The organism is Pseudoalteromonas luteoviolacea S2607 (genome assembly GCF_001625575.1).
Taxonomy (GTDB): domain Bacteria; phylum Pseudomonadota; class Gammaproteobacteria; order Enterobacterales; family Alteromonadaceae; genus Pseudoalteromonas; species Pseudoalteromonas luteoviolacea_E.
Genome location: NZ_AUXV01000067.1, coordinates 173015 through 288357 on the forward strand (window position 1 = coordinate 173015; position 115343 = coordinate 288357).

Consider the following 115343-nt stretch of genomic DNA (forward strand, 5'->3'; position numbering starts at 1 on the left):
TTGGCAAGCAGGATACAAATTAGATGTCTTTTACGCGTGTTTTAGCAATAATTTTATTTGGGTTTAGTGCCTTTGTTAGTGCATTCTCACCGACACCAGAGCAAATAGAACAGTTCAAAAAATTGCCTAAGTCACAGCAAGAGGCATTAGCGAAACAATATGGTATTGACCTGTCAGTATTGGGAGCCGGTACTAAAACCAATGCTGCAAGTAATATGGAGCTCTCTCCGTTAAGTATCGAGCCAAGAAACCCTGCTGAAATAGAAATAGAAGAACCTTTAAAGCCAGTCCAAAAAAAGTTGAAGCCATTTGGCTATGAGTTGTTTGCTGGCACGCCAACAAGCTTTGTGCCAACTGAGCAAATTGCCGTTCCAAATGATTATGTTTTAGCAAGTGGCGATGTGGTTTCCATTAGTTTATACGGCAAAGAAACAGCTATTCACGAATTAAAAATTGATCGTGAAGGCCGTTTAAGCATTCCAAATTTCTCACCCGCTTATGTTGCAGGATTAACTTATAAAGAATTAAAACAGCTTATTGACAATAAAGTAGCTACCGAAGCAATTGGCCTAAAGGCCTTTGTCTCTATCGCTGAGTTGAGAAGCTTACGTGTATTAGTAGTCGGTGAAGCATATAAGCCCGGCAGCTACATACTTTCTCCGCTATCTAATGTCACACATGCGCTTTTTGCAAGTGGTGGCTTAACAGATATCGCTTCATTGAGAAATGTTGAAGTAAAAAGAAAAGGAAAAAGCGTCGCCAAACTTGATCTTTATGATCTATTACTTAGAGGTGATAGCAGTGGAGATATTACATTACAGTCTGGTGACGTTGTATTTATACCGTCCGTTGGCCCTCAAGTAAGCGTTGAAGGGCTTATTAAACGACCTGCAATTTTTGAATTAAAGCATGGAGAAACTGCTGAATCGCTGATAACTATGTTTGGTGGGTTTCAGGAAGATGCATTTTTAGAACAAGTTGAAATAAAGCGTGTAGTGGATAACGCAAAAAAATCAGTAATCTCTGTCGATTTTAGCAAAAAACAAATTGATTATCTCCCACAGGGTGGTGATGTCATAAAAGTACAAAGTGTCAATAATGACATAATTGACTCAGTTACTCTAATCGGTGCGGTTTCTAGACCTGGTTACTATCAATGGAACGAAGATTTGAGCTTTGATCAGTTGGTTAAAAGTAGCAAAGCTGATTTACTCCCTCAAGCTGACTTAAACTATGCAATTATAGTTCGAGAAGGGAGAGCACTTGGTCAAATTGACATTATTCAGTTCTCTATTCTAGACGCCCTAAATGGGGAAAAAATTAGTCTTCAGAAAAATGATGAGGTTTATGTATTTAGTCGTTTTAACTATTTGCATAAAGAAGAGAATGCGCTTCGCAATTTGGCTCTGACAGCTGCTGAACAAGAGCTTCAGGAACAGGTGAAGTTATGGCATTTGTATGAGCGCGAGCAATTTAATAAGAAAATTATTTCTGCAGGAGTGAAGGTCAATACTGCAGAGATTAATGGTGATATCAAAAAAGCGACACCGACATTATTTGGTCGAGCTAAATTGCTTGCCCCAATTATTGCTAAATTAGAGCACCAGTCTACTGCGGGACAACCTGTCGCAATATTCGAGATTGACGGGCAAGTGAGGTTCCCAGGGGTTTACCCATTGTCGCAAAATAAAACGGCAAGAGACGCACTGGCTGCTGCAGGGGGGCTATTGGAGTCTGCATTTACAGAGTATGCCGAAGTAACACGTGGGCTGACAAATGGTGAAGTGCTTCATTTCCAAATTAACGACATTGATAGTAGAGCTAAAAATGAAGGTAAGCTTTTAGCAAGCCGCGATATATTAAATATTCTAAGGCAACCTAATTGGCAAGAAAGTTATAAAGTTCAATTAAAAGGCGAAGTTAAATTTCCAGGGATTTACACCATAAAACGTGGTGATAGCCTAGAGCAAGTTTTAACTAGGGCTGGCGGAATTACAAAATTTGCTGAGCCAAGAGCTGCCATTTTTACACGTGAAGCAATTAAAAGCCAAGAAGAAAAGCAGCTTCAAAAGTTGTCGGAAGATTTAAGAAAAGATATCGCATCAAAGAGTTTTCAAAAATCGATTGGCTCAAATACTTCACTATCATATGACGAGACAGATAAATTGCTGAAAGACTTAGCTAGCGTTAAAGCTCTTGGCCGTTTAGTTATTGACTTACCAGATATTATAAGTGGTAGAGAAGTTTTGAGACTTCAGGATGGTGATACTTTGTATATCCCTGGTAAACAAGACTCTATATCAATTATTGGTGAAGTAAATTATAGCTCATCTCATTTGTTTAAACAGGGCGTATCTATTGAGGAATATATCGCTTTGAGTGGTGGCATGAAAGATCGTGCTGATGAGAAAAAGGTATATGTAATTAAAGCAAATGGTGCTGTATTCATACCTAATTACACTAATTGGTTTGCGGTTAATAATCACCTTGAACTTGAAGCTGGAGACACAATAGTTGTGCCAATGGACTCGTCACACATGGATAATCTGACTCTTTGGAGCACCGCTACTCAGATATTTTATCAATTGGGTGTTGGTGTCGCGGCGATTGCAAGGATCTAGGTTGAGTCGATTATGAATAAAGAGAATAACGAAGTGGACTTTCAAGCCTTAGTCAAGTTAATTTGGAATAAAAAGTTCTACATCATTAGCATTGCGTTTCCAATAATTTTGCTAATTAATTTAGCCGTTTATTTTGGTGTTGAAAAAGAGTATTCAGCCCAAGTTTTATTGTCGGAAAGAAGCAGTAATAATCCGTTAGAGCTTCCTAGTGAGATGGGGGCTTTGGGGGCATTGGTTGGCTTCGGGGCAGAATCCACTAATGAAGCTGATAAATCTTTAGAAATAATGAAAACTCGAAAGTTTATTGGTCAGTTTGTGAACATGTATGGTTATGCACCTTATTTACTAGCGGTCAAAAAGTGGGATAAGGAAAGTAATGAAATCTCGTTTACCGAGGCGTATTCAGCTACTGATGGGTGGGCTGAGGGTGAACCGAATATCTTTCAAATTAAGAAGGCCTTTTTGGACTCGGTAAAAGTCGCTCAGGATAACGTAAGTAATTTTTACTCGATCGCAATTACACATAAGTCTCCTTATGTTGCAAAAGAAATCTTAGAAAACCTTGTTTCTGACTTAAATGAGTTGATGCAACAAAAAGCTATTCTTAGTGCCGACTCTAGCATTGAGTATCTTGAGAGAGAATTGGTAAATACGAAAAACGTTGAGCTGAGGCAGACGTTATTAAAGCTTGTCGAGGCTGAGTTGCAGAAAAAAATGATGGCTAGAGTCCACAGTGACTATATTTTTACAATTGAGGACCCAGCTGTATTGAAGTTAAAACACATTTTTCCGAACTACATGTTATTGGCAATACTATCGGTTTTTGCTGGGCTAGGTTTTGGTGTTTTTATTGTGTTATTGAGAGCAAAGTTTAAAGGGGTGAATCAATAATGCACAGAACGAATTCAGAAATGCACCTAGATGAAGTAAAAATGGATAATCAAGATATCAAGTACTACTTGAACAAATCCTTTCGCTCAAGAAGGCAGGCTTTGAAGCCTGATATTATATACTTATATTGCCCAGAATCAGCGGTAGAAGAAGTACTAAATTGTACTAAAGATTATGATTTTGATGTAGCAATCAATGACTATGACGTTAAAGCAATAGGCCGAAAGGTCATTTGTCACTATCACAGTGCCGCGCTTTCAAGTGAGCAAAAACAGTTCTTAATTCGTGCTATGGAGTACGGCGCATGGGTAGAGCCTTTGGTAAGCTACTTAGATGCTCGAAACAAGTACACTGAAGTTAAGCTTCTGAACAGTGGTTACTTTTTGCATCAAAAGGCGTTTTCGATTCTCTCTACTCAGAGAAACCAGAAAATTAAGCGTGTATTGGATATCGTAGTCTCTTTAACTGCTCTTATCTTCTTACTCCCTATTATGTTACTTGTTGCCATTGCTATTAGGCTTGAAAGCCCTGGACGTGTTATATATAAGCAACTAAGGGTTGGGCAGTTTAACCAAGAGTTCGAGGTTCTTAAGTTTCGTTCAATGGTTAACAATGCAGAGAATGGGAAGGCTCAATGGGCTCAGAAGAATGATCCTCGCGTAACTAAGGTTGGAAAATTTATACGCAAAACACGTATAGACGAACTCCCTCAGTTTGTGAACGTTTTGAGAGGAGAAATGTCACTTGTTGGCCCTAGACCAGAACGTGAAGTGTTTATATGTGACCTTGAAAAGGAAATCTCCTACTACAGATTCAGACATTCAGTCAAACCTGGTATTACAGGGTTAGCTCAGGTTTCGTATCCTTATGGTGACTCTATAGAGGATGCCGTTTGGAAGCATAAATACGATATTTATTATATTAAACACCATTCTTTAAGAAGTGATTTCAAGATATTGTTAAAAACAGTCAAAGTCGTACTTTTTGGTATGGGTAGATGATTGATGTTTTGAAGGGGAAAGGACGAAAAGTCCTTTTCTCAACAATTGCTGATCTTATTCCACGGGTTATTCCTCTATTAACAACTATCTTTATAGTTAGTTTAGATACTGAATCTCGAGTTGTTGATTACTTATTTACTCTAGCAATTTTTAATATTGCAGCTGTTATTTTAAACTTTGGTGCTCAATATCAAGAGAGTACATCACATGAATTATTAAAGCAGAAGCTGATAATTCAGTTTTCGTTTGTTCTTCTTGTATATTTGTCTCAGTTTCTAATTGAAGTTAAACAATTTGAAGAGATATTTTACGCTTTGATTCTTGGTTGTGTTTATGCTCATGTTAATGAGTTTAGGCTGCGTAGAGAAGGTAAAGTATATAAATATTTCTTGGCGGCTCTGTTACTTGTGGTACCTAGAGCTGTATGCATGTTTTTTAGTGTTGACTATTATATATCTTCAATAGTTTCAGCAGTTTTGTTAGCTTTATTTATACTGGTAGGGCTAGATAAAGTTGGGAATAAAGCTGAGAGTCAAAGTGTTTTTAACTTTGCATTTTTAACAAGCGTAATCATAATTATATATCAGCAAATACCGAGCTTGTTTTCAATAACACAAGGGGTTGATGAGAATGAACGTATAGAACAGATAGTTGTAAGAATACTGTTTGGCCTTATGTTCCTTAAAACTACACTGGTAGTTATGATTATCAGATATAATTTTAAAATTTATTTTAATCGTTTGGTTTTCTCATGCTTTTTATTGTCTTTTATCTTGGTGACAGAGTTTTTTGTTAGTTATACATATTTAAAATACTTTTTATATATAATTATATTTTTTAGCTCAGAATTAATTTACGCGTACTTCTCTGCAGAAATGCATAAGAATTATAATTATAAGAGTATGTCTGTTGATGCATTTTGCCTCATGTCTTTAGCGTTTTTGTTTTCGTATTTTGAGTTTAATTTAATTCAGATTTATACCTTTAGCTCAGTAGGGCTTGTTATTTTTAGGTTAAGGAGAGGGCATGTTTAAGCACTTAACAAGGCTTATTTCTTATGCTTTAAAATTTAGGAGAATAGATAAATCCTATTTTACTATTAATATAGGTAAAAATATTCGCCTTTATTATCCAGGAAAAGTCCAGCACGAAGGGTATTTGCACCTCAACGATGATAACTTCATAGATGCACGTGGTGGTGTTGATTTTGGAAAGAACGTTATATTGGCTCCTAAAGTTTGTATTCTTACATATAATCATGATTATGATAATGTGGATTGGGTTCCTTATTCTCCAAAAATAATCATGAAAGGTGTAGAAATAGGGCAAGATTGTTGGATTGGTTACGATTCGTTGTTATTACCTGGTACAAAGCTCGGTAATAATACTGTTGTTGCAGCAAAGTCCGTTCTCAAAGGAAGTTACCCCGACAATGTGTTAATTGCCGGTAACCCTGCAAAAGTAATAAAAGCATTAGAGAAGTCAGATGATGCAAAACAGTATTTAATTCAAAAGTTTGGTGGTATATCTTGAGAGATGTCAATATTGTAAATGGCTTTTTCCCTAATAAAAATTTTGGAGATGATATGTTTCTAGCTTGTGCTGGAGAATATGTCGAAGGGGATTATGAAGTACGTAATCTAGCAAAAGAAAATAAAGGCTACCTAACTTGGCTTGCGTATTTATTTAAAAGAGCAAAATCTTATACTTGGCTAGGCGGTACATTTATTGATAAAGATACAACTTTTCCAATGTTGATTTCTATGCTGATTGAATTCACCTTGGTGAAGCTCGCTGGCGCGAAATTGACCTTTGTTTCCGTTGGTTTATCGAGGGATGTTAATTTAATTAAAAAGCTATCACTAAAGTATATTTGCTGGCTGGCTAATGATGTATCAGCGAGAGATAAAGATAGCTTTGAGGCATATAAGCGTCATAACAAAGACATGACTCTGACCGGTGACATTGTAGTCCTGAACGAGGGGTTGTTTCATAAGGGAGCTAAGCAATCAAATCGTCAACTTCTTTTTGTGAGTGTTGATAAAAATAAGTCGTTACAAATTTTCAATGATAAGCAAAGTGTATTCAAACACTTATCTAGTACTCCAGCTGTAGTACAAGTAACTAGTCCATATCAGGCTGAGTCTCAAAAGAGGCTGTCAGAAGAGATATGTAGCTCTTTGGGGTGTAGTTATGACTGCATTGATTATAGCTCTTTTAAAGAAGTGCTAGAGCTTATTGCAGAGTCAGAATGTGTAATCACTGATAGGCTGCATGTTGCGATTGCTGGAGTAATTAATAACAAACCAGTTTATTTATTTGGTGTTAGTGAAAAGTTGAAAGGTATCAATGATCTGTTGGACACACGTGGCCTTCTTACATTGGTTTCGTAACAACTTATTTGAAAGAGTGAAGAATGAAAACTAATGCCGAAGTAATTAAAGTTGATGTAAGTCTAATAATTTCAGGCTTTTTTGCATTTTTGACTTTTGGTAACTTAGTGGTTGCTCTTACTGTCGTCCCTTATTTTAAAGAGCCATTGTTTTATTCAGTTTATATACTAAATTCTATGATATTGCTCTTTGCATACTCTAGGCTAAAACCGACTTACTGGAGTTTTCAACACGATAAAAGTGCTAGTCTTTACATTAAGTTTATAGGCATCTTATCTTCACTGCTAATTCTTAGTATTTACGTCGCGCAAGGAATGCCTAGTTTAATCGATTTTAGAACGAGTAATCATCATTCTCTAGGTATCATTTGGCTGCTTTTGAACGTGTGTTTATTAATATCGCCGCTTGGTAACGTTAAAAAGAGCTATTTCTATATAGCTGTTACCTTGGTTGGTGTGTTGCTCACGGGGTCAAGACTTTACCTGCTTATCTATATGGTACTTACCATGTTAGTTTTTGGTGTTAAACTTAAAAGTATAAAGACTGTTATAGTTCTTTCCATGACTATCTTGTTATCGACTATTTTAGCCGTATTAAGAGAGTCAGGCGGAGGTGTCAACCGAGATGCTATTATATTCTTTCTATTTGAACTAATTGAACGGAATGTATCATTACTTAATGGGATAATGCTCAACTATAAGCATTGTGCAAACTCGCTGGAGTATAGTAACCCTATAGGTTTGTTAATACCGAGAGTTTTGTACTCTGATAAAGAGCTCGTTTTTAATATAAGAGCGTTTATGTGTTTTTATGATAAGAAATTTGTGCCTTCTAAAAGCTCAGGCTTTTTTATGAGTGAATATTTCCTATATTTTGGAACCTGGGGAGGTGCAATACTTTCATGTGTCATCGCACTAATTTACTCATATTTACTGGTTAAGTTTTTTAATAGGCTTTCTTATAAGTTTAAGTTGATATGTTTCCCATTATTGTTCTTGGGTATTTTTGGGCCAATTGAAGGGTTGTATACTGCTTCATTTCAGATTGGTCTGATGTTATTTGTGATATTTGTTATATATGAGTTAATGCCGAAAAATGAAGGTTATTCTGTCTCCTCATCCTGAAAAAACTGCTGGCTATAAATTTGATGAAAATTATGCAGAAAAAAACGATTTTCAAATTATTAGTTTAAAGTCACCTAGCAAGTTAATTAATCTAGTTCAGTTATTTATCTCACTCCCTTTTGTACCTTTTATGGGTGTTTATGGTGCGATAACGTTTATTCGTGTTCTAAGTAAGCTGAACGTTGTAAAACAAAGTTCAGAAGTTTGCATCTCTAGGTCATTGTTTCCATCGGTTTTATTGCCTGGTAAGACCTCTGTTTTATATCACAATATTGAGCTTTTATATTATTTTGAAGAAGCTAAAGCTTCAAAAAGCTTTTTAAAAAAAGCTATTTTTTACCATCAATTCCTCGTATTGAAACTCTTTGAGTTTAAGGGATTAGGAAATAACTTAGTTATTTGTCTTTCAATGACTGAGAGCAGGTTATTAAATCGTAAAAAGCGCAATGCGATTTTCAGTAAAAGTACATTGTTTACACATACGGTGAAAAATGAGCAGTTTTTAAGTGAATTTGATGGGATGGATATTTGCTTTTTCGGAGCCTTCAACAATGTGAGAAATATTGAAATGGCAGAAAACCTTCAAGAGGTATATCCAAATATTCGCTTTTTTGGACGTCATGGTGAGTTATTGCCCAGTCATCTAAAAGTGAACTATAAAGGGGAAATAGACGACTTTTCAAAGTTTGTTAACTCTAATGTACTTGTGATGATTGAAGCTCCAAAAGCTGGTGTTCAGACTAAAGTTGTTGACTGGCTTGAGAATGGGGGAAAAGTTTTTATCCCGAATAATTTGAGACGTAAGATGTGGGGTAAATTAAATGAACGCTAGAACAGCTATTATATGCAATTCAAATAACCCAGACCTAGCAATGTACTTTAGCAAAAAGGTTAAATATTTCAGAGACGAAGCCTATTTCCTTGCAAATAAAGAAATTGCAAACAACCTGAATATCGGCTGCTCTTCAGTGTCAAAAGTTTCAGGTCTGAGTTTTGGCCTTATTATCGACTCGTTTTTAGCCTTTATTGTAGTCTTTAAGTTGCTTTTTAATAGAGTCAATACAGTAGTTTTTGATACTGCACACATCTCAAATCTGCCATTAGCAGTATTGTGTAAAATATGTGGAATTAAGCTGGTTTTTACTATACATGATTGGAACCCTCATGAAGGCAAGCAGCAAAAAAATGTACTCCTCTACAATAAATTCGTCGATAAAGTGTTAGCGAGTGCTTACATTACCTTTTCAAAAGTGAATACTGACACTAAAGTTTACCAGCTGAGGTTGTCAGGCTTTGAAAAGCAATCTCCAGCACAGCCTGATGGATACTATTTATTTTTTGGCAGAATTGAGCCTTATAAAGGTCTCAGGCATTTGGTTAGTATTGCAAAAGCTATGTATGAAAAAGGTTTACCTGAGAAGATCATCGTTGCTGGACGAGGCGAAGACAATTCTATAGATGAGTTGAAGGCATTACCTAATGTAGAAGTTATAAATAGGTTTATTTCTGACCAAGAACTTGACGGTCTACTGAAGGGGGCTATAGCTACATTATTACCATATGACTCTGCTACTCAAAGCGGCGTGATTTTACACTCTTATTCATATTCTAAGCCAGTCGTCGCTTTTGATGTTGGTGCACTTCACGAATATATCAATGATGGAGTAAGTGGTATTTTAGTTGAACATGGAAATACGTCTCTCTTTACAGAGAAAATGCATTATGTAAATGAAAATTATGACTTTTTTATGAGCGGTGTAGAATCCGAGTTTAAGGAATTTGATGATAATGCGCTTGAAAGACAATACAAAGCGCTATTAGAAAGTTTAAAAGATAATTATTAGGTGATTTATGATTTTACCAGTGATCATGGCTGGAGGCTCTGGCACAAGATTGTGGCCACTGTCAAGGGGCAATTATCCAAAGCAGTTCTTGAAGCTGTGCGGTGAGCACACAATGTTACAGCAAACCGTTCTTCGTTTAAGTGGCATCAACCACTCTGCGCCTATGCTGATTTGCAACGAAGAACATCGCTTTATCGCAGCTGAGCAACTAAGAGCTATAAGCTCTCAAAATAGTGGTATTTTCCTTGAGCCTGTCGGCCGAAATACTGCTCCTGCAATTGCTCTAGCTGCATTAAAAGCGACGAAAGAAAATGAAGATGCGCTACTTCTTGTACTTGCTGCTGATCATGTTATTGGCAACCAAGAGGCATTTACAAAAAGCGTTGAAGCTGCAAAGCCTCTTGCTGAGTCAGGCAAACTCGTAACATTTGGTATTGTAGGGAATAAACCTGAGACAGGTTACGGGTACATTAAGCGTGGAGAGTCAGTAAATACAGATTCTTTCCACGTTGCAGAGTTTGTCGAAAAGCCAGATCTTGATACAGCTAAAAAATATTTAGAATCGGGTGAATATTACTGGAATAGCGGTATGTTTATGTTTAAGGCATCAGCATATTTAAGTGAGCTACAAGCACACCGCCCAGATATCTATAAAGCTTGTGTAGCTGCTTCTGAAAATAGCAGTACTGATCTTGACTTTATTAGAATTGATAAAGAAGCCTTTGAGTCATGCCCAGATGAGTCAGTAGACTATGCTGTAATGGAGCACACTAAACATGCTGTAGTTGTTCCTATGGATGCAGACTGGAATGATGTTGGCGGGTTTTCTGCCCTGTGGGATGTTCAAGAGAAAGATGCTCATGGCAACGTATTTCTTGGGGACGTAAAATCAAAAGAAACCAAGAACACATTGGTTTACGGCGAAGGCAAGTTGGTTGCTACAGTTGGTGTGGAAGACCTTGTTATCATTAATACCAAGGACGCCATATTAGTTGCAGACAAAAATAAAGCGCAAGATGTGAAATTGATAGTTAACGAACTGAAGGCGCAGGAAAGGCAAGAAGTTACATTCCATCGAGAAGTATATCGACCTTGGGGTAAATATGACTCTATTGATAGTGGTGAACGTTTTCAAGTAAAACGCATTACAGTAAAGCCTGGTGCTAAGCTGTCTGTGCAAATGCATCACCACAGAGCTGAGCATTGGATTGTTGTTTCTGGTACGGCTAAAGTACTAATTGGTGACAAAGAACAATTCGTTACTGAGAATGAGTCTGTATATATCCCAATAACTGAAATACATGCTTTGGAAAACCCAGGTAAGGTAGATTTAGAGCTGATCGAGGTTCAATCAGGTACTTACTTAGGTGAAGATGATATTGTTCGTTTCGAAGATAGATACGGAAGAGTTAAATAATGACCAACGCGAGTCAATTAATTAAGCAAAGCGGAATTGAGTTTGGGACAAGTGGTGCGAGAGGTTTAGTTGAGCAATTTACGCCTCAAGCTTGCTATGCGTTTACTGTCGCTTTTATTAAAGCGTTGGAAGGTGAATTCTCGTTTCAGAGAGTTGCGATAGCAATAGACAATCGTCCGAGCAGTTATGCTATGGCTAAATCTATTTCTGCGATGGTAAAACATCTGGGCTTTGAAGCTGAGTTTTTTGGTGTATTACCAACACCTGCACTCGCATTTTACGCGCTTCAAAATCGCATGCCATGCATAATGGTCACGGGTAGTCATATCCCTTTTGACCGTAATGGATTAAAGTTTTATCGTCCTGATGGTGAAATCTCAAAAGCTGATGAAGCTAAGATCATTAGTTGCAACGAGAGTGTTACTGTTCCAAATAGTGAAGATGAACTGGATATATTGCACAGCGCAACTAATTTGTACATAGAGAGATATACACAACACTTCCCAAATAAACCATTTTCTGGAAAAAGGTTGGGTATATATGAGCATTCAAGTGCGGGACGAGATATTTATAAAAAAATATTTGAATCACTTGGTGCAGAAGTGATCTCTTTGGGAAGAAGTGACCAATTTGTGCCGATTGATACTGAAGCAGTCTCTGATGAAGATAAGAGCAAGGCTTTGAATTGGTCTAAAGAGCTAAATCTAGATGCCATTTTTTCGACCGACGGCGATGGGGATAGACCTCTCATTGCTGAAGAGTTTGGTAATTGGCTTAGAGGTGACATTTTAGGCCTAGCTACTGCAAAATATTTGAAAGCAAAGCTGCTGGCAACTCCTGTCAGTTGCAATACTGCCATTGAGTTATCTGATGCTTTTGAAAAAGTAGTGCGAACTAAAATTGGTTCTCCATATGTTATTGAAGCGTTTGGTGAGCAAGATGAAAACTTAAAACCTTATGCTGGCTTTGAAGCCAATGGAGGTTTTTTGTTAGGAACAGATTGTAACTACGGAGGCGGTGTATTCCATGCATTGCCAACGAGAGATGCCGTATTACCGGCTCTCGTGCTTTTCAATGAAGCTTGGTCCAATCAATCGGGAATTAGTGAACTGATTGCAGAACTTCCTCGTCGGTTCACTGCAAGCGACCGAATTAAGGAATTTCCGAGGGAAATTAGCCTTTCTTTGATAGATAAGTTTGCTAATTCAGAAGATATGAGGGGCAAACTTCAAGAAGAGCTGTCTATTGAAGGAACTCTAGAATCATCTAGTGAAATAGATGGATACAGAATGGTCTTCACAAGTAATGAGATAGTTCACTTCAGACCGTCAGGTAATGCACCTGAACTAAGATGTTATGCTGAAGCTGATACGCAAGAACGAGCAGAAAATTTGGTTGAACTTGCGCTTAAAACGCTCAAAGCGCTCTCTATCGCTTAATATTAATTAAATCGAGCGGTTTATGGCTTACTAGGGGTTGATAAAGTATTTTTATCAACCCCTTTAACCTATTCCCTTTAGAGGTAATGTGTAAGTTGACGTACTTTAAATGGATGCATGGAATAGTAAGAAGTCGTAGCTCGATTTGGTTTTCTTGAACTCAGCCTGTTGTTACAAAACATATTCTTATCAACGCTTGGTCGTTGTTGATAGCCGCTTTTGAATAGTCTGCGGGAGTTCAGGCTAGTAACTGTTTAACTCTCAATCGTAATTTCCTCTAACTTTAAAATTTCTGACATTTTTCCCCTTCATTATGTCCTTGTTAGCTTAATTCGAAAATTTAATGTCGCCTCTGATGGGACGTTGAAGCTTAGTCTACTAAATGGCAGGCAGGGAAAAGTAAATGAAAATAGCGGTTGCAGGAATAGGCTATGTAGGGCTTTCCAATGCAGTATTGTTGGCCCAGCACAATGAAGTCATGGCTTTCGATATCGATGAAAGTAAAGTCAGTGCGATAAATAATGGCATATCGCCAATTCTAGACGAAGATATTAGTGAGTACCTGAAAAGTTCGAAATTACGGCTCGCTGCAACCTCTGATAAAGTTGAAGCATTTTCACATGCAGAGTTCGTGATAGTCGCTACCCCGACCAATTACGATCCAATAACAAATTGCTTTAACACAACTTCAGTTGAGGCGGTTATTGAAGATATTATCTCGATTAATCCTGCTGCACACATAATAATAAAGTCTACAGTGCCTGTCGGCTATACGCTTGGGCTACAACATAAATACCAATCTGAACAGATAATCTTTTCGCCTGAATTTCTAAGAGAGGGTAAAGCTCTTCATGACAACCTATATCCCTCGAGAATTATTGTAGGCAGCAAAAGTCAGAAGGCTCATCATTTTGCTGAGCTGATGTCACATGGTGCAAAGAAAAAGGATGTGGAAACTTTGTTTACCGGCTCTACAGAAGCTGAGGCAGTGAAACTGTTTTCAAATACTTATTTGGCAATGCGGATCGCTTATTTTAACGAGTTAGATAGTTACTCAGAAGCACATCAGCTAAATACACGCGAAATTATCAAGGGAGTAGGGCTAGACCCAAGAATAGGCGATCATTATAACAACCCTTCATTTGGTTATGGTGGATATTGCCTACCTAAAGATACTAAACAGCTGGTGGCAAACTACCAAGATGTGCCAAGCAATATCATCGGTGCTATTGTTGATGCAAATAGAACCAGAAAAGACTTTGTGGCCGAGTCGATATTAAAGAGGCAACCAAAGGTTGTTGGAATACATCGATTAGTCATGAAATCTGGTTCAGATAATTTCAGAGCTTCTGCCATTCAAGGTGTTATGAAGCGAATTAAAGCAAAAGGAATTGAAGTGATCATCTATGAACCAACGTATCGCGAAGAGAGGTTTTTTAATTCAAGGGTCATTACTAACTTAGCGCAGTTGAAGCAGGAGGCAGATATTATAGTGACGAACAGAATGTCTCAGGATTTAGAGGATGTTGAGTATAAAGTCTATACACGAGACTTATTTGGTAAGGACTGATAAGTATTTTGGGGTGTCATAAGCATCCATGCATACCTGCCAGTCTATATACTGTTTCTTTTATGGAAACTTGTTCTCCGACCTCTGCTGGTCATGTTTTTAGTTATATTAATAGGGTCAGTATTAATTCTGATGTTTTGTATCTCGCAACAGCTGTTTATGATTGGCGATGGAAAAATTATTCTGTATAATATTTGAGGTTAGGGAGATTTCTAAATAAAGATACAAGGAACAGTATGAAAACAATTCAAAATACCTCTACTTTTGCTGCTGCTACTGTAGAGAATTCATCAAATTTTTCTCGAAATCAATGAGCTATTCATCAGTTGGCTATTTGGTTTGTGGTGCAATAAATTACAATTCACGGTTAGTTTGAATTTTGCAATTATCTTTTCAGATGTTGAGATCAGAAAACCAGCAGTATGTGATAAATAACCCCCCTAAAAGGTGTATAAAAATTGGTACTAATCGAGATTTTTTCATGTAAATCAAGCGTATTTTAGTTAGGATTTATTTGCATGGCTATTGCAACAAATCTTTAGTAAAACTCATGTAACATTAACGCAATGTAAACTTGCGATTGATTTCATCGCATGCTTTAATTAGCCATCGCATAAGTAGGACTTATGTTTCTTAGTTGAAAACAACTCAGATAGTAAGAATAAGTATTAAAATATTTAGGAATAACAAATGGCCCAACGCTGTAAAAATTTCATTGCCACTTCTGCTGCTGCATGTATTTTGGTAATGAGTGGCTGCACCTTAATCCCAGGTGGGCATTACGAAGGAATTACGTCAGGTGATAAAACAACAAGCTTGGAGCAAGATCTTTCAAAAGTTAATATCCAGCTTATAGATTCTACATTAATTAAACAGCACAAAAACCAAAACCACCAAGTTAAACAGCACCAGTCTAAAGGCTTAGAACTGTCAGATTATGAATATAAGCTGGGAGTGGGTGATGTAATCACTGTTGGTGTTTGGGATCACCCTGAGTTAACTATACCTGCGGCCGTGCAAAGAACTGCGGAATTTGATGGCTTCCGTGTTCAAGCCGATGGCACCATAACATATGCATATGCACCAAAAGTACCAGCTGCTGGAAAGACAGTTGCTGAACTGAGAGAAGAATTAGTAAAACGCTTGAGCCGAGTGATTGAAGATCCGCAAATTGATGTCAAAGTTGTTGGATTTAGAAGTCAAAAAGCTTACGTGACTGGTGAAGTAACCAAACCGGGTGTCTACCCTATTCGTGAAACACCTCTTACCCTTATTGACGCTATCAATTTAGCTGGTGGTTTAACAGAGCGAGCTGATTGGCAGGTAGTGACTTTTACACGTGGCGATAAGGTAGAGCATATTGAGCTCGATAGCTTTTACGCAAAAGGGGATATCTCCCAAAACCGATTATTAAAGCATGGTGATGTGATCCATGTATCCCGCAATGATAAGCGTAATGTATACGTAATGGGAGAAGTCAACAAAGTTGGCACTGTTGAGGTAAACCGTTATGGCTTAAACCTAGCTGAAGCTTTATCTGAAGCTGGAGGCATTAACGAGCGTATTGCGGATGCTAACGGTATTTTTGTATTGAGAAAAAGAGATCTTGAACAAGATGGTGTCATCGCAGATGTATATCAGTTAAGAGCTAATAATATAGCTGCGCTTGTGTTCGCTGAACAATTTGAGTTAGAGCCGCAAGACATTGTCTATGTGACCAGTGCACCAATTGCTCGCTGGAACAAAGTTATTAGCCTGTTACTTCCGTCGCTTTCAACGGTAGATGCAATCCAAGACATTGATAATCAATAAATAGGTATCCGTATAATGTTTGATAGTATATTGGTTGTCTGCGCTGGGAATATTTGCAGAAGTCCAACGGCTGAGTACGTGTTGAAACATAAATTGAAAGAAACCAAAATTAATGTTTCATCCGCAGGTTTAACTGCGTTAGAAGGTAAACCAGCTGACCCAATGGCGCGCGAAATTGCGAGCAGCCATGGTATTGAAATGAATGAACACCAAGGGCGTCAACTTACCTCTCAGCTTATTGCCAGTAATTCAGTCATCCTTGTAATGGAAGAGCGACACTTAACTGATTTGTGTAATCGGTATCCGCAAGCGCGCGGAAAAACATTCTTATTGGGTAAGTGGCTTGGTGATAAAGAAATTCCAGATCCCTACCGCCAAAGTAAAGAAGCCTTTGAGCATGTATACGAATTAATCGATAGCGCTTGTGGCGCTTGGCAGAAGTATTTATAAGGATGAAAGAGTCAATGAATGCTCAATCAAACCTAGCAAATGGTGTGCAACAGAAGCAAACCTCACAACAAGCGCAAGAAATCGATTTAATGGCATTGTTTGGCGCTTTGCTTGACCGAAAACTGTTTATTGTCGGCTTCACTGCGCTGTTTATGATAATTGGTGTAGCGGTAATGATATTTAGCACGCCAGTTTATCAAGCTACCGCAATGATCCAAGTTGAAGAAAAAGGTGGTTCGGTTCCTGGTTTTGACGAATTAGGCGGCATATTTGAGACGACATCAGCTGCTGTGACCGAAATTGAACTACTTAAATCTCGTAGCATTATCGGTGAGGCTGTAGATAGTCTAAAGCTTGATATTGTGGTTGAGCCCAAGCTATTTCCTATTATTGGGGGTCGTTCTTTCCGTAAGTTTACCCCGATGCAAGAGGGTGAATTGGCGGAGCCTAGTTTTGGTGCTAGCAGTTATGCGTGGGGTGGTGAAAAGGTTGAAGTATTCAAGTTTGAAGTACCGAAAAGTGCAATTGAAACTGAGTTTGTACTAGTTGCTCTAGGTAACGAACGATTTGAGCTATTCAACGGAAACGGCGATAGCGTTTTAAAAGGCAAGGTTGGCGACGAAGTTTCAAATGGTTCATTTACTCTGACGATCAAAACCTTGCATGCACGACCAGAGACGGAGTTTGTTTTAGTTAAGCATGATCGTTTAAATACTATTTTGGATTTGCAAACGACCATCGCAGCGGGTGAGAAAGGCAAAGATTCCGGTATTATCAATTTGAGCCTACAAAATGAGAATGCAGATTACGCGCAAATCGTGTTAAACAAAGTAGCAAGTATTTATGTACGTCACAACGTAGAGCGAAACAGTGCAGAAGCACAAAAATCATTGGAATTTTTGGAGTATCAACTCCCTCAGGTCAAAAAACAACTAGAAGCTGCTGAACAGCGTTTTAACGACTATCAAGTAAAACAACAATCAGTTGATATCACCCTCGAAACTGAAGGTGTACTTAAGCAGTTAGTGAAGTTAGAAACTCAATTACAAGAGTTAGAGCTTAAGAAGCTAGAGCTTGGCCGTAAATTCAAGCAGAGTCACCCAAGCTATCAGGCTGCGGTTGAGCAAATAGAAGCCGTTGAAAACCAAAAGCGCCGATTGGCAGCTGAGGTTCAAGTGCTTCCTGAAACACAACAAGAATTGTTGAGACTTACCAGAGATGTAGAAGTAAACAATGAAATCTATACATTGCTACTCGCAAAAACCCAAGAATTAGACATTGTTCGTGCGGGCACAGTGGGCAATGTGCGCGTTATTGATTTTGCTGAAGTCAATATCTCGAAACCTGTAAAACCACAAAAAGCGTTGATTGTTATTATGGCGACAATGCTAGGTGGCATGTTGGCCGTAGCTATTGTATTGATTCAAAAGGCTATGCATAAGGGGATTGAGGATCCAAGTGAGATTGAAGCGCTCGGATTACCTGTTTATGCAAGCGTACCGTATTCAGAGTATCAAGTTAAATTGACTGGCTTTGCAAAAGCGCGCAAAGGCAAAACGGCAAAAGCAAAATCTATATTAGCTGTAGATAACCCTGCAGACCTTTCTATTGAAGCGCTGAGAAGTCTTCGCACAAGCTTGCACTTTGCAATGATGGAAGCAAAAAATAATGTAATTGCGATATCAGGCCCAAGCCCTGGTGTTGGTAAATCGTTTATTTCCGTAAACCTAGCGACAGTACTTGCCCAAAGTGAAAAGAAAGTGCTCATTATCGACGCGGATATGCGTAAGGGTTACTTGCAGACTCAATTTGGTATGAATTGGGACGATGGTCTAAGCGATTACCTTTCTGGCCGAATTACACTTGAGCAAGCTACAAAACAGAGTCAGGTAGCAGGGTTAGATGTAATGACGCGTGGGCAAATCCCACCGAATCCATCTGAGCTGTTAATGCATGAAAACTTCTCTAAGTTAGTTGCAGAAGTGAGTGCAAAGTATGACTTGGTGATTATCGATACACCACCAATCCTTGCTGTTACCGATCCTGCGATTGTGAGTGCTCATGCAGGGAGTACCCTATTGGTTACACGCTTTGGACAAAACCATGCCAAAGAGTTGGAAGTAACACGTAACCGCTTTGAGCAAAACGGTATTGATGTAAAAGGTGTTGTATTTAATGGCGTTGTGAAAAAAGCGAGTAATGCCTATGGATACTATGGCTATTACAATTACGAATATAAATCTGATAAATAAGAAAGCGTTACAAGCTAATCGTTTATGAGTATGGGCTACTCTGAACACCTTCAGAGGCCCATCTCTTGAGAAAAGCCGCAATAGGCTTATGTAACTGCGATTTGACATCGCGTAGTAGTAAACATTAGGTAAAAGGGAAAAACGGTGAAAGTTCTTACAGTTTTTGGAACACGACCAGAGGCCATTAAAATGGCCCCGCTAGTACATGCTTTAGCTGCTGATGCGCGTTTTGAACAAAAAGTATGTGTGACTGCACAGCACCGTGAAATGCTTGATCAGGTGTTAGAGCTATTTAAGATCGCTCCCGATTACGATTTAAATATCATGAAAGCTGGGCAAACACTGCCTGAAGTTACTAGCCGTATTATTTTAGAGCTCACACCTGTATTAAAAGAGTTTAAACCCGATGTTGTATTGGTACACGGTGATACTGCGACTACTTTTGCTGCTAGTTTGGCTGCTTACTATGAGCAGATTGCTGTTGGGCATGTGGAAGCTGGTCTACGAACTGGTAATATTTACTCCCCATGGCCTGAAGAGGCGAATCGCAAGCTTACAGGTGCATTGACCAAATACCACTTTGCGCCGACAGAAACCTCTAAAAATAACTTGGTATCAGAGAATTATGATAAAGCTGATATCTATGTGACGGGTAATACCGTGATTGATGCTTTATTCATGGTTAAAAAGAAAATTGAACAAGATAGTGACTTATCAGCAACGCTATCTGAGCAATTTCCATTCTTAGACGATACCAAGAAATTAATTCTAGTAACAGGTCACCGAAGAGAAAGCTTTGGTGGCGGGTTTGAAAGGATTTGTGAGGCTCTTGCAAAGACGGCTCAGGCTCACCCTGAAGCACAGATCCTTTATCCTGTTCACCTAAACCCAAATGTTCAAGAGCCAGTAAAACGCATCTTGGGAGGGGTTGATAATGTTCACCTTATTGAACCTAAACAATATTTACCATTTGTCTACTTAATGAACAAGGCGCATATTATATTGACAGACTCGGGCGGTATTCAAGAAGAAGCGCCTAGTTTAGGCAAGCCGGTCTTAGTTATGAGAGACACCACTGAACGCCCTGAAGCTGTTGAAGCTGGAACCGTCAAATTAGTGGGTACGAACGTTGAAGTTATAACCTCAACACTCAATGAATTATTGACCAATGAAGCCAGTTATCAAGCTATGAGCCACGCCCACAACCCTTATGGTGATGGCTCTGCAAGTCAAAGAATATGCGATATATTGGCTGAGTCTAAGCATAGCTAATGTTTGACTATTGATAGCTCTTAAATTTAAAGTTTAAATAACAAAAGGGATTCCATGTCTTTTAATACAATTTCGGTGGTTGGCCTCGGATACATAGGTTTACCAACTGCAGCAATGTTTGCCTCACGTAAAAAAAAGGTGATTGGTGTCGACGTAAATAAGCATGCCGTCGAGACGATTAATCGAGGTGAAATACATATTGTAGAACCTGAACTAGATATGATTGTTCATGCAGCTGTGACTGAAGGGTATTTGAAAGCAACGACATCACCTGAGCCTGCTGATGCATTCTTAATTGCTGTGCCTACCCCATTTAAAAATAATGGTTCAGAAGTCCCAGAGCCGGACCTTGCATACATAGAGGCGGCAAGTAAAGCAATAGCACCGGTACTTAAAAAAGGTGATTTAGTTATTCTTGAGTCGACTTCTCCTGTGGGTGCTACAGAACAAATGGCAGAGTGGTTAGCCGCTGCGCGCTCAGATTTAACCTTCCCACAACAAGAAGGTGAAAACTCAGATATTAGAGTCGCTCATTGCCCAGAACGTGTTTTACCAGGTCATGTGGTCAGAGAACTTGTTGAGAATGACCGCGTCATCGGTGGCATGACTAACAAATGTTCAGAGGCTGCAATTGAGTTGTACAAGATATTTGTCGCTGGTGAGTGCGTTAAGACCAATGCTCGAACAGCCGAAATGGCAAAATTGACTGAAAACTCATGTCGAGATGTGCAGATAGCATTTGCCAACGAATTGTCTGTGATTTGTGACAAGTTAGACATAGATGTCTGGGAGTTGATTTCACTCGCAAATCGTCACCCAAGAATTAATATTTTACAACCAGGTCCTGGTGTCGGTGGGCACTGTATTGCAGTTGACCCATGGTTTATCGTGAGCAAAACACCAGAAGAGGCGAATATTATTCATTGTGCTCGTAAAGTGAATGATAATAAGCCTGAGTGGGTAATAAATAAAGTCAAGCAAGCTATTGCTGACTTTCTCCAGCAAAACCCTTCAAAAACGATTAGTGACGTAAAAATTGCTTGTTATGGTTTAGCATTTAAACCTGATATTGATGACTTAAGAGAAAGTCCTGCATTAAGAATCACGAAATCAATTAGTGAATTTCACGGCGGTCCAGTGTTTGCCGTTGAGCCAAATATTCAATCATTGCCAAATAACTTACAAAATATTGAGTTGTTAAATAAAACAGATGCGCTTGAATTTGCGGATATACATGTATTACTGGTGAGGCATAGCGCGTTTAAAGATGTTGAGTTTGATAAAGATTTCTTAATTGATTCAGCAGGCTTTCAATACCACTTATAGAGGAGATGTTATGAGAAAAGGGGTTATTTTGGCGGGAGGAAGCGGTACACGCTTATACCCGTTAACAACAGTGGTAAGTAAACAATTAATGCCAGTTTATGATAAACCTATGGTTTATTATCCTTTGGCAACGTTGATGCAAGCCGGCATTCAGGAAATTTTAATTATTTCAACACCAGCGGAACTGCCTCGTTTTGAATCTCTTCTTGGTGATGGCAGTAAGTTTGGTGTGTCTATTTCTTATAAAGTTCAACCATCTCCAGACGGTCTGGCACAAGCATTTATTCTAGCGGAAGAGTTTCTAGATGGCAGTGCATGTGCTTTGGTTTTAGGCGACAATTTGTTTTACGGCCATAACTTAACTAAGTCTCTTCAGAGTGCTAATAAACGCACAGATGAAGCGACTATATTTGGTTATCATGTTGCTAATCCGAAAGCATACGGTGTTGTTGAGTTTGATGAAAACAACAGTGTTGTGTCAATTGAAGAAAAACCACAGAATCCAAAGTCAAATTATGCGGTACCTGGTTTGTACTTCTTCGACGCTGACGTCGTTGAAGTGGCAAAACAAGTTAAGCCCTCAGCACGTGGTGAATTAGAGATCACTGATGTCATTCAGCACTATTTAGATGCCGGAAAGTTAAAAGTTGAGATCATGGGTCGTGGTACTGCTTGGCTAGATACAGGTACACATGATGACCTGCTATCAGCTGCGAACTTCATTGCCACTGTTGAAAAGCGCCAAGGTCTTAAAATTAACTGCCCAGAAGAAGTGGCATATCGCAATGGTTGGCTATCTCGAGAGCAGCTATTAGATATTGCTGAACCTCTTCGCAAGAGCGGTTACGGAGAGTACTTGCTTAAGTTATTGCAGGAGTAGCATTTTATATGCAAGTTATATCAACGAGCATCCCTGATGTAAAAATCATAGAGCCTAAAATATTTGGCGATGACAGAGGCTTTTTCTTGGAAACCTTTAGAGATAATTGGTTTCGTGAAGAGTGTGCAGATGTCACATTTGTTCAAGACAATCACTCCAAGTCTTCGCAAGGTATTTTAAGAGGGTTGCATTACCAAACAGAGCAAACTCAAGGTAAATTAGTCAGAGTTACTTCTGGGGAAGTTTACGACGTCGCAGTCGATATGAGACGAGACTCAGAAACTTTCGGTCAATGGGTTGGCGTTAATTTATCCGCTCATAATGCGAGACAGTTGTGGGTTCCTGCTGGCTTTGCCCACGGGTTTTATGTGATGTCTGAAAGTGCTGAATTTGTTTATAAATGCACAGACTACTATCACCCAAATTCTGAAGTATCGCTTAGGTATGATGATCCAACGCTCAATATAGATTGGCCTTTGGTTAACGGTGACAAACCAAACTTGTCCGAAAAAGATTTAAAAGGATTGAGCTTCGAGCTTGCTCCAAAATTTGAGAATATACGATGAAAAAAACAATTTTAGTAACTGGTGGAGCTGGGTTTATTGGCTCAGCCTTAATTCGTTTTTTAATCAATGAAACAGAACATACAGTCATTAACTTCGACAAACTGACGTATGCGGGCAATTTAGAGTCTTTAGATTCTGTTTCTAATAGTGAACGATACCACTTTGTTCAAGCCGATATTTGTGATGCTCTGGCAGTCAAAGAGGCGTTTGATACATTCCAGCCAGACTACGTTATGCACCTTGCAGCAGAAAGTCACGTAGACCGTTCGATTGATGGACCTGGTGAATTTATCAAGACAAATGTGATTGGTACGTACGAGTTATTAGAAGCTGCACGTGCTTATTACCTATCTCTAGATTCTGATAAGCAAGCAACCTTTAAATTCCATCACATCTCAACCGATGAAGTGTACGGTGATTTAGGTGAAACAGGTCTTTTCACTGAAGAAACTGCATATGAGCCGAGTTCACCTTACTCAGCATCTAAGGCGTCTTCAGATCACTTAGTTCGAGCTTGGCATAGAACATATGGATTACCAGTTGTACTTACCAACTGCTCAAATAACTATGGACCTTACCATTTCCCTGAAAAGCTGATCCCTCTGGTGATCTTAAACGCATTGGATGGGAGAGATTTACCAATTTACGGCGATGGTAAACAAGTAAGAGATTGGTTATTTGTTGAAGATCACGCCAGAGCGTTATTTAAGGTTGTCAGTGAAGGCAAAATAGGCGAAACATATAACATTGGTGGTTTCAACGAAAAGCAAAATATTGAAGTTGTAAACACCATTTGCGAACACTTAAATACACTGGTAGCTGAAAAGCCGAATGGTATAAGTGACTTTAAAGAGTTGATTACTTTCGTTAAAGATAGACCCGGTCACGATGTTAGATATGCAATTGATGCATCTAAAATAAATACTGAGCTAGGCTGGCACCCAGAAGAAACTTTCGATTCGGGTATCCTAAAAACTGTTAAGTGGTATTTAGAGAATCTTAACTGGTGTCAACGTGTTCAAGACGGTAGCTATCAAAGAGAAAGATTAGGTCAATAACGTGATGCGCGCGATTATAATCGGTAAAAGTGGACAGTTAGCTCAAGAGCTTGTTGCAACTCTACCTGAGTCTATTGAAGCAATATGCCTAGGTAGTAATGAAATTGATATCACAAAGCTAGCTGATCTAGAAGCAAAATTTAATGATTATCAACCACATGTTGTTATTAATGCGTCTGCTTATACCAATGTCGATAAAGCTGAGAGTGAGAGATCACAAGCCTTCTTATTAAATGAAGAAGGCGTAAGAAATATCGCTATCACGGCCAAAAAACACGCTGCGCGCTTTTTGCATGTCTCAACAGACTTTGTATTTGATGGTTCTCAGAGTCGAGCATATAGCACGACAGATGAAACAAATCCCATTGGGGTTTATGGTGCTTCCAAGTTGGCTGGCGAAAAAGCCATTGAAGGTTGTTATGCCGAAAACTCAGCTGTGGTGAGAACATCATGGTTGTATTCAGAGTTTGGCAATAATTTTGTGAAGACCATGTTGAGGCTGATGAAAGACAAACCAGCATTAAATGTTGTAGCAGATCAAATTGGTTGCCCGACTAATGCGAAAGGGTTAGCTCAATTTTTGTGGTTTTTAGCTCAGAGTGAAAGTGTCGATAGTCGCTATCACTACAGCGATCTAGGTGTAGCTAGTTGGTATGATTTTGCTGTTGCAATACAAAGTATTGCATATGACAAAGGGATTTTAACAGCAAAGATCCCTGTAAACCCAATTCCTAGTGAGGAATATCCTACACCAGCGAAAAGGCCTGCATTTAGCTTAATGAAAACGGTCAGAACGGATTTTAATTATCACTGGCAAGTTCAATTAGAAAAAGTGTTGGATGACCTCAAAGTATCGCTTTAGAAGTTAAGAGTTGGATACAGGTTTACTAACAGCTCTATAAGAAACTCAGTTTATTAGGTGGATACCTTAATACTGGCATTTAAATTTACTTTCTCTTGTATTTAGCAAGCTGATTTAAATACCGTGTAACTGAGCATTTTGATTGATAAAGTTATCTAACATAGGTTCGTGAGGGTAATAGATTATTCTCACTGCCAAGCCCACAGAAGAGGGGAGAAGGGAAAAATGAGTTTGATAAATGAACAGTCTTTAAAAGTAATTGGCGATGACAGAGGTCAGTTGATTGCTTTAGAAGGTAATAAAGATATCCCTTTTGATATTAAGCGCGTTTATTACATTTATGGCACTCAAAGTGGTGTTGCCAGAGGGTTTCACGCTCATCGAAACTTGAAGCAATTACTCATCTGTGTCAGTGGCAATTGTGACATCTTATTGGACGATGGCCATAGCAAAGAAACAGTAAATTTGAAATCTCCAGACCAAGGCTTGTTAATCGAAGGCTTAGTCTGGCGAGAGATGCATAACTTCAGTGAAGATTGTGTATTGTTGGTACTTGCCAGCGAGTATTATGACGAGTCTGACTATATAAGATGTTATGATGATTACCTTAAGCAAACAAGGAAATAACAGATGAAAGATAAAAAACTTGTAATAATTGGTGCTGGCGAATTAGCACATATTGCGTACGAATATTTCACTTATGATTCTGATTATGAGGTTGTTGCATTTTCAGTACATGAAGAGTATTTGAAAGAAAAGGAAATGTGCTCAGTTCCAGTTGTACCATTTGAAACTCTAGAGCAGCAATATCCGCCATCTGAGTACGATGCATTTGTTGCCATTCCTGCTTCTAAACTGAATCAAGTCCGAACTCAATTGTTCCACGAAGCTAAAGATAAAGGTTATAAGCTCGCAACTTACGTTAGTTCGCATGCATTTGTATGGCGCAATGTGAAGCTTGGAGAGAATTGCTTTATTTTTGAAAACAATACAGTTCAGCCGTTTGTTGAAATTGGTGATAACGTTATTTTGTGGAGTGGTAACCACATTGGCCACCAGACAAAAATTCAAAATAATGTATTCGTTTCATCTCACGTTGTAATTTCAGGTTACTGTAACATCGGTGAAAGCTGTTTCTTAGGTGTGAACTCTACGTTTAATGATCACACATCAATCGGAAAAGATTGCATCTTGGCTTCAGGAAGCCTAGTAAACAAAAGTTTAGAGGGTGAAGGAAAGATTTACTTCGGCAGCCCTGCAAAAGAATTAGCGAAAAAGTCAGCTTACTCAGTGGATTTGTAATCACATTATGAAATGGAAAAAACTTGGCCTCATTTTTGACGGCAAAAGCAATGTAGAGTGGCACGCAGATAGTGCCCTTACACCGACACCCTTCAAACTAAATGACGAAGTTATCAGAGTTTACGCGGGTTTTCGCGATGCTCAAGGCGCATCAAGAATTGGCTATGTGGACGTATTAATAAGCGATCCTACAAAAGTAGTTAAAGTTTCAGATAAGCCGTGCTTGGACTTAGGTGAAAATGGCTGTTTTGACGATAATGGTGTGATTTTAGGTGATGTTGTTCGACATGGCTCAGAAATTCGAATGTACTATGTTGGTTTTCAACTCGTTAAAAAAGCCAAGTTTTTAGCTTATTCAGGGTTAGCCGTCAGCCATGATGGTGGGGAAACTTTCGAAAGAGTTAAACAAACCCCAATTCTAGATAGAAGTGACGATGGTTTAACTATCAATGCTATTCATACCGCGCTTTATGAAAATGGAGTATGGAGATTTTGGTATGCAGCTGGTTCAGGTTGGGAAAACATCAATGGTGTTGACTACCCGCAATACCATATTAAATACACTGAATCTCAAGATGGCATCAATTTTTCGCATGATAGACTAAGTGTATTGTGTGTAGATAATGAAGGCACTGAATACCGTATTGGTAGGCCGTCCGTCTACAAACTGGATTCTGGTTATCTGATGTTTTATACCAAAGGTAGCACCAGTGGTGAAGATTATTACCCAGGTGTCGCGTATTCTGACGATGGCATTACTTGGCAGCGAAGAGATCAAGAGTTTGGACTAGAGCTTTCAAGCGATGGTTTTGATTCGAGACACCTTTGTTACCCACGACTAATCAATGTGGGAGATAAAGTCCTTTGTTTCTATAATGGTAACGATATGGGCAAGCATGGATTTGGGTTAGCGGAGTTAGAATCATGGTAAGTTGTAGAAGATATAACCCAGAAGATCTGGCTACTTGGAACAGTTTTATTCAAAACAGTAAAATGAATGCTTTCTTCTTTTTAAGAAGCTTCATGGACTATCATTCGGATAGATTTGATGATCACTCGGTTATGTTTTACGACGAAGGGCAGTTAATTGCTGTTTTACCTGCGAATCAAAACCAAGATCAACTAGTTAGCCATGGCGGTTTAACCTTTGGTGGGCTAGTACTGAGCAGAAAGCTTCGCTCGAATAAAGTTGCAGAGATCCTGACTAGCCTAAAAGAGTATTTATTAGGTTGTAACATTACTAGTGTCATATACAAAGCTTCACCACATTTCATGCATGACTTGCCTTCTGAAGAGGATGTATACTTCCTGTTCAATGATGGCGCTCAGTTAATTCGCAGGGATCTTACGAGTATTATATATAATGGCCGTAAGTTAAAGTTATCAAAAGGGCGCAAAGCTCTGATCAGTAAAGCTCGCGGCAATGGCGTTGTTATTACAGAGTCCGACGACATTACTGGTTTTTATGGATTGTTAAGTGGTGCACTAGAGAAGCACGGTGTGAAACCGGTTCATTCAGTTGAAGAGCTGGAGATGCTGAAAGAAAGGCACCCAAAAAATATAAAGCTATATATTGCTGAAGAAAATGGTAAAGCATTGGCAGGCGCGTTGATGTTTAACTTTGATTCAGTAGAACACACTCAATACCTTGCAACTTCAGATGAAGGCAAGACTGTGGGTGCGCTTGATTTATTGATAGGAACGTTGATTGAGCGTTTCCATGAAGGAGAAAGTCGAGTATTTAGTTTTGGTATTTCTACTGAGAATGCAGGGAAATACTTAAACGAAGGGTTGTTATCCCAAAAGGAAGGGTTCGGTGCTAGAAGCGCTGTAATTGACTTTTATGAGTGGAATTTAAATGGTTAGTTTTTTAGATCTGAAGTCGTTAAACGCACAATATAAAGAAGAGTTAAAAGAAGCTTGTAGTCGTGTTATTGACTCTGGGTGGTATGTTCAAGGCCCAGAATTTAAAGCTTTTGAAAAAGAATTTGCAGAGTATTGCGGTACTCAACAGGCAATTGGTGTTGGTAATGGCCTTGATGCACTTATCTTAACGCTAAGAGCGTGGAAAGAGCTAGGCAAATTGCAAGACGGCGATGAAGTTATTGTTCAGGGCAACACCTATATTGCTTCAGTGTTAGCGATAACGGAGAATAATTTGGTGCCGGTATTTGCTGAGCCAAACCCTGAAAGCTTTAACTTAGATGCACAAGGCATAAAAGCGGTTCTGACAGAAAAAACCAAAGTCATTCTTCCGGTGCACTTGTATGGTGCGCTTAGCCCAATGCAAGAAATCATGGAGGTGGCAAAAGAGCACAACCTACTAGTGCTTGAAGACTGTGCTCAGGCGCATGGCGCTCAAGAAGCTGAGCACAAGGCGGGTGCTTGGGGTGATGCTGGTGCATTTAGTTTTTATCCTGGTAAAAACTTAGGTGCTCTAGGCGACGGCGGTGCTGTGACGACTAACGATCCTGAGCTGGCTGCAATGATCAGAGCGTTATCGAATTACGGCAGTGAAGAGAAGTATGTGCACAGATATCAGGGGGTTAATAGTCGCCTTGATGAAATGCAAGCTGCTATGTTGAGAGTTAAGCTGAGACATTTGGATCGTGAGATTGAAAATAGACGCAATGTCGCTAACAGTTACAAAGCGGGCATTAATAACCCACACATTGAACTGCCTATTTATGAAGAAACTGAGCGTCACGTTTTCCATTTGTTTGTTATCAAAACAGAATTACGTGAGCAGTTACAGCAGCATCTACTTAATTCAGGTATTCAAACGCTTATTCACTACCCTACTGCGCCGCATAAGCAAGGGGCATATAAGCAATATAATGATTTGACGTTACCAATTTCAGAAAAGTTGCACGAGCAAGTTTTAAGCTTACCAGTTAGCTCGGTCATGTCTGAAGAGCAAATTCAGGCTGTGATTCAAAGCTGCAATAATTTCTCTGTAGAGTAAGGTCATGACTCTTTTAAAGACTAGCTTTTTAAATGGTATTGCTGTCGTTGTTAAGATGATCACTTTGCTGATCATCAACAAGGTGCTCGCAACTTTTGTTGGTCCAGCGGGCTACGCAACCATCGGCCAATTTCATAATGCTGTTCAGATGGTAACGGCAATAGCCAGTGGCGCAATACAAAATAGCGTTACAAAGTATACTGCCGAATATGTAGACGACTTTGAAGCTCAGAAGCAGTTGTGGAAAACAGCTGGCATGCTTTCTGTCATATGTGCACTTGTGTGCGCGGTAATTCTCATCTTGTTGAAAGATGTTTTGGCCGTAGCATTACTGAAAGATGAGTCGCTAAGCTCGGTATTTGTATGGTTTGCTATTACGCTAGTCTTTTTCGTATTCAATGCGCTGCTACTGGCAATAATAAACGGTAAGAAAGAAATTCCAAGCTACGTTGCAGCAAATATTTGCGGCAGTATCATATCGCTGGTGATCACCATAGCGTTATCGATGTCTCTTGGCTTATACGGTGCGTTACTGTCTTTAGCGATATATCAGTCAGTGAGCTTTTTTGCCACGCTATTCATTATTTTAAGATTGGATTGGTTTAAGATATCTTTCTTGATTGGTCGTTTAGACCCAAAAATTGCTAAGAATATCTCGATGTTTTCTCTAATGGCAATTACAACTGCTATTTGTTCTCCAATTACACAAATGTTGGTAAGAGAACATATCGGGACGACAATTGGCTGGGTTGAAGCAGGGTATTGGGAAGCTCTAATGCGGCTCAGTGCAGCATACCTCATGTTTGTAACAACTACGCTTGCAGTCTACTTCTTACCTAAGTTTTCTGAACTTGATAACTATGCGGACATCAAAAAAGAGCTGTTCAATGGCTATAAACTGATTTTACCAGCTGTTGCCATTATGGGTGTTGGCATATATCTGTTTAGGGACTTTATCGTACATCTGCTATTTACGGAAGAGTTCTCACCGATCACAGAGCTACTCGCAATTCAATTAATCGGTGATACGTTAAAAATAGGAAGTTGGGTTGTCGCGTACCTAATGATAGGTAAGGCAATGTTCAGGCTTTTCATTGGGACAGAGATGTTTTTCTCAGCATCTTTTTATGGATTTATTGTCTACTTCACAAACCAACTTGGTATAGAAGGTGCGGTGTTAGGGTATACAGTAAATTACTTCTTTTATTGGCTAGTAATTCTTGTACTGGTAATGCTCAATTTAAAGAACAATTTGTTTTTAAGCGCAAAAGCATAAGTACTCTTGAGGTTGTGATGCGACAAAAATTAAAAAAAGTAAGTGTACTTATGCTTGCTTATAACCACGGTAAGTTTATTTTGGACGCCATACAAAGCGTTGAGAAAAACATATCGGATAAGTTTGAGCTAGAAATCATCGTACTTGACGATGGATCTAGTGATAATACAGTGGATGTTGTTAAAACTTATATGGAAGATCCAAAAGTTGAAATAAAACTAATTGAAAATGAACATCAGGGTATACACGCAATTGCAAAAAACCTAAATACGCTGATACGCGCATCTTCTGGTGATTTCATATGCTTCTTGACCTCTGATGATATGTTTACTGAAAACCGTTTTGAGCAGCAATTAGAAATGATGGAGCAGGACCTCGATGTTGTGCTTTGTTATGCAAACGGCTCAAATATCATTAATGGTGTGAACTCCGGCTTAGTTCATAAAAAAGTAGATCTGAAACTGCTTGAGAAAAAATGCACCGACAGCATGTATGAATATGTAACGACCTGCGTGCCAAGCCTATTTGTTCAATCGGCTCTAATTAGAAAGAGCTTTGTATCTGATATGGATGAAGTGTACGACGAATCCTTAATTGCTGATGACTGGGTGCTTAATATTAGGCTGTTCAATAAAATGCAGAAAGAGTCGAAGAAGTTTGACTTTATTGATAAGCCTGTCTTTTTAAGAATTCTTCACGGTGGGAATACGTCTTCGAATCTGCCAGTTCACTTTGAACGAGTCGTACAGGTTATTAATAAGTACTGCCGTTCACCAGAGAAACTATACGCCAAAACTATTTCGGAGTTTTTTATACTCGCGCTATTGCAAGGCAAGGTTGGTCTGGCTTTTAAGTTTGTTTCAAAGCTAGGGTTTAAAATAAATTTATTTGGATACTATGTGTACTATCTATTTAATTTATTTTTCCTCAAGCTGAAAAGGAATTAGACCTGTAATGATTGCGGACAGAAGCCAAAACGAGCAGTTGTTTATTACACTGTTATTTGTATTTTTTAACTACTATAACCCGTTCTCTGTTGTTCTGACATTGGCAGTGAATACTGGGTTACTCGTAATCTTTCTGTTTTTTAACTATAGAAAGCGTGGCATTTCTGTTGGTCAAGAAGGCTTTGTAATTTACATTTCAGCGTTTGTTCTCTTTTGGACATTGGCGATAATGTTTTTGAGAATGGGAACGGATCTGTATGTACTAGGCAAGTACACGCGTGTATTTATAGCGACCCTGTACATATTTATGCTCTGCGCACTTATAAACATTACACCGCATACTTTGAGGAGAGTGCTGAGTGTTATCTTCTTTTTACATTTATTAGCGGTTATAGCTCAGACTGTTTTTCCATCAATCAATATTGCGATGGCAAACGTATTTGGTATGTCCAACTCATCAGAGTTCTTTTTAGAATATAAAAATAGAAAGATGGGGTTGTCGTCAAGTTTTGATACAGCTTCGCTTATTTCAGTTGCAGCAATGGTGTTTTACTTTATAAACTATCAAGTTTTTAGAAATAAGTATTATCTGCTGTTAATTGTTTTGGCGTGTTTTTGCTGGACGATGTCATCTCGTACTGGGATGGTTTTAGGCGCGTTATTCTTTGTGTACTTTGCAGCTTCCACCTTCAATACTTCTAAAGGGTGGGAGAAAATGCTAGCGATTGTTTTGGCTGGTGCCGTTTTATATGCCGGTTATCAGGTACTTTTGCCTATTTTTGCACATACTTTTGAACTAAATATCGCCACTGCAGGTGAATCCCAGGTGACCGTGGAGTACGGGACGAGAGGTACTTTAGATACCTTACTTGGAGATCACTTAGCAGTTTTATTTAATATTAACTTTATCGAAGCCGTATTGGGTTTGGGATTGGACCCGGATGGTACGGATATTGGGTATGTTAAACTTATTTTTCATGTAGGAATAATTGGAACAATTGCCATTTTGCTTCTATATTTCCGTTCATTGATAAATGCATATAACATATCCAAAAGAACTGAAGATACGGACGTTTATATACTTTCTCGCTTCCTTGGAATCTACATACTATTGCTATTCATTATGAATTACAAAAGTCTAGAAATATACAGCCGAGGGGCACACGAAATGCTGTTGATAGTTGCTTTCGCACTGTTTCGGTCTGAACGTATAAGAACAGAAAATAACTAGGTAATTAATAACGGTTTGGCAATGTCGAATATAATTTTTGTTTTTACCAATTTTAACAATAGCGACTTTACGGAAAAGGCTCTTAAGTCTATTCAAAGTTCTGATGCATGTGATGAACCTGTAATCGTTGTTGACAATGGCTCTAAAGAAATAGAAGTCAATAAACTCAAAGAACTCGAAAAGCAGTTCAGCAATTTAACTGTTATATACAACAGAGAGAACCTTGGGTATTTTGCTGGCCTTAATGCAGGCATAAAGGAAGCCCGAGAGTTGCCAAGTTATACCCCAAAAACGGTACTCGTTGTCGGCAACAATGATCTGCTGTTTGACAAAGCTTTTAAACAGCAAATATTCGCTGATGAAACCTTGTTAGAACGCTACCCAGTCATTAGCCCCAACATCAGAATGCTTGATGGTACGCAGCAAAACCCACACGTTATTGAAAAGATTAGTAAGGTGAGGGAGTTCATATACGATATCTATCATACTCACTACTTATTTGCAGGAATGATAGTCAAACTGGCTCAGTTAACGCATTCATTTACTGATCGTAAAGATGAAGAGCAGTTCGATGTTGAACAAGAAATTTATCAAGGGTATGGCGCATGTTACTTGCTAACGGCAAAATACTTTGAATTATTTGATGGGTTGCCTACCGATACATTCCTTATGTATGAAGAGTTTTTCTTAGCTAAACAGCTGAGAAGTAAAGGGTTCCAATTTTACTATCGCCCAACCATCAAAATTCAGCACTATTGCCATGCCTCTACAGGCTTGATACCGGGCAAGTTAAAGTGGCAATATTCGAAAAAAGCACACAAAGAATATAGAAAATACGTCAAGGTATGGAGCAAAGAATACTAATGGCACATCAAGTTTGCACAAATTGTGTCATGGACACAACGGATTCAAAAATCACTTTTGACGAGAATGGAGTTTGTGATCATTGTACAACTTTTTACAATGATATTGAGCCTAATTGGCACACAGATGAAAAGGGATGGGCAGAGATCACGAAGATTGCTGCTGATATTAAAAAAGAAGGCGAAGGCAAAGAGTTCGATTGTATTATTGGCATGAGTGGCGGTATCGACAGCTCATATTTAGTTTACTTAGCAAAAGAAAAACTAGGTCTAAGGCCGCTGGTATTTCACGTTGACGCAGGCTGGAACTCTCAGCAAGCTGTTCATAATATTGAGCAGATAGTAGATCGCCTTGGCTTAGATCTTTATACAGAAGTGATCGATTGGGAAGAAATGAAAGATTTACAGCTTTCTTTCTTCAAAGCGGGTGTTTCTCACACTGATACACCGCAAGATCACGCGTTTTTCGCCACGATGTATAAGTTCGCGTCAAAGCATAAAATCAAGCATATTTTAACTGGTGGTAACTATTCTACAGAGTGTATCCGCAACCCACTAGAGTGGATGTACTTCCAGTCGGACTCTCGTCAAATTAAAGATATTCAGAAAAAGTTTGGCACTAAAAAGCTTAAAAACTTCCCACTGACGAATATTTTATGGCACAAAGTGTACTTGCCGTACATCAAGGGGATTAAGCTTTATAGACCTCTCGACTTTATGCCTTATGACAAAGAAGAAGCAACGCAGTTTTTAGTAGACAACTATGGATACCAGCGTTACGCACAAAAACACTTTGAGTCACGTTTCACTCGCTTTTATGAAGCTTATTGGCTTTATGAAAAATTTGGCTATGACACCCGAAAAGTTCAGTACTCTAGCTTAATCGTGACGGGCCAAATGACAAGGGAAGACGCGCTCGAAAAATTGAAAAAGCCACCATATGATCCTGAAACAATCGATGATGATTTTAGCTATATTGCCAATAAGCTAGGTATCACGACAGATGAACTCAGAGGGTACCTTGAAGCACCAAATAAGACTTACAAAGATTATAAGAATCAACAGTCTATTTATGATTTAGGTGCAAAAGTGATGAGAAGGCTAGGTCTTGAAAAAGGCGGCAAGAGATGATCGCGATAGTAGATTATGGCTCTGGCAATATTCAAGCCATTCAAAATATATTTACTAAGCTAAAAATAGAAACGTTCTTTGCCAGTACTCCTGAAGACTTAGAACGAGCTGACAAGATAATTTTGCCAGGTGTTGGGGCATTTGACGAAGCTATGACACAGCTTGAAAAGTCAGGTATGAGAGCGGCGCTTGACCATTTTGCGATGGTAGAAAAGAAGCCAGTCTTAGGGATTTGTGTTGGCTTGCAAGTTATGGCTAAAAGTAGTGATGAAGGGGAGTTGCCCGGACTTGGTTGGTTTGACGCGTCGGTTAAAAAGTTTGATGAGTCTAAAATTAATTTTAAGCCCAAGCTACCGCACATGGGCTGGAATGAAATTGAGCCAACGGAAGCACATCCTCTACTGAGTAATATTGACTGTGAAAAAGGGTTTTACTTTATTCACTCTTATTACTTTGAAGCGCACGACGAGAAAGATGTACTCATTAAAGCACATTATGGTGATGACTTTTGTTGTGCCGTAAGAAAAGACAATATTTTTGGGTTCCAATTCCATCCAGAAAAAAGCCACTCTAATGGTATTAACTTATTTAAGAATTTTGCTGAGTTTTCATTATGTTGAGATCAAGAGTATCCCCATGTTTGCTCGTCCATAACAAAGGGCTAGTTAAAACTGTAAAGTTTAAAGATTCGAAATATGTTGGGGACCCGATTAACGCCGTCAAAATCTTTAATGAGAAAGAAGTCGATGAACTGATCGTGTTAGACATCGACGCAACGGTTGAAAACAAGTCGCCTGATTACCAAATGATCAAGCACCTTGCTAATGAGAGCAGAATGCCGCTGTGTTATGGCGGGGGTATTAAAACTCCTCAACAAGCGCAAGAAATTATTAAACTGGGTGTTGAAAAAGTAGCGATTTCAAGCGAGGCATTGAGCAATCCTTCTGTGCTTCGAGAAATGGCTGACATTATCGGCAAACAAAGTGTCGTTGTCGTTTTAGATGTCAAAAAGACTTTGTTTGGCAGTTATGAGATTTACACTCATAACGGTAAGAAAAAAGTAAAAAAGAAACTTGAGCAAGTTATATCTGAGTTAGAAGAAATTGGGATTGGTGAGCTCGTCATCAACTCAATAGATCAAGATGGAATGATGAAAGGCTACGATATGAAGTTAGCCGAAAAGGTGCGAGATCTAGCTAGTGTGCCATTGACAATCCTTGGTGGTGCCGGTTCACCGGAAGACATCTTAAAGCTGATTGAAAAGTTTAAAGTCATTGGCGCTTCTGCCGGGAGCCTCTTTGTCTTTAAAGGTGTTTATAAAGCAGTGTTAATCAATTACTTAACGCAAGATGCTCTAGCTAAGATCAGAAAGATCGCACGTTCACAATTAGGAAAGTAACATGAAACAAATTCTTCAGGATATGGCGAAAGGCGGCTCGTCAATTGTTGAGGCGCCTGCTCCAAAAGCAACAAAAAACCATGTAGTTATTAATACGACTACAACGCTAATTTCTGCAGGTACAGAAAGGATGCTGGTGGATTTTGGTAAAGCGAATTTAATCGATAAGGCCCGTTCACAGCCAGATAAAGTAAAAATGGTGCTCGAAAAGGTTCAGACAGATGGTTTGATGACGACTGTTGATGCAGTGAAGTCAAAACTGGCTCAGCCGTTACCATTAGGGTATTGCAATGTCGGTGTTGTTGAGCAAGCAGGAAATGGCGCTGATGCATTTAAGGCGGGTGACCGCGTTGTATCTAATGGTCCTCACGCTGATGTTGTACGAGTTTCTAAAAACCTTGTTGCTAAAATTCCAGAGAATGTTTCAGATGAAGAAGCGGCATTTACTGTCGTGGCAAGTATCGGCCTACAAGGCATTCGTCTTGCAAATCCTACAATGGGTGAGTCATTTGTTGTAACAGGTGTTGGTTTAATAGGCTTGCTGACAGTACAGATGCTTCGTGCACAAGGGTGCAGAGTACTCGCTATCGATTTTGATCAAGCTAAACTGGATATGGCGAAAGAGTTTGGCGCAGAAATTTGCAACCCTGGGTTGGGAGAAGACCCAGTAGCCGCTGGTATGGCATTTAGCCGAGGAAACGGTATTGATGGTGTCATTATTACTGCGTCTACTAAGTCAAATGATCCTGTTACGCAAGCCGCTAGAATGAGCCGTAAGCGAGGCCGAATTATTTTGGTTGGTGTTACGGGGTTGGAGCTTAGTCGAGCAGACTTTTATGAAAAAGAGTTAACTTTCCAGGTATCTTGTTCTTATGGTCCAGGTCGCTATGATCCAAATTATGAAGACAAGGGCAACGACTACCCACTGCCGTTTGTTAGGTGGACTGAGCAGAGAAACTTTGAAGCCATTTTAGATATGATGTCTGGTGGCCAGCTTGACGTAAAATCTCTCATCACACATAGAATTTTATTTGAAAATGCGACTGAGGCCTATGATTTATTGACCAGCGATAAGTCAGCACTGGGTATATTGCTCCAGTATGGTTCAGCTACTGAATCTCGTCATACTTCAAAAGTGGTATTGCACCCTCAGGTTGAATATACAGCTGGAGAGCCGATCATCGGATTTGTAGGTGCTGGCAACTATGCGTCTAGGGTACTGATCCCCGCGTTCAAAAATGCTGGAGCTCAGCTGCATAGCATCTCGACATCAGGTGGAATTAACGGTGTTATTCATGGTAATCAGGCAGGGTTTAAAGAAGCGACAACCGACACTGATGCGTTGATTGAAAGCGATGAGATTAACACAGTGGCGATTGTAACACGCCACAATAGCCATGCTCACTTTGTAAAGCAGTCTCTGCTTGCTGGTAAAAATGTATTTGTAGAAAAGCCTTTGGCAATTACATATGAAGAGCTTAATGGTGTTGAGGCTGCATATGAAGAGGCGTCACAGTCTTCCAACCCTCCGAAATTAATGGTTGGATTTAATCGTCGATTTGCGCCGCAAATTCAAAAAATTAAATCTCTGATTGATCCGATTAAAGGTCCGAAATCTTTCATTATGACAATGAATGCTGGCAGTATCCCAGCAGATCATTGGACTCAAGACATCAATGTCGGTGGTGGCAGAATTATAGGAGAGGCATGCCACTTTGTTGATCTTATGAGATTCCTTGTGGGCAGTGAAATTGTATCTGTTCAAGCTCGTAGAATGGGTGATAGTGACGCTGTTGACATCACAGAAGACAAAGCTGCTATTATTCTCGGTTTTGCAGATGGTTCTTTTGGCACAATCCATTATTACGCAAATGGCGCCGCTAGTTTCCCTAAAGAGCGCATAGAAGTGTTTGCTGATGGCAAAGTACTGCAACTGGATAACTTTGTAAAATTAAAAGGGTTTGGTTTCAAAGGGTTTAAGAAAATGAACCTTTGGAAGCAGGATAAAGGCCAAAACTTATGTTCTCAGTTGTTCTTGGATTCTATTCGCGAAGGCAAAAGCGCACCCATTGATATTAAAGAAATTTTTGAAGTTGCAAAGGTATCAATAGATATAGCAGAGCAACTTAGACAACAATGATTAAGCAAGTAGAAAGGTTTCTTAAGATATTTCACACTGTGAAGTATCTTAAGTTTAAACAAGTATATTACAGAGCTTATTACAAATTTAGAAAACCTAAGCCTGCAGAGTGTGGTCAGCCACATAGTGCGTCATGGCAGTGGTCGGGTCCATTGCTGAACAAGCAAAGCATCTTTAGCGAGACTGAAGTTCTGTTTTTAAATCAAAAGGGTAAGGTTACATGCTCTGATGATTGGAATTGTGACAGTAAACCTAAGCTATGGTTATATAACCTGCACTATTTTGATGACTTGAGTGCTCGCAATGGCTCCGAACGGTGTCAACTGCATCATCAGTTTATTGAGAAATGGATTGAAGACAACCCTCCTTGTCATGGGAATGGGTGGGAGCCATACCCGGTTTCACTGCGATTAGTGAATTGGGTTAAGTGGTGCAGCGTTCAAGCTGAAGTGCCACCAATGTATCTCAAGAGTATGCTCGAGCAAGCAAATGTACTGACTCAGCAATTGGAGTACCATATTCTTGGTAACCACCTGTTTGCGAATGCAAAAGCGTTAACTTTTGTCGGTGCCTATTTGCAAGGAGAAAACTCTGCGCAATTGCTTGCACACGGTATCAAATTACTTAATGAAGAGTTGGCTGAGCAATTCTTGGAAGACGGCGCGCATTTTGAGCTTTCTCCAATGTATCACGAGATCTTATTATGGGATTTACTTGAACTGATTGACTTGGCTAATACGAGCCAGTGCAGTGAGTTAATAGAGTGCCTACCTGAGTGGACCAAAATTGCCGAAAAAGCTTTGTTTTGGCTACGATCTATGGTGCATGATGACGGTGAAGTGAGCTTTTTTAATGATGCTGCGATGGGGATTGCAATGCCTCCACAGCAAATTTTTGCGTATGCACACTCCTTAGGACTGAAAAGCACTCAGGCTGAGCAGCAATTGATCACAAACAAAAATAGCGGCTATAGTCGCGCTTCGTTTGCAGACTATACAGTTATATTCGACCACGCAAATGTAGGGCCTGATTATTTGCCCGGTCATGCACATGCTGATACTTTGAGTTTTGAATTATCCATGGGCAAGCAGCGGGTTTTCGTCAACTCTGGCACTTCCTTATATGGTACCAGCGTGGAGCGCGTCAGGCAGCGACAAACAGCGGCTCACAATACGGTTTCGGTCGCCGGTATGGATTCATCACAGGTTTGGTCTGGGTTCAGAGTGGCAAAGCGTGCTTATGCACAACTAGATAAAGTCAACAATTCGGGGCAGCAAGTGCAGCTTGTAGCCAGTCATAATGGTTACATGCAGCAAAGCCCAAAAGTTACACATACTAGAGCTTTAGATTGTGCACCTGATAGTTTGGTTATCAATGATACGTTGTCAAAAGAGGTTCCTGCTTGTTTTCATCTGCATCTCCATCCTGAGGTGGATGTCATAAAACTTTCAGAGAGTGAACTTAAAATAATGCATGGTAACGAATTACTCTGTGTATTTATTAGCACTGAGCCCTTAGTGATTAAAGACAGCTCTTGGCACCCTGAATTTGGCAAAACAATCGCAAATAAGAAAATTGAAATAGCGTTTGCTAGTGGTCACTTAAGAACAGAAATTAAACAGATTAAGAGGGACTCGTGAGAATACTGGTTTTATCATTTTACTTTAAACCAGACCTGTGTGCTGGATCATTTAGGACGACTGCTTTAGTGGAGCAATTAAAGCAGCAAGCAGGCGTTGAGGTTGATGTTGTCACAACAATGCCTAACCGGTATGCCAGTTTTAATGAAGGTGCAAAAACGGAAGAAGTTGAAGGCAACGTAAGAATACGACGTATAAGCCTGCCTTCACATGAAAGCGGCATGTTAGACCAGATTAAGTCTTTCAAAACTTTTTATCAGCAGGCAAAAAAGTTGGTAAAAAATGAAGATTATGATGTGGTTTTTGCAACGAGTTCAAGATTGTTTACAGCGTTTTTAGGTGCACGAGTGGCGAAGAGCAAGAAGGCTCCATTGTATCTAGATATACGCGATATATTTGTTGATACGATTAAAGATGTGTTGTCCCCCAAGGTTGTTTTGGTTCTAAAACCAATACTCTCTGCGATTGAAAAATACACTTTTTCTTCGGCAAAACATATTAATCTGGTATCAAAAGGGTTTGCCGGGTATTTTAATGCGCGCTACTCAAAGGTTAACTATTCTTGGTTTACAAATGGAATAGATGGTGAGTTTTTGGACTTGCCGACGGCCAGTAATGAGGCTGCATCTAATGAGAGTTCCAAACGCCTTGTTTACGCAGGTAATATTGGTGAGGGGCAAGGATTACATACGATCCTTCCAGAGTTTGCCAGCTCAGTAAATAAAGATATTCAGATTAGTGTAATTGGAGATGGTGGCCGAAAGCAGCAATTGGTTGACAGTATCTCTGATTTAACAAACTTAGAATTGTTACCCCCGGTAAACAGGCAAGAATTAATCGAAGAGTACTTAAGCGCAGATATTCTCTTTTTACACTTAAATGATTACCCAGCTTTTGAGAAAGTGCTTCCTTCCAAGATATTTGAGTATGCCGCAACGGGGAAGCCAATTTTAGCCGGTGTTTCCGGGTACGCTGCTGAATTTATAAAATCAGAAGTTTCTAATGCTGAAGTTTTTTACCCTGGTGATCATAAAGGTGCAGTAGAAGCATTGAATAAGTTAGAGTTGGCGCACACTGATAGAAGTGCTTTCATTGGAAAATATACCAGAGCAAACATAATGAAGGACATGAGTAACTCTATCGTGGAGTTAGGGTAGTTATCATGAGTAAGATTTTAATTACTGGCTATTCAGGATTTGTGGGTGGTCACTTATTAAATGCACTAGGCACTTTAGAAAATGTTAATTTACTTGGACGCTCCACACCTCCAAAATGTCATCGACATTTAAAAGCAAGTATCGACCCTCATTCCGATTATTCGTCGGTGTTACAGAGCGTTGATGCTGTTGTACACATCGCGGCTCGTGTACATGTGATGAGTGATACCGCGCAGAACCCGCTGGAAGAATTTAGACTAGTTAACACTGCAGGGACTCTTAATCTCGCGAGACAAGCTGCGAAGGCTGGTGTGAAACGCTTTGTATTTGTGAGCTCAATTAAAGTAAATGGCGAAAGCACGACTGAAAAACAAGCTTATAGTGCTATGGATAAACCAAGTCCAGAAGACCCATATGGTGTATCCAAGGCTGAAGCCGAAGAACAGTTGCTAGCCTTGAGTAAAGAAGTTGGTATAGAAGTCGTCATCATTCGCCCACCGCTGGTTTATGGCGAAGGTGTTAAAGCTAACTTTGCATCTTTGATGAAACTCGTTGGCAAAGGCCTCCCTTTGCCATTTAGAGCGATCAACAAGAATAAACGGAGCTTAGTGTCCGTATATAATTTAGTCGACCTGATTAAAGTATGTATTGATCATCCTAATGCGGCTGGACAAATTTTCTTGGTAAGTGATGGCGAGGATGTGTCGACAGCTGAGATGGTTGCAATGATGGCTAAAGTACAAGAAAAACCGAATTTATCTATCCCAATACCTAATTGGTGTTTTAAAATGGCAGGTAAATTTTTCTCAAAAGAAGACATTGTCGATAGATTGACTGGGTCTTTGCAAGTAGATATAACACATACAAAAAATACGCTTAGCTGGTGCCCACCATATTCGATGGAACATGGGTTTCGATTGGCATGTAAGCAGAAAAACTAGGAAATCAACATGATTCGCATACTCGATTTTTTCTTCGCACTGTTCGGCTTGCTATTTGCCTTGCCGTTTTTGGTTATTTTATATGTAATTGGCCTGTTTGACACGGGCTCACCTATCTTCACTCAAGAAAGAGTGGGTCGTAATAAAAAGCCATTTACGCTGGTGAAGTTTAGAACCATGAAGGTAGATACTGCGTCTGTTGCTAGCCATTTAGCGAGTACCTCTTCAATTACGCCATTTGGTGGGTTTCTTCGTAAAACCAAACTAGATGAATTACCGCAACTTTGGAATGTATTAAAAGGTGAAATGAGTCTGGTAGGCCCGCGTCCGGGGCTCTTCAATCAAGAAGAATTAACTAAGGCAAGAGATGCTAAACGAGTGTTTGATGTAAGACCTGGCATTACTGGCTTGTCTCAGGTGAATGAAATAGATATGTCTACACCCGAGCTACTAGCAAAAACAGATAGACAAATGTTAGACACATTAAACCTTGCTAATTACTTTAAGTACATTTTAATGACTGTAAGCGGAAAAGGTAGCGGAGACCGCGTTAAGTAATACAATAAGTGGTCATAATATTGACAGCTTGTTAAGCACTGCTAAATGACAGTTGGCAGTTTATTGTGTATCATTTTAAAAGTAACTCATCGATAATAAGATGTATATTAGTTCAAGGATTTACAATGGATAGTTGGTTCAATTCTATTTTAAGGGCCTCTCGCTCAAAAAAGCGTCTTATTACTTTGGTCATTGACACCGTTTTTATTGTAAGTGCGTTTTGGTTGGCACTGATTGTACGCCTTGATAGTTTGCAGCCACTGTTTGAAGTTGGAAACTGGTTGTTATTATCCGTTGTACTGCCATGTAGTTTATTCGCTTTTGTGAACTTAGGTTTGTATCGGGCTGTACTGCGTTATGTTGGTGCACATGCTGTTGGTGCGATAGTCATAGGTACTATGATTAGCACAATCGTACTAGTCCTTGCCTCGTTTTTCACTCATGTCGGCATTCCGCGTACTATGCCCATCATATATGCATGGTTACTTATTCTAGCCGTTGGTGGCTCTCGCATTGTGGTGCGTGCGTTAGTAGGACGTATGGCCACGGTAAATAAAACCCCTGTTGTTATCTATGGAGCAGGTTCTGCGGGCAGGCAGCTTTCACCGGCAATTGGTGCGGGTGACGAATATTATGTTAGTGCATTTATTGACGATGATAAGTCTAAACAAGGCGCTATCTTACAGGGTATTCCGGTTATTGCCTTTGATGGTATCTTTAGTCTTATTGAAAGAAATAAGGCCAAGAAGGTTCTATTAGCTATGCCAAGTGAGAGTCGAGCCCGACGCAGAGAGATACTTGCTCAATTGGAAAACTTACCTGTTGAGGTATTAACAATTCCAGGTATGGTTGACGTGGTAGAAGGGCGAGCGAAGCTTGACGAAATCAAAGATGTCGAAATCGAAGACCTTCTAGGTCGAGATCCCGTGTCACCAAAAGGCGATTTGTTAAATGCCAACGTGAAAGGCAAATCTGTAATGGTCACGGGAGCTGGTGGTTCAATTGGTTCCGAGCTATGTCGCCAAATAATCAAACAGTCACCAAAAAAACTCGTGCTATTTGAACTCACCGAGTTTGCTTTGTACTCAATAGAGAAAGAGCTAAGCGAGCTGATCCGCAGTCAAGAACTCGATATTGAACTAATTCCTATCATGGGCTCTGTGCAACATATCAACCGCTTAGAAAATTGTATGCTCGCATTTGGCGTTCAAACTGTCTACCATGCCGCGGCTTACAAACATGTTCCTTTGGTTGAGCACAATGTTGTTGAAGGTGTCAGAAACAACGTTTTTGGTACTTACTACTCAGCAAAAGCAGCGATTAATGCAAAAGTTGAAACCTTTGTTTTAGTGAGTACAGACAAAGCTGTACGCCCCACCAATGTCATGGGTACTACAAAACGTATGGCTGAACTTTGTTTACAGGGTCTTGCGCAAGGTAAAGAAAGTGGCAAGCACAGCACGCGCTTTTGCATGGTTAGATTCGGTAATGTGCTTGGTTCTTCAGGCTCGGTTGTGCCGCTGTTTCGCAGACAAATTAAGGAAGGGGGTCCGATCACCCTTACACACCCTGATATCACAAGGTTTTTCATGACTATACCTGAAGCCGCTCAACTGGTTATTCAAGCTGGTGCAATGGGTAAAGGGGGAGATGTGTTTGTTCTGGATATGGGCGAGTCTGTAAAAATAAAAGATTTAGCTACCAAAATGGTGCATTTATCAGGTCTTGAGGTTAAAAGTGAAGCGAACCCTCATGGAGATATTGAAATACAATGTACGGGATTACGCCCAGGTGAAAAGCTCTATGAAGAGCTTTTAATTGGGGACAATGTAGAGCGGACAAGCCACCAGAGAATTATGACTGCAAAAGAGGTAATGCTGCCACTACCAGAGTTAAATGTCTTTTTAGATGCAATGGACAAAGCCTGTCATAACTTTGAGCATGAGAAAATCCGTCAGCTACTTCTGGATGCCCCTACAGGGTTCAATCCGACAGATGGCATATGCGACCTAGTATGGAATGCTAGAAAAGAGCATCTAGGCTTTGAAGATGCGAACGTTGTTAGCTTTAAGTAGTTTATAATTATAGTGTGCGCAGCGTTAATAGAGATAGCTATATCGGTGCGCTTACTAACAGGTACATCTAGAAAAAGGCTTATTGGAATTTCAGAATAAGCCTTTAGTTTTTTGAGTGGCTTTAGGACTGTGGTTAGGTATTTTGTATTTCGGCCTTTTATACAAGCTCTAACATGCAGTTAGGTTTACTTAAAGCCTTCTATTAATAATAATTAATTACCTTTTGGACCTTGGAACATGTCTAAATTTTTCCCCTTGTTTTTATCAAGTTTAACGATTGTCTCGGCCCCAAGCTTTTCTGAAGAAAACCTCAATAAATATCAGACCTTTACGGGATTCTCTGGATTGATAAATACGCCAAATTCTGAGGTCTTAAAGCATGGCTTTTGGGACATTGGCTACAATAATATGCTGGATTACAGAGGCATAAACTTTGTTGACGGGCACAATATCGTCTTTTCTACAGGTTTGTTTGATGGTCTAGAAGTCAGTGGCTTAATTGCCAGTAATAGCATGAACGACAGTCTGTTCGATCCCTCTGTACACTCTGAAGAGGGGAATCAAATGCGGGACCTATCGTTCAATGTAAAGTACCAAATTCCGCTCATACCAAAAGAATGGTTTAGCCTGAGCCTAGGCAGTAAAGATATTGGTGGTGCTGAAAACAAGTACAAAACTCATTTTGTTGTCGCATCAAAAGAATGGCGTGATTTTCGATTTTCATTGGGAGCAGGAGCCAGTGACCATGAAACTGGGATGATGAATGGTGCCTTTGGTGGTGTTGAGTGGGCACCATTAGATTGGTTTGCATTGCAAGTAGAGCATGATGCGGCTGCTGTAAACGCCGCTGCACGTGTTACGGTGCCAAAAGAGTGGTTATTCGACCTTGGCCAATTGACATTAACAAGCCGCTTTTACAGTAGTTCAGATGACTCCGCAGAAGATGTTTATTGGGGAGTTAACTTTACAGCACCATTCTCTGATGAATACCACCCCGCGCGTAAAAAGGTGTTAGCTGCACCAGCGCCGATTGTAGATAATCGTACGGTGTCGCGTGTGACTCCGCCTGCATCGACCTCGAGTGATGTTCAAAAAGACCAGCAAAAAAGTAAGTTAGAGCGCAGTCAAAGTACGCTTAAATCAGATATGAATAAACTTGCACGCAAGCTGAGAAATGTGCTTATTGCAGATGGCTTTGAATCAGTTCGCGTTGGTTTTAATCAGCGGCCGACAGTTGTTGTGTCTTTTGAAAATTCGGTTTTCAATCGAAATGAAGTTGACGCACTAGGCTTAGTTGCTGGGCGAATTACTGAAGTATTCGCGCAAACCAATGCTCAGTTTGTATTGCAGCTTAAAAACCATGGTCTGCCTATGTTGGCGCTGTCGGGTGATGTAGCAAGTTATGACCGCTTCATTAAGCACAATGAAAATCCAGTTGTAAAAGCGAAGTTAGGCGCTATGCGCAGTATTGGTGGTATTTCTTGGGTTGGTCTAGAAAGTGCGAATAGCCCTTACTTTAAACCTAGAGTTACTATCAGCCCAGAAGTGAACTCGACTCATGCAACAGAGTTAGGTGTATTGGATTACTCACTAGCAATACGTGCGGATGTAACAGTACCAGTTTGGAAAGGGGCAGGCTTTAACTTGTCAGCTCAAACGGTGGTGGCAGAAAGTGACGATTATGAAAATAGTGGTGCCTTTAATGACCGCTCTGTAGACAACGGTGTAAGCAATGCCTTTTTCTATCAGACCTATCAGTTGCCATGGGGGATATACAACCAAACCAAAATTGGCTACTTTAAAGAGTTTCATAAGTATACTGGTATTATTAATGAAACAGCTTGGGTTAGTCCACAAGGAAACCACAAAGTAACAAACACTTACGGTTTTTTTGATTACAAAGATTATGACTCAGATAGAGACTACCATACAGTTGAATACCAGTATAACTGGGTTGAAAAAGACATTAGCTTCCATGTTACCGGTGGTAAGTTTTGGCGTAAAGATAGTGGCTTCAAGGTCGAGACGCGATTCTGGTTTGGTGACAGCTATGTAGCTTTGTATGGGGAGGACACCAATGCACAAGTGGCAGGCGTTGCATTGAGTATTCCACTATCAAAACGTAAGAGTATGAATGTGACTAGGTTTGGTCAGGTGAAAGGGAATCATGCTTGGCGACATCAAGTTGGTTCACGTGTAGGCAGTGATAGTAATTACTTGGTCTATCAACAGGCTTATACACCAAAGACTGATATAAGCCTCAATAGAAGCTTCTTTAATCAAGGTCGTAGTTCTGTCGATTATATCTACACAAACTTACCTAGACTCAGAGAAGCCTACCTAACACACAGGTAACAGCCTTTCTTTGATCTTCAGCTGACACAGGTCCCACACAGATTTGTGTCAGTTGATACACAGGCTCTAAATTCATCTATTAGCCATCCAATGATAAAATAGTCTTGGTTCATAGCTCTCTTCTTAGCATCGCCAATTTTATTTTCGCTTATCAACTCAATAAACTTAGCTACGTCCCTATAAGTATTGATATAACAAACCTAGTACACGGTGCGCGTATTTTATATTAGTGCAAGGTTCAAAGGGTATAAAAATCGAAGCAGTGCTGATAGAGCCACACAGGAGATATTTAAAGAGGTATAGACTATCCTGATTTCAAACGCTCGTGTTTGAGCTGCCACGTAAGCTATATACGTCAGCCATTTGTGCAGATACAGTTATTGAAATAACAAAGTGTGGGGTCTTTCAGTTATTCTTGATTTTATAAGGAAGCTAAAGAATGGTTGTTTAAATGCAGGAACAGAAAGAAAAAAGCTGCGATTATGATCGCAGCTTTATGTTCAGTTTACTTAAATTCTTAGCTACCAGAACCAGAAACTTCTTCGAACTGACAGTTGCTACGTCCAACATTGAACGATACTGCTTCACCGTCAGCAGCTACGAATGTAGGTACTGTTAGAGATGCGTCGCCTACATCAACACCTACTGGAATTACTGATACTTCATATGTTGCACCAGAAACAAGACCAGTTAGAGCGTATGTACCGTTTGAGGTTTCAGCAGCAATTAGAGGTGCTTTACCTGCTTGGTTGTAACGTACAAGTGCACCAGTGAAGTCAAGCTGAGTGTCTGCTTGGTCAGTGTTGCTACATGTATACGTTAGGCTGAAATCTTGGTTCACGTAAGTAACAGGAGATGTAACTGGTATAGTTACGTTACCACAAAGGTTTGCGTTAGTTTCGCTACCCCAAACGTTACCATTAGCATCCACAACACTAACATTTGCAGATGAGTTCACTGTGATGCCATTTTTAGCAGCTTGGTCTGCCGCGTAAAGCGTACCAGAAGCAGAAGTAATAACTTCATTTAGCGCTAAACGGTTTGAGCGGACTTGTAAGAATAAGCCAGCTGCAGGAACGCTCACATTCGTACCAGAAAGCGTGAATGTAACAGCTTCAGTACAAGCAGCTACTCTTTCTACAGGTACGAAGCTTGAGAAGTGGTTAGTTTGGAAGCTAGTTGGGAAGTTAGTACCAACTTTTTCACCTACAGTTGCTACAGTGTCATTGTTTGCGCTGTCTTGTAGTTTAGTCCACTGTGCTTTCGTTTCATCGTATGTATATACGTCGAACGTGTTGCCTTGTGCTAATTCATTGTCTTCAGCTGTTCTGTAAGTATCAGGAATGTCAGTCGTTACAGTAATTGCTTCAGATAGTTGCTTAACAGCTGTTGTTGTATCACCCTGCGTAGCTGTGATGTTTACAGTTACAACTGCAGCTGGTAATAAAACTTCATCAGCACTTGCACTGTTCAAACCACCAGGGATGATGCTAGCCGCGCTAGCAGCTGTGTCAGCAGCGTCTAACTCAGCTGTAACAACTTCAACGTTTACGGAACCTGCGATTGCTTCACCAGCTGCATCTTGTAATTCAACCGTTGCAGGAATTACTAGTGATGCACCAGCGCCATCAGCGTTAGTGTCAACTGTAAGATCAGTTGTCAGCTTACCTTCTGCTGTTTCTAGGTTTGTTTCAGTTTTAACAGAAGCTTGCGCTGCGCTAACTAGGTTAACAGCAACGTTTACTGTACCGTCACCAGCTAGGCTAACTACACTTGCATTTGCTAGATAGTTTTCAGCCGTGATAGCCAGCGTGATAGTCTCTAGGTTCGCATCGTCTTTGATTTTGAAAGCAAAGCTACCATCAGCAGAAGTTTGCGACGTGATATCTGCACCAGCAAGGTCAGTTACATTCGTAGAAGCTACACCAGCTTCAAAGAATGAAATCGTAGCATTATCTACCGAATCACCAGATGCGCTGTCAGTAACTGTTACTGAAACGTATGAAGATAGTGCTGCAGGTGTGTCAGGAGTTGGAACTTTTACTGTACCCGGATCTGGATCTGGCGGAGTTACAGTAACATCGTTGTCATTATCGCTGAAACAGCCAGCTAAACTTACTGTTAAACCCAATGCTAGGGCAAGTTTAGTTAGCTTGAAATTTTTATTTCCCATGATTTTTACCTTTTCCTTTAAATACAAGTAAACTGAGAGTTTTAAACTAATCAATTGCAGATGTAAGACAGCCTTGCCCTGCACGCAAATTAGTGATTAGAGGATAAGCGTACATTAAATGTTCGTCAAGTGAACTGTTCTAACTTTATCCAAAAATTCACTTTTAATAATAACACATTGATCTCAAATTGGGATCTGAACTTCAAAATGTTAAAAAAACAATAATATTGCTGTCATTAAATTTGTGAAAAGCTCTCTACAAATTCGTTTAAAAGTGCCAAATTTATTGGCTTTAAGCCTGAACTGGTCCTTTCAATTAATCCCTTTTCAACGAGCTCACTAACCACTCTTCTATATGCCCTTTCAGTGGTTGCAAATCTCTCGGCTTCGGCACTGACTGTTGAATACGCACGAAGCAAGGTCGGGTGGCTATTTTCAGCTCTCAATAGGCAATCTTTTGCGATGTTATAACTCAGTGGGAGGAGGAGTTTATCTAGGTTGATTTTTTGGTTCTCAGTAAACTTGGCTGCGATAGTTTGGGCTGTGTATAAACTCAACTCAGGTTGCTCAAGCAACAATTGTCTCCAGTGTTTTAATTCTATCAAGTTGTATTGCACATCGCTGAGGCAGCTTACCGTGTAAATGCACGGCTGATTGTTAAGTGCTTCTATTTCACCTATTAGAGTATTGTTGCAATCTAACTGCCCAAGTAGCAATCGCCTTCCATTACCAACATCATAACTGAATGAGACCGTTCCGCTTCTGACCAAAATGAGTTTACTTAACGGCTCATCTTGGTGGATCAAAATTTCTTTTTTGCGGTGTTGAAAGCTGTTGCCAGCAAAACTTAATAGTTGCTCTACCAAAGTGGTTGAAAAGTGATATTGGAACATCTGGTTGGCTCTCGGACAATTGTCCTATTTATTAAATTATTATAAAGATAGCATGAACAACGTTATTCAAGTGCTATGCGCGTTACTTCTTTGTGAGTTTATGTCGCATTGGTTCCTTAACGCGATAAGTACCTTATCAATTACAACTCTGTGAACTAAAATTTTACGCAATCAATAGGTCGACTGCAGTATTGATCCCATTCACAGCAGTGTGAAAAAATTTGATTGTCACCTTTATAGAGGTTTCAATTTTTAGGCTCAGTGTAGTCGCTTTTTTAATGCTAACCCAACTAAGAGGAGAGAACAAATGACTTGGGAGTATTTAGGTTATCTGGCATCTGTATTCTTAGTGGTTTCACTCATGATGACCAATGTAACAAAGTTACGTTGGTTCAATTTGGCCGGATGTATTTGTTTTACCATTTATGGTGCAATGATCAGTGCTTGGCCAGTTGTATTGACCAATGGGCTACTCGCATTGGTCAATATATATCACTTGATCAAACTACTTAAATCAAAAGATTAATGGCGCAGATATCTGCGCTCTCCAGCTATCCATGTTTGCTGCACCTGTGTTGTTAACAGTGAGTTTAAATCGGAGTTGAAGTAGTCGTTGTCTATTAAGATAAAATCAGCCCATTTACCGTGCTCTAGGCTACCCAATTTAAACTCTTGGAATGCAGCGTGTGCAGCGTCAAGCGTAAAAGCTTGCAGTGCTTGTTGTTTTGATAAGCGCTCTGCAGGTCGCCAGCCGCCTTCAGGATGAGCTGTTTTGTCCATTCGCGTAATCGCTGCATAAAGTCCATCGAAGGGATCTGCGAGCTCTACAGGGAAATCTGACCCTGCGGCAACTTTGACCCCCAGCTTCAAAAATGATTGCCAAGCATAAGCCCCCTGAAGCTGAGAATTGTCGAGACGCTTTTCGGCCATATGCATATCTGAAGTCGCGTGGACCGGTTGCATAGAAGGAATAATTTGTAACTGTTTAAACCTTGGTATGTCAGCGAGGTCAACTAGCTGGGCATGCTCAATTCTATTTCTCAGTAACTTCCCACCTGATTGCTTAAATACATTTTGGTAGCTATCTAAAACAATGCGGTTAGCACGATCGCCAATAGCATGCGTGTGCGCACTAAAACCATGCATAACACTCTTAGTGATAAGTGACTCCAGACTGGGTTGGTTTTCCAACATGAGGCCTCGATACCCTGGCCTATCTTTGTATTCAGACAAAAGAGCAGCTCCACGGCTGCCAAGAGCGCCATCGGCATATATTTTGACACTGCGAATGGAAAGGTAGTCAGATTGTTCTTTATAAATGCCAGCTTTTAACATGGTGTCTAACAGGGGGTCTGAGGCGCTAAGCATCGCATAAATACGTAACGGAAGGGTTTGTGCTTTAGCTCTCTGCCGATATAGTTGCCATGTTGCATAATCAATACCCGCATCGTGAACGGATGTTACCCCGAGGCTTAGCAAGTGTTGAGCTGCAGCATCTAACGCATTACTTATTTGTGTGTGCGAAGGACTCGGTATGTGTTTTGTGACCAGTAGTTCCGCTTTATCAATGAAAATTCCGCTGGGCTCACCATTTTTGAGCCTGAGTATTTCTCCGCCTGGCGGTGAGGTTGCTGTACTTTGAATCCCAGTGAGCTCCATAGCCTTTGAGTTTACCCAAATTGCGTGACCATCTACTCGGGTTAACACAACCGGACGGTCTGAGACATATTTGTCTAAATCGGATGCGGCAGGAAAGCGACTGGGTGTCCACTTTGATTGGTCCCACCCTCGACCAAGTATCCAGCCTGTTGGGTTCGCTTTGGCATAATCTGTGAGGCGTTTGCCAACCTGTTCTACGGAAGTGCTGTTTCTCAGGTCTAATTGAGATAAGTTTTTGCCTAAACCAATAATGTGTCCGTGAGCATCAATTAACCCCGGCAGCATAGTTAACCCTTTACCATCAATAGGCTCGGTTTGGGGATATTGTTTTACCGTGCTTTTATCTCCAGTTTTAACAACTTTACCGTCTTTTATGACTATAGTAGTGAAGTGTTTAATCTCACCTACTCGAGTGGGTGTATACCCATTGACATTGTGTATAACCGTAAATTGGGCATAACAAAGCTGGCTGGCTGCTATGATCCATAGGAAGAGTAACTGTTTCACACTGGGCCTTATTTTTAATTGTTATAGAATGACTTATAGATACATTATTTGGTTTTAATAGCAAGTGTTGAATTTGTTATTTGGCAATAAGTCAATATTGATTAGCGCTGTAAATAACGATGAATAATTTGAAAGAACGATAGCCTATTCTTCGTCTTTATCAGCTTTGATAGCTATTTTTATCGCTATAATTACAACCGCAAACATTAAGAATGGTAAGGCCGCTAAGCTGTATTCCGCCCAGTGGTTATCTTGATAGTTTGGTTGCAAAATAAAATGTCCACCAATACACATTGCAATACTGACAAGCAGTAAAGGCAGCATCATTAATTCCTTTTTATAATTTGGCTTTTTCATATACCTACCTCCAAGTTCAAGTATGACATGCAAGATGGATCAGCAGCTTGACATTGATCACGTATATTCAGTGCATAGATTTTAGCATGTTGACAGTGAGAGCCACATGGGTTGGCGAACTTTTCATGAATAAATCTGTATCAGCTTGTTTGGAAAGTATTCAATTGGTACGGGTCGTGATATAAAAATAGTCACGATTTAAATGAAGGTGTTTTTTATGGCTAAACGTAAAGTCATAGTAGTAAAACTGGGCACCAGTGTATTGACGGCGGGTAGCTTATATCTCAACAAACCGCGATTAGTTGATTTAGCGCGTCAATGTGTGGAGCTTAAGAAGGCTGGGTGGCATGTTGTTATTGTTTCCAGTGGTGCAGTTGCCGCGGGGCGCTCTGCGCTTAATAAAGAAATTGGCAACTCGGTTGCAGAAAAGCAAATGTTGGCGGCTATTGGTCAAGGGCAGCTAATTCATCTCTGGCAAAGCCTATTTTCGCTGTTTGATGTTCCTGTCGCACAACTCTTATTAACGCGTGCAGATGTTGAAGATAGAAGTCGATATCTCAATGCGCGAGACACGCTTGATCAGCTCTTGGCCCACGATATTGTTCCGATCGTGAACGAAAATGACGCAGTTGCCACTTCCGAGATCAAAGTGGGTGATAACGACAATCTGTCGGCTTTGGTGGCAATTTTAGCTAACGCAGACCGGCTCTTGCTATTAACAGATCAAGCGGGTCTATTTACCGCAGATCCAAGAAACAACCCCGATGCGCGGCTCATCGAACGGGTTGCGGAAATAGATGAACGGATCATTGCGCTAGCCGGGGGATCCGGTACGTCTTTGGGAACTGGTGGAATGGCGACGAAATTACAGGCTGCACAAATCGCCCAGCGTGCTGGTATTGAAACGATAATTGCAAAAGGTGAAGAGCCAAATGTGATTATTAACATTCAAAATGACCTAACCAAAAGCACTAAAGTGATTCGATTTGATGCGCCTTTGGATGGACGCAAAAAATGGCTTCTATCGGGACCTCGTTGCAGCGGCGCTATCATATGCGATCCGGGAGCGGTAAACGCGGTTGTAAAAAATGGCGCTAGTCTGCTCGCGAAGGGAGTAACCGATGTCTGTGGGCAATTTTGCCGTGGTGACTTAATTGAGCTTAAAGACTTAAATGGTAGGGTCATTGCCAGAGGGTTAATCGCCTTTGATCACAAGGAGATGCAAAACATTAAAGGGTTACATAGCGCCCAAATCAATGATGCATTAGGGTACCAAGGCGCGAATGTTGTTATGCATAGAGATGATTTAGTGTTGCTTGAGTACGTTGCAACCTAGTTGATAGGGGCTAAGCTTTACAGTGTAAGTTTACTGGGAGGCTAAAGTGTGGACATATCGCCATGCGGACATGAGTTCTCAATTAGTTTGCAACAAATGCGCAGTGAAAATGATCTTTATAAACGCATTGCGTACGTACTATGTGAATTGTTGCCAGATATACCGATTGCGATGTATTTGGCACCCAGTTTGTCTGAAAAAGAGACGTTAAAACTACTCACGCTTTCGTCCGTTGCTCAACCGCCCGATTTGCAGTATTTGATAGCGAGGGCAGAGACATTAAAAAACCAGCAGATCCTGCATGGTGACAATCACTATTGTATCGTATTGAGAAAAAATAGATCTATCATGGGGCTGTTGTGGATTGGCGAGAAGATCCCAATGTCTCGTTGTTATTTGGTAGGACATCTAATTAATGTTTTTTACCATCAGCTAAATACACTCGCTTTGAGCCGTATTGATCCACTAACCCAGCTTTTAAATCGGCAAACCTTTGACGACAAAGTGATAGAGATCACAACGGGTGATGGGTTCATTGTTGAGCGTGAGCAACAGGGGATCAGGCATTGGTATTTGGCACTATTTGACATTGATCACTTTAAAGTAGTCAATGATAATTTTGGCCATGTGATCGGGGATGAGGTACTCCTGCTGGTGGCGCAACAGTTAAAAGATAACTTTCGAGCAGAAGACTTTGTATTTCGTTATGGGGGAGAAGAATTTGCGGTTTTGTTTCAAAGCCATGATGGAGATGAAGCGAATCGCCTGCTTAATCGAGTACGCAGCGTAGTGGCTGAGTTTAACTTTCCTCAAGTGAATCACTTGACCATTAGCATTGGATTCACTCTATTGGATGATATTTGCCAAGTGTCTGAGTTAGTGCATGAAGCTGATCTTGCGCTTTATCATGCAAAAAAGCACGGTCGCAACCGTGTCATTGACTTTGAAGAGTTGGGTATCGCTGGGCAAGCCAAAGCGGAGACCGATATCGAATTGTTCTAAGTGCAATACGTCCTGCTCATTCTACGAATAGAAATCAATTTTTAAGCATATCTTTTGTGCGTATGTTACACAGGTTTGTGGTATCCTAGCGCCAATTTTGACTGGGAGAATACTGATGAAATTGATCCGATGGTTGCTTGGTCGACTTATCCTGCTTTTTGATTTTATTTTTGCTCCGCGCAGTAAAAAACGTACAGCTGAAGCTCAACAGCAACTTGATGAATTGACCCAAAACATGAAGCTCTATCAATTTAAAGCTTGCCCGTTTTGTGTCAAAGTTCGACGTGCTGCAAAACGAGAAGGCTTAAAGTTAGAAACGCGCGATGCAAAAGATAACCAAACGCACCGCCAAGAGCTACTTGAGCAGGGTGGCAAAGTAAAAGTGCCGTGTCTGAGAATTGAAGAACAAGGCAATGTAACTTGGTTATATGAGTCAAGTGATATTGTTAATTACCTGCAGCGCTTAGAGCAGTCTGCTTAATGGCGCATGGCATTGCTGGCGGTTTTCCACTGGGTGAGCCTATGCTAGCATTGAAGCTAAAATACTTTAGAAAAATTTAAGAGAAATAACATGACGATCCGTACACGTGTTGCACCGTCACCAACGGGTGATCCGCATTTAGGTACCGCTTATATTGCACTATTTAACTACTGTTTCGCTAAGCAGCAAGGTGGTGAATTTGTATTGCGTATAGAAGACACCGATCAGGTAAGAAGTACGGCTGAATCTGAGCAAGCAATCATGGATAGCTTGCGCTGGTTAGGTCTTAACTGGGATCACGGTCCTGATGTGGGTGGTGAATTTGGTCCTTATCGCCAATCAGAGCGTACAGAGCTATATCAAAAATTTGCGCACCAATTAGTAGAACAGGGTAAAGCTTTTTATTGTTTCGCGACAGCAGAAGAGCTTGATCAAATGCGCGAAGAGCAAATGGCCGAGGGCTTACGCCCGAAGTACGATGGTCGCGGACTACGTTTGACTCCTGAAGAGGTACAGGCAAACCTAGACGCAGGTAAGCCATATGTGATCCGTATGATGATCCCTGAGGAAGGCACGTTCAAATTTAACGACTATTTACGTGGCGAAATTGAAATTCCTTGGGAAAATGTCGACATGCAAGTGCTGTTGAAGGCTGATGGTTACCCAACATACTTTATGGCAAATGTTGTTGATGATCACCACATGCAGATCAGCCATATCTTCCGTGGCGAAGAGTGGATCAACTCAGCACCTAAACTTCTAAAATTGTATGAAGATCTGGGCTGGGAAGCGCCTGTACTGGGTCATTTACCGCTACTGCGTAACCCTGACAAGTCTAAGCTATCAAAGCGTAAAAACCCGACTTCGATCAATTACTACAAAGAAATGGGTTTCTTACCAGAAGCGGTATTGAATTACTTAGGTCGTATGGGCTGGTCAATGCCGGATGAACGTGAAAAGTTCACACTAGCTGAGATGATTGAGCACTTTGATATGAAACGCGTTTCACTTGGCGGTCCAGTATTTGATGTTGATAAGTTAAGTTGGTTAAACGGTCTGTGGATCCGTGAAAACTTAACAGATGAAGAGTTGATCCAACGCTTCGTAGATTGGAAGTTTAATACACAAACGCTTTCGCGTGTGTTACCTGAAGCGAAAACGCGTATTAATACGCTTTCTGACTTAGTTGATCTTGCAGGTCACTTTGTTGGTGGTATTCCAAATTATGATCCAGCTCTGCTAACGGCGGGTAAAGCGGATGATGCGGTTATTACTCAGGCATTACAGTTCTTTATTTGGGAACTAGAAAAGCTACGTAGTTGGAATAAGTCTGAAATTTTTGCCATCGCAAAAAGTGTTGCGACGTTCCACGAGTTAAAGATTAAAGAGTTCTTAGAACCAATTTTTGTTGCGATCACGGGCAAAACCTCTTCAACGTCGGTTGTTGATGCGATGGAAGTACTTGGTTCAGACCTGTCAAGAGCACGCTTAAGAGTAGCTCTAAACCATGTTGGTGTTTCTAAAAAGCAAGCGAAAAAGCTAGAAAAAGCGTATCGCGAATACCCAACGATTGGCTAAGCCAAACGGCTCATTCCATGGCGGGTAATCACCCGCCATGCTTTTCTTGTAGCTGTAAAAACTCATCTAGTAGCGACTTTAGCTGCATCAATTTATCCAATGACATGTCTGTTTGTCCCATCATCTCCATTGGGATACAAGCGCATTCGTTTTCAAGGGCCTTTCCTCTGTCGGTTAGAAATACATAACACTGCCTTTCGTCTTCCTTCGCTCGTTTGCGGCTTACTAACCCGCTTTGTTCTAAGCGTTTTAGAAGTGGCGTGAGTGTATTGCTCTTCAATTGAGACTGGTGGCCGATGTCTTTGACCATGAGCCCGTCAGTTTGCCATAAAATCAATAACACAATGTATTGTGGATAGGTCAAGTCGTGGCGTTTGAGCAGAGGTTGGTACAAACGTGTAACCTGCCTAGAGGCGGCATATAAGCTAAAGCACAATTGCTTATCTAAATTTAGATCGGGGAACTTCGCGCTCATTGTTTATGCCTGCAATGCTTTTAAAATGTCAGCTTTGATCTTTTCTGGCTTTGTCGTGGGTGCGTAGCGGTGCAAGGGTTGACCATCTTTACCGATAAGAAACTTAGTAAAATTCCACTTGATGTTGTTGGTTATTAACCCTGGTAAAGCAGGCTTTAGATATTGATAGATCGGGTGCGCATGTGGGCCATTGACATCAATTTTTTCCATCATAGTAAAATCGACGCCGTAGTTTATCAAACAACCTTGCTGTATATCAGTGGCGCTGCCTGGCTCTTGTTGGCCAAATTGATTACAGGGGAAGCCGATTATTTCAAGGCCTTGCACACTCAATTCATTGTGTAGTTGCTGAAGCCCTTCATATTGGGGGGTTAAACCACACTTGCTCGCGGTATTGACTATCAGCACTACTTTGCCTTTTAAGCTAGCAAAATTATACGGATTACCTTGTAGGGTATTTGCTTTAAATTCGTATATCATTTTTAATCTCTCTAGATTTAATCGTGTGCGATTTAAATGGTATGTGATTTGATTGGCTTGTGCAAGTGAGTTGCTTACTTAAACCAGTCGAGCAGAAAATCAATCAGTAGACGAACTCTTAGTGGAATAAGATCTTTACGTGGGTATATTAGCCAAGAAGCGTTGTCGCTCACCTGATATTTTTCCAGTAGCGGTATTAGCTCTCCGCTGGAAATATGGTCGGCAGCAATATCTTCGGCAAGGTGGGCGATACCTAACCCTGCTTTGCAAGCATGAATGATTGCCTGAGGATTGTTACTGCGCCAACTGCTGTTTACTCTCACTTCTTCTACTCCACTGTCAAGGTGAAAACGCCAGCGGTTTGAGAGGGCAATCAAGCAGTTGTGGTGGTGTAAATCTGACGGGGTATTTAAAGGAGGGGAAGCTTGTAGATATTCAGGGCTGGCAAGTAACATCATATTTCGAGAGCTCAATTTTCTCGCAATTAATCTCGAGTCTTGTAATCTGCCAAAGCGAATCGCGAGATCAAATCCGTCCTCTATTAGATCGACAGTTCTAGCGTTAAAGTCTATATGGATATTGACCTGAGGATAGCGTTTGCCAAACTGTGCAATCGCTGGAGCGACTCGGTTTGCCATGAAGTCTCCTGCACCTGTAATCCTAATCGGCCCTTTAGGCGTGTGCTGTACTCCTTGTAATTCATTGTTCGCATCTACGAGTTCCTGTTGAATCACTTTCAATTTACTTGCGTAGGCAATACCTTCTTCAGTGAGGTTTATACTGCGGGTTGTACGTTGTAAAAGCACGGTACCGAGTCTTTGTTCCAATTGTTGGATTTGCCTACTAACGTGTGATGTTGATACATCAAGTGCTTGTGCTGCTTTACTAAAGCTACCGTGCTCCACAATAGCTAGAAAAATGTCTATGCCTTGCCACATATTCCTTTCTCATATTGCAAATATAATAGTATATTTTAATTGATTGTTGCTTGTGTGCAAAAGAGAATTGCGAACTGAATAATGATCTCGCTGAGGGTTATCATTACACTGTGTGCAATCAAAACTAGTCGTCAGAGCAGGGGCAAGTATGCTGAATTTTAATTTTTATAATCCAACAGAAATATTTTTTGGCGAAAATCAAATAGCAGAAATCACTAAAACGATACCGCAAGAAGCAAAAGTACTGGTTGTTTATGGTGGTGGAAGTATCAAAAATAACGGTATTTACGAGCAGGTAAGTCAAGCGCTTAGCGAGTTCAGCTGGGGAGAGTTTGCTGGTATTGAGCCTAATCCAACTTATCAAACTTGCATGCAAGCCGTATCGAAAATCAAGGCTGAAGGCTACAACTATATTTTAGCAGTGGGCGGCGGCTCAGTGATTGATGGAAGTAAGTTTATTGCTGCCGCAGCAAACTTTTCAGGTGAGCCATGGGACATTTTGAGTAAAGGTGCAGAGGTCACTTCAGCCTTGCCTATTGGTGTTGTACTGACACTGCCTGCAACAGGCTCAGAGTCAAATAGTTTCAGTGTTGTATCGAACAGTGAAACTCACGACAAATTGCCATTTGCATCTCTTCACATCCAGCCAAAATTTGCAGTGCTAGATCCGCAAGTAATGAAAACCTTGCCACAAAGACAGCTGACTAACGGGGTCGTTGATGCATTTGTCCATACAATGGAGCAGTATCTAACTTATTCTGTTGGTGCCAAAGTGCAAGATCGCTTTGCTGAAGGTTTGCTGATGACCTTAATGGAAGAAGGGCCAAAGCTGGTATCGGAAGATGTAGACTATCAAGTCCGTGCCAATATTATGTGGTCAGCAACAATGGCATTAAATGGGTTAATCGGTGCAGGGGTACCACAAGACTGGGCAACACACATGATTGGCCATGAGATCACCGCAGTGTATGGTCTGGACCATGCACAGACCTTAGCCATTATTCTACCAAGAATGATGGCAGAGCAAAAAGAAGCAAAGCGGAGCAAGTTACTACAATATGCCGAGCGTGTACTGGGTTTAGACATCTCCGATGAAGACAATGCAATAGCATCGGCGATTGAGTTAACAGAGCAGTTTTTCAATAGTGTCAATATGAAAACGCGCCTGAGCGACTATGGCATTGGTGAAGAAGCGGTTAGCAAAATCACCGAACAGCTCGAAAGGCACGGTATGACAGCTTTAGGTGAGCAACAAGCCGTGACGTTAGAAAAAAGCACTAAAATTATTCGTGCAAGTTTATAGTATAATCCGACTCTCTGAGGTGCGGCTTATTTAAACCGCGCCTCAGAGAAACCCATCAGAGCTATTCTTCGGGTTAGATCTCTTTCCTTATTTGGCCTACCTCAATAAAATCGCACCAAATTTGATAAAAGCATCGTCTTTGTGGCGCAGCTCAGGTAACCTTTGAACAGAAGATACGGTCATTTGGGGCAATTATGACAAAAGTTTGGGATGGATTTATTCGTGGTTTTCACTGGTTACTCGTGGTGGGGATTGCTGTTTTATACTTCTCTGGTGAAGAGGGCTGGCTAGACCTACATTTTGTTGTGGGATACCTGTTGTTGGCATTGATGATAACCCGCGTGATTTGGGGCGTTATTGGTAGCGATACGGCTAAACTGAGTAGTTTGTTCCATCATCCTAAACATATCTTTGCAGCGTTAAAGTCTAAATCTTCGCATACAGGACATAATCCAGCTGGTAGCTTGATGGTACTGGCATTCTTTGTATTGGTGTTTGTTCAATTGATTTCAGGCCTAATGACGACCGATGACATTCTTATGGAAGGCCCACTTGTGACCTATATTAGCTATGAGTTAGCTGAAATCGCTGGTGATATCCATCGTCTTAATATTGATATTTTATTAGTTGCAATTGCGATACACATAGTTGCGATTATGATGTATCGGGTCAAAGGGGTTAACTTGGTTAAACCGCTGCTGACAGGTAAAAATGATATCGATACTGCGGCGCCTAGAATGAAAAAAGGATGGATTGCCTATGCCATATTTTTGTTATTGGTTGTGGTTGTCATTTATGCTTGGGGTCAAGAGCCGCTCAATGCACTGATTTAATTTTTCTTGTATGTTTCGTCTATAGATAAGAATACTTTTGTGTCATATTCATCGGAACCAATTTAATCTGGTGCTTAAAAAAGCCTTTTGAAACCAAACGTTACAATACAAAAGCACAGATATGACCTCTCTGTGCTTTATTTCTGCTAATATAGCGCGATTTTCATGCAAGAAAGAAGTTAACTATGCTTACACCTTACTATCAAGAAGAAACCAATAAACTTGTGATTAGCCGTGAACAAGGCAGTCAATTCGCAAAACAAGTTGCGGACGACTTTAACCCTTTACACGACATTGATGCGAAGAAGTTTTGTGTCCCTGGAGATTTACTGTTTTCTTTGGTGCTGGATAAGTACGGTGTTAGTGAAGACATGCATTTTACTTTCTCCGGTATGGTAGATGAGACATCTCAGCTTGAGTTCCCTCAAGCGAGCGCAGCTTTTGATATCGTCTCAAATGAGAAAGTCATGCTTTCAGTGAAACGGTCAGGCGAAAGCAAACAATGTCCTGAATTGGTAGAAAGTCTTATCAAAAATTATGTGGCTTTTTCGGGCAAAGCGTTTCCACACGTGATTATTCCTCTAATGGGCCAGCAGGAAGTCATGATCAATCCTGCTCGACCTATGGTGATCTACGAATCTATGTCAATTCATTTGGATACGCTGGATGTGTCTGAAGTCTCTCTTGAAGCTGCACAGCCAGACTTTAGTTTTGAGGGGAAACGCGGAAAAATAATCTTACGTTTTGAGTTGTTGAGTGAAGGCAAAAAAGTAGGCTTTGGTGAAAAGCACATGCTGGTTTCAGGTATTAAAGAATACTGTCAGCAGGCTATTGATGACTTAATTGACTATTACAATGAGCGTAAAGAAACGCTTAAGTAACCAACGTTTATTACCGCTCTCTCAGTGAACAAAAAGCAAGCTAAGTGCTTGCTTTTTGTTTGTCTTCAAAACAACATGTATAGATCAAGTCGGTAATCATTTTTTGGCTTGGCTTGATTTTTTCCATCTCTAAATGTTCGTCAGGCTGGTGGGCTTGTGTTATAGAACCTGGACCCATAACTAAGGTTTCACATCCGAGCTGTTGTAAGAACGGCGCTTCAGTGCAGTAGTTTACTGCAATTGCCTTTTGACCTGAGAGCTTCTCAGCAAGCTTTACTAGGCCGCTGTCCGGCTTTCCACTAAACGCGGGGATTGGATCATGGAGGTCGATGACATCAACACTTTGTGGGTATTGGTCATTAATCGGTTGCATGGCTGCTAGCAGCATCTGCTCAAGTTCTACAATACTTAAACCTGGCAGTGGACGGATATCGATATGAAGTTCGCAACAGCCACAGATCCTGTTTGCATTGTCCCCACCATGAATATGTCCTAAATTTAGAGTGGGGTAGGGTACAGAAAAATGCTCAATTGAATATTTATTCTTTAATTCTTCTTTTAGTTGCAACAGTCTGGATATGACTTGCTGCATGATCTCAATGGCGTTTAAACCGCGATCAGGATCTGAGCTGTGCCCCGAACGGCCAGTAATGCGAATAGCACTGCTCATGTGCCCTTTATGTGTAAAAACAGGGACCATATCGGTAGGCTCGCCAATTACGCAATAGTCAGGTTTTAGTTGCTGGTGTTTGGCTACCTGTTGAGCACCCGCCATAGTTGTTTCTTCATCTGCAGTTGCTAATATCAAGATAGGTGACTTTTGTTGTGTGTGTTCAAGCTGTGCAACGGCCTCAAGTACAAAAGCGAAAAACCCCTTCATATCAATGGCACCGAGACCATAAAGCTTATTCTCTTTCTGACTTAATTTAAATGGATCTGAATGCCACCTTGTGTCGTCATACGGCACCGTATCGGTATGCCCTGCTAACATAAGGCCACCAGCTGTTGAAGGTTTATTGAGTGGATCGCGTTTCGCAAGCAAGTTAAATTTACCCGGAGCATTTTCAAGTTCCGAGATTTCTACAGTAAACCCAAGTTCGCGACACCAAGTCGCCAAAGTGTCGATAACCGCTTTGTTACTTTGATCTAAGCGTTTATCAATTGCACTAATTGATGGCAGTTCAATGAGGTTTTTGTACATATCAAGAAAGCTGGGAAGAGGCATAATACTCCAAAATATTTATTCAAAGATGTTGCATAAAAATTTATACTTGTTTAGTATGAATATCAATTCATTTTTAAAGAATAATTATTGAGGGTTGGCAAATGCGACGAACATTTCATCTTTAGCAAATTTGACCCCCTACTTAATCAAATAAACGAGTTATCGATGTTGAATGTTTCTATTATAGGCGCCAGTGGATATAGTGGCGCAGAATTAGCCAAATTATTAGCCAACCACCCCCAATTTTGTTTAAAAGGGTGTTTTGTTTCTCAGCAAAGTTTGGATAAAGGTAAGCAGCTCAGCGAGTTATACCCTGAACATGCGGGATTGCTGGACATTACTTTGCAGCCTTTGTATGAAGAGTATTTTGAACAAATTGCTGCTGATTCGGATTACGTCTGCTTGTGTACAGATCATAAAGTTAGCGTGGACTTGGCGCCGAAGTTTCTCGATTTGGGCGTGAAGGTATTCGATTTGTCAGGTGGGTTTCGATTAGCGAACTCATCACTCTACGAGCAGTATTACGGATTTACGCATGCCCACCAAGCGCTGCTCGACCAAGCACAGTATGGACTTGTGGAGTGGAATCAAGCAGGTATTAAACATGCACAGCTGATTGCTGTTGCTGGTTGCTATCCTACGGCTGCACTCAATGCACTTAAGCCTTTAAAAAATGCCGGGCTAATTTCTGATGCACAAATCATTATCAATGCAGTTTCGGGTGTTACTGGCGCGGGAAGAAAAGCCGCACTTAAAACGCAGTTTTGTGAAGTGTCGTTATCACCATATGGATTGTTTAATCATCGCCACGGCCCTGAGATAACGCAGTATTTAGATCACCCTGTTCTGTTTACGCCACATTTAGGTAATTTTTCTCGTGGTATTCTCGAAACTATCTATGTGCAGCTTGCCGACAATGTGACTGAAAGTGACGTGGCTGCTGCGTATCAAAGCCTTGCAGAAGAACCGCTCATTCGATTGAAAGGAAACGTGCTACCTACAATTAAGGGAGTCGCTGGCACACCTTATGTTGACATTGGCTGGCAACAGCAAGGTAAGCAACTCATTGTCATAGCTGCAATTGATAACTTACTTAAAGGTGCAGCTGGCCAGGCTTTGCAATGTATGAATATTGTCAGTGGCTTCGATGCGACTAAAGGGTTAAAGGATTGATCATGAGCGACAAGCAAATATGGGTAGTTAAAGTGGGTGGCGCGGTACTTAATACTGAGCAAGCAGCGCTTGAGCTGTTTAAAGTGCTAGCCCACGTGAGTGAACAAGAAGGCAAACAGTTTGTCATTGTGCATGGTGGGGGGGGGTTGGTTGATAGCTGGTTACAAGATGCTGGTTTTGCAACTGCAAAGCATCAAGGACTTAGAATAAGCCCAAAAGAGCAAATGCCATATATTGTTGGTGCACTGGCTGGATGTGCAAATAAGCAATTAATGGGGCAAGCAATTGTGGCGGGCTTGAAGCCGATTGGCACCTGCCTCTTTGAAGCTGGCTTGATGACTAAACAAAAGCTTAAAGCACTGGGGCAAGTAGGGACTTGTTACGCTGAAGAAAATCTTGGCTTGCTAGAGCAGTTATTGAAGTTGGGTCGGATACCTCTAGTGAGTTCTGTTGGCATTGGCGACAATGGTGCTCTGTACAATGTTAATGCAGATGAAGCCGCTGCAGCCATTGCTCAAACGATTAATGGTGAGCTTATCTTTATGACCGATGTGGAAGCAGTTTTAGATGCGCAAAAGCAGCCATTACACACCTTAGACGCAAGTCAAATTTCTACGCTAATCGATGAGAAGGTTATTGTGGGCGGGATGGAGGTCAAAGTTAAGACCAGTCTTCACGCTGCCCAACATTTACGACGGGGCGTATACATTTCCAGCTGGCAAAAGCCAGAGAATTTAGTCGCTTTGATCAAGGGCGAACATGTCGGAACTCAAATTTTACCTTAGGAAAAATAATGGACAATGTATTTATTAATGGCTTGGAATTTGACCAAGCTGCGCTGCTTAAATTGCTTTCTCTCGCACACCAAATAAAAGCTCAGCCTCAAGATTTTGCGCAAGCTTTAGCGGGAAAATCTGTTGTAACTTTATTCGAGAAGCCCAGTTTGCGAACTCGTTTGTCATTTGATATTGGTATTAATAAATTAGGCGGTCATGCAGTTTACTTGGATCAACAAAATGGGGCCATGGGCAGTAGAGAGTCAGTCAAAGACTTTGCGTTGAATATTTCAACGTGGGCTGACGCAATTGTTGCGCGAGTCAATCACCACAGCACACTGACAACCTTATCTGAGTATTCATCAGTTCCAGTGGTTAATAGCTTATGTGACCTATACCACCCCTGCCAAGCGTTAGCGGATTTTATGACGATACAGGAAGTGTACGGTGATGTGAGCGGCTTGAAACTCGCTTATCTAGGTGAAGGAAATAATGTGACTCACTCGCTTATGCTATTGGCAGCCTGTTTAGGCACAGACTTTGTTGCTGTATGTCCGAAAGGCCACTCGCCAGATGCACAAATAGTGAAGCAAGCAGAGCAAATAGCGGCGGTAAATGGTGCCAGCATCATGGTAAGTGACCGTGTAGAAGCCGCTGCAGGCGCGAATATATTATACACAGATACTTGGGTATCTATGGGCAGTAACGTTACTTTAGAACAAGCTAAAGAGGTGTTTATGCCTTACCAAATAAATCAACAGTTGGTGGAGCAAACAGGCGCTCAAACCATACTGCATTGCCAACCAGCACATCGGGAGTACGAAATAACTTCTACCGTGATGGATGGCGATAAGTCAAAAATTATTCAACAAGCAGAGAACCGGATGCATGCCCAGAATGCGCTACTGGTTACCTTGTTAAACAACCAATTTAAATAAAGGTTTTAAAGTTATGAGCGAAGTAAAAAAGGTAGTACTGGCGTATTCTGGTGGTTTGGATACGTCTGCAATCGTGCCTTGGTTAAAAGAAAATTACGGTTGCGAAGTGGTCGCATTCGTCGCCGACGTCGGTCAAGGTGAAGAGGAGTTGGCTGGGGTTGAAGAAAAAGCGCTCGCTTCAGGTGCGAGTGAATGCCACATCGTAGATTTAAAAGAAGAACTTGTAAGCGATTATATTTACCCTACTTTGCAAACGGGTGCAGTGTATGAAGGCACTTATTTGCTGGGTACTTCTATGGCACGCCCTATCATTGCAAAAGCTCAAGTAGAGGTTGCGCGCAAAGTCGGGGCTGATGCTTTGTCACACGGGTGTACAGGTAAAGGTAATGATCAAGTTCGATTTGAATCTTGCTTTTCCGCACTGGCTCCTGATCTCCAAGTGATCGCACCTTGGCGCGAATGGGAGTTATCCAGTAGAGAATCGCTATTGGGCTATCTGGCTCAGAGACAAATTCCTTGTTCAGCATCAGCAACGAAGATTTACAGCCGAGATGCAAACATTTGGCATATTTCTCATGAAGGTGGCGAACTTGAAGATCCATGGAACCAGCCAAGCGATCAAGTCTGGACTTTGACAGCTTCCCCAGAACAAGCGCCAGATCAAGCAGAATTTGTGTCTTTATCAATTGAACAAGGGCAAGTCGTTGCTGTTAATGGAGAGCGTTATAGTCCATATCAATGCTTGGTAAAACTCAATGATATTGCTGCTGCACATGGTGTTGGACGTGTCGACATTGTTGAAAACCGTTTAGTCGGTATGAAATCTAGAGGCTGTTATGAAACGCCAGGAGGCACCGTGATCATGGCTGCACTTCAAGCAATTGATGAATTAGTGCTAGATAAATCGAGCCGCAAGTGGAAAGAAACGCTCTCTAGCGAGTTTTCCCATTTGGTATATGACGGTCGTTGGTTTACGCCACTGAAAGATTCCATTCTAGCAGCTGCACAAGCGTTGGCGGTACCGGCCTCTGGGGAGGTTGTTTTAAAGCTATACAAAGGCCAAGTAACAGCGGTGCAGAAGCAGTCTACAAATAGTCTTTACAGTGAAGACTTTGCGACATTTGGTGAAGATGATGTTTACGACCAATCCCATGCAGAGGGATTCATTCGTTTGTTCTCATTATCAAGTCGTATTGCCGCGCTGAATAAACAGAAATCGTCGTAGAGGAGTAAGATAATGGCATTATGGGGAGGTCGTTTCTCTACAGGACCGGATGAAGCTTTCAAGCAGTTCAATGACTCTTTACCGTTTGATTATCAGCTTGTTGAGCAAGATATAATTGGCTCAATCGCATGGGCAGGTGCATTGCAGCAAGTTGAAGTGCTCTCACATGATGAGTGTGACACGCTAACAAGCGGTTTAAGTGCGTTACTAGAGGAAGCGAAACAAGCGCCGCAGCAAATTGCTAGCAGCGGCTATGAGGATATTCACTCATATGTTGAGGCAAAATTGATTGAAAAGGTGGGGGATTTAGGGAAAAAACTGCATACTGGACGTAGCCGTAACGATCAAGTCGCCACTGATTTTCGCCTTTGGAGCCGCCAAACTGCACAACAGGTAATACAAGCAATTGAAGATTTAAAATCTGAATTTATTGCGTTAGCTGAGCGTGAGTTAGGTACAATTTTACCAGGTTACACCCATTTGCAACGTGCTCAACCTGTGCTATTCAGCCATTGGTGTCTCGCTTATGTTGAAATGCTTGAGCGTGACAAATCGCGCTTAGCTGACGCAATAGAAAGATTAAATGAGTGTCCGCTAGGGAGTGGAGCTTTAGCGGGTACGGCATACCCAATAGATAGAGAGCAACTTGCTCAAGAGCTTGGCTTTAGAAATGCGACACGCAACAGCTTAGATGCAGTGTCAGATAGAGATTTCGTCGTGGAATTACTTAGTTGCGCGTCTATATCGATGATGCACCTTTCCCGATTATCTGAAGACATGATTTTCTATAACAGTGGTGAATCAGGGTTTATTGAGTTATCGGACAACGTTACTTCTGGCTCTTCACTGATGCCACAAAAGAAAAACCCAGATGCATTGGAGCTGATCCGTGGCAAAACGGGGCGTGTTTTTGGGGCATTTAGTGCCATGATGATGACTTTAAAAGCATTGCCTTTAGCCTATAACAAAGATATGCAGGAAGACAAAGAGGGGTTGTTTGATGCATTACCCACTTGGATTGCATCTCTTCATATGGCACAAGCGTGTATTAAAGGTGTCAAGGTTAATGGTGAAGCCACATTAGCAGCTGCGAAAGGGGGGCATGCAAATGCCACTGAGCTTGCTGATTACCTCGTTGCTAAAAACATTCCCTTTAGAGAAGGGCACCATATTGTCGGTCAACTGGTACAACAGGCTATTGCGCAAGGTAAAAACCTTGAAGAGCTTACGCTTGACGAATTCCAAAGCATTTGTCCACAAATTGAAGAAGATGTTTATCCGCGGTTAGAAATTGCCGCATGTATTTCTGCCCGACAAGCACTGGGCGGCACATCTTTGCCGCAAGTTAAAAAAGCGCTTCAATTGAAAAAATCTTGAGCAACCTCCCTGGCATTGCTCAATACGACAAGGCCCCGCAGATAAGGACTCTTAATTTAGGAAATAACTTATCTGCGGGGCCTTTTACTTTTATGCAGGGCAGTTTTAATGGTGGTTGCGTGAATAGTTATTTTTAGTACGTTTTGTAAACATATTGGCGTTTTCTTTAACTTAGGTGAACTTTTTGTTTTTTTTATATATCATGTGGCCCGGGTATTGCAGTCTATTGCTCATCGATATAGCTATCCATATGAATTATTTCATATGAGAAATAGCCTTAATATTTATAAAGGGAAAACAATGTCTATTTTTAAGCGTAAGCGTACGAATTCATCTAATAGTACTAGCAAAGCTAAGGTGCTTTCTGATAATGTTATTGAAAGTGAAGCAAATTTAAGAGCGGTTACAGGCTCTCGCGGTAGTGGAATTTACCCTAAACCACCGCACGGCGGCTAACTGCAACACAGCGAATGGCATACGATTATTTCGGATTAAGTATCGGAGCCCTTGTTATTTGGGGCTTCGTAATGGCGAGTTTAATGAACATATTTTTTTATGTGCTTGCCATCAATAAAAATTTACAAACCCTGTCTTGCTCCCTTATATTGGCGACATCTTATGGTGTAAGCGACCTGTCTTTATCAACACAATTTCACTCGAGTGATTTTGGTATCCTTCTAGCCTATGACGTAATCACGATTATTTGTTTGTTGATTGCACGGCAAATATTATTTAAGCGCGAAAAAGTTCAACCCGTCATTGTATATTGCTGCCTTGGGTTGATGATCAACTCAGCCCTTTTTCTAGCTATGTTTGTCGACTCCCATCTACTAGGAAATTACCAACCTTGGGGCTTGTGGTATTTTTACTCGACAACGGTTAACGTAATCGATTTAATTATGGTTGGCGTTGTTATCTTAAATCGAGATTTGCTCGGTATTCAACTGATCACGAGGAAGTTAGGTCTAGATAAGGCTGCTGCATAGCTTACTTGCCAGAGTTATGCGTCTTTGCAGCCTTTCAAACGTTAGTATTGATACTCCCAACTAAACGTAAACGCGTGCTCGGTTTCGCTGTGTTGTGGTGTTTTGTCTTGCCAGAAGCTAAAACTGGCTTTCATTAACCCATTAAACACACCTTGTTGATACCCAATCTCTAATAATGTTCGGTCAAGTTGCAAAGCTTCAAATTCCGAGCGTTTAAATTTGGTATAGCCACCCACGCCGTTGGTTTGAAAATAGTCAGCAGCTATAGTTAAGCTTTTAGCTTGTGGGCCAATCGAAGCGCCGAGCCATCGGCCCCGTTCGGTATAATCGGAGCCATTGCCTTGAGTTTGAAAGTTGCACTGAAAACTGCGTGTTTGTGCCTGACAGTCTGTAAGCGTATCGCTGTATTCAATGTAGGCCTTGGTTCTGCTGTCCTCTTGTGACCAAAAACTTTCTAGACCAAAGGTAAACAAAGGTTGGTCAGGCAACGCACCAGATTCGTTATCACCTGTATATTCACCATAAACAGCAATAGGTTGGGCATTTAAAACTGTTGAGTACTTAAAATCTACGCTAGTGAGGCGTTGCTTTTTAATCTTTTCAGCAGTGTCTTGAGTGGAGTAGATAAAATCACTGCCAGTGGTTGCAAAGCCTACTTCTAAGCCTTGCAAAGGTGATGCGGAAAAGCGTGCACCCCAAAAATCACCTTCTTGTTTGGCTGGTTGTTGCTTTGCCGCAATAGCGGTTATTTGCCAAGGACCGATAAAAGATAAGAAACTCGGGCCGCTGTAATTTGTATTTGCTCTGCTTAACCTGACTGCTTTCATTGGCGCTGCATTATTAGAAAGAAGTAAGGCGGTTTCATTACCTGGACCCCACCAATAGTCTAGTCGCTCCGCACTTAAAGCCCAGTCCCCCAGTAGCACCGCGACATGGCTGCCATGATGGTTAACGTGTTTGCCATCTAGTCCGTCATCGGCATAATTAACCTGTACGCGGGCACTGACGTTGCTGCCTGTCAGCTCCCCAAATGATTGAACCCCTGATTTTGCGCGGCTATTTTCTCCCATACCTGTTTTTATACCAGGCTCACCATTATAGTGTGCTTTAATCCCTGAACGCTTGGTCCTTTTGTCGGTATTTAGAGCGTGACGTAAATGGTTGACCGCAAATGCGGTTTGCTCCGTTAACATGTCCGGAGCAATTTTACTCAAGTCATAAGCAATACCTTGCCATAGTAGGGGGTACTGATTGACGGGCCGATTAATGAGCCCATGACTCACAAGGAGATCAATAGAATGCTTGGTTACGCTATCTTGGGCTGAGATCCATGGGCTTGCTTTTGCTTGCAAAGACATTACGCATAGGCAAGCAATCGTTATAGGCCTGAGTTTCATTTATGTAGCTTCTCCACAAGTGCGCTAGCAACAATAGGGTCAACAAACTCGCTAACATCGCCGTGATGAAGCGCCACTTCTTTAACCAGTGTTGATGAAATGAATGAGTTTCTCTCAGAAGGCGTTAAAAATACACTTTCCAATTGAGGGTAAAGTCGACGGTTCATGTTCGCTAATTGGAATTCATAGTCAAAGTCAGAGACTGCACGAATTCCTCTTATAAGAACGTTGGCATTTTGTGCTTTGGCCAAATCAACTAATAAACCTGAAAATCCAATGACTTTAACATTTGGTATATCACCAAGGACCTGCTCAGCCAGCTCAACACGTTCATCTAGTGTAAAACATGGTTTCTTAGATGGGTTGTGGGCAATGGCGAGTAACACAGTATCAAACATTTTTGCAGCGCGTTTGATAAGATCTGAGTGTCCATTGGTCAGAGGGTCGAATGTACCTGGATAGAGAGCTATTACTTTCATAGGATTGTTGCAACGCAAAAAATTTTTGCTATGTTAGCAAGCTTCGCACTCAAATTCACTGGTCTGCTTTCAAATTTGCTCATTTAACCTTGTATATGTTTAGTGCTATTTTCAGATAACCAAGCGGGCAAGTGAACCCACTAATTCAATTAAGCGTGTAAAGAGAGTTGGATATGAATACCAAGGAAAAAATAATTCGTACGAGCATTGCGTTGTTCAATCTGCATGGGGAGCGAGCAATAACAACTAACCATATTGCCTCTAATATGGGAATCAGCCCCGGCAATTTGTATTATCACTTTAAAAATAAAGAAGACATTATTCGGCATATTTTTTCCTTATATAGTGAGCACTTAAGAACCCACTTTAAACCACTTAGTATTGAACATGAGCCGCTAGAGCAGCTTACACAGTATCTAGACTCTTTGTTCGAACTGATGTGGCGCTACCACTTCTTCTACGACAATTTAACGGATATATTGGCGCGTGATAAAGCGCTGAAAAGTGATTATATTGAGTTTCAAGCTCATTTATTTGAGCAAGTAAAAGCCGTTGTTATCGGACTTCGTGATGCTGGCGTTATCGATATTGAAGATGCGGATACGGACGAGTTAGCGCATATGTTGAAAATGGTAGTGAGCTTTTGGACGCCCTATGTCAAAGCGCGCAGAATGACAGGGGTGCTTGAACAAAAAGATATATACAATGGCATCGTCAAGGTTCTTATGTTGTTTAAGCCTTACGCCACTGATCTAAGTCGAGAAAAAATTGCACAATTAAGAGATTATTACCAAGAGCAAGCCGACACGACTTTACCCAGTATCGCGTAACTTATCATTACAGCAACTTAATGGGGGCGTGTTGCGACATTGCCTCCAAGTATGTTTGTCACGTACAAAGTTGCCAATCCGATTGTTTATTTCCTAGTCTTTAATAAGTTTGTTATAATCCCGCGCCTTAAAATGATTGGACGTTTAATACGTTTGTAGTTTCACACCAATGAGTGACTTCTTATGCTTAAATTTATCGTCAAGCTGCACCCTGAAATTGTTATTAAAAGCAAATCGGTGCGAAAGCGTTTTACAAAAATTTTGGAAAAAAACATCAAGTTGCTGCTGGGTCGCATTGACGAAGCTATAACAGTAAAAAACAACTGGGACAACATTACCGTTGTGAGTCAACTCAGTGATGAAGATACGCGCCTAGCTCTGATTGATGGCTTAAAACGCGTGCCGGGTATCGTGCTATTTCTTGAAGTACAAGAAGAGCAATTTGAAACGCTTGACGATATTTACCAGCACACCTTACCGCTGGTAAAAGAACAGATTGAAAATAAAACGTTTTGCGTTAGGGTGAAGCGCCAAGGTAAGCATGATTTTACTTCTAGCGACGTAGAGCGCTACGTGGGTGGCGGCTTAAATCAAAATGTTGAGTCGGCTAGCGTTAAATTAAGTAAGCCACAAGAAACTGTAAAGATAGAAATCAAAGATCAGTTTGCCTATATCGTAAGGAGCCAACACCGTGGTCTAGGTGGATTCCCGCTTCCTACTCAAGAAGATGTTTTATCATTGGTTTCTGGTGGTTTTGATTCAGGTGTTGCCACATATCAAATGATTCGAAAAGGCGCTCGAACGCACTTCTTGTTTTTTAACTTAGGTGGAGCGGCTCATGAGATCGGCGTAAAACAAGTCAGTCATTATTTGTGGAAACAATATAGCTCGACGCACCGTGTTAAGTTCATTACAGTTGATTTTGAGCCGGTTGTGGCGGAAATTCTGGAAAACGTAGAAAATAGCCAGATGGGTGTCGTGCTAAAACGTATGATGATGCGTGCGGGCAGTGCGGTTGCTCAAAAATTAGGTATACAGGCGCTGGTTACTGGCGAAAGCATTGGCCAAGTATCAAGCCAAACATTAGCTAATTTGAGTGTGATTGATAGAGTGACTGAGACCTTGATCTTACGACCACTAATTCAGCATGATAAAGAAGAGATCATTCGAATTGCCAGAGAGATTGGTACCTGCGAAATGGCTGAAGCGATGCCTGAGTATTGCGGTGTTATCTCTAAGAAGCCTACTGTTAAAGCGGTGCTAGAAAAAATCGAAGCAGAAGAAGCCAATTTTGACTTTGACGTTTTAGATACCGTGGTGAATAATGCAACGATAAAAGATATTCGTGAAATAGAAGAAGAAGCCAAAGAGGAAGTTAAAGAAGCTGAAAATGTCTCAGAGCTTCCTGCTAACGCGGTTGTTGTGGATATTCGCTCCCCTGAAGAAGAAGACGCAGATCCATTAGAGCTTGAAGACATTGAGGTGATCCATTTACCGTTCTTCCGTCTTGCGACGAAATTCGGTGATTTACCTCAGGATAAAGACTATTACCTATACTGTAGCAAAGGCGTAATGAGTCAGCTTCAAGCACTGATCCTACACGAAAACGGTTTTACCAAAGTGAAGGTATACAGACCATAGTAAAGAGCGGGTTTATACCCGCTCTTTTTGTTTTATTTGCTGCCACATCCATTCGTTCTCTGGCACGCTGACGCCATGCTTGTTGGCTCTAGAGACAATAAATCCACATATTGCATCTATTTCGGTGCGTCGTCTGAGTTTAATATCCTGTGCCATGGAGGAGTTATTTGCCGCGGTAAGTTTCATGACTTGATATGCACGCATTAACTCTGAAGATAACTTTAACTCAACGCCGTCAAGCTCTGCGACAAAACACGCCTCATTAAGTAGAGACAAAACTTGCCTTGCATATGCAGGTGCACGCAGCTTACCATTTTTGCATTGCAACAGCGCGCTCAGTGGATTGATAGCAATGTTGACACACAGTTTTTGCCAGCGTATTTCGTTGATGTTGTCAACGAGGTGTGCCTGAGACAAACAAGGCTGAATGAGTTCTTGGAATAAGTTTGGCAAGCGAATTTGTGCAACTTTGTTACAGGCTCCTATCTGAGTAAGGCCTGCCCCGGTGTACTTAACGGTATTGGCAAGCGGTTTCATCCCGCCCATTGAAGTAGATAAAAAGTATAGTCCCTGATTAGGTTTGAGTAATTGGTTAACTTCAGATAGGTCACTCATGCCATTGTGGCTCAGTATGATGTTCGCATCATCATGCAAGTGAGGAATGAGTGCGTGTATCGCTTGGGAGAGTTGATAAGCCTTAACGGGTACAATGCAGTGAGTGATTTTTGAGCGTAATGCGTCAAAGGTCGTTTGATTGACTGGTATTTTATGGGACTTTTCATTGTCGATGAGGTGGTAATCATCAATCACTTCATCACGCGTAATGAGAGTCACTTGGGTGTGCTGAGTGAGCTTATTGGCAAGCAGTAATCCAATTGCACCCCTGCCTATAATATGAACTGGTGTCACAGCTCAGCTCTGCGCATTCGATACCTGCGCACCAACCAAAGTAAAATAAAGTAGCTGAGTGCACCGAGTACATCAGCGATAAAGTCCCCAAGTGACGCTTGACGATAAGGTAAGGTAGATTGCATCCATTCAACGCAAGCGCCATAACTGGTCAATAAGACCATGTGGAACCAGGGCCTGAATTTAAATGCATGGCAGGAGAAAAATGCGAGCACGAAAAACACCACAAAGTGCGCAACTTTGTCCAAATGAGGGATTTGAATTCCTTGGACTTGAACCTCTTTCGCAAACAGATAAGTAATCGCTATCAAAAATAATAATAAAAGTGTTTGATATACTCGTCTTGTCACAACCACTCCAACTTCAACTTGATGGAAATCCAGTATAACATCGAAAACTGAAAAATGGATTAACGTTAAGTGGCTTAATTTTAAACCTTAAATGTTACTCGCCGCTTCGGGTGCTTACTAACAAATAAGTTCGTCAATAAAACGGTATCTTATTGCTAAAGAGCATTGTTATAATTCGAAGCAAATTTGATTTGAGGAGAGAGCAATGCCTTCTTTTGATATTGTGTCTGAAATAGAAATGACCGAGGCTAAAAATACAGTCGATAACGCGAACAGAGAATTGGAAACTCGCTATGATTTTCGAGGTGTAGAAGCATCGATTGAACTAAAAGATGAAGTAATTCAATTAAAGTCTGAATCAGAACAGCAAGTTATGCAATTGTTTGACATGGTTGTTGGTAAAGCTGCAAAGCGTGGTTTGGATGTTGGTAGTTTTGAACTAAAAGACGTGGAGCGTAGTGGTAAAACATTTGCTCGTAAAGTCGCGTTGAAGCAAGGTATTGATAAAGATATGGCTAAAAAGGTTGTCAAACTTATCAAGGACTCAAAACTAAAAGTTCAGGCAGCAATACAAGGTGAAGAAGTACGTGTCACTGGTAAAAAGCGAGATGATTTACAAGAAGTTATGCAACTAATTCGCACCGCTGAGTTGGGTCAACCTTTTCAGTTTAAAAACTTCAGAGACTAATCTTTGATCCAGTTAGAGTTCCAAGTATAAATTCCTTGCTGGAACTCTAGACGTCCATTGACATCCCCCTTATAAATCCCGACAATATGCGCTGAATTTCGAGGTGCCAAGCTACAGCTAAACTGTCCGTAGATTGGATAATCGGGAAGTTGGTGCGCACAAGTAGTGTATGTGCAAATCCAACGCTGCCCCCGCAACGGTAGAACTGTGTTCGCGCAGTTGAGCCCGGAGACCGGCCTTGAACCAGACTCATTGATTGAACTTTGTGCGGTGGGCACGAAGTAGGGGAAACCATGTTTAAAAAATCTGCTCTAAGCCTTGCTGTACTAGCTGCGGCTTCTTTTAACGTATCTGCAAATCAAGATATTGAACGCATCACCGTCACTGCGAATAAATTCGAACAACCTATAACAAATACGCTAGCGAGCGTATCAATTATTGACCGTGTTCAAATTGAAAAGCTTAACGTACGAGACATTCCATCGCTCTTAAATACTTTACCCGGTGTTGACGTCGTCAGAAATGGTGGATTTGGTCAAATCGCAAGTGTCTTTGTCCGCGGTGCGTCAATTAAGCGTACTCTTGTGCTTGTAGATGGCGTAAGAGTCAGTGATTCCAACTCAGGCAATGTGTCATTTACTAATATCCCAGTAAACAGTATTGAGCGCATTGAAGTGGTAAAAGGTGCGCGTGCAGCGATATATGGTTCAGATGCGGTATCGGGTGTTATTAACATCATTACGCGTGAGTCTCAAACAAACCAAATTGCACTTACATCTGGTAGCAACAACTATGTTGAAGCGCAAGCAGCTGGTCACTTTAAGTCTGGTAAATTGCGTTTAAGCTACAACCTTGGGTATCAAGAAACCGATGGCTACGATGTGATTGAAAAAGATCCGAGCGCCCCCAGAGGCAAAAACCACGACAGAGACGGGTACGAAAACGAAAACTTTGGCTTCAATTTGGCGTATGACTTTGAAGAGTATGGCGAACTTTCAGCTTTAGGCCAATTTAGTCAAGGTGAAGCGCAATACGATAGCAATTGGGGCAACGATGAGTATGAGTTTGATAACTATACAGCTAAAGTCGCTTGGCAAAAGGGCTCTGAGCGTTTAACCCAAAATGCATCTGTCAGCGTTTCTCAAGAAGAAAATACACAACAGGGAAGCGGTACAGTCAATGTCTACAGCACTGAGCGTGAAGAAATTGAATACCGCGCCCGTTTTGCAGTGATTGACTCCTTACAAGGGACGGCTGGCATCTCGCATTTACGCGAAGACATATCAAAATCTACCGCAAAGTTTGCGCAAACAGAGCGTGATAATACGGCTATTTTTGCTGGTGCTTTTTATGATGACAGCAAGTGGTTAGCTAACATTGCTGTACGTTCAGATGACTATGAATTCCATGGCAGAGCGAATACTTATACGACTAGCTTTGGCGTAAAGCCTCATCAAAATGTCGCGTTCAGATTCAATCATGGCACGGCATTTCGTGCGCCAACTTTAAATGATGCATTCGTTGCTGATAGTCTTTGGTATGCGCCGAATATTGATATTGAGCCGGAGGAAGCGGAAAACAATGAGCTAGGTCTAACTGTGACGTCTTCATGGGGTCGTTATGATGTAGCTATATTTGAAAACCGCATCACTAACTTAATTGCTAATAAGCTAGATGATGAGACTCAAAAGTATGTGGCATACAATGTCGATAAAGCAACAATGAGGGGGATTGAGCTAAGTGCTCAGTTTGATGCGTTTGGTTTGAATCACTCTACAAACTTAACGTTGTTAGACGCTAAAGACAATTCAACTAGCCAACCAAAAGATTTACCTCGTCGCCCTTCAAAGACGTTCAATTACACATTGACCAAGCAATGGGAAAATTTAGATGTAAATCTAACAATGATTTATCGTTCGGATAGGCCATCGATTAGCTTCTATAATACGACGTTAAGTGCGTACACGTTATTTAATTTATCTGCAAATTACCAACTGCTAGATGGCATTGAATTGAATGCGCGTTTAGAAAACTTAACTGATAAAGAATACTTTACAGCTGGCGCTGGGTTTACGGCAGATAATAGCCGTTTGCTTGGCTACAAACCGTTGGGTCGTCAACTTTACGTTGGCGCAAAAGTCGAGTTTTAATTACTGATGGGGGCTAGCCATTGCTAGTCCCCATTGATTACTTGTTATGCTAAGTAATCTGCAAAGTTTTGTTCAAATTTTGCGACCTTTGGCGCAATCATAATACTGCAATAACCTTGGTTCGGGTTTTCATTGAAATAATCTTGGTGGTACTGTTCTGCGTCATAAAATGCTCCTATGGCACTCAATTCTGTGACGACAGGATCTTGAAAGCGTTCTTTAATCTCAGAAATTACCTGCTTTGCCTGCGCCATTTGTTCATCGGAATGATAAAAGATAACACTGCGGTACTGCGTGCCCACATCGTTGCCTTGGCGATTCAATTGCGTTGGATCATGTAATGCAAAAAACATTGCTAAGAGCGTGTTATACGAAACGACGTTAGGGTCAAACTCTAATTGCACGACTTCAGCATGGCCGCTCATACCGGTACAGATCTCTTTATAGGTCGGGTCTAATGTTTCCCCGCCACTGTATCCTGAGACGACTTTGTCGATCCCTTTGACTTTGCGAAAGGCTGCGTCAATACACCAAAAACAACCCCCACCAAAGGTGGCTAACTGCATTTTACTCATTATTTTACTCCCTCATTGTGCTCTTGGACTGGGTAGGCACTATGCTGCGAATCTAGTGCGGCAGCGGTATGCTCTGGTGAGCGAGTGCGCCTAGCCAATATGCTATAAGCAGTTGGGATAACAAACAAGGTTAAGATGGTTGCGATGCTCACACCGGCAAATATGACAATGCCAATAACCATCCTACTCTCTGAGCCTGGGCCACTTGCTAATACAAGCGGAATTGCGCTCATGACCGTTGTCAATGATGTCATGATAATAGGCCTTAAACGCTGAGAGGCCGCTTCAATAATAGCCTCTTCAAACGGAAGTCCTTTATCGCGTAACTGATTAGCAAATTCAACAATTAGGATGCCATTTTTGGCACTTAGACCAATGAGCATCACAATGCCTATTTGGCTGTAGATATTTAACGAGCTATCGCTTAAATACAGCCCAAGCATTGCGCCTATTAACCCAAGTGGCACAGTTAACATAATCACAAAAGGGTGCACAAAGCTTTCGAATTGTGCAGCCAGTACCAAGAAAGTCACAACCAAAGCTAATATAAACACATAAGTCATAGCTGAGGCGCCTTCATAGAACAGTTGAGACTCGCCTTTATAGTCTATTGCCCCTTCATACAGATTTTCTTCGTCAGCAACTTGGTTCAAAAAGTTCAAAGCTTGCTCAAGGGTGTACCCCTCAGCAAGATTGGCTGTGATAGTGATAGAGCGCATACGGTTGTATCGGTTTAGGCGTGCCGAGGTTGCTTCCTCTTTAATGCTAATCAGACTGTCCAGAGGAATTAGTTCCCCTGAGCGAGAAGATACAAACACATCATTAATATCCGTCGGTGCGGTAAAATCGGCTTTGGTACCCTTGAGTATGACATCATATTCTTCCCCTCTGTCAATAAAGGTTGTCACGCGCCTTTGCCCAAGCATGGTTTCTAGCGTGCGGCCTATATCATCAGTAGACACACCCATATCAGCGGCTTTGCGTTTATCGATGCTAATTAAGAACTGGGGGAATGTCTCTTTGAAGTCATGATCTAAGCGCACCAAACCGGGGTTGTTTCTTGCTCTTGCAAATATTTTGTCACGCCACTGTGCCAGTTCTTGGTAGTCATTACCTTGCAGTACAAACTCAACAGGTCGCGAGGAACCGCCACCGCCAATACCGCGACGCATGATAGCAAAAGCTCTCACATCAGTAACTTGTTGCATTTTACCACTTATCTCGGCCATAACCTGCCAAGTTGAACGCTTTCGTTCATCCCAATCAGGCATGCCAACGATAGCAACACCGCCCATACTGCCCCAGCCCGGAACGCGTATTAACACTCTGCTTAGTTCTTTGTTTTCTACGTATGGCATGAGGTGTTGCTCTATTTCTGCCATATTTTGCGCGTTGTTCTCGTAACTTGCGCCTTCAGGGCCACTCATCATAATGAAAAAGGTGCCACGGTCTTCTTTGGGCGTTAATTCCGATGGTATTTTGTTGAATAGCCCATAGCTTGCCAGCGCTGTTAATGACAAAATGAGTAAAAGGGCAATCCGACTTTGAATGTTTTGCATTAAAACTCGTTTGTAAGCTGACTCAAGTTGAGTGAATTGTTTGTTCATCCAACCAGAAAAGCGGCCTTCTTCTTGGTCTTGCTTTAACACTTTTGAGCACAGTGCTGGAGACAAAGTCAGCGCGGTAATACTTGAAAATATCACAGCAGCACTGACCGCAAGCGCAAATTCGGTAAACAACGCACCAATTCGTCCATCCATAAATACCAGAGGAACGAACACAGACACCAGAACTAGGGTGGTTGCAATAATGGCAAAGCCGACTTCTCGGGCACCTCTGAATGCGGCAAGCAGCCTTGGTTCACCTTGCTCAATTCGGCGATGGATATTTTCAAGCATGACGATAGCGTCATCAACGACTAAGCCGATGGCGAGCACTAAGGCAAGTAAGGTCAATAAATTGATGGAATAGTCCATTGCCAACAAAAACATAAATGTCGCGATAAGTGCCACAGGGACAGTCACGGCTGGCACGAGTGTGGCGCGAACATTGCCTAAGAATATGAAAATAATTAATACGACCAGACCCATCGCGATAGCGAGCGTTCGGTATACTTCAGTGATCGACTCACGAATGAAAATCGAAGAGTCATAGCTATCTTGTATTTGTGTGCCTTCAGGTAGATTTCGTTTTATCGTCACAAGCTCTGTTCTGACATTGTCGACAACATCTAAGGTATTGGCTTTGGCTTGCTTTACAATACCCAGGCCAATCATATTAATCCCATTACCTCTAAATGTACTTTCGTCATCTTGCGCTTCCAACGATACTTTGGCGACTTCGCTCAGTTTTATTTGGTAGCCGTTTTCGCCGCGCTTAATAACGAGGTTTTGGAAGTCTCTTTGCGTGGTGTAGCCACGAGCGATGCGAACTGCGAAGTCTCGGTCTTGCGATTCAATTTCGCCAGCGGGCAATTCGACATTTTCGCGTCGTAATACATTTTCAATATCTGAACTAGTCACACCGCGTGCGGCCATAGCTTGTCTGTCTAACCAGATTTTCATGGCATATCTGCGTTCACCACCGATAATGACTCGAGACACGCCGTCTACGACCGCCAAACGGTCTACAATATAACGCTGGGCGTAGTCTGATAATTGTAAAGTGTCCATTGAGGTACTATTGAGCACAAACCAAGCAATGGCATTTTCATCATCACTGGATTTGGATACTTCTGGCGGGCGCACTTGTTCGGGAAGTCGATCTAATGCGCGAGAAACACGTTCGCGCACATCATTGGCCGCAGCATCGATGTCTCTGTCGATGTTAAATTCAATGGTGATATTTGAGCGTCCATTTCGGCTTGAAGAATTTATACTTTTGATCCCTTCTATGCCTGATATGCGGTTTTCTAACACTTGGGTAATTTTGGCTTCGACAACCGCAGCAGACGCTCCGGTGTAATCGGTACTCACATTGACTATTGGGGTTTCTATATCTGGGTACTCACGCAGTGGAAGCATTGTAAACGCAACAATACCAAAGGTAAGTAAAAGTAAGTTTATGACAATGGCAAAAACTGGGCGTTTGACCGCGGTATCTGTTATCTTCACTCATTACCCCTTCACAGTAACTTGGCTACCATTACGTACTTTTGTGGTGCCTTCTGTGACAATCAATTGGCCAGCTTGTATCCCTTCTATTGCAACCCAACCTTTGAAGCGATTAAGTAAGGTCACTTGTTGCTGATGCACTTTGTTATCTTCAACAACATAAACAAAGTGTTTATCTTGTCTTGGGATAATACTTTTTTCTGGTAACATAAGCGCATTGAGTTGTTGCAGTTGAACCGCTACATTGAGCAACATACCAGGACGCAACTGCTGTTCTGAGTTTTCGAAGTCGGCAGTTACCTGTATACTGCGCGTTGTTTCATCAATACGCGGGTCAATGTGTGATATGTGACCGGTAAACTTGATACCTTGATATGCTTCATTGGTTACTGATGTTTGCATGCCAAGATGAAGTTTCGCGAGGTACTTTTCTGGTAATTGAAAGTCGACTTTGATGGTGCTGATATCATCTAAAGTGGTTAATGGTGTATTGTCATCGACATAGCTACCTACTGAAATGAAACGCTTACCAAGCACACCATCAAATGGTGCATAGACTGCCATTTCAGAGAGTTTTAACTTTATGGCTTGTAGTTGTGTAGATAGTGCGTCAACTTTGGAGCGCTGCGCATCAAGTTGAGAGCGAGCCGTTGACTGTGTTTTCGCAAGTTCAGTGAGACGTAGCAATTGTCTTTGTTGTTCTTTGAGGTTTATCGTCAACTCTTTGACAGCCAGTAATTCTTGCTGGTTTTGTAATTGTACGAGCTTTTGACCGCGCGAGACTGATTGGCCATCGATAAAGAAAATCTCACTGATATAGTCACTGTGAGAGCTGGTGATATCAATCGCTTGATTCGCTCTAGCTGAGCCAATCGCATTGGCAGTAATAGAGCGATTCTGTGTGGTGGCTTCATAAACGGCAACTTGAACAGGTCTGGATACATGCTTTGCATCTTCGCCCTGTGAAGCTGGGAAATAGAGATAGCCGCATAATGCGATTAGCATTAAAATGAAAGTAGGAAAGAGGGCTTTGCCCGACTGGTTTGCACGCATAAATTAATCTCACTATTTGTAGATGATTAGTGTACAAAAATTCCTGAATGAGAAAATCGCGGATATCTTGTATATTTGTGTATTAAACGAAAATCTAACAGGGATTTTCACTTTGTACCTAAAAGGTTACTGAAATGAGTAAAGTAAAGCCCTGTAAAAGGTGTATGCAGATACGTAAAATATTAGTTTGGCTGGTGGCCATGCTAATATTTTATTGGTGGTTTTACTATGCATAAAGTGTCTTTACGTGCTCAGGCAAACCGTCACAGCATTGAATTTATGCTCGCAGGCGCAGTGTGTTTGGTCATTATTATGGTGTTTGTCACGCTTAGGGCAACCCCACCGACGGTATTGGAACTTGCATTCTCTGCCGCAGCTATATGCTCTATATTGCTGGGCTTTTTAAAAAGCCAACAACCTTACTATAGCATTGAGCTAAGTATAGAAGCCCTGAATTATGTGCATAAATTTGGCGTTATGCGTGTTTCTCACTCTAACTTTCACTCTAGTGGTGTCCCTTTTGTGACTCAAGGAGTTGAAAACCTTGAGTTAAATGCTGTAGGTATTAAACTAAACAGTATTGATGAGTTTTTGGCAGAGTTAACCCCCCGTTTGGCTGGGAAACTGCTAATAGAACAGCGGCATATTTTTTTACAAGCTGTTAAAATACATTGCGCAAATGGCAATTGTCCATCAGAATGGCTGATTGAAGAAACCAGTTATCTGTCGCCAAAAAGGCGAAATTACACCGGTTTAATGGCTATGTTTGCAAATAGGATGCAAAACTTAAAGACCGTCACTGGCTACGATTTGATTCTACCAGCGAACGTGTTGGACAGGGATATTTGGCAATTTGCTAACATTTTAAACCACTGGAAATCAAATCCAGAAAAGGTGGTAAAAGACTTGCATGAGCAAGTGGCCACCGCTAAGTGAAGTAACAGGATATATACATGAGCTTCGATAGAGCCTTTATTAAAAGTGGTCGTAATACCATTATCCATAAAGATAAAAAGCTCGATTTAGTGATCGTGAACGGGGAAACTCACCCCAAGATTAAGGTAACTGCAACAGGTTTAATCCCGTTTAAAGAAGAGTTACCTAGAAATCGCCGGGAAGCTAAAGAGCGTTATTTAGAGGTGGTGCAAATATCAAGTGCCGATGTGTTCAGCGAAGTTAAAAGGCTGCTATTTATTCAGTCTTTAGACGGGCGCGAATACAAAGTCGATTACAGTAAAGTTGGTACTAAATTATTTGTTCGTATTCACCAAGATAGCTACCTCTAACATGACAACGGGGGTAGTCAGTTAGGAGTTGTAATGCTAAAAAAATCGCTCGTGTTACTTGCCATTAGCAGCGCATTGAGTGGCTGTGGCGGATCTGGCGGATCCGACCAAGAAGTTGTAGGTGCCAGCATCAATGCTGGAAAAGATGTCACCGTTATAGAAAAAAACGAGTTTACAGTCAAAGCGGTAGCTTCACCTGCGGGCGGTACGTTTAATTGGCAGATTGTTTCTGGTCCTTCAATTGCTGGTTTTCCACAAGCTGGTGAAGAGTTAACCGTCGCGGCGCCAGATGTTAAAAGTAACAGTGTCGTGGTGTTGAAAGTCGATTACCTTACAACAGCGGGTGCATTAGTCAGCGATACTTTAAACGTCAATATTACTTCTAATAACCAATTACCCGTTGCTGTTGTAACGCAAACGGCACCGGATCCCTTACCCTCGAAATACTTAGATACCATTACTTTATCTGCTGCTGATTCGACAGATCCTGACTCTAATGGTCAAGTAGTAGGTTATAAGTGGGAGCAAATATCTGGGCCCAGTACAATTAAAGTAGAAGATACAGGCTCTGTGACTTTAAGTTTTGTGCACCCATTACTAGCGGAAACTCAAACTGCGCTTTGGCGTGTTACTATTACCGACGATGAAGGCGGGAGTGCGACAACGGAAACCAGTGTGGTATTGGCCAAAAACTCGCAAGTGGTATTGGCAAAAGCAGGCGCTGACCAACAAGTTTTAGAGTTTGATGAAGTTACCCTAGATGCAACAAGCAGTGTAACCGTAGATGGTCAGTACAACTGTGTTTGGGAACAAACTAGCTCGGGTTCAACCATAGCCTTGACGGATGCATCGGAGTGTAAGACTACATTCAGAGCGCCAAATATTACCGATATTGTATCGGCGACGTTTAAAGTAACCGTTACTGATTCTGCAAATAGAACGGGCGAAGACGAAATCACCGTCACTATTTCGAAAAAGCCACTCAGTAACTTGAATGACTCTGGTGCAGGACTTTGCTTTAATAATACTGAATCAATAACATGCGGCGATGATGACTTTCCTGGTCAGGATGCTGATCTTGGCAGAGACAGTGTCTCGCAATTGATTGCAAAAGAGGGCAAGGGCAACCTCGCTTTTGACTTTACGAAACTTGATGCCGATGGCAAAGAGCTGAATAATGATGCAACTGAGTTCAGCTGTGTAAGAGATAATATAACTGGGCTAGTTTGGGAAGTAAAAGAAGCGAGCGCGGGTACTCTACCTAATACCTCCATCAGAAATGCTCAAAACCACTATACGTGGGCGGTGAGAGATCCTGATGATATGGATGACTTAATTCACAGCAATACTGTGATGCCAAATCCCGTGCCATGTCCACATTCAGATCACTGCGGGATCAAAAATCTAGTCAGTGCTGTTAACGAGCAAGCGGGAGACCCTTATTGTGGTGGTAGAACTTGGCGATTGCCGAGTTATTCAGAGCTAATGAGTATTGTCGATTTTGGTCGACAAGGTGCACATGTCTTGGATCCTGAATTCTTCCCGAATATGCCTGATGTGACTTTATTAAATCACTTACATTATTGGACGATTCAAACCTATGTAGGCGGAACAGAAGGTATTGATGCTAAGCTGACAAGCGCCTACATTGTTGATATGGCAACTGGAAACACAGTACATGAATCGAAAGGCAACACGGCCTATGTGAGACTCGTTCGGGGAGATGAAGATGCGAATTAAACTTATTTTTTCGTGCTTACTGTTTAGTACTTCCGCACTTTCTCAAGAATGTGCTACAGAAACATCTGTACCTTTCACAACGCCTGAATCTCGATTTGTTGTAAACAATGATGGCACGGTTTGCGACAAAAAAACGGAAATTATGTGGCAGCGTTGCACTTTTGGATTTGTATATAACGCAACCAGTGAGACCTGCGACAATGAAGAGCAAAAGTTAAGCTGGCAGGAGGCATTGTCAGCTGCCAAGAGTAGCCGCGTTGCAAACTTTGATGATTGGCAATTACCAAACGTAAAAGAACTATCGTCCATTGTAGAGCGTAGTTGTGAAGATCCTGCCATCAACGCGACCGTGTTTTTAGGTAACCACAGCGGTAATTATTGGAGCAGCACAACCAATATTAATGATCCTAGCAGAGCGTGGACTTATCAATTCCAAGATGGCCTAAATGACAGCTCTAGCAGTAAAACTTCAGACGCGTTTGTGCGTTTAATGCGATATGCTGCGTGCGAGTAAATAAAAAATAGGTTTGGTTAAAATTTAAAATTTGCTACCCTCGTAGTGTCAAAGTTGGGGGTAGTATGAGTTTGTCCATATCTAAATTTAAATCTGGGTTATTCAGTTTGCTCATTGGCATATCGGCGCAGGCTTATGCTGATGAGAAATGTGATGTCGAATTAGGCCACGGTTTAATTATCACCGACTCAGTTATTCGTATCCTCGATAATGGCCAAACTCGGGTACAGATCAACAATGACAATCAACTTTTAGTTCGAGGGCGATGGGTCAAGTTAGACGAACAAGAAACTCAGGTATTGCACGAGTATGCCAAAGGGATCCGCGATACAGTACCGGAGCTGGTCAATCTTGCCACTGATGGTGTCAATCTAGGCCTCAGCGCTATTGAACAAGTCGTTGAAGGAATGTCAGACAATAACCCTGAAGTACTTAAAACACAGCTCCAGTATGTAGAGCGGGCTTTGATGGATAAGTTTAAACGTGGAGAAGACTTTTATTTTATCGCGCCCCAATCACTTTCCAAGATTGATGATTTTTTTACGAAAGAAATTAGCGGTAAAATACATTCGGCCGTTCACGGATCATTGGGGGCAATTTTGGTCTCTGTTGGTGATGCTTTTAAATCTAGAGAAGGGAACATTGAGAGCCGCTTCTCAGATATGGGGCAAAGAATGGAAATCATCTCTAAAGAAATCGACAAATCATTGCAGCAAAAGGCTTATCAGTTAGAAGAAAAAGCCAATGAGTACTGTGAGTGCTTGAATTCATTAGATGAGACTGAGAAAAGGCTCCAAGACATCGTCCCTAGCTTGGCTGCATTCGACTTAGTACAGATCCGCTCTTAGCATGTAAACCGATAAACTCGCTGGGCATTATCAAAGCTCAGTTTCCGCCATACACTTGGTGCAGTTGCGCTAACTACCTCGAAATAGTGTTGCCATTGCTGCTCAAAACTACGCAAAATTAAGCACACAGGGTGATTCGATGCCAACATTATTCGGTCTTCGCCAAATGAGTCGAGCAAAACAGCAAGCTGCTCTTTTGGGCACATTGGCGAATTAAGCATTTCATGACCAGAAAATTTAATCACACAGTTTTTAAGGCTAGCCAATGTATCTAAAGCATTTTGCCATGATTGCGAACGCGCCATAAATCCTGCGTGGTTTATAACTAAGGTTGCATTGGGCAAAGTGCTATATATATCAAACAACCTTTGTACAATAGGCAGGTTAACTAATTCAAACTGTGCCTCAAAGTGACAACCTCGTTGATGAAGCAATGCAATGTTATCAGCCACATTTTTGGACAGTAGACGTGTGGCATCAGAACCTTCTGTGATATCTCTTATTGCGATAAGGCTCGCGTCTGATAAGGCATCTAATTTGTCACAGAACACCGCTTTTTCAGCATCAATAGGCGCATAAGCGACAGCCTTATAAGGTAGCGTTGGCAGGACTTCTGCCAGCCAGTCGAGCTCCCTTCGAGGCTCATGGTTATCGAACCCTGCTTCTACATGGACGCAGGCACTTAATTTAAACTGAGCGCTGCTACACAAGGCATCTGGAAGATGATTTTGGCGAATTTTTTCAATGTTAGGCCAATTAGGCGGGTTGTCTTTCAACCAAGCATAATCACCTTTAACTAAATCGAAAAAATGTAGATGAGGGTCGATAATATTCATTAGCGTGCCGTATAGCCACCGTCAATTGTTTGTAGGCTACCAGTAATAAATGCCGCATCATCACTCAATAAAAATACGACGAGTGCAGCTACTTCATTTGGTTGACCTAACCTTCCTAGAGGCTGCAATGCCCCTTCTTCTGCCACAATAAGTGCTTTGTCTGCACCGCTTTTGGCACAGTACTTATCAATCGCATTATGGAATAAAGGCGTTTCTATGGTGCCAGGGCAAACAGCATTGGCACGAATGTTAAACGGTGCGTAGTCCAACGCGGTGGTTTTTGCCATAGAGGCGAGAGCGTGCTTTGTTAAATTATAAGCAAAAGAGTTCGGCTTCCCTACGTGAGCTTGATCCGATGAAATGAACACAATTTTCCCATCTTGTTGCAGCTTCATCGTCGGTAATACGGTTTGCACTGCGGCGTAGGCGCCTTTTACATTAAGGGCAAATAATGCATCTAATGTTGCTTCATCAGTATCTTCAATTGTCGCACTCAAGTGTTTACCAGCATTGGAAATCAGAGCATCTACGCGGCCTGTTGCCATTATAATCTCTTGGATAACTTTCTGGACTTGTTCAACTTGGCTGACATCACAGTAGCGATGCTCTCCAAGTTCACTGGCTTCTATATCTAAATTGAAAACCTGATAATTTTGACTTAGCAGCTTCTCAACAATGGCTTTACCAATGCCGAAGCTGCCACCGGTGATGATGGCAACTGGTCGCATATTTCTTCCTTAGTGGCTGTGCCCACAACCACCTGCACCATGCACGTGACCATGTGATAATTCTTCAGTTGTAGCTGCTCGTACACTCACTACTTCAACGTCAAAAGTTAAAGTCTTACCTGCAAATGGGTGGTTAAGGTCGCAATCAGCATTAAAACGGCCGACTTTTACAATCGTCACTTGGTGTCTGCCTTGATTTGACTCAACAATGGCACTCATGCCTGGCTTCCATACTTTGTTGTTTCCTAAGCCTTGTAAGTGCTTTATTGGGATTCGTTGCACAAGACCCTCTTGGTATTCGCCGTAACTGTCTTTTGGTTCAAGTGTGACAGTGAACTTATCTCCAGCTGCTTTACCTTCTAAGGCTTGCTCTAAGCCCGGTAACATACCTTCTTGGCCATGTAGGTAACTTAATGGTTCGCCATTTGTGCTCGACTCGATTTGTTCACTGCCTTCACTGAGTGTGTAGTGAAACTCTACCGCTGAATCTTTAGTAATTTGCATATCTGTTCTTATTTAGTCTCTATCATGTGAGCCTATATTCTACGTCACTGCCTGTCATTGGGGCAAGTTAGGTACTGTGGCACTAGGTATTTCGGTGGCGTTTACGGCATTTTCTAATTTATCTAAATAGGTCGGCATATTGGTTGGTGTGACCGGCTCGACTGCTTGTTTCGCAGGCAGGTGTAAAATCAATACATTGCCCGGAGATAAAATACTTGCTGCTTGCAGATTATTCCAATCCAGTAAATCTTTTAAAGGGACTTGGTAGTGCCGACTTAAATCCCACAAAGAGTCACCCGATACGATTGTATGGTGGTGCTCTATTGTTGCTTGTTTAACGGGAGTTTGTTGCTGTAAATAAGGACTTATTTGATAATCAACAGTTAAAGAACGATTGATGTTTGCTTGATTGATAAGTAATCGCTCACCAATGCGGATCAAGTTATTCTGTTTGTCATTCAGCAGTTTTATCTTATTGACCGAGGTGTTAAACCGCCTTGCTATACCATACAGAGTGTCATTTTTTACAACGGTATAACTGTGACTTAATTGCTCACGATAAAATGCGCTTTTCAGCAAAGCTGCCTCACTCAATGGAACCAACACTTTGTGTGGGCCATTGATTGGGCTTTGATGTCTTAAAAATCCAGGGTTCAAGGCGTGTAGTTGTTGTTTATTTACTTCTAGCAAGTTGGCTAAGATGCCAAAGTTAAATTCTTGGCCAACATCCAAGATTGTCGTAGTTGCATGGTTGGCCAGTTTTGGCCTTTTAAACCCTGTTTCTGGGTGTTGTAACAAATAACTTAAGGCCAGCAATTTTGGTACGTATTCAGACGTTTCTTTGGGCAGCGATAAGTGCCAGTAATGCGTGCTTTTGCGTAACTTGCGGTTTTTTTTAATCGCACTTTTGACGCGTCCTTCACCTGAATTGTAGGCCGCTATTGCATGTAGCCAGTTACCTTTGAAGGTTTTATTGAGGTATTTAAGGTACGCGAGCGCAGCATCCGTTGCCGACAATACATCTTTTCTCCCGTCATACCAGTCATTGCTTTCGAGACCAAAATGGTAGGCTGTCGCATCAACTAGCTGCCAGGCACCAACAGCTTGTTGTTTAGATACCGCATGAGGTCGAAAGTCGCTCTCGACGAAAGGGAGTAGAGCCAGCTCCAAAGGGAGCTTTTGCTGCTCAACCTTCTTAACAATATGATAAAGGTAGGGCGCTGCACGCGTATTTACTTTAAGTAAGTAGTCAGGCTGCGAAAGATACCAGTCAATGCGTTTTTTCAGTCGTGGATGAGGAGAGATCTCAAACTTCAGATTAAGTGCGATGTGCCGCCACAAGTCTTTTTCGATATACGGTTTGGGTGTTTCTAGCGCTGCTTTTTCAGGTGTAGGTTGACTGACCTTTTGTTCCGCAGGAGGTATGGCCAAGGTGAGGGCATTCAGTACTTCCTGTTTTGTCGCACTTTGCGGCTGGGTTTGAAGGCACCCAGGTAACAAAACAAGTAATGATAGTATCACAAGCAATGCCAATGTGTGGTTTGTTCTTACTAAACAAACGCACCGCTGAGCATACAATTGCATCATATAAAAGATGGTATAGTTCATGGTGGATACTATACCTTTTGACGGTTATTTGTTCAAAACCTTGTTCGGTTTTTTTTGTTTCAATGCTTGTTGGTAGTAGGCGGAAAACCTTTCTGATGACACTTTATTTAGTTCATAATCTTTTATGAGATCATTCAATATAGCTGGGGAGCTAGGCTGATTTACAAGCGTAAAAAACCTATTCGGTAAACTTAATTGCTCGAACTTGTAGGGTTTTCCGAACCCAGGAAGAATCCAATTGATATTTTTTCGCTGTAAGAGTTGGGCTAAACTTAATTGCCAACTTTCTGTCTCGCGCTGCGCGATATAGGGCAGTAAATCTAAGTTGTGCCCGCCAAAAACAGCTTTATGCTGTGGGTTGTAAACTCGTAAAGCAGCGCCTTTATAGCCATTCATGAGCTCTAAATGAAGTATATGGTCGCCCAAATCTAGTTCGGTGTTTAGAGATAGCGGCTTTACTGCTATTGGAGAAAGTGTCGACCATCGAGACAGGCGTTGCTCAGCTTGTTGTAGCTTTGAATGCCAACCCATTTGTTGCTCTGAGTTCGCTTGTGCAATGCGCTTTTTGCTCAATTCAAGGCTCTGTGTAAACCCTTCTAACTTATATTTAGTTTCATTGTCGATGGCACGTAAAAGCGTCTGGGTACTGAAGATACCGTTACCGGGAATAATGACTTGTGCATCAGGAAACGCGCTTTGTAATAGGCGCATACCAGAAAGTTGCCCAACATCTAAGTTGGTGGCAATCAAATAACACACAGGCACAGGTAGCTTGGTTCGCATTTTTGCGATCAAGAGTTCTAATGCAACAAAGTCTCCATGACTCTCGATTAAGGCTGCGCACTTATTCCCTTGAATGAGCACCTGATTAGGGAGCAAATATTGTGCTTGTTTGTTGGGCTCGAGTAATGTGAGGTGTTTATCTATTGAATGCCATTGGGTGGCATTTACGGTAAAGGAAGTGACAAGCAGTGTAAAAAGTAAGATGCAAACTTTTAGCAAGCGTGCCATCTTACTTTTCCTCAAGATGTTCATTGAGTCGTGCTACCAGCTGCTGCCCGGTTTGCTGTACAGACTGTTGTTCTTTAAGTAGCGCTTGATACTCATGGCACAAATGCAAAGCTGCCATCAGCAAGGCGTTTTGGTCAGTACGAACCGTATCTCTGCGCTTCATTTCGTCTACTCTTTCATTGAGTAAAGTCACGGCGTCAACGAGTGCTTGCTCTTGTCCTTCAGAACATGAAAACTGGTGGCTTTTACCAAGTAAGGTAACAGCCACCTGGCTTACTTTATCTGTCATTAGCTAGCCTGATGGGCACTCTGTAATTTATCTAGTAGACTACTCAGCGTGGTGCTAGTTTCTTTCTGTTTTTCTTCTCGCTCTAGCAGCTCGAGTTGTAATGTTTCATTCTCATCAACTAGCTTGCTATTTTGTTCTTTTAGCGTCGCAATTTGTTGTTCAAGTTGTTCATTTTTACCAATGAGTTGATCGATCAGTTGTTCGAGTTGTGGAAGAATATCGTTCATTTTAAATGCGCTCTTATCACTGTGATTTGTCATGCAAATGTAAAGCAAAGTGGGCCCTATTACCAGTAATTACGTAGCTTAATACTGATTTTTGCGTCGTTTTAAGAGATAATTCCGATAACTCCGTATTTTGTTCATTTGTCATTCACTAAAGCGGCTATATTTCGTACACAGTGAATTGAGACTAATTTTCAAAAAGCAATTATGTTCAGCATATAAGGCTTCCTATGCTCAGTTATAGACATTCTTTCCACGCTGGTAACCCAGCTGACGTTATAAAGCACCTAGTTTTGGCTGAAGTGCTCTCTTACATGTCCCGTAAGGACAAGCCTTTTGACTATATTGATACCCACTCGGGTGCTGGACTATTTGAGCTTGCCTCAAACGATGCTCAAAAAACGCAGGAATTTGCCGATGGGATTGGCAAGTTAATGAATTACAGTGGCGGTAACGAAGCTATTCTGCGTTATGTAGACATGGTACGAGGTTTTAATAAAAACAAACTCGCGTTTTACCCCGGATCGCCTAAAGTGGCTGAACAGTATCTAAGAAAACAAGATAAAGGGTGGTTTTTTGAGCTTCATCCACAAGACTTACCTATGTTGCAAAAGAATACCGAACATAAACGCTCTTTGCGTGTCAAAGGAGAAGATGGCTTTAAAGGTTTAATCGGACTCGTTCCGCCTTTATCAAGGCGTGCTGTGGTATTGATGGATCCCCCTTACGAAATAAAGACAGATTATCAAAAAGCAGTTAACACTATTATAAAGGCACACAAAAGCTTTACGTCAGGCACTTATATGATCTGGTATCCTGTGGTTGACAGAATGCGCATCGACCAAATGGAAGAGGCGCTCAAAGCATCAGGGATCAGAAATATTCAGTTGTTTGAGCTGGCTACGTCAGCAGATACTGAAGAGCGTGGAATGACAGCATCAGGCATGATCGTGATCAACCCTCCGTATGTACTGAAGCAAACAATGGCGGATGTTTTACCTGAATTGGTTAAAGAACTGGCTGAATCAGACGGCTTCTTTCGATGCGAAGAGTTAGTGTCTGAGTAACCTCAGACGCGAATAAGTTAACTTGTAAAACCGCCTGTTTAGGATAAGTGATACAAGTTGTCTTCAGTGCTACAGAATAAACCTAGGCTAAAAACTCAATCTGGTTTATGTTGTCTAGGTATTTTATTTGCTCCACAGAGCAACTTCTCATATGCTGAAGTTATGGAAGCCACTTATGCGTGCACAGAGTGAAGGATGTTAATGAGTAGCGAAACAGCCAAGGTAAAGAACAACGCCGTTCAGTATATTGCCCGTCAAGCGATTTTAAACGGTGAGCAACAAGTGCATGCTTACGAGTTATTGTACCGGGATTCACACAACAATGTCTTTCCAAGTGGTGTGAGCGATGGACTCGCAACGGGGCGACTCTTTTTTAATTCCTTGCTGTTTATTGGCTTAGATAGGCTGGCAGCGGGATCACTTGCCTTTGTTAATTTCTCAGACGAAACTTTAATACAAGAACTCCCTAAATTATTGAGTCCGCAGGGCTTAGTTGTTGAAATAGTCGAACGCTCAAAAGACATTGAGAGCTTGACCAAAACAGTGAGCAAACTCGCTCAAGTCGGGTATCGATTTGCATTAGATGACTATGATGGTGACCCTCGCTGGGAGCCATTACTTGAGGCGGTGGACTTTGTAAAAATTGAAGTTGAATTGCCAATTATTAAAACCACGATGATGGTCAAAAAGTTAAAAAGGCAATATCCCCGTCTCAAAGTGGTGGTTGAACGCATTGAGACACTAGAGCAGTTTAACTTTATCCGCAGTGCGGGCGCTGATTATTTTCAAGGCTTCTTTTTTGCTAAACCAGAAATGCTCAACCATGGCAACGTTGAACCTTCTAAAATGGCGGTGTTTGACCTGTTACGTTGTACGGCAAAAAAATCTTTGTGTTTTAAAGAAGTACAAGCGCGCGTTGCAAAAGATCTAAGCTTAACGGCAAGGGTTCTGAAACTTGCTAACGCCAAAGCCGGTGAAGAGCGCATTGAAATACGCTCAATTTCTCAGGCGGTGATCTATCTTGGTGAAGATGCCATTCGCCAGTTTGTAAAAGTGCTCGCCTTGAGTGAATTGGGCGCAGACAAACCTACTGAGCTGACTAAATTGGGTCTTAATCGGGCCAAGTTCTTAGAATTGTTTTTAGAACCCGGTGGGGAAGAAATGGCCGAACAGGGCTATTTGATTGGTTTGATGTCGGTGCTAGATGCTATCTTAGACGTTGAGTTGTCGGTTATCGTTGATGAGTTTTCACTTGACCCTAATTTAAGTAGTGCGCTATTAAATTATAAAGGCTTAATCGGTGGGGCTCTGCGCCTTGCGATAGAAGTTGAACGTAATAATCTAACTGAGGCTGAATTAATCCTTAATGCGATACGACCAGCAACTGAAGTGCAAGTGTTGTTTGAGTTGATTATTCAAAGTCGTGCGTATGGGGATGAAATGTTCGCAGTCGCCAGAGAAATAGACGAGTAAAACTCGTCTATGTGACCGTGATTATAATTGGCTAAATGAGCGCTTCACTCGCGTGAATAGTTAAATTCACATCCAGTGATTTCCAGTAATGCTGTTCTTGCTCCAAATCAGCTGAAAATAAGGAATGTTCTTCTAGCCACGCTTCTTCAAACTGCAAGATGACTTCGTTGGCTAAAATTCTCATTTCGTGCTTTGGCACTTGTGTCTTTTGTCGTTTTTGATGAAATAAAATGGCCAGCCTTAACAACGCCAGCAAACGTGCAAATCGTGATTGAGAATCCGGCTCTACCAATTCATTGAGATCGTGTGATTTTATCTTTTTACGATGAAAGCGGATCAGCGCACCTAACTGTTGCTGTTGATCTTGTGTAAAGCCGGGAAGTTGGCTATTCATCACTATGTACGCGCTGTGTTTGTGGATCCCCGAAGAGTTAATCGCGATACCGACCTCATGCAGATATACAGCCCATTTTAAAAGTTCTAGATCTCCTTTTTCTAATTGCCATGCTAATTTAGCAACCTTGAAAAAATGTGTCAGCGTTTGACAAATATGTTTGGCATGTTGCGCATCTACAGTGTACTGCTCTGCAAACGAGTCTATGGTACGTGTGCGAATATCAAACTCTTCATTTTGTGCTAACTCGTGGAGCAGACCCTCACGCAGCGAGTAATCGCAGTACTCCAGCTTTTCGATGCCTAGTTGATTGAAAGCGGCGATTAAAATAGCCAGTCCACCAGCAATACTGGATTTACGCTCATCGGGCAGAGCTTTGATGGATATATTGCTCAATTCTCCTGCCGAAATTAGATGACCTTGAATATCTCGTAGCGAGTCAAGGGTAAGGATTTTGGTTTGAAACAGCTCATCGTTAATGGCGCTTAGCGTTTTAATTGTACCCGAAGTTCCTAAGCAGGATTGCCAGCCAGTTTTTTGGTAGATAGACGTAATTGGTTCAATATTTTGTTCGGCGTGAATAATGGCTTTTTTAAACCGTTTTTCGGTGAGCTTAGCATCACAAAAAAACAGTTTACTCATGGTTACACAGCCAATATTCCTGCTAGTGAGCAGTTTGTGTGATTGATGCTTTCCTATGATTACTTCAGTACTGCCACCACCAATATCAACAACTAGGCGGTTGCTGTCGTCATGCACGTAGTTGGCGACTCCCTGATAGATTAATCGCGCCTCTTCTTGCCCAGAAATAACATTTATTTTATAGGGGAATACAGTTTTAGCTTGTTTGATAAAGTGGCGTAAGTTTTTACAACTTCGTAATGTGTAAGTTGCTGCTACTTCGACATTATTTTTATCAAAATCGGCAAGCGTAGCGGCAAATTGTTTAAGCACATGAAGCGCTCTTTCTATCGCCTCATCATCTAACATGTAGTTTTCATCTAACCCTGCTGCGAGATAGACGCGATGCTTTTCTTTGTGCAGCAATTGCAACCTGCCATCGACCTCCCTTGCTACCACTAAATGAAAACTGTTGGAGCCTAAATCTACGGCAGCAAAAGAGGGGTATTTTGTCATATCAAGTCCTACTACTTTCCCATTTCTTTATGTGATCATAAATGGCGATCTGTGAACGGATCTTCTTTTTATTGCCCCGGTTCACATAGTTATTTTTCTGCTCACTATCAATAAGTCGTGCCTTTACACGGTCTCGGAATTGTAGTTCCAATGTGTCAATGATCAACTGTTTTAAGGTATCTTCATAAATTGGGACGCCGACTTCAACGCGGTGATCTAAGTTGCGTGTCATCCAATCAGCTGATGAGATAAACACTTTCGGATCGCCAGCATTTTCAAACACCATGACTCTTGGGTGCTCTAAAAACCTATCTACAATACTAATTACACGTATGTTTTCACTGAAGCGCGGTAAGCCAGGGACTAAAGCGCACATGCCACGAATGATCATGCGAATTTTGACCCCCGCACGTGCAGCTAAGTACAGTTTATCAATTAACTCTTTGTCTACTAGGTTATTGACTTTGACAGTGATCCTAGCAACTTTCCCCGTTGTTGCATTGGTCACCTCTTGATCTATCAAAGCGTAGATTTTCTCACGAGCATTGAGTGGTGAAATCATTAAGTGTTTAAAGTTGAACGGCCTGTAGCTGGTCTCAATAAACTTAAAAACATCATCGCACTCGTTACAAATCTCAGGGTGCTTAGTGAACAAACTAAAGTCGGTATAAATGCGCGCTGTTTTTTCGTGAAAGTTACCCGTTCCCACGTGAGCATACTTGACGATTTTGCCTTTTTCTTTGCGATGAATAACGCATAGTTTGCTGTGTACTTTCAGTGCGGGCAAGCCAACCATGACCTTAATACCATACTCACTGAGCGTTTTCGCCCACTCAATATTGTTTTGCTCATCGAATCGGGCTTTAAGCTCGACCATAACTGTGACCTTTTTGCCATTTTTAGCGGCATTGATCAGTGATGCAATGAGTTGTGAGCGGCTGGCAACGCGGTAAATGTTGATCTTAATTTGCGTAACTTTGGGGTCGAAAGCTGCCTGACGCACATATTCCAACATGTGATTAAACGTATGGTAGGGGTAATAAAGCAGGATGTCTTGCTCTGAAATGGCCTTAAATACGCTGTCGTGCTGGTCGAATGCCGAGCTCTTGAGTGGTGGTAGTGGTTTGTTTTCTAGATAGCCTCTACCAACATTGGGAAAAGCGATGAAATCTCGAAAGTTTCTGTAACTACCGCCTGGGATCAAAGCATCTTGATGAGTCACCCCCAAACGTTTTTTCATCACTTTCATGATGCTTTCTGGCATTGCTTCGTCGTATGTGAGCCTTACGGGCTTTGCATATAAACGTTGCTTAAGGCCCTTTGACATTTTGTCTAATAAACCCTCTTCAAGCTCATCATCTAGGTTGTATTCCGCATCACGAGTGAGCTTTATTTCATAACCTTCGATGTCCTCAAAAGATAAGAAATTACTGAATACGTCACGCAGGTAAAACTTCACCACATCATCTAATAGCATGAGCGTTTTTTGTCGCCGCGTTCTCTCTGGCGGCAAAATAACAAACCGCTCAAGTCTATCGGTTGGCAATTCCAGCAACGCATGATGGTGCTTATCATGTTCACTGCTCATCTCAACAAATAGGTATGTCATGGTGTCGTTGATAAGATCGGAATAATCTTTATTTTCTGTCAGCAGAATGGGTGACAAGTACTGTAAAACTTGATCGTTAAAATAATCTCTAAGCCAGAGTTGATGAAATTCAGATAACTCATCAGGTTGTTTGACATGGATATTATGTGCGTTTAAATCACTAAAAATTTGTTTGTGGATGTGGTTAAACTTTTTACCTAATGACAGTACTTTCTTTTGTATCTGATTAAGGAGTGCTTCATTCTCTTCAAAGTTCGCATCCGGTAAATTGCTCAGTAAGATCCGACGTTTAACGTCTGCGACGCGCACACGGAAAAATTCATCTAGATTATTTGAGAAAATTCCCAAAAATCGAATACGTTCAATTATTGGGTTGTTTTTATCTTTCGCCTCTTGAAGGACGCGTTCATTAAATGAGAGCCAACTCAGTTCTTTAGCAAAAAAGCTGATTGCTTTCGGGTCACTAGATAATGCTTGCATTTTTCATTCCGTCGTAACAGGTGCTTTTTCTAGGGTATGTCTACAATGTGACACTTATATGACATTGGGTACAGCTAATGCGAATGTGCGAAGAGGTAGGATAATATGGCAGTGGTTCCTTACCTCTGCCATATGAGTTTATTGGATATTTGAAAGATTTCGTTGTTTGATATCAAGGTCAGTCTGGTTCGATATCTACAATGAGATCACTGGTAATAGCTTCTAATGCGTCAACAACGTTTTCTTTGTGTGTACCTGGTGCCAAGCTCACTGTTGCAAATGCGCTAAATATCGGAACTCCCCAATTAGGTGCGCTTTGCTGTCTTGAATTTAGGTGCGTAATATTCGCACCTTTGTGGCGAATAACGCTCGATAGTTCTTGAATGATACCGGGGCGATCATTGCCCGTAATAACTAGATTAAGTTTCTCTATCTTAAATTCTTTTTGGTCTTGTTCACCGTGTTCAATTCGGACCTCTAGCTCTGGTATTTCGTGAAGCGCATCTTGCAATGATTGTAAATGCTCTTCAGCAACTTCAACGAGTACAATACCCGCAAACTGACCTGCCAGATGACTTAGGTTACTGGTAGCCCAATTACCATGGTGTTGCAAAATAGTGGCAGAAATTTGCTCTACGAGACCAGGTCGGTCCTTACCTATAAGTGTTAATACTAACTGCTTCATATCACATGTCTCTTATTATTAATAATGCCTTTACGGCGGTGGTGGAAAAGCGAAATATCGCCTGTTAAGCCTAGTAAACATGGGCGAATTGTCCAACAAGATGACAGTTGCTTTGTAAACAAATGCAAATGAAAACTAGCTGCATTCAAAAAACCTTTTGTTGTTAATGATAAAAGTTAAAAAAAGCAACAATTTCATCATGGGTCATGTAACATAACTGTCATCTTGATGAAATATAATGCGCCGCAACTTGATAATAAAAAGGTGTTTTGATGACTTCCAATCCGCAAAAACCGTCCTTTAAAACGGATAGAAGCCGTCTCTTTAAAGACCGCTTTGCCCAATTCGGAATTACCTCGGGAGGGGTAATGGTTTTGGTTGCTTTGCTATTAATCTTCTTTTACTTGCTTTACGTTGTGCAGCCAATCTTCGAATCTGCGAGCGTGACCAAGCGTACTGATATTGCTTTACAAGACGATAAAACTTATTTCGGTATGGGTATGGAAGAACAAACCGAAATTGCATATTTACTAGATAATAAAGGCCTAGTCGATTTTTATCAGATAAAAGGTCAAAACTCGGGTGACAAGCTAAATACACTGGCAGTTGACTTGGACGGTCAGGTGACAAGCTTCTCTCAAAGTGCCCCATTTCTGGGTATCTATGCGTATGGTTTGGACAACGGTCAAATTCAATTAGTAAAGCCAAGTTTTTTGATTTCTTTCCCTGGTAACCAGCGTGTTATGCAGCCGAGATTGAGCTACCCACTTGAAGGTGTTCAGTTGGAGGTGGATGATCAAGGGCAGGCAATTAAGCAGTTTGCATTTAGTCACTACGAAGACAAAACCGCAGTTGTTGCTCAAACCGCAGATAAACGTGTCGTTTTTGCTTCATTCAGTGCTGAAGAAAATATGTTCAGCGGCGAAATTGAATGGACGGTCGAGCGCAGTATCTTACCGATTGAGGGACGTGTTGATGATATGTTGATTTCCCCAGATACAACACGTGTATTCGTTCGTTCTGCAAATCAGATTTATGTGTTTGATACGCGTTTTGCTGATGATGTTAAGCAGTTCCAGTTACTAGCGGCTAACGAAGAGAACGCAAATCTAGTTAACATGAACTTACTGGCAGGTGCAAACTCGCTCATGCTCAGTAATGATAACGGCGAAGTATCTCAGTGGTTTGAAGTCAATACCGATGAGGGCCGTCAGTTTGCCAAAATTCGTTCATTCGAAAGCGTAAAAGGCGCACAAGTTGATATTTTCAGTGAATTCTATCGTCGTACTTTCTTTACCACGACAAATACGGGTGAACTAGGCCTTTACTATACCACCAGCGAAGCACACTTATGGCAAGGTAAAGTAGTCGATGGGGCTATCGAAAAGTTTGCTGTGTCTCCGCGTGCCAATGCGGCATTGCTTCTATCTGATAACACATTGAATGTTGTCGAACTACATAACGAGCACCCTGAAGTGACTTGGTCCGCACTTTGGCAGGAAGTGTGGTACGAAGGCTACCCTGAGCCTGCTTATATTTGGCAGTCAACATCTGCAAGTGATGACTTTGAGTCGAAATTCTCTTTGGTACCTATTTCATTTGGTACGATTAAAGCGGCGATGTATGCAATGCTATTTGCCGTACCAATTGCGCTTTCAGCTGCAATATACACAGCATACTTTATGTCGCCAGAACTACGCCGAGTGGTGAAGCCAACGGTTGAAATCATGGAAGCGCTGCCGACGGTAATACTGGGTTTCTTAGCGGGCCTTTGGCTTGCACCGCTTATCGAAGCGCATTTACCAGCCATTGTTGCGCTGCTGGTACTCTTACCGATAGCTATTATTGGTACCGCTTTTGGTTGGACTAAATTGCCTAAACAAATTCGTCACTTACTGCCGGATGGTTGGCACTCGGTACTACTTATCCCAGTGGTGTTAATCGTTGGTTGGTTGTCATTCGCAATTAGCGACAGTATTGAGGTATGGATGTTTGGTGGCAATGTGCGTCAATACTTGACCAATGAACTTGGCTTAACGTTTGACCAACGTAACTCACTGGTCGTTGGTATTGCGATGGGTTTTGCGGTTATTCCGACTATTTTCTCTATCGCAGAAGATGCGGTATTCAGTGTACCAAAGCATCTATCAAACGGCTCACTGGCACTGGGTGCGACACAGTGGCAAACATTAGTACGAGTCGTATTGTTAACAGCAAGCCCAGGTATCTTCTCTGCCGTTATGATGGGATTGGGGCGTGCAGTGGGTGAAACCATGATTGTATTAATGGCGACAGGTAATACGCCGATTATGGACTGGAGTATTTTCCAAGGTATGCGTACGTTAGCTGCAAACATTGCGGTTGAAATGCCAGAATCAGAAGTAGGTAGCTCACACTACCGGATCCTGTTCCTTGCTGCATTTGTACTGTTTATTTTTACATTTATCTTTAACACCGTCGCTGAGTTCGTTCGTCAGCAGCTGCGTGAAAAGTACAGCTCAATGTAATTGGAGAGAGATGACATGGTAAGACAATGGTTTAAGTCAGGATCTCCTTGGATCTGGATGACAGGTGGTGCAGTAAGCATCAGTTTAATCTCGGTAATTGGTCTGTTAGCAATGATTGCTTGGAAGGGGCTTAGCTTCTTTTGGCCCACCGAAGTTGTGGAGTTCGAGTTAGAAGGCTCCGTCGCTAAACAGACCGTTATTGGTGAAATTTATGACAGAGAATTGGTACCTAAAAAGCGTTTAGAAGCTGCTGGGTATGATTTATCTGATTATCAAGGCGAGTCCGTTGAGCGTCTATTGGTTAAAACAGGTAACCGAGAGTATGTTGAACTAGACTTCCGCTGGATTTTAACGACGGATATTCAAAGTCGTAAAGTGCCAGAAGAGATGGCAGTGTTTGAGCGCAGCAAAAATGGTAACTTTTATGGTTACGTTGTACGTGTGATTGAAGACAGCAAAGTTGTTTCACAGCAACCTGTTGAGCGCCTTGAAGCGCTGGTTGAACGCGCGGTAGAGCTTAACGAAGAAGCCCTTGACCTACAAAACGGTGACATTGGGCACATTAACTATGAACTTGAAAGGCTGCGCCTCAAAGAGCGAGCGTATCAGCTAGATAATGACCTAACTGATGAAGTAAAAGCGGACTTTGAAGCGCAAAGAGCGCAGTTGAGAGAAGAATACAAAGTATTTGAAAAGCGTTTATTTGAACTGCGTGCTGATGCAAAACGTGACTACGTTGTCGTAAGAGATATGCGTGGAGAAGAAGTGACGCTGCCTTTGTATCAAGTACTGGATGTTTGGTTCCCAAACAATATGGGCTTCTTTGCAAAAGTAGGCCATTACTTCTCGCAAACGGGGAAATTCATCAGCGACGATCCTCGAGAAGCAAATACTGAGGGTGGGGTATTCCCAGCAATTTTCGGTACTGTCTTTATGGTTATGCTAATGGCCGTTATTGTTACGCCATTCGGTGTTGTTGCGGCGATTTACTTACATGAGTACGCAGCCAAGAATGCTGTGACTAAAATGATCCGTATCGCGGTAATTAATTTGGCGGGTGTCCCGTCGATTGTTTACGGTGTATTTGGCCTAGGCTTCTTTGTGTATATGCTAGGTGGTTCGATTGACCAACTATTCTACCCTGAAGCGGCACCAAGCCCTGTATTTGGTACTCCGGGTGTTATTTGGTCAGCATTAACACTGGCGATTTTGACTTTGCCAGTAGTTATTGTGTCTACCGAAGAAGGTTTATCACGTATCCCAAGTTCAGTTCGTCACGGCTCTTTAGCTTTAGGGGCTACAAAAGCTGAAACGCTATGGCGCATCATTGTGCCAATGGCGAGCCCGGCGATTATGACTGGATTAATCTTAGCGGTTGCACGTGCTGCCGGTGAAGTTGCACCACTGATGCTGGTGGGCGTTGTGAAGATGGCACCAACACTGCCGTTAGACGGTAACTTCCCATATATTCACCTAGACCGTAAGTTTATGCACTTAGGTTTCCATATCTATGATGTTGGTTTCCAAAGTCCAAATGTAGAAGCCGCACGTCCATTGGTATATGCGACCGCTTTCTTACTTGTTACGGTGATTATTGCGCTTAATATTACAGCAATTGGTATTCGTAACCACTTACGTGAAAAATTCAGAGCTCTAGAGCACTAATAGTACAGATTTTAAATAGGTATCCCTTTATGATTACAGTAGCGCCACAAGTAAATAACGCAGATGCTAATAACAAATTGGATCTTGCAAACTTGAGCCCAGAGCAAACAGCTTTAGAGATCAAAGACCTTGACCTTTACTATGGTGACAAGCAAGCTCTGAGTAAAATCAACATGTTAATTCCAAAAGGCCAAGTGACCGCCTTTATCGGTCCGTCAGGTTGTGGTAAATCAACGCTATTGCGTTGTATCAATCGCATGAATGACTTGGTCGATAGCTGTCGTATTGAAGGTGAAATTAACCTTCAAGGACAAAACATTTACGATAAGAGTGTCGATGTTGCAGCTTTACGCCGCAATGTTGGCATGGTATTCCAAAGACCAAATCCTTTCCCCAAATCTATTTATGAAAACGTGGTGTATGGCCTTCGTCTTCAAGGTATTAAGGACAAGCGTAAGCTAGATGAAGTGGTAGAGCGCTCACTACGTGGTGCTGCACTTTGGGATGAAGTAAAAGATCGCCTACATGACAGCGCATTTGGCTTGTCTGGTGGTCAGCAACAGCGTTTGGTTATCGCACGCTCGATAGCCATTGAACCAGAAGTATTATTACTTGATGAACCAACATCAGCACTTGATCCAATCTCAACATTGGTAATCGAAGAGCTGATCAATGACCTGAAAGACAAGTATACTGTTGTTATTGTTACACATAACATGCAACAGGCTGCGCGTGTATCTGATCAAACTGCGTTCATGTATATGGGTGAACTCATCGAGTATTCAGATACAAATACATTATTCACAACACCAACGAAGAAAAAGACTGAAGACTACATCACAGGTCGTTACGGCTAAGGTCTTACGGTGAAGGCTGTCCGAGCAACGGGCAGCTTCGGTTTGGGTTGGTATAAAAGGTAGGCTTTAGATGGAACACAATATTAATAAGCACATTTCTGGTCGCTTCAATGAAGAGCTAGAAAACGTAAGAAACCATGTATTAAGCATGGGTGGGTTGGTTGAGCAGCAACTAAACCTTGCGCTAGACGCTGTGAGCACGAGTGATGCAGATAAAGCGCGTAAAGTGAGTGAAAATGATTACAAAGTAAATGCAATGGAAGTGAACATTGATGAAGAATGTACACGCATCATTGCTAAAAGACAGCCAGCAGCCAGTGACTTAAGGTTGGTTGTTGCAATTGCTAAAACGATTGCAGATTTAGAGCGTATTGGCGATGAAGCCGAGCGCATTGCCAAAGTGGCGTTGGACTCTTTCACCAAAGATCAGCAGCACCTTCTAGTGAATGTTGAGAACATGGGTAGATTGGTGTCTAAAATGCTACACGACGTATTAGACTCGTTTGCCAGAATGGACGCTCAACGCGCATTCGAAGTCCATAAAGAAGACGCAAAAGTAGATAGAGAATATGAGGCGCTAACACGTCAAATCATGACTTATATGATGGAAGACCCTCGTTCTATTCCAAAAATTATGGACTTGGTTTGGTCTGTACGTTCATTGGAAAGAATTGGTGATCGTTGTCAAAATATTGCGGAATACGTTATTTACTTTGTAAACGGTAAAGATATTCGTCATACCTCTCAAGAAGATATCGAAAAATCGTTATAGTTTTATTGGGGATTAATTGTGTCAATGTGAACGATTAATCCCTAGTTCATGATAAAAATCGTTCACAAATTCGGTTAATGCTGTAAACTTGGCCTCTGCACATGCATATTAATATGATTTAAGGGTCAGTTATGCCTAGTAATGCGTTTTTAGGAGTGTTTGCAAAATCTCCTATAAAGCCGATTGAAGAGCACATTAAGATAGTGCATCAAGCCAGTGAAAGCTTGATCCCGTTCTTTGAACATGTCTTCAAAGGGGAGTGGACTGAAGCGGATGCACTTCGCGTTAATATTCGTAACCTAGAACGCGAAGCGGATGCGTTAAAACGAGAAGTACGTTTACAACTTCCTCGCGGTTTATTCATGCCAGTTGAACGGACTGATTTACTGGAACTTATTACCCATCAAGATAAAATTGCCAATAAAGCCAAAGACATCGCAGGACGAGTTGTTGGTCGTGAAATGGCGATTCCCGAATCTATTCAAAAAGACTTTGTTGCTTATCTATCACGCTGTGTAGATGCAACGAAACAAGCCTCTAAAGCGATTAACGAACTAGATGAGCTACTGGAAACAGGGTTCAGAGGTCGTGAAGTTGCCTTGGTCGAGAAAATGTTAGTTGAGCTTGACGCGATTGAGCAAGATACAGACGACATGCAAATAAAAATTCGCCAAGAACTTCGTCAGGTAGAAGCTGATCTTAACCCGATTGATGTGATGTTCTTATACAAGATCATCGAGTGGGTAGGTGAACTTGCCGATATCGCTGAACGTGTTGGCGCTCGCCTTGAGGTGATGCTAGCACGCTGATTCTTAATCAGCGAAACGAGTTAAATAGTTGTACACTGTGATTACTCTCCAAGCGAGTTAATGCTAGAGAGCACAGTGTTGTGTTTGTTTAATAGTTATTTGTGAGTCGTTAAATCGATAAAAGTAGACAACGAGAACACAAATACAAAACAGTGCTGAAACAGCACTAAAGGTTTTTCAATGGAATTCATTGCTTCCTATGGCTCGATGCTAGTCATCATCGCAGCTGCAGTTGGTTTCTTTATGGCTTATGGTATTGGTGCAAACGATGTAGCTAATGCGATGGGTACGTCAGTAGGCTCTAAAGCACTGACAATTAAGCAAGCGATTATTATCGCGATGATTTTTGAATTCGCTGGTGCATACCTTGCTGGTGGTGAGGTTACATCGACAATTCGTAAAGGGATTATCGATGCGGCGCCATTTGCGGACATCCCTGAACTAATGATACTGGGTATGATCTCAGCATTATTTGCCGCAGGTGCGTGGTTACTGTTAGCTTCAATGCTAGGCTGGCCGGTATCAACAACCCACTCGATTATCGGTGCAATCATTGGTTTTGCGCTTGTAGCAGTGGGTAGTGAAGCGATTCAGTGGGGTAAAGTGGCAGGCATCGTCGGAAGCTGGGTGGTCACACCGGCTATTTCTGGCTTCATTGCTTACTTAATCTTCATGAGTGCGCAGAAGCTAATTTTTGATACTGACAAGCCGCTTAACAACGCAAAGCGCTTTGTACCACTCTATATGGGTCTAGCTGGCTTTGTAATGTCACTAGTCACCATCAAAAAAGGTTTAAAGCATATCGGTATTAACCTTGGCACATTTGAGGGATATGCGCTGGCGATTGGCATCGCAGTACTGATCGGCCTTATCGGTAAAGTGGTTATTTCACGCATGAAGATGGACCCGAATGCTGATAAACAAATGCAGTTCAATAACGTTGAGAAAGTGTTTGCAGTACTAATGGTACTAACTGCATGTTGTATGGCGTTCGCGCACGGTTCAAATGACGTGGCTAATGCAATTGGTCCACTTGCTGCGGTTGTTAATATTGTAGAAAACAATGGTGAGATGGCAAAGAAAGCCGCGCTTGCATGGTGGATCTTACCACTTGGCGGTCTGGGTATTGTTGTAGGTTTAGCGGTACTTGGCAAGAAAGTAATTAAAACAATTGGTGAAGGCATTACGCACTTAACACCAAGTCGTGGCTTTGCAGCTGAACTAGCAGCAGCTTCTACCGTGGTAATTGCCTCTGGTACTGGGTTGCCAATTTCAACGACGCAAACGCTTGTAGGCGCTGTTTTAGGTGTAGGTATGGCACGTGGTATTGCTGCACTTAACATGGGTGTGATAAGAAACATTGTGGTTTCTTGGGTGATCACATTGCCAGTCGGTGCTGCCCTTGCTATTGTTATATTCTATATTCTACGAACCGCTTTCGGCGTTTAATAGAAGACAGACTTTTAGCTTGAAAAGATCTCAGCGCCTTAGGTGCTGGGGTCTTTTTATTTATGGGTACACAAGTGAATAACTTACCAAGTATAAAACAATTACAATATCTCATTGCTGTGCATCAACAACAGCACTTCGGACGTGCAGCAGAGGCCTGCTTCGTCGGCCAGTCTACGCTCAGTAGCGCGATTCAAAATCTAGAAGAAACACTCGGTTGTCAGTTAATCGAACGTGAAAACCGCAGCCTGATGTTTACTGACGTTGGTGAAGAAGTCGTTGAGCGAGCGAAGAAAATTATCGACGATTCAATCAGTGTTGTTGAGCTGACCAAAAGCTATAAAAATCCGCTCTCGGGCAAGTTGGTGTTGGGCATGATCCCGACGATTGCCAGTTTTATTGCCGCGCCTTTATATCAATTTTGCCAAGCAACATTTCCAGATTTAAAGCTGGTCCTTGTTGAAGACACCAGCGATCGATTACTGGAAAAGCTAGAGCAAGGTCATATCGATATGGGTATGCTTGCGCTGCCATATAGAACGGAGAAGTTTCATACTCAGGTATTGGCCAAAGATCACTTTTCACTGGTACGTCACCAGGACTATCACATTCCAGAAATCTTGGAAGATTTCAACTTATTGCCAGAAGATAGTGTCTTTTTACTCGAGAGAGAGCACTGTATGACGGGGCATGCATTGAGTGCATGTCACTTGAACCGCAGTGAGTGTATCAACCCTTTTGAGGCCGCCAACTTACATACTTTATTGAGTATGGTGGAATATCAAAACGGCGTGACTTTTTTACCGCAAATGGCGCTCAATGCCGGTATTTTGGAAGGTAAGCCAATGGTTACGCTATCCCCGCAAGCAGAAGCGTATCGAGAGATAGGGCTATTATGGCGAAAAACCACAGGCCGAATACGAGACTTTAAAATGTTTAGTAATCAGGTGGGTGATTTCATTAAAAAGCAGTGTCAATGACACTGCTTTTAGGTGTTAGTACAATTAGTTTGCAGACTAAGCACTGAATGTTTAAGTAGAGCTGAGCCTACTCTGTGACATAATGTTGGGTAGAAACAACAAATATACCCAAACAACTAAATTAAAATATGGAATAATGCCCAATAAAGTGAATAATTTAGTTGGATACCCTTTTTGTTTAGCGCAGCGGTAGCATTGTAAAGCAATTAAACAATGTACCAGTGATAAAAACAGAATAAACTGAAACATACTTAGCTCCTCGAATTCCATTGCGAGATGTGCTCAAATCCATTAGATGTCGCCTAGTTTTATGTAAGTAACTTAAACTAGGAGACATTTCGTTGCGAGCTTTAATTATAGTTGAGTTTTTATTTTACTGCAGCGACTTTTTTACCCGTTTTGGTTAGCACGCTGTTTTTAGTGATAAAATAGTTTCTAGGGCAAGTTTGAGTTGCTCTATCGGTAATGGACGAGAGATGAAGTAGCCTTGACCATAGTCGACACCAATCTCTTTGAGCGCTTCAAAAATTTCTTTGTTTTCAACATATTCAGCAACAGAACTCTTATCTAAAGAGTGGCTAATATCGTTAACGGCTTTTACCAGCGCGAGGTCAATTGGGTCATTCAGCATATCTCTTACGAAGGAACCGTCGATTTTAACATGCTGTGCAGGCAACTGTTTTAGGTAACTAAATGTACTAAACCCCGTGCCAAAATCATCAATAGAGAAATGACAACCTAATTGGTTAAGCTGTTTTATCATCGCTTGGGTTGCGGTGAGATTATTAATACTGGCAGATTCTGTAATTTCGAAAATAATGCAATGTGCTGGGACTTGAAAGTCTCGTAGACAACTTTGAATGTGCGGCATTAACCGCTCATCCAAAAAGGATTGCGCAGACAGGTTCAATGAAACCTGATGAAGCTCTGGGTGTGTCGCCACCGCTTTGATGCTTTCTCTGATAACCGATTGGTCCATCAAGTAAGTATCATTGAGTAACTCTAAAGCTGGGATAAACTGGTTAGGGTAGATGAGTTTGTCGTCTATAACTAAGCGCAGTAGCGTCTCATAGTAAGCGATGGAGTTATTTTTAAAGTCCCATATAGGCTGATAATGTAGCTCTAATTGATTGTTTTTTAAAGCTTCTCGAACACTATGACCCCATTCCAATCCAGTCTGTAAGGTACTGTTTTTGTCGTCTTCTTTGCTATAGCAATGTACCAAATTACGACCAAGGTTTTTGGCAATATAGAGTGCAATATCTGACTGTTTTAAGCATTCATTCGGATCGCTGTTGGTTTGTGTAATTTGTGTCAGTCCAATAGAACAGCTGATGGTATAACTTGCTTCTTCTGAATGAAATCTATGGTTTTCAATCGCACTACAAATACCTTCAGCCATCATATGTGCTTCAAGTAGCGATTTGTTTTTAAGGAGCACTGCAAATTCATCGCCACCGATCCGAAAGATCAGGTGCTCTTGACTGATATGCTCACCAAATAACTGTGCGACCTCTTGCAATACAATGTCACCTTGTTGGTGGCCTTTACTGTCATTGATAATCTTAAAGTGATCGAGATCGATGTAGATCAGCGCATGCTCTATATCGCCCTGTAACTTGGCCTGTTGGCAAAACAGGTTAAGCTGTTGGTCAAAGTAATACCGGTTGTGTAAACCCGTGAGCGTGTCATGTAGCGCTAAATGTCTCAGCTGCAACTCCGCCTCTTTGCGCTCATGAATATTGTCTATGGTGGCAGTAATTGTCGTTGTACTGGTTTTATTTTTAATTAACTGAAAACGACATTCTACCCAAACAGCACTCCCTGAGTGATGTCTCATTTGAAGCTCAAATGTTGAAGATTGCGCCCCTGCCAATATCTCTTTAACGATGAGGTGTAGTTTAGGTAAATACTCTGGCAGTACATAGTCACACAGCTGGGTTGAAAGTGTTGATTTCAGCTTATGGCCCGTTAGTTGCTCCCATGCCGGGTTAATGAATCTGATAGTGCCATTGGCATCTAATTCGAGCACCACGGTGTTTAAATGAAGCAGGATCCGTTGGTGAGCAGAAAACAGCTCCTTATAGCTTTGTTCGCTGCGACTTAGTTGTTCGACTTTGTTAGCAAACTCGGCATAGCTCACCATAAAATCTTCGCGGCGTGCGGCATGATCACACACCTTACTTAACAGAGATAAGTTATAAGGAGAGCGCACAAAGTCAGTTACACCCAGTAGTAATAACTGCTCTGCATAATCTGCATCTTGATTGTCGATAATTGTTACAATTGCTTGACTAGGCTTGTGTTGTAGTATGTTTGCAACCAGTTCCTTGGTGGTTTCTGCACGGGTAGATGTTGCGTCGAGCAATACAATGGCGTAATCATTCTGTAAAAATTCAGAAAGAGCAGTATTGGCAGAGATCACATGTTTGGTAGTAAAGCTCAATGCTAAATGGTCGACAATGTCAGCTGCTTTTTTCTCGTTGTGCTCTAACAGCAGCAAATTCAGCCGACTACTTTTTTGCAAATGAGTAGACAGTACATTGGCTAAAACTTGCGGTAGTACATCATGGCGCTCTAACGGTAATACGGCGTCAATGCTGTAACTGCGAGCGGTGGTTTCGGCAATGCGTTCGCAGTAAGTCGGAGGTATAAGTACAATAGGGGTATTCTTTGGCGTTTTGAGTAACCCAGAACGGATCATACGAGAAAAGCGCCAGCCATCGATCTTACCCACATTCAAGCCACTGATCACCAGATCAACGGCCTGTTGCTTTAATAATTGCAGTGCCGCTTGAGTATCACTGAGCTCAATAATTTGGAATACATTTAGCTTTTGTAACGTTCTTATTACGGTCTGGCGCTCAATATGATCCGCATTGACGAGTAATAAAGTCAGCTGTTTTGCCATGGCGTTACTACCTCAAACGCATGTTTCTAGTTCGTATTCTACTGCCCATATCAATTTATTAGGTTGTTTTATATTGCCTTTTTCGCAATATCGCACTCAATTTGTTATGGCTGGTTTTTACGCGTATGAGCGCGCAATAGCCAGTAGAGTAAAGCTATTTGACACAGCTGACAAGAGCCTAAAAAGTATGAATAGATATCCTATGTTGCTTGATTTCATTTCCGTGCAGCACTAGACTTGCCGCCAACTTGCACGAATATGAGGTCTACATGCGCGTAGCTGACTTTAGTTTTGAACTTCCCGATGAATTAATTGCTCGTCACCCAAAAGCGGAACGTACGAGTAGCCGCTTACTTACTCTCAATGGTGACAGTGGTAATCTAGAACACAAGATATTCAAGGATATTATTGATCTAATTGAGCCAGAAGATCTGATCATTTTCAATAATACTAAAGTGATCCCAGCTCGCATGTTTGGCCAAAAAGCGACTGGCGGCAAAGTTGAAGTGTTGGTCGAGCGTATTCTAGATGAACATCGAGTACTTGCCCACGTTCGCTCAAGTAAGTCACCTAAACCAGGGGCTGAGTTGATCTTAGAAGGTAAAGCACAGGCGACAATGGTTGCGCGTCATGGTGAATTGTTTGAGCTTGCATTTGAGGGTGAGCACAGTGTGCTGACCATACTCGACGAAATTGGTCATATGCCATTGCCACCTTACATAGATCGTCCCGATGAAGAAGGCGACAAAGAAAGGTATCAAACGGTTTACAGTGAAAAGCCAGGTGCTGTAGCCGCACCTACAGCAGGTTTACACTTCGATGATACCTTAATGGCTCAGCTGAAAGACAAAGGCGTTGATATGGCTTTTGTTACACTACATGTAGGGGCTGGTACATTTCAGCCGGTGCGTGTAGATGACGTTAAAGACCACAATATGCACTCCGAGTACATTGAAGTACCTGAAGATGTCGTTGACGCGGTGACGCGTTGTAAGCAGCGAGGTGGTCGGGTGATTGCTGTAGGTACTACCTCTGTACGCTCGTTAGAGTCTGCGGCAAAAGTACATGGCGGCGAATTGAAGCCATTTTATGGTGATACAGATATCTTCATCTTCCCTGGTTATCAGTTCAATGTCGTTGATGTGATGATCACAAACTTCCATTTACCTGAATCGACATTGATTATGTTGGTCAGCGCCTTTTCCGGACAAGATCACATCATGAATGCCTATGAAACTGCGATAGAAGAACGCTATCGCTTTTTCAGTTATGGTGATGCGATGTTCTTGACCAGACAAAATAAAGCATAAAAATACAGCCCGGCGAAATGCCGGGTTTTTTGTTTTTAATAAGTACCTTTTATAACTGTGACTTTATTTATCGCTTTTTAGCCCCAATATTAGAATTGCTCGGCCTTTATTGGTAGAATCTGACGGTTTATATGACCCCTACATGGGAAAAAGTCATTGGTTAAGAATTGTTGGACTGTTTTTCCGACACGAGGTAGATATGAAATTTGAATTAGATTGTACGCATGGCAAAGCCCGCCGTGGTCGTTTGGTGTTTGATCGTGGTGTTGTAGAAACACCTGCGTTTATGCCAGTAGGTACCTATGGAACAGTAAAAGGCATGACGCCAGACGAGTTGAAAGAAACGGGTGCCCACATCTGTCTTGGAAACACGTTTCACCTAATGTTACGTCCAGGCACTGAAATTATTAAACAGCATGGTGACCTACATGATTTTATGAATTGGGATAAACCAATTCTGACCGATTCAGGTGGCTTCCAGGTATTCAGTCTAGGGGCGATGCGTAAAATTTCTGAAGAGGGCGTGCTATTTAAATCACCTGTAAATGGTGAAAAGATCATGCTTTCTCCAGAAAAAGCAATGGAGGTTCAGCGTGATTTAGGCTCAGATATCGTGATGATATTTGACGAATGTACGCCTTACCCAGCAACAGAAAAAGAAGCAAAAGACTCTATGGAGCTGTCACTACGCTGGGCTAAACGCTCTAAAGAAGCGCATGGTGATAACCCATCTGCGTTATTCGGTATTATCCAAGGCGGTATGTATCCTGAACTGCGTGCAGAGTCACAAAAAGGCCTAGAAGATATAGGTTTTGACGGTTATGCGTTAGGTGGTTTATCTGTTGGTGAGCCAAAAGAAGAAATGGTTAAAATTCTGGACCATTGTGCTTACAAAATGCCAGAGCAAAAGCCTCGTTACTTGATGGGGGTGGGTAAGCCGGAAGATCTAGTTGAAGCCGTACGCCGTGGTATCGATATGTTCGACTGTGTAATGCCTACGCGAAACGCACGAAATGGGCACTTGTTTGTTACCGATGGTGTGATTAAAATCCGTAACGCAGTTCACAAAACAGATACAAGTCCTTTGGACGCAGAGTGTGATTGTCACACGTGTAAGAATTATTCTCGTGCCTACTTGCATCACTTAGACAAGTGTAATGAAATTTTAGGTGCAAGATTGAATACCATCCACAATTTACGTTATTACCAGCGTTTGATGGAAGGTATGAGGAACGCCCTGACTGAAGGGACATTTGAAGAATTTGTAGCTGATTTTTACGAGCGTAGAGGCTTACCTGTACCGCCTCTAGCTGACGTAGAAGCAGAGTAAAAGTTTTATCAAAATTAAATGAGGAAAAGCAATGAGCTTATTTATTTCTAACGCCCACGCAAGCACTGCGGCTGCTGCCCCTGCTGGTGGTGGTATGGAAATGCTTATTATGTTGGCTATTTTTGGTTTGGTATTTTATTTCTTAATTTACCGACCACAAGCTAAGCGCGTAAAAGAGCATAAAGACCTTATGGGTGCTTTGGGCAAAGGTGATGAAGTACTTACTTCAGGTGGCCTTGTCGGTAAAGTTTCGAAAGTTGCAGAAGACAAAGATTTCGTGGTAATTGCCCTGAATGACCAAGTTGAAGTAACAGTTCAAAAATCAGCGGTTGCAGCAGTTTTACCTAAGGGTACAATGAAATCGCTATAACAATAAGAAAGGGATAATCCAGTGCTAAACAAGTATCCAATGTGGAAATATTTACTTGTACTCGCTGTATTGGCCGTTGGCATTCTCTATGCTACCCCTAATATGTATGGTCGTGATCCGGCCATACAAATTTCTGGTACGAAAGGAGCTGACGCTGATTTAAGCGTGCTTGATCAAGCAAATAAAACACTTCAAACAAACAACTTACCAATTAAATCTGCCGTTCTTGAAGAAGGGCAAGTGCTTATTCGCTTTAAAAACGTTGAAGATCAGCTAAAAGCGCAGGATATCCTACGTGATACACTAAGCGAAGATTACATCTCAGCAATTAACATGTCTCCAGCACAGCCTGATTGGCTGAAAAACATTGGCGCGAATCCAATGAAGCTTGGCTTGGACTTAAGCGGTGGTGTCCACTTTACGATGGAAGTGGACATGGCAACGGCGATGGGTAAAGCGCTTGAGCAGATGGAGCAAGACTTTAAGAGTGACCTACGTGAAGAAAAATTACGTTATGGTTCTATTCGTCAAGTTACCAATAGTGAACGTATTCAAGTGGTTATGCGTTCAGAAGAAGACAAAAAGGCCGCTGAGCGTTTCTTGAAAAATCGTTACCCCGGCAATGTATTTGTCAATGATAGTAGCAATGACTTAGCGTTCTTCTCTAGCTTGAGCGATTTGAAAAAGCGCGAGTTACGCGACTATGCAATCAAGCAAAACGAAACCATCATTCGTAACCGTATCAATCAACTCGGTGTTGCAGAGCCAAATGTACAGCGACAGGGTTCCGAACGTATTATCGTTCAACTACCTGGTGTACAAGACACCGCGCGTGCGAAAGAAATTTTAGGTGCCACAGCGACTTTAGAATTCCGTGAAGTGGACGAGCGTGCGGATACACGTACAGCTGCGCAAGGCCGAGTGCCTGGCGGTAGCGAAGTACTGTATCACAAAGATGGCTACCCAGTGGTATTGAAAAAACGCGTGATTTTGGAAGGCTCACACATTACCGGTGCACAATCGGGCATGGATGAGTACCAGCGTCCTCAAGTAAGCATTAACCTTGATAGCAAAGGTGGCGCTAAAATGAGTGCCTTTACCAAACGCGCAGTTGGTAAGAGCATGGCAACGGTATTTATTGAATACAAGCCTTCAGGTAAAGTTGATGCTGAAGGTAAAGCGCTTCCACCAATTAAAGTTGAAGAAGTGATTAACGTCGCGACCATTCAATCACGTTTAAATAACTCATTCCGTATCACCGGTATAGATAACCCAGCAGAAGCACATAATCTGAGCTTACTTTTACGTGCAGGTGCGCTGGTTGCGCCTATTCAGATCGTGGAAGAGCGAACGGTAGGCCCCAGCCTTGGTCAAGAAAACATTGAAGCGGGTATGACCGCCGTTGTGCTTG

Annotated in this window: 103 protein-coding genes, 1 pseudogene and 1 riboswitch (1 of these 105 cut by a window edge); of the genes and pseudogenes, 77 read left to right on the forward strand and 27 right to left on the reverse strand. The window is 41.5% G+C overall.

What is annotated here, in order from left to right; genetic code table 11:
- Nucleotides 1-23: 23 nt before the first annotated feature.
- From N480_RS20980 to N480_RS21175, 40 genes are all read left to right on the forward strand, one after another.
- A complete protein-coding gene (locus N480_RS20980; protein ID WP_063374392.1) occupies nucleotides 24-2621 on the forward strand; it encodes an SLBB domain-containing protein in 2598 nt (865 codons plus the stop codon).
- 12 nt (nucleotides 2622-2633) lie between these two features.
- On the forward strand, nucleotides 2634-3512 hold the full coding sequence (locus N480_RS20985; protein ID WP_063374393.1) for a hypothetical protein: 879 nt from the start codon (nucleotides 2634-2636) through the stop codon (nucleotides 3510-3512).
- 41 nt (nucleotides 3513-3553) lie between these two features.
- On the forward strand, nucleotides 3554-4513 hold the full coding sequence (locus tag N480_RS20990; RefSeq protein ID WP_081228076.1) for a sugar transferase: 960 nt from the start codon (nucleotides 3554-3556) through the stop codon (nucleotides 4511-4513).
- Nucleotides 4510-5547, forward strand: coding sequence for a hypothetical protein (locus tag N480_RS20995; RefSeq protein ID WP_063374394.1), 1038 nt, complete (start codon nucleotides 4510-4512; stop codon nucleotides 5545-5547). Before N480_RS20990 ends, N480_RS20995 begins: the two co-directional genes overlap by 4 nt.
- Nucleotides 5540-6046, forward strand: coding sequence for an acyltransferase (locus N480_RS21000; protein WP_063374395.1), 507 nt, complete (start codon nucleotides 5540-5542; stop codon nucleotides 6044-6046). The genes N480_RS20995 and N480_RS21000 overlap by 8 nt, the downstream gene beginning before the upstream one ends.
- Entirely contained in the window at nucleotides 6043-6906 is an 864-nt protein-coding gene (locus N480_RS21005; RefSeq protein WP_063374396.1) for a polysaccharide pyruvyl transferase family protein, read from the forward strand. The genes N480_RS21000 and N480_RS21005 overlap by 4 nt, the downstream gene beginning before the upstream one ends.
- 23 nt (nucleotides 6907-6929) lie before the next feature.
- On the forward strand, nucleotides 6930-8030 hold the full coding sequence (locus tag N480_RS21010) for a hypothetical protein (RefSeq protein WP_063374397.1): 1101 nt from the start codon (nucleotides 6930-6932) through the stop codon (nucleotides 8028-8030).
- Complete coding sequence (locus tag N480_RS21015; RefSeq protein WP_063374398.1) at nucleotides 8002-8862, forward strand: hypothetical protein; 861 nt, start codon at nucleotides 8002-8004, stop codon at nucleotides 8860-8862. The genes N480_RS21010 and N480_RS21015 overlap by 29 nt, the downstream gene beginning before the upstream one ends.
- Nucleotides 8852-9874 (forward strand): glycosyltransferase, encoded by a 1023-nt coding sequence (locus N480_RS21020; RefSeq protein WP_063374399.1) that lies wholly within the window; start codon nucleotides 8852-8854, stop codon nucleotides 9872-9874. Before N480_RS21015 ends, N480_RS21020 begins: the two co-directional genes overlap by 11 nt.
- 7 nt (nucleotides 9875-9881) lie before the next feature.
- The gene (locus tag N480_RS21025) at nucleotides 9882-11291 is read left to right on the forward strand and encodes a mannose-1-phosphate guanylyltransferase/mannose-6-phosphate isomerase (protein WP_063374400.1); all 1410 of its coding nucleotides are present in this window, start codon (nucleotides 9882-9884) and stop codon (nucleotides 11289-11291) included.
- Nucleotides 11291-12730 (forward strand): phosphomannomutase, encoded by a 1440-nt coding sequence (locus N480_RS21030; protein WP_063374401.1) that lies wholly within the window; start codon nucleotides 11291-11293, stop codon nucleotides 12728-12730. Before N480_RS21025 ends, N480_RS21030 begins: the two co-directional genes overlap by 1 nt.
- A gap of 403 nt (nucleotides 12731-13133) precedes the next feature.
- Complete coding sequence (locus N480_RS21035) at nucleotides 13134-14300, forward strand: nucleotide sugar dehydrogenase (RefSeq protein ID WP_063374402.1); 1167 nt, start codon at nucleotides 13134-13136, stop codon at nucleotides 14298-14300.
- 690 nt (nucleotides 14301-14990) lie between these two features.
- On the forward strand, nucleotides 14991-16112 hold the full coding sequence (locus N480_RS21040) for a polysaccharide export protein (RefSeq protein ID WP_063374403.1): 1122 nt from the start codon (nucleotides 14991-14993) through the stop codon (nucleotides 16110-16112).
- Between the two features lie 15 nt (nucleotides 16113-16127).
- On the forward strand, nucleotides 16128-16562 hold the full coding sequence (locus N480_RS21045; RefSeq protein ID WP_063374404.1) for a low molecular weight protein-tyrosine-phosphatase: 435 nt from the start codon (nucleotides 16128-16130) through the stop codon (nucleotides 16560-16562).
- A 14-nt stretch (nucleotides 16563-16576) separates the two neighbouring features.
- On the forward strand, nucleotides 16577-18814 hold the full coding sequence (locus N480_RS21050) for a polysaccharide biosynthesis tyrosine autokinase (protein ID WP_063374523.1): 2238 nt from the start codon (nucleotides 16577-16579) through the stop codon (nucleotides 18812-18814).
- Nucleotides 18815-18958: 144 nt separating this feature from the next.
- Nucleotides 18959-20086: a non-hydrolyzing UDP-N-acetylglucosamine 2-epimerase gene (wecB, locus tag N480_RS21055; protein ID WP_063374405.1), complete on the forward strand. Its 1128-nt coding sequence runs from the start codon at nucleotides 18959-18961 to the stop codon at nucleotides 20084-20086.
- A 54-nt stretch (nucleotides 20087-20140) separates the two neighbouring features.
- On the forward strand, nucleotides 20141-21412 hold the full coding sequence (gene wecC, locus N480_RS21060) for a UDP-N-acetyl-D-mannosamine dehydrogenase (protein WP_063374406.1): 1272 nt from the start codon (nucleotides 20141-20143) through the stop codon (nucleotides 21410-21412).
- A gap of 10 nt (nucleotides 21413-21422) precedes the next feature.
- Nucleotides 21423-22292, forward strand: coding sequence for a glucose-1-phosphate thymidylyltransferase RfbA (gene rfbA / locus N480_RS21065; protein ID WP_063374407.1), 870 nt, complete (start codon nucleotides 21423-21425; stop codon nucleotides 22290-22292).
- Between the two features lie 8 nt (nucleotides 22293-22300).
- Nucleotides 22301-22858 (forward strand): dTDP-4-dehydrorhamnose 3,5-epimerase, encoded by a 558-nt coding sequence (gene rfbC, locus N480_RS21070; RefSeq protein WP_063374408.1) that lies wholly within the window; start codon nucleotides 22301-22303, stop codon nucleotides 22856-22858.
- The gene (rfbB, locus tag N480_RS21075) at nucleotides 22855-23916 is read left to right on the forward strand and encodes a dTDP-glucose 4,6-dehydratase (protein ID WP_063374409.1); all 1062 of its coding nucleotides are present in this window, start codon (nucleotides 22855-22857) and stop codon (nucleotides 23914-23916) included. Before rfbC ends, rfbB begins: the two co-directional genes overlap by 4 nt.
- Before the next feature lie 4 nt (nucleotides 23917-23920).
- Entirely contained in the window at nucleotides 23921-24778 is an 858-nt protein-coding gene (gene rfbD / locus N480_RS21080; RefSeq protein ID WP_063374410.1) for a dTDP-4-dehydrorhamnose reductase, read from the forward strand.
- Between the two features lie 225 nt (nucleotides 24779-25003).
- Nucleotides 25004-25405, forward strand: a complete 402-nt coding sequence (locus N480_RS21085; protein ID WP_063374411.1) for a sugar 3,4-ketoisomerase — start codon at nucleotides 25004-25006, stop codon at nucleotides 25403-25405.
- Between the two features lie 3 nt (nucleotides 25406-25408).
- On the forward strand, nucleotides 25409-26080 hold the full coding sequence (locus tag N480_RS21090) for an acetyltransferase (protein WP_063374412.1): 672 nt from the start codon (nucleotides 25409-25411) through the stop codon (nucleotides 26078-26080).
- A 7-nt stretch (nucleotides 26081-26087) separates the two neighbouring features.
- Entirely contained in the window at nucleotides 26088-27011 is a 924-nt protein-coding gene (locus N480_RS21095; RefSeq protein WP_063374413.1) for a hypothetical protein, read from the forward strand.
- Nucleotides 27005-27946, forward strand: a complete 942-nt coding sequence (locus N480_RS21100; RefSeq protein ID WP_063374414.1) for a GNAT family N-acetyltransferase — start codon at nucleotides 27005-27007, stop codon at nucleotides 27944-27946. Before N480_RS21095 ends, N480_RS21100 begins: the two co-directional genes overlap by 7 nt.
- The gene (locus N480_RS21105; RefSeq protein ID WP_063374415.1) at nucleotides 27939-29045 is read left to right on the forward strand and encodes a DegT/DnrJ/EryC1/StrS family aminotransferase; all 1107 of its coding nucleotides are present in this window, start codon (nucleotides 27939-27941) and stop codon (nucleotides 29043-29045) included. The genes N480_RS21100 and N480_RS21105 overlap by 8 nt, the downstream gene beginning before the upstream one ends.
- Before the next feature lie 4 nt (nucleotides 29046-29049).
- Nucleotides 29050-30321, forward strand: a complete 1272-nt coding sequence (locus tag N480_RS21110) for an O-antigen translocase (protein ID WP_063374416.1) — start codon at nucleotides 29050-29052, stop codon at nucleotides 30319-30321.
- Between the two features lie 17 nt (nucleotides 30322-30338).
- Entirely contained in the window at nucleotides 30339-31268 is a 930-nt protein-coding gene (locus tag N480_RS21115; protein ID WP_063374417.1) for a glycosyltransferase family A protein, read from the forward strand.
- Between the two features lie 7 nt (nucleotides 31269-31275).
- Nucleotides 31276-32499, forward strand: a complete 1224-nt coding sequence (locus N480_RS21120; protein ID WP_063374418.1) for a hypothetical protein — start codon at nucleotides 31276-31278, stop codon at nucleotides 32497-32499.
- A gap of 21 nt (nucleotides 32500-32520) precedes the next feature.
- Nucleotides 32521-33363, forward strand: a complete 843-nt coding sequence (locus N480_RS21125) for a glycosyltransferase family 2 protein (protein WP_063374419.1) — start codon at nucleotides 32521-32523, stop codon at nucleotides 33361-33363.
- Nucleotides 33363-34493, forward strand: coding sequence for an N-acetyl sugar amidotransferase (locus N480_RS21130; RefSeq protein WP_081225397.1), 1131 nt, complete (start codon nucleotides 33363-33365; stop codon nucleotides 34491-34493). Before N480_RS21125 ends, N480_RS21130 begins: the two co-directional genes overlap by 1 nt.
- Nucleotides 34490-35113 carry an imidazole glycerol phosphate synthase subunit HisH gene (hisH, locus tag N480_RS21135; RefSeq protein WP_063374420.1) on the forward strand — a complete coding sequence of 208 codons (624 nt, stop codon included), beginning with the start codon at nucleotides 34490-34492 and terminating at the stop codon, nucleotides 35111-35113. Before N480_RS21130 ends, hisH begins: the two co-directional genes overlap by 4 nt.
- Nucleotides 35107-35892, forward strand: coding sequence for an AglZ/HisF2 family acetamidino modification protein (locus tag N480_RS21140; protein ID WP_063374421.1), 786 nt, complete (start codon nucleotides 35107-35109; stop codon nucleotides 35890-35892). The genes hisH and N480_RS21140 overlap by 7 nt, the downstream gene beginning before the upstream one ends.
- A 1-nt stretch (nucleotide 35893) precedes the next feature.
- On the forward strand, nucleotides 35894-38032 hold the full coding sequence (locus N480_RS21145) for a bi-domain-containing oxidoreductase (protein WP_063374422.1): 2139 nt from the start codon (nucleotides 35894-35896) through the stop codon (nucleotides 38030-38032).
- 38 nt (nucleotides 38033-38070) lie between these two features.
- Nucleotides 38071-39672 carry a heparinase II/III family protein gene (locus tag N480_RS21150; RefSeq protein WP_231102295.1) on the forward strand — a complete coding sequence of 534 codons (1602 nt, stop codon included), beginning with the start codon at nucleotides 38071-38073 and terminating at the stop codon, nucleotides 39670-39672.
- A complete protein-coding gene (locus N480_RS21155; protein WP_063374424.1) occupies nucleotides 39669-40829 on the forward strand; it encodes a glycosyltransferase family 4 protein in 1161 nt (386 codons plus the stop codon). Before N480_RS21150 ends, N480_RS21155 begins: the two co-directional genes overlap by 4 nt.
- Before the next feature lie 5 nt (nucleotides 40830-40834).
- Nucleotides 40835-41770, forward strand: a complete 936-nt coding sequence (locus N480_RS21160) for a UDP-glucose 4-epimerase family protein (RefSeq protein ID WP_063374425.1) — start codon at nucleotides 40835-40837, stop codon at nucleotides 41768-41770.
- Nucleotides 41771-41779: 9 nt separating this feature from the next.
- Nucleotides 41780-42328 carry a sugar transferase gene (locus N480_RS21165; protein ID WP_063374426.1) on the forward strand — a complete coding sequence of 183 codons (549 nt, stop codon included), beginning with the start codon at nucleotides 41780-41782 and terminating at the stop codon, nucleotides 42326-42328.
- Between the two features lie 125 nt (nucleotides 42329-42453).
- Nucleotides 42454-44403: a polysaccharide biosynthesis protein gene (locus tag N480_RS21170; RefSeq protein ID WP_063374427.1), complete on the forward strand. Its 1950-nt coding sequence runs from the start codon at nucleotides 42454-42456 to the stop codon at nucleotides 44401-44403.
- Between the two features lie 237 nt (nucleotides 44404-44640).
- Nucleotides 44641-46758 (forward strand): YjbH domain-containing protein, encoded by a 2118-nt coding sequence (locus N480_RS21175; protein WP_063374428.1) that lies wholly within the window; start codon nucleotides 44641-44643, stop codon nucleotides 46756-46758.
- A gap of 517 nt (nucleotides 46759-47275) precedes the next feature.
- Here the strand turns inward: N480_RS21175 and N480_RS21180 are convergent.
- Nucleotides 47276-48931 (reverse strand): hypothetical protein, encoded by a 1656-nt coding sequence (locus N480_RS21180; RefSeq protein WP_063374429.1) that lies wholly within the window; start codon nucleotides 48929-48931, stop codon nucleotides 47276-47278.
- Nucleotides 48932-49167: 236 nt separating this feature from the next.
- On the reverse strand, nucleotides 49168-49824 hold the full coding sequence (locus N480_RS21185) for a Crp/Fnr family transcriptional regulator (RefSeq protein ID WP_063374430.1): 657 nt from the start codon (nucleotides 49822-49824) through the stop codon (nucleotides 49168-49170).
- Nucleotides 49825-50131: 307 nt separating this feature from the next.
- On the opposite strand from N480_RS21185, the gene N480_RS21190 reads away from it, so the two are divergent.
- Complete coding sequence (locus N480_RS21190; RefSeq protein WP_063374431.1) at nucleotides 50132-50350, forward strand: YgjV family protein; 219 nt, start codon at nucleotides 50132-50134, stop codon at nucleotides 50348-50350.
- Here the strand turns inward: N480_RS21190 and N480_RS21195 are convergent.
- Nucleotides 50347-51990 (reverse strand): amidohydrolase, encoded by a 1644-nt coding sequence (locus N480_RS21195; protein ID WP_063374432.1) that lies wholly within the window; start codon nucleotides 51988-51990, stop codon nucleotides 50347-50349. The genes N480_RS21190 and N480_RS21195 overlap by 4 nt on opposite strands.
- 144 nt (nucleotides 51991-52134) lie before the next feature.
- Nucleotides 52135-52347 (reverse strand): hypothetical protein, encoded by a 213-nt coding sequence (locus N480_RS21200; protein WP_063374433.1) that lies wholly within the window; start codon nucleotides 52345-52347, stop codon nucleotides 52135-52137.
- A gap of 217 nt (nucleotides 52348-52564) precedes the next feature.
- Between N480_RS21200 and proB the strand changes: the two genes are divergently transcribed.
- The 4 genes from proB to gltX all read left to right on the forward strand — a co-directional run bounded on the left by proB (nucleotide 52565) and on the right by gltX (nucleotide 56744).
- Nucleotides 52565-53683, forward strand: a complete 1119-nt coding sequence (gene proB / locus N480_RS21205) for a glutamate 5-kinase (protein ID WP_063374434.1) — start codon at nucleotides 52565-52567, stop codon at nucleotides 53681-53683.
- 48 nt (nucleotides 53684-53731) lie between these two features.
- Nucleotides 53732-54685: a GGDEF domain-containing protein gene (locus N480_RS21210; protein WP_231102296.1), complete on the forward strand. Its 954-nt coding sequence runs from the start codon at nucleotides 53732-53734 to the stop codon at nucleotides 54683-54685.
- A gap of 115 nt (nucleotides 54686-54800) precedes the next feature.
- A complete protein-coding gene (locus tag N480_RS21215; RefSeq protein WP_063374436.1) occupies nucleotides 54801-55166 on the forward strand; it encodes a glutaredoxin family protein in 366 nt (121 codons plus the stop codon).
- A 90-nt stretch (nucleotides 55167-55256) separates the two neighbouring features.
- On the forward strand, nucleotides 55257-56744 hold the full coding sequence (gltX, locus tag N480_RS21220; RefSeq protein WP_063374437.1) for a glutamate--tRNA ligase: 1488 nt from the start codon (nucleotides 55257-55259) through the stop codon (nucleotides 56742-56744).
- Nucleotides 56745-56772: 28 nt separating this feature from the next.
- Here the strand turns inward: gltX and N480_RS21225 are convergent, their stop codons facing one another.
- From N480_RS21225 to N480_RS21235, 3 genes are all read right to left on the reverse strand, one after another.
- Nucleotides 56773-57219 carry a MarR family winged helix-turn-helix transcriptional regulator gene (locus N480_RS21225; RefSeq protein WP_063374438.1) on the reverse strand — a complete coding sequence of 149 codons (447 nt, stop codon included), beginning with the start codon at nucleotides 57217-57219 and terminating at the stop codon, nucleotides 56773-56775.
- 3 nt (nucleotides 57220-57222) lie between these two features.
- Nucleotides 57223-57699, reverse strand: a complete 477-nt coding sequence (locus N480_RS21230) for a glutathione peroxidase (protein WP_063374439.1) — start codon at nucleotides 57697-57699, stop codon at nucleotides 57223-57225.
- Nucleotides 57700-57773: 74 nt separating this feature from the next.
- The gene (locus N480_RS21235; RefSeq protein ID WP_063374440.1) at nucleotides 57774-58637 is read right to left on the reverse strand and encodes a LysR family transcriptional regulator; all 864 of its coding nucleotides are present in this window, start codon (nucleotides 58635-58637) and stop codon (nucleotides 57774-57776) included.
- 148 nt (nucleotides 58638-58785) lie between these two features.
- Here N480_RS21235 and N480_RS21240 point away from each other — a divergent pair, with 148 nt between their 5' ends.
- The 3 genes from N480_RS21240 to N480_RS21250 all read left to right on the forward strand — a co-directional run bounded on the left by N480_RS21240 (nucleotide 58786) and on the right by N480_RS21250 (nucleotide 61654).
- Nucleotides 58786-59940: an iron-containing alcohol dehydrogenase gene (locus N480_RS21240; RefSeq protein ID WP_063374441.1), complete on the forward strand. Its 1155-nt coding sequence runs from the start codon at nucleotides 58786-58788 to the stop codon at nucleotides 59938-59940.
- 194 nt (nucleotides 59941-60134) lie between these two features.
- On the forward strand, nucleotides 60135-60773 hold the full coding sequence (locus tag N480_RS21245) for a cytochrome b/b6 domain-containing protein (protein WP_063374442.1): 639 nt from the start codon (nucleotides 60135-60137) through the stop codon (nucleotides 60771-60773).
- 185 nt (nucleotides 60774-60958) lie between these two features.
- On the forward strand, nucleotides 60959-61654 hold the full coding sequence (locus N480_RS21250; RefSeq protein WP_063374443.1) for a DUF3581 family protein: 696 nt from the start codon (nucleotides 60959-60961) through the stop codon (nucleotides 61652-61654).
- 40 nt (nucleotides 61655-61694) lie between these two features.
- Here the strand turns inward: N480_RS21250 and argE are convergent, their stop codons facing one another.
- Nucleotides 61695-62879 carry an acetylornithine deacetylase gene (gene argE, locus N480_RS21255; RefSeq protein WP_063374444.1) on the reverse strand — a complete coding sequence of 395 codons (1185 nt, stop codon included), beginning with the start codon at nucleotides 62877-62879 and terminating at the stop codon, nucleotides 61695-61697.
- Nucleotides 62880-63047: 168 nt separating this feature from the next.
- Between argE and argC the strand changes: the two genes are divergently transcribed.
- From argC to N480_RS21285, 7 genes and pseudogenes are all read left to right on the forward strand, one after another.
- Nucleotides 63048-64052 carry an N-acetyl-gamma-glutamyl-phosphate reductase gene (argC, locus tag N480_RS21260; RefSeq protein ID WP_196761536.1) on the forward strand — a complete coding sequence of 335 codons (1005 nt, stop codon included), beginning with the start codon at nucleotides 63048-63050 and terminating at the stop codon, nucleotides 64050-64052.
- A gap of 2 nt (nucleotides 64053-64054) precedes the next feature.
- Nucleotides 64055-64837 carry an acetylglutamate kinase gene (argB, locus tag N480_RS21265; protein WP_063374446.1) on the forward strand — a complete coding sequence of 261 codons (783 nt, stop codon included), beginning with the start codon at nucleotides 64055-64057 and terminating at the stop codon, nucleotides 64835-64837.
- An 8-nt stretch (nucleotides 64838-64845) separates the two neighbouring features.
- Complete coding sequence (locus N480_RS21270) at nucleotides 64846-65766, forward strand: ornithine carbamoyltransferase (RefSeq protein WP_063374447.1); 921 nt, start codon at nucleotides 64846-64848, stop codon at nucleotides 65764-65766.
- A gap of 13 nt (nucleotides 65767-65779) precedes the next feature.
- Complete coding sequence (locus N480_RS21275) at nucleotides 65780-66991, forward strand: argininosuccinate synthase (protein ID WP_063374448.1); 1212 nt, start codon at nucleotides 65780-65782, stop codon at nucleotides 66989-66991.
- Nucleotides 66992-67003: 12 nt separating this feature from the next.
- Nucleotides 67004-68362: pseudogene (argH, locus tag N480_RS21280) on the forward strand (argininosuccinate lyase); the annotation flags it as partial.
- A 306-nt stretch (nucleotides 68363-68668) separates the two neighbouring features.
- Nucleotides 68669-68824, forward strand: coding sequence for a hypothetical protein (locus N480_RS25485; RefSeq protein WP_155730605.1), 156 nt, complete (start codon nucleotides 68669-68671; stop codon nucleotides 68822-68824).
- An 83-nt stretch (nucleotides 68825-68907) separates the two neighbouring features.
- Nucleotides 68908-69354 carry a hypothetical protein gene (locus N480_RS21285; RefSeq protein ID WP_081231952.1) on the forward strand — a complete coding sequence of 149 codons (447 nt, stop codon included), beginning with the start codon at nucleotides 68908-68910 and terminating at the stop codon, nucleotides 69352-69354.
- Nucleotides 69355-69395: 41 nt separating this feature from the next.
- Here N480_RS21285 and N480_RS21290 read toward each other — a convergent pair whose 3' ends face one another.
- A complete protein-coding gene (locus N480_RS21290; RefSeq protein ID WP_063374451.1) occupies nucleotides 69396-70751 on the reverse strand; it encodes a capsule assembly Wzi family protein in 1356 nt (451 codons plus the stop codon).
- Nucleotides 70748-71230 (reverse strand): pantetheine-phosphate adenylyltransferase, encoded by a 483-nt coding sequence (gene coaD, locus N480_RS21295; protein ID WP_063374452.1) that lies wholly within the window; start codon nucleotides 71228-71230, stop codon nucleotides 70748-70750. Before coaD ends, N480_RS21290 begins: the two co-directional genes overlap by 4 nt.
- Before the next feature lie 173 nt (nucleotides 71231-71403).
- On the opposite strand from coaD, the gene N480_RS21300 reads away from it, so the two are divergent.
- Nucleotides 71404-72060, forward strand: coding sequence for a TetR/AcrR family transcriptional regulator (locus N480_RS21300; protein WP_063374453.1), 657 nt, complete (start codon nucleotides 71404-71406; stop codon nucleotides 72058-72060).
- Nucleotides 72061-72243: 183 nt separating this feature from the next.
- A complete protein-coding gene (gene thiI, locus N480_RS21305) occupies nucleotides 72244-73701 on the forward strand; it encodes a tRNA uracil 4-sulfurtransferase ThiI (RefSeq protein WP_063374454.1) in 1458 nt (485 codons plus the stop codon).
- A gap of 12 nt (nucleotides 73702-73713) precedes the next feature.
- Here the strand turns inward: thiI and N480_RS21310 are convergent, their stop codons facing one another.
- A complete protein-coding gene (locus N480_RS21310) occupies nucleotides 73714-74610 on the reverse strand; it encodes a ketopantoate reductase family protein (protein WP_063374455.1) in 897 nt (298 codons plus the stop codon).
- On the reverse strand, nucleotides 74607-74960 hold the full coding sequence (locus tag N480_RS21315; RefSeq protein ID WP_063374456.1) for a VanZ family protein: 354 nt from the start codon (nucleotides 74958-74960) through the stop codon (nucleotides 74607-74609). The genes N480_RS21310 and N480_RS21315 overlap by 4 nt, the downstream gene beginning before the upstream one ends.
- A gap of 205 nt (nucleotides 74961-75165) precedes the next feature.
- On the opposite strand from N480_RS21315, the gene N480_RS21320 reads away from it, so the two are divergent.
- Both N480_RS21320 and N480_RS21325 read left to right on the forward strand, forming a co-directional pair.
- The gene (locus tag N480_RS21320; RefSeq protein ID WP_063358679.1) at nucleotides 75166-75648 is read left to right on the forward strand and encodes a YajQ family cyclic di-GMP-binding protein; all 483 of its coding nucleotides are present in this window, start codon (nucleotides 75166-75168) and stop codon (nucleotides 75646-75648) included.
- A gap of 84 nt (nucleotides 75649-75732) precedes the next feature.
- Nucleotides 75733-75904: riboswitch (cobalamin riboswitch) on the forward strand.
- A gap of 37 nt (nucleotides 75905-75941) precedes the next feature.
- Nucleotides 75942-77798, forward strand: a complete 1857-nt coding sequence (locus N480_RS21325; RefSeq protein WP_063374457.1) for a TonB-dependent receptor domain-containing protein — start codon at nucleotides 75942-75944, stop codon at nucleotides 77796-77798.
- A gap of 44 nt (nucleotides 77799-77842) precedes the next feature.
- Here the strand turns inward: N480_RS21325 and msrA are convergent, their stop codons facing one another.
- From msrA to N480_RS21340, 3 genes are read right to left on the reverse strand one after another with little or no spacing between them, the layout of a single operon-like run.
- On the reverse strand, nucleotides 77843-78376 hold the full coding sequence (gene msrA / locus N480_RS21330) for a peptide-methionine (S)-S-oxide reductase MsrA (RefSeq protein ID WP_063374458.1): 534 nt from the start codon (nucleotides 78374-78376) through the stop codon (nucleotides 77843-77845).
- Nucleotides 78373-81486, reverse strand: a complete 3114-nt coding sequence (locus N480_RS21335) for an efflux RND transporter permease subunit (RefSeq protein WP_063374459.1) — start codon at nucleotides 81484-81486, stop codon at nucleotides 78373-78375. Before N480_RS21335 ends, msrA begins: the two co-directional genes overlap by 4 nt.
- Nucleotides 81487-81489: 3 nt before the next feature.
- On the reverse strand, nucleotides 81490-82539 hold the full coding sequence (locus tag N480_RS21340) for an efflux RND transporter periplasmic adaptor subunit (RefSeq protein WP_063374460.1): 1050 nt from the start codon (nucleotides 82537-82539) through the stop codon (nucleotides 81490-81492).
- A 228-nt stretch (nucleotides 82540-82767) separates the two neighbouring features.
- Here N480_RS21340 and N480_RS21345 point away from each other — a divergent pair, with 228 nt between their 5' ends.
- The 5 genes from N480_RS21345 to N480_RS21365 all read left to right on the forward strand — a co-directional run bounded on the left by N480_RS21345 (nucleotide 82768) and on the right by N480_RS21365 (nucleotide 86927).
- A complete protein-coding gene (locus tag N480_RS21345; RefSeq protein WP_063374461.1) occupies nucleotides 82768-83475 on the forward strand; it encodes a DUF2982 domain-containing protein in 708 nt (235 codons plus the stop codon).
- A 17-nt stretch (nucleotides 83476-83492) separates the two neighbouring features.
- The gene (locus tag N480_RS21350) at nucleotides 83493-83825 is read left to right on the forward strand and encodes a hypothetical protein (protein WP_063374462.1); all 333 of its coding nucleotides are present in this window, start codon (nucleotides 83493-83495) and stop codon (nucleotides 83823-83825) included.
- Between the two features lie 33 nt (nucleotides 83826-83858).
- A complete protein-coding gene (locus N480_RS21355) occupies nucleotides 83859-85565 on the forward strand; it encodes a DUF1566 domain-containing protein (RefSeq protein ID WP_063374463.1) in 1707 nt (568 codons plus the stop codon).
- Nucleotides 85555-86079, forward strand: a complete 525-nt coding sequence (locus N480_RS21360; RefSeq protein WP_081231956.1) for a DUF1566 domain-containing protein — start codon at nucleotides 85555-85557, stop codon at nucleotides 86077-86079. Before N480_RS21355 ends, N480_RS21360 begins: the two co-directional genes overlap by 11 nt.
- 65 nt (nucleotides 86080-86144) lie before the next feature.
- Nucleotides 86145-86927, forward strand: coding sequence for a YggN family protein (locus N480_RS21365; RefSeq protein ID WP_063374465.1), 783 nt, complete (start codon nucleotides 86145-86147; stop codon nucleotides 86925-86927).
- On the opposite strand, the gene N480_RS21370 is transcribed toward N480_RS21365, so the two are convergent.
- The 7 genes from N480_RS21370 to N480_RS21400 all read right to left on the reverse strand — a co-directional run bounded on the left by N480_RS21370 (nucleotide 86924) and on the right by N480_RS21400 (nucleotide 92130).
- Entirely contained in the window at nucleotides 86924-87763 is an 840-nt protein-coding gene (locus N480_RS21370) for an amidohydrolase family protein (RefSeq protein ID WP_063374466.1), read from the reverse strand. The two genes, N480_RS21365 and N480_RS21370, sit on opposite strands and share 4 nt — an antisense overlap.
- Entirely contained in the window at nucleotides 87763-88491 is a 729-nt protein-coding gene (locus N480_RS21375) for an SDR family NAD(P)-dependent oxidoreductase (protein WP_063374467.1), read from the reverse strand. The genes N480_RS21370 and N480_RS21375 overlap by 1 nt, the downstream gene beginning before the upstream one ends.
- Nucleotides 88492-88500: 9 nt before the next feature.
- Nucleotides 88501-88995 carry an FKBP-type peptidyl-prolyl cis-trans isomerase gene (locus N480_RS21380; RefSeq protein WP_063374468.1) on the reverse strand — a complete coding sequence of 165 codons (495 nt, stop codon included), beginning with the start codon at nucleotides 88993-88995 and terminating at the stop codon, nucleotides 88501-88503.
- Between the two features lie 54 nt (nucleotides 88996-89049).
- On the reverse strand, nucleotides 89050-90516 hold the full coding sequence (locus tag N480_RS21385) for a transglycosylase SLT domain-containing protein (protein WP_231102297.1): 1467 nt from the start codon (nucleotides 90514-90516) through the stop codon (nucleotides 89050-89052).
- A 111-nt stretch (nucleotides 90517-90627) separates the two neighbouring features.
- Nucleotides 90628-91614 carry a hypothetical protein gene (locus N480_RS21390; protein ID WP_063374470.1) on the reverse strand — a complete coding sequence of 329 codons (987 nt, stop codon included), beginning with the start codon at nucleotides 91612-91614 and terminating at the stop codon, nucleotides 90628-90630.
- Between the two features lies 1 nt (nucleotide 91615).
- Entirely contained in the window at nucleotides 91616-91903 is a 288-nt protein-coding gene (locus tag N480_RS21395; protein ID WP_063374471.1) for a cell division protein ZapA, read from the reverse strand.
- Nucleotides 91903-92130, reverse strand: a complete 228-nt coding sequence (locus N480_RS21400) for a hypothetical protein (RefSeq protein ID WP_063374472.1) — start codon at nucleotides 92128-92130, stop codon at nucleotides 91903-91905. The genes N480_RS21395 and N480_RS21400 overlap by 1 nt, the downstream gene beginning before the upstream one ends.
- 227 nt (nucleotides 92131-92357) lie before the next feature.
- On the opposite strand from N480_RS21400, the gene N480_RS21405 reads away from it, so the two are divergent.
- Entirely contained in the window at nucleotides 92358-93194 is an 837-nt protein-coding gene (locus N480_RS21405) for a 23S rRNA (adenine(2030)-N(6))-methyltransferase RlmJ (RefSeq protein ID WP_063374473.1), read from the forward strand.
- Nucleotides 93195-93389: 195 nt separating this feature from the next.
- The gene (locus N480_RS21410; RefSeq protein WP_063374474.1) at nucleotides 93390-94667 is read left to right on the forward strand and encodes an EAL and HDOD domain-containing protein; all 1278 of its coding nucleotides are present in this window, start codon (nucleotides 93390-93392) and stop codon (nucleotides 94665-94667) included.
- A 31-nt stretch (nucleotides 94668-94698) separates the two neighbouring features.
- On the opposite strand, the gene N480_RS21415 is transcribed toward N480_RS21410, so the two are convergent.
- The 3 genes from N480_RS21415 to N480_RS21425 form a co-directional block, all read right to left on the reverse strand.
- Nucleotides 94699-96198, reverse strand: a complete 1500-nt coding sequence (locus tag N480_RS21415) for a hypothetical protein (RefSeq protein WP_063374475.1) — start codon at nucleotides 96196-96198, stop codon at nucleotides 94699-94701.
- Nucleotide 96199: 1 nt separating this feature from the next.
- Nucleotides 96200-98287 carry a polyphosphate kinase 1 gene (gene ppk1 / locus N480_RS21420; protein WP_063374476.1) on the reverse strand — a complete coding sequence of 696 codons (2088 nt, stop codon included), beginning with the start codon at nucleotides 98285-98287 and terminating at the stop codon, nucleotides 96200-96202.
- A 178-nt stretch (nucleotides 98288-98465) separates the two neighbouring features.
- Complete coding sequence (locus N480_RS21425; protein WP_063374477.1) at nucleotides 98466-98972, reverse strand: glycine cleavage system protein R; 507 nt, start codon at nucleotides 98970-98972, stop codon at nucleotides 98466-98468.
- Between the two features lie 272 nt (nucleotides 98973-99244).
- Between N480_RS21425 and N480_RS21430 the strand changes: the two genes are divergently transcribed.
- From N480_RS21430 to N480_RS21460, 7 genes are all read left to right on the forward strand, one after another.
- On the forward strand, nucleotides 99245-101479 hold the full coding sequence (locus N480_RS21430) for an ABC transporter permease subunit (protein ID WP_063374478.1): 2235 nt from the start codon (nucleotides 99245-99247) through the stop codon (nucleotides 101477-101479).
- A gap of 15 nt (nucleotides 101480-101494) precedes the next feature.
- Nucleotides 101495-103144 carry a phosphate ABC transporter permease PstA gene (gene pstA, locus N480_RS21435; RefSeq protein WP_063374479.1) on the forward strand — a complete coding sequence of 550 codons (1650 nt, stop codon included), beginning with the start codon at nucleotides 101495-101497 and terminating at the stop codon, nucleotides 103142-103144.
- A 29-nt stretch (nucleotides 103145-103173) separates the two neighbouring features.
- Nucleotides 103174-104001: a phosphate ABC transporter ATP-binding protein PstB gene (gene pstB / locus N480_RS21440; protein ID WP_063358700.1), complete on the forward strand. Its 828-nt coding sequence runs from the start codon at nucleotides 103174-103176 to the stop codon at nucleotides 103999-104001.
- A gap of 70 nt (nucleotides 104002-104071) precedes the next feature.
- Complete coding sequence (gene phoU, locus N480_RS21445; RefSeq protein ID WP_063374480.1) at nucleotides 104072-104773, forward strand: phosphate signaling complex protein PhoU; 702 nt, start codon at nucleotides 104072-104074, stop codon at nucleotides 104771-104773.
- A gap of 131 nt (nucleotides 104774-104904) precedes the next feature.
- Complete coding sequence (locus tag N480_RS21450) at nucleotides 104905-105582, forward strand: TIGR00153 family protein (protein WP_063374481.1); 678 nt, start codon at nucleotides 104905-104907, stop codon at nucleotides 105580-105582.
- A gap of 180 nt (nucleotides 105583-105762) precedes the next feature.
- Nucleotides 105763-107031, forward strand: a complete 1269-nt coding sequence (locus tag N480_RS21455) for an inorganic phosphate transporter (RefSeq protein ID WP_063374482.1) — start codon at nucleotides 105763-105765, stop codon at nucleotides 107029-107031.
- A gap of 74 nt (nucleotides 107032-107105) precedes the next feature.
- Nucleotides 107106-108011 (forward strand): hydrogen peroxide-inducible genes activator, encoded by a 906-nt coding sequence (locus tag N480_RS21460; RefSeq protein WP_063374525.1) that lies wholly within the window; start codon nucleotides 107106-107108, stop codon nucleotides 108009-108011.
- 51 nt (nucleotides 108012-108062) lie between these two features.
- On the opposite strand, the gene N480_RS25840 is transcribed toward N480_RS21460, so the two are convergent.
- Together N480_RS25840 and N480_RS21465 are read right to left on the reverse strand one after the other, a co-directional pair.
- Nucleotides 108063-108260 (reverse strand): hypothetical protein, encoded by a 198-nt coding sequence (locus N480_RS25840; RefSeq protein ID WP_081225400.1) that lies wholly within the window; start codon nucleotides 108258-108260, stop codon nucleotides 108063-108065.
- 154 nt (nucleotides 108261-108414) lie between these two features.
- Nucleotides 108415-110922, reverse strand: coding sequence for an EAL domain-containing protein (locus N480_RS21465; protein ID WP_063374483.1), 2508 nt, complete (start codon nucleotides 110920-110922; stop codon nucleotides 108415-108417).
- Nucleotides 110923-111191: 269 nt separating this feature from the next.
- On the opposite strand from N480_RS21465, the gene queA reads away from it, so the two are divergent.
- The 4 genes from queA to secD all read left to right on the forward strand — a co-directional run.
- Nucleotides 111192-112232, forward strand: a complete 1041-nt coding sequence (gene queA, locus N480_RS21475; protein WP_063374485.1) for a tRNA preQ1(34) S-adenosylmethionine ribosyltransferase-isomerase QueA — start codon at nucleotides 111192-111194, stop codon at nucleotides 112230-112232.
- A 199-nt stretch (nucleotides 112233-112431) separates the two neighbouring features.
- On the forward strand, nucleotides 112432-113562 hold the full coding sequence (gene tgt, locus N480_RS21480; RefSeq protein ID WP_063374486.1) for a tRNA guanosine(34) transglycosylase Tgt: 1131 nt from the start codon (nucleotides 112432-112434) through the stop codon (nucleotides 113560-113562).
- A gap of 31 nt (nucleotides 113563-113593) precedes the next feature.
- Nucleotides 113594-113932, forward strand: coding sequence for a preprotein translocase subunit YajC (gene yajC / locus N480_RS21485; RefSeq protein ID WP_063358707.1), 339 nt, complete (start codon nucleotides 113594-113596; stop codon nucleotides 113930-113932).
- A 21-nt stretch (nucleotides 113933-113953) separates the two neighbouring features.
- On the forward strand, nucleotides 113954-115343 hold the 5' portion of the coding sequence (secD, locus tag N480_RS21490) for a protein translocase subunit SecD (protein ID WP_063374487.1). It continues 470 nt past the right edge of the window; 1390 of the gene's 1860 nt are visible here — the first part of the coding sequence; the start codon lies at nucleotides 113954-113956; its stop codon lies off the right edge, out of view.

What these genes read in the sequence shown, in the direction of transcription:
- N480_RS25840 (WP_081225400.1), bottom strand. Translation starts at nt 108,260, where the DNA reads ATGTTTCAGTTTATTCTGTTTTTATCACTGGTACATTGTTTAATTGCT.
- rfbA (WP_063374407.1), top strand. Translation starts at nt 21,423, where the DNA reads ATGAGAAAAGGGGTTATTTTGGCGGGAGGAAGCGGTACACGCTTATAC.
- N480_RS21095 (WP_063374413.1), top strand. Translation starts at nt 26,088, where the DNA reads ATGAAATGGAAAAAACTTGGCCTCATTTTTGACGGCAAAAGCAATGTA.
- N480_RS21180 (WP_063374429.1), bottom strand. Translation starts at nt 48,931, where the DNA reads ATGGGAAATAAAAATTTCAAGCTAACTAAACTTGCCCTAGCATTGGGT.
- N480_RS21360 (WP_081231956.1), top strand. Translation starts at nt 85,555, where the DNA reads ATGCGAATTAAACTTATTTTTTCGTGCTTACTGTTTAGTACTTCCGCA.
- N480_RS21185 (WP_063374430.1), bottom strand. Translation starts at nt 49,824, where the DNA reads ATGTTCCAATATCACTTTTCAACCACTTTGGTAGAGCAACTATTAAGT.
- N480_RS21300 (WP_063374453.1), top strand. Translation starts at nt 71,404, where the DNA reads ATGAATACCAAGGAAAAAATAATTCGTACGAGCATTGCGTTGTTCAAT.
- N480_RS21430 (WP_063374478.1), top strand. Translation starts at nt 99,245, where the DNA reads ATGACTTCCAATCCGCAAAAACCGTCCTTTAAAACGGATAGAAGCCGT.
- N480_RS21340 (WP_063374460.1), bottom strand. Translation starts at nt 82,539, where the DNA reads ATGCGTGCAAACCAGTCGGGCAAAGCCCTCTTTCCTACTTTCATTTTA.
- N480_RS21410 (WP_063374474.1), top strand. Translation starts at nt 93,390, where the DNA reads ATGTTAATGAGTAGCGAAACAGCCAAGGTAAAGAACAACGCCGTTCAG.
- N480_RS21025 (WP_063374400.1), top strand. Translation starts at nt 9,882, where the DNA reads ATGATTTTACCAGTGATCATGGCTGGAGGCTCTGGCACAAGATTGTGG.
- N480_RS21240 (WP_063374441.1), top strand. Translation starts at nt 58,786, where the DNA reads ATGCTGAATTTTAATTTTTATAATCCAACAGAAATATTTTTTGGCGAA.
- N480_RS21450 (WP_063374481.1), top strand. Translation starts at nt 104,905, where the DNA reads ATGCCTAGTAATGCGTTTTTAGGAGTGTTTGCAAAATCTCCTATAAAG.
- N480_RS21285 (WP_081231952.1), top strand. Translation starts at nt 68,908, where the DNA reads ATGAACATATTTTTTTATGTGCTTGCCATCAATAAAAATTTACAAACC.
- N480_RS21175 (WP_063374428.1), top strand. Translation starts at nt 44,641, where the DNA reads ATGTCTAAATTTTTCCCCTTGTTTTTATCAAGTTTAACGATTGTCTCG.
- N480_RS21225 (WP_063374438.1), bottom strand. Translation starts at nt 57,219, where the DNA reads ATGAGCGCGAAGTTCCCCGATCTAAATTTAGATAAGCAATTGTGCTTT.
- queA (WP_063374485.1), top strand. Translation starts at nt 111,192, where the DNA reads ATGCGCGTAGCTGACTTTAGTTTTGAACTTCCCGATGAATTAATTGCT.
- N480_RS21115 (WP_063374417.1), top strand. Translation starts at nt 30,339, where the DNA reads ATGCGACAAAAATTAAAAAAAGTAAGTGTACTTATGCTTGCTTATAAC.
- rfbB (WP_063374409.1), top strand. Translation starts at nt 22,855, where the DNA reads ATGAAAAAAACAATTTTAGTAACTGGTGGAGCTGGGTTTATTGGCTCA.
- N480_RS21405 (WP_063374473.1), top strand. Translation starts at nt 92,358, where the DNA reads ATGCTCAGTTATAGACATTCTTTCCACGCTGGTAACCCAGCTGACGTT.
- coaD (WP_063374452.1), bottom strand. Translation starts at nt 71,230, where the DNA reads ATGAAAGTAATAGCTCTCTATCCAGGTACATTCGACCCTCTGACCAAT.
- pstA (WP_063374479.1), top strand. Translation starts at nt 101,495, where the DNA reads ATGGTAAGACAATGGTTTAAGTCAGGATCTCCTTGGATCTGGATGACA.
- N480_RS21105 (WP_063374415.1), top strand. Translation starts at nt 27,939, where the DNA reads ATGGTTAGTTTTTTAGATCTGAAGTCGTTAAACGCACAATATAAAGAA.
- N480_RS21215 (WP_063374436.1), top strand. Translation starts at nt 54,801, where the DNA reads ATGAAATTGATCCGATGGTTGCTTGGTCGACTTATCCTGCTTTTTGAT.
- N480_RS21160 (WP_063374425.1), top strand. Translation starts at nt 40,835, where the DNA reads ATGAGTAAGATTTTAATTACTGGCTATTCAGGATTTGTGGGTGGTCAC.
- N480_RS21015 (WP_063374398.1), top strand. Translation starts at nt 8,002, where the DNA reads ATGAAGGTTATTCTGTCTCCTCATCCTGAAAAAACTGCTGGCTATAAA.
- N480_RS21045 (WP_063374404.1), top strand. Translation starts at nt 16,128, where the DNA reads ATGTTTGATAGTATATTGGTTGTCTGCGCTGGGAATATTTGCAGAAGT.
- N480_RS21370 (WP_063374466.1), bottom strand. Translation starts at nt 87,763, where the DNA reads ATGAATATTATCGACCCTCATCTACATTTTTTCGATTTAGTTAAAGGT.
- N480_RS21090 (WP_063374412.1), top strand. Translation starts at nt 25,409, where the DNA reads ATGAAAGATAAAAAACTTGTAATAATTGGTGCTGGCGAATTAGCACAT.
- argB (WP_063374446.1), top strand. Translation starts at nt 64,055, where the DNA reads ATGAGCGACAAGCAAATATGGGTAGTTAAAGTGGGTGGCGCGGTACTT.
- N480_RS21040 (WP_063374403.1), top strand. Translation starts at nt 14,991, where the DNA reads ATGGCCCAACGCTGTAAAAATTTCATTGCCACTTCTGCTGCTGCATGT.
- N480_RS21390 (WP_063374470.1), bottom strand. Translation starts at nt 91,614, where the DNA reads ATGGCACGCTTGCTAAAAGTTTGCATCTTACTTTTTACACTGCTTGTC.
- N480_RS21100 (WP_063374414.1), top strand. Translation starts at nt 27,005, where the DNA reads ATGGTAAGTTGTAGAAGATATAACCCAGAAGATCTGGCTACTTGGAAC.
- N480_RS21125 (WP_063374419.1), top strand. Translation starts at nt 32,521, where the DNA reads ATGTCGAATATAATTTTTGTTTTTACCAATTTTAACAATAGCGACTTT.
- N480_RS21245 (WP_063374442.1), top strand. Translation starts at nt 60,135, where the DNA reads ATGACAAAAGTTTGGGATGGATTTATTCGTGGTTTTCACTGGTTACTC.
- N480_RS21010 (WP_063374397.1), top strand. Translation starts at nt 6,930, where the DNA reads ATGAAAACTAATGCCGAAGTAATTAAAGTTGATGTAAGTCTAATAATT.
- N480_RS25485 (WP_155730605.1), top strand. Translation starts at nt 68,669, where the DNA reads ATGTCTATTTTTAAGCGTAAGCGTACGAATTCATCTAATAGTACTAGC.
- N480_RS21425 (WP_063374477.1), bottom strand. Translation starts at nt 98,972, where the DNA reads ATGAAGCAGTTAGTATTAACACTTATAGGTAAGGACCGACCTGGTCTC.
- N480_RS21000 (WP_063374395.1), top strand. Translation starts at nt 5,540, where the DNA reads ATGTTTAAGCACTTAACAAGGCTTATTTCTTATGCTTTAAAATTTAGG.
- N480_RS21275 (WP_063374448.1), top strand. Translation starts at nt 65,780, where the DNA reads ATGAGCGAAGTAAAAAAGGTAGTACTGGCGTATTCTGGTGGTTTGGAT.
- N480_RS21235 (WP_063374440.1), bottom strand. Translation starts at nt 58,637, where the DNA reads ATGTGGCAAGGCATAGACATTTTTCTAGCTATTGTGGAGCACGGTAGC.
- thiI (WP_063374454.1), top strand. Translation starts at nt 72,244, where the DNA reads ATGCTTAAATTTATCGTCAAGCTGCACCCTGAAATTGTTATTAAAAGC.
- wecC (WP_063374406.1), top strand. Translation starts at nt 20,141, where the DNA reads ATGTCTTTTAATACAATTTCGGTGGTTGGCCTCGGATACATAGGTTTA.
- N480_RS21380 (WP_063374468.1), bottom strand. Translation starts at nt 88,995, where the DNA reads ATGCAAATTACTAAAGATTCAGCGGTAGAGTTTCACTACACACTCAGT.
- gltX (WP_063374437.1), top strand. Translation starts at nt 55,257, where the DNA reads ATGACGATCCGTACACGTGTTGCACCGTCACCAACGGGTGATCCGCAT.
- N480_RS21130 (WP_081225397.1), top strand. Translation starts at nt 33,363, where the DNA reads ATGGCACATCAAGTTTGCACAAATTGTGTCATGGACACAACGGATTCA.
- N480_RS21365 (WP_063374465.1), top strand. Translation starts at nt 86,145, where the DNA reads ATGAGTTTGTCCATATCTAAATTTAAATCTGGGTTATTCAGTTTGCTC.
- N480_RS21320 (WP_063358679.1), top strand. Translation starts at nt 75,166, where the DNA reads ATGCCTTCTTTTGATATTGTGTCTGAAATAGAAATGACCGAGGCTAAA.
- phoU (WP_063374480.1), top strand. Translation starts at nt 104,072, where the DNA reads ATGGAACACAATATTAATAAGCACATTTCTGGTCGCTTCAATGAAGAG.
- N480_RS21375 (WP_063374467.1), bottom strand. Translation starts at nt 88,491, where the DNA reads ATGCGACCAGTTGCCATCATCACCGGTGGCAGCTTCGGCATTGGTAAA.
- N480_RS21085 (WP_063374411.1), top strand. Translation starts at nt 25,004, where the DNA reads ATGAGTTTGATAAATGAACAGTCTTTAAAAGTAATTGGCGATGACAGA.
- N480_RS21020 (WP_063374399.1), top strand. Translation starts at nt 8,852, where the DNA reads ATGAACGCTAGAACAGCTATTATATGCAATTCAAATAACCCAGACCTA.
- N480_RS20985 (WP_063374393.1), top strand. Translation starts at nt 2,634, where the DNA reads ATGAATAAAGAGAATAACGAAGTGGACTTTCAAGCCTTAGTCAAGTTA.
- N480_RS21415 (WP_063374475.1), bottom strand. Translation starts at nt 96,198, where the DNA reads ATGACAAAATACCCCTCTTTTGCTGCCGTAGATTTAGGCTCCAACAGT.
- N480_RS21050 (WP_063374523.1), top strand. Translation starts at nt 16,577, where the DNA reads ATGAATGCTCAATCAAACCTAGCAAATGGTGTGCAACAGAAGCAAACC.
- N480_RS21190 (WP_063374431.1), top strand. Translation starts at nt 50,132, where the DNA reads ATGACTTGGGAGTATTTAGGTTATCTGGCATCTGTATTCTTAGTGGTT.
- N480_RS21400 (WP_063374472.1), bottom strand. Translation starts at nt 92,130, where the DNA reads ATGAACGATATTCTTCCACAACTCGAACAACTGATCGATCAACTCATT.
- pstB (WP_063358700.1), top strand. Translation starts at nt 103,174, where the DNA reads ATGATTACAGTAGCGCCACAAGTAAATAACGCAGATGCTAATAACAAA.
- hisH (WP_063374420.1), top strand. Translation starts at nt 34,490, where the DNA reads ATGATCGCGATAGTAGATTATGGCTCTGGCAATATTCAAGCCATTCAA.
- N480_RS21230 (WP_063374439.1), bottom strand. Translation starts at nt 57,699, where the DNA reads ATGATATACGAATTTAAAGCAAATACCCTACAAGGTAATCCGTATAAT.
- N480_RS21270 (WP_063374447.1), top strand. Translation starts at nt 64,846, where the DNA reads ATGGACAATGTATTTATTAATGGCTTGGAATTTGACCAAGCTGCGCTG.
- proB (WP_063374434.1), top strand. Translation starts at nt 52,565, where the DNA reads ATGGCTAAACGTAAAGTCATAGTAGTAAAACTGGGCACCAGTGTATTG.
- N480_RS21355 (WP_063374463.1), top strand. Translation starts at nt 83,859, where the DNA reads ATGCTAAAAAAATCGCTCGTGTTACTTGCCATTAGCAGCGCATTGAGT.
- N480_RS21165 (WP_063374426.1), top strand. Translation starts at nt 41,780, where the DNA reads ATGATTCGCATACTCGATTTTTTCTTCGCACTGTTCGGCTTGCTATTT.
- N480_RS21110 (WP_063374416.1), top strand. Translation starts at nt 29,050, where the DNA reads ATGACTCTTTTAAAGACTAGCTTTTTAAATGGTATTGCTGTCGTTGTT.
- N480_RS21030 (WP_063374401.1), top strand. Translation starts at nt 11,291, where the DNA reads ATGACCAACGCGAGTCAATTAATTAAGCAAAGCGGAATTGAGTTTGGG.
- N480_RS20990 (WP_081228076.1), top strand. Translation starts at nt 3,554, where the DNA reads ATGGATAATCAAGATATCAAGTACTACTTGAACAAATCCTTTCGCTCA.
- N480_RS20995 (WP_063374394.1), top strand. Translation starts at nt 4,510, where the DNA reads ATGATTGATGTTTTGAAGGGGAAAGGACGAAAAGTCCTTTTCTCAACA.
- N480_RS21325 (WP_063374457.1), top strand. Translation starts at nt 75,942, where the DNA reads ATGTTTAAAAAATCTGCTCTAAGCCTTGCTGTACTAGCTGCGGCTTCT.
- N480_RS21250 (WP_063374443.1), top strand. Translation starts at nt 60,959, where the DNA reads ATGCTTACACCTTACTATCAAGAAGAAACCAATAAACTTGTGATTAGC.
- N480_RS21120 (WP_063374418.1), top strand. Translation starts at nt 31,276, where the DNA reads ATGATTGCGGACAGAAGCCAAAACGAGCAGTTGTTTATTACACTGTTA.
- N480_RS21290 (WP_063374451.1), bottom strand. Translation starts at nt 70,751, where the DNA reads ATGAAACTCAGGCCTATAACGATTGCTTGCCTATGCGTAATGTCTTTG.
- ppk1 (WP_063374476.1), bottom strand. Translation starts at nt 98,287, where the DNA reads ATGCAAGCATTATCTAGTGACCCGAAAGCAATCAGCTTTTTTGCTAAA.
- N480_RS21145 (WP_063374422.1), top strand. Translation starts at nt 35,894, where the DNA reads ATGAAACAAATTCTTCAGGATATGGCGAAAGGCGGCTCGTCAATTGTT.
- N480_RS21465 (WP_063374483.1), bottom strand. Translation starts at nt 110,922, where the DNA reads ATGGCAAAACAGCTGACTTTATTACTCGTCAATGCGGATCATATTGAG.
- N480_RS20980 (WP_063374392.1), top strand. Translation starts at nt 24, where the DNA reads ATGTCTTTTACGCGTGTTTTAGCAATAATTTTATTTGGGTTTAGTGCC.
- argE (WP_063374444.1), bottom strand. Translation starts at nt 62,879, where the DNA reads ATGCCTCTTCCCAGCTTTCTTGATATGTACAAAAACCTCATTGAACTG.
- N480_RS21140 (WP_063374421.1), top strand. Translation starts at nt 35,107, where the DNA reads ATGTTGAGATCAAGAGTATCCCCATGTTTGCTCGTCCATAACAAAGGG.
- tgt (WP_063374486.1), top strand. Translation starts at nt 112,432, where the DNA reads ATGAAATTTGAATTAGATTGTACGCATGGCAAAGCCCGCCGTGGTCGT.
- N480_RS21395 (WP_063374471.1), bottom strand. Translation starts at nt 91,903, where the DNA reads ATGACAGATAAAGTAAGCCAGGTGGCTGTTACCTTACTTGGTAAAAGC.
- N480_RS21350 (WP_063374462.1), top strand. Translation starts at nt 83,493, where the DNA reads ATGAGCTTCGATAGAGCCTTTATTAAAAGTGGTCGTAATACCATTATC.
- N480_RS21035 (WP_063374402.1), top strand. Translation starts at nt 13,134, where the DNA reads ATGAAAATAGCGGTTGCAGGAATAGGCTATGTAGGGCTTTCCAATGCA.
- N480_RS21200 (WP_063374433.1), bottom strand. Translation starts at nt 52,347, where the DNA reads ATGAAAAAGCCAAATTATAAAAAGGAATTAATGATGCTGCCTTTACTG.
- N480_RS21170 (WP_063374427.1), top strand. Translation starts at nt 42,454, where the DNA reads ATGGATAGTTGGTTCAATTCTATTTTAAGGGCCTCTCGCTCAAAAAAG.
- rfbC (WP_063374408.1), top strand. Translation starts at nt 22,301, where the DNA reads ATGCAAGTTATATCAACGAGCATCCCTGATGTAAAAATCATAGAGCCT.
- yajC (WP_063358707.1), top strand. Translation starts at nt 113,594, where the DNA reads ATGAGCTTATTTATTTCTAACGCCCACGCAAGCACTGCGGCTGCTGCC.
- N480_RS21455 (WP_063374482.1), top strand. Translation starts at nt 105,763, where the DNA reads ATGGAATTCATTGCTTCCTATGGCTCGATGCTAGTCATCATCGCAGCT.
- N480_RS21345 (WP_063374461.1), top strand. Translation starts at nt 82,768, where the DNA reads ATGCATAAAGTGTCTTTACGTGCTCAGGCAAACCGTCACAGCATTGAA.
- rfbD (WP_063374410.1), top strand. Translation starts at nt 23,921, where the DNA reads ATGCGCGCGATTATAATCGGTAAAAGTGGACAGTTAGCTCAAGAGCTT.